92 protein-coding genes, 1 tRNA gene and 1 pseudogene (1 of these 94 running past the window's edge) are annotated in these 115,343 nt (G+C 34.6%); 32 read left to right on the top strand and 62 right to left on the bottom strand.

Annotated elements, in window-relative coordinates:
- The 14 genes from BMW63_RS08925 to ppsA form a co-directional block, all read right to left on the bottom strand.
- Positions 1 to 4,234, bottom strand: partial view of an endonuclease gene (locus tag BMW63_RS08925; RefSeq protein WP_083380404.1) — the 5' portion only. Its footprint begins 1,019 nt before the window's first position; 4,234 of the gene's 5,253 nt are visible here — the first part of the coding sequence; its start codon is at positions 4,232 to 4,234; the stop codon falls past the left edge of the window.
- 276 nt (positions 4,235 to 4,510) lie between these two features.
- Positions 4,511 to 5,671, bottom strand: a complete 1,161-nt coding sequence (locus BMW63_RS08920) for a phospholipase D-like domain-containing protein (RefSeq protein ID WP_074723117.1) — start codon at positions 5,669 to 5,671, stop codon at positions 4,511 to 4,513.
- Complete coding sequence (locus tag BMW63_RS08915; protein WP_074723116.1) at positions 5,664 to 6,761, bottom strand: site-2 protease family protein; 1,098 nt, start codon at positions 6,759 to 6,761, stop codon at positions 5,664 to 5,666. The genes BMW63_RS08920 and BMW63_RS08915 overlap by 8 nt, the downstream gene beginning before the upstream one ends.
- A 219-nt stretch (positions 6,762 to 6,980) precedes the next feature.
- Positions 6,981 to 9,554 carry a cation-translocating P-type ATPase gene (locus tag BMW63_RS08910; RefSeq protein WP_074723219.1) on the bottom strand — a complete coding sequence of 858 codons (2,574 nt, stop codon included), beginning with the start codon at positions 9,552 to 9,554 and terminating at the stop codon, positions 6,981 to 6,983.
- Between the two features lie 249 nt (positions 9,555 to 9,803).
- On the bottom strand, positions 9,804 to 10,793 hold the full coding sequence (locus BMW63_RS08905; RefSeq protein WP_074723115.1) for an NAD(P)-dependent oxidoreductase: 990 nt from the start codon (positions 10,791 to 10,793) through the stop codon (positions 9,804 to 9,806).
- A gap of 64 nt (positions 10,794 to 10,857) precedes the next feature.
- A complete protein-coding gene (locus tag BMW63_RS08900) occupies positions 10,858 to 11,115 on the bottom strand; it encodes an acyl carrier protein (protein WP_074723114.1) in 258 nt (85 codons plus the stop codon).
- Complete coding sequence (locus tag BMW63_RS08895) at positions 11,112 to 12,269, bottom strand: dihydrolipoamide acetyltransferase family protein (protein ID WP_074723113.1); 1,158 nt, start codon at positions 12,267 to 12,269, stop codon at positions 11,112 to 11,114. The genes BMW63_RS08900 and BMW63_RS08895 overlap by 4 nt, the downstream gene beginning before the upstream one ends.
- On the bottom strand, positions 12,262 to 13,260 hold the full coding sequence (locus BMW63_RS08890) for an alpha-ketoacid dehydrogenase subunit beta (RefSeq protein ID WP_074723112.1): 999 nt from the start codon (positions 13,258 to 13,260) through the stop codon (positions 12,262 to 12,264). Before BMW63_RS08890 ends, BMW63_RS08895 begins: the two co-directional genes overlap by 8 nt.
- 31 nt (positions 13,261 to 13,291) lie before the next feature.
- Positions 13,292 to 13,552 carry a zinc ribbon domain-containing protein gene (locus tag BMW63_RS08885; RefSeq protein ID WP_074723111.1) on the bottom strand — a complete coding sequence of 87 codons (261 nt, stop codon included), beginning with the start codon at positions 13,550 to 13,552 and terminating at the stop codon, positions 13,292 to 13,294.
- A gap of 81 nt (positions 13,553 to 13,633) precedes the next feature.
- Positions 13,634 to 14,632, bottom strand: a complete 999-nt coding sequence (gene pdhA / locus BMW63_RS08880; protein ID WP_074723218.1) for a pyruvate dehydrogenase (acetyl-transferring) E1 component subunit alpha — start codon at positions 14,630 to 14,632, stop codon at positions 13,634 to 13,636.
- A gap of 43 nt (positions 14,633 to 14,675) precedes the next feature.
- Positions 14,676 to 16,193, bottom strand: a complete 1,518-nt coding sequence (locus BMW63_RS08875) for a S1C family serine protease (protein ID WP_083380402.1) — start codon at positions 16,191 to 16,193, stop codon at positions 14,676 to 14,678.
- 61 nt (positions 16,194 to 16,254) lie between these two features.
- Entirely contained in the window at positions 16,255 to 17,997 is a 1,743-nt protein-coding gene (gene acsA / locus BMW63_RS08870) for an acetate--CoA ligase (protein ID WP_074723109.1), read from the bottom strand.
- 27 nt (positions 17,998 to 18,024) lie between these two features.
- On the bottom strand, positions 18,025 to 18,780 hold the full coding sequence (locus BMW63_RS08865; RefSeq protein ID WP_074723108.1) for an SDR family oxidoreductase: 756 nt from the start codon (positions 18,778 to 18,780) through the stop codon (positions 18,025 to 18,027).
- A gap of 17 nt (positions 18,781 to 18,797) precedes the next feature.
- On the bottom strand, positions 18,798 to 21,212 hold the full coding sequence (gene ppsA, locus BMW63_RS08860) for a phosphoenolpyruvate synthase (RefSeq protein ID WP_074723107.1): 2,415 nt from the start codon (positions 21,210 to 21,212) through the stop codon (positions 18,798 to 18,800).
- A 583-nt stretch (positions 21,213 to 21,795) separates the two neighbouring features.
- Here ppsA and BMW63_RS18420 point away from each other — a divergent pair.
- The 8 genes and pseudogenes from BMW63_RS18420 to BMW63_RS08825 all read left to right on the top strand — a co-directional run bounded on the left by BMW63_RS18420 (position 21,796) and on the right by BMW63_RS08825 (position 31,525).
- A complete protein-coding gene (locus tag BMW63_RS18420; protein ID WP_074723106.1) occupies positions 21,796 to 23,985 on the top strand; it encodes a PAS domain S-box protein in 2,190 nt (729 codons plus the stop codon).
- A gap of 30 nt (positions 23,986 to 24,015) precedes the next feature.
- Positions 24,016 to 24,849, top strand: a pseudogene (locus tag BMW63_RS18550) (PAS domain-containing protein); the annotation flags it as partial.
- 51 nt (positions 24,850 to 24,900) lie between these two features.
- Positions 24,901 to 25,314 (top strand): sensor histidine kinase, encoded by a 414-nt coding sequence (locus BMW63_RS18545; protein WP_262488758.1) that lies wholly within the window; start codon positions 24,901 to 24,903, stop codon positions 25,312 to 25,314.
- A gap of 6 nt (positions 25,315 to 25,320) precedes the next feature.
- Positions 25,321 to 26,049 carry a sensor histidine kinase gene (locus BMW63_RS08845; RefSeq protein WP_074723104.1) on the top strand — a complete coding sequence of 243 codons (729 nt, stop codon included), beginning with the start codon at positions 25,321 to 25,323 and terminating at the stop codon, positions 26,047 to 26,049.
- Positions 26,050 to 26,053: 4 nt separating this feature from the next.
- Positions 26,054 to 26,464: a response regulator gene (locus tag BMW63_RS08840; protein WP_074723103.1), complete on the top strand. Its 411-nt coding sequence runs from the start codon at positions 26,054 to 26,056 to the stop codon at positions 26,462 to 26,464.
- A 28-nt stretch (positions 26,465 to 26,492) separates the two neighbouring features.
- A complete protein-coding gene (locus BMW63_RS08835; RefSeq protein WP_074723102.1) occupies positions 26,493 to 26,918 on the top strand; it encodes a response regulator in 426 nt (141 codons plus the stop codon).
- Positions 26,919 to 26,924: 6 nt separating this feature from the next.
- A complete protein-coding gene (locus BMW63_RS08830) occupies positions 26,925 to 29,282 on the top strand; it encodes a response regulator (protein WP_074723101.1) in 2,358 nt (785 codons plus the stop codon).
- A gap of 710 nt (positions 29,283 to 29,992) precedes the next feature.
- Positions 29,993 to 31,525, top strand: a complete 1,533-nt coding sequence (locus tag BMW63_RS08825; protein WP_074723100.1) for a SulP family inorganic anion transporter — start codon at positions 29,993 to 29,995, stop codon at positions 31,523 to 31,525.
- 326 nt (positions 31,526 to 31,851) lie between these two features.
- Here BMW63_RS08825 and BMW63_RS08820 read toward each other — a convergent pair whose 3' ends face one another.
- From BMW63_RS08820 to BMW63_RS08770, 11 genes are all read right to left on the bottom strand, one after another.
- Positions 31,852 to 32,604, bottom strand: a complete 753-nt coding sequence (locus tag BMW63_RS08820) for a cytochrome c3 family protein (protein ID WP_074723099.1) — start codon at positions 32,602 to 32,604, stop codon at positions 31,852 to 31,854.
- Positions 32,601 to 33,173, bottom strand: a complete 573-nt coding sequence (locus tag BMW63_RS08815; RefSeq protein WP_074723098.1) for a hypothetical protein — start codon at positions 33,171 to 33,173, stop codon at positions 32,601 to 32,603. Before BMW63_RS08815 ends, BMW63_RS08820 begins: the two co-directional genes overlap by 4 nt.
- Positions 33,174 to 33,257: 84 nt before the next feature.
- Positions 33,258 to 33,749: a DUF2231 domain-containing protein gene (locus tag BMW63_RS08810; RefSeq protein ID WP_074723097.1), complete on the bottom strand. Its 492-nt coding sequence runs from the start codon at positions 33,747 to 33,749 to the stop codon at positions 33,258 to 33,260.
- 12 nt (positions 33,750 to 33,761) lie between these two features.
- Positions 33,762 to 34,526 (bottom strand): rubrerythrin family protein, encoded by a 765-nt coding sequence (locus BMW63_RS08805; protein WP_217643726.1) that lies wholly within the window; start codon positions 34,524 to 34,526, stop codon positions 33,762 to 33,764.
- A 25-nt stretch (positions 34,527 to 34,551) separates the two neighbouring features.
- A complete protein-coding gene (locus BMW63_RS08800) occupies positions 34,552 to 34,770 on the bottom strand; it encodes a hypothetical protein (protein WP_074723096.1) in 219 nt (72 codons plus the stop codon).
- Between the two features lie 89 nt (positions 34,771 to 34,859).
- Positions 34,860 to 36,236 (bottom strand): sensor histidine kinase, encoded by a 1,377-nt coding sequence (locus tag BMW63_RS08795; RefSeq protein ID WP_074723095.1) that lies wholly within the window; start codon positions 36,234 to 36,236, stop codon positions 34,860 to 34,862.
- Entirely contained in the window at positions 36,236 to 36,910 is a 675-nt protein-coding gene (locus tag BMW63_RS08790; protein ID WP_074723094.1) for a response regulator transcription factor, read from the bottom strand. The genes BMW63_RS08795 and BMW63_RS08790 overlap by 1 nt, the downstream gene beginning before the upstream one ends.
- A gap of 22 nt (positions 36,911 to 36,932) precedes the next feature.
- The gene (locus tag BMW63_RS08785) at positions 36,933 to 37,412 is read right to left on the bottom strand and encodes a DUF2231 domain-containing protein (protein WP_074723093.1); all 480 of its coding nucleotides are present in this window, start codon (positions 37,410 to 37,412) and stop codon (positions 36,933 to 36,935) included.
- A 610-nt stretch (positions 37,413 to 38,022) separates the two neighbouring features.
- On the bottom strand, positions 38,023 to 38,337 hold the full coding sequence (locus BMW63_RS08780; RefSeq protein WP_074723092.1) for an HPF/RaiA family ribosome-associated protein: 315 nt from the start codon (positions 38,335 to 38,337) through the stop codon (positions 38,023 to 38,025).
- Positions 38,338 to 38,654: 317 nt separating this feature from the next.
- Complete coding sequence (locus tag BMW63_RS08775) at positions 38,655 to 39,278, bottom strand: murein L,D-transpeptidase catalytic domain-containing protein (protein ID WP_074723091.1); 624 nt, start codon at positions 39,276 to 39,278, stop codon at positions 38,655 to 38,657.
- A 184-nt stretch (positions 39,279 to 39,462) separates the two neighbouring features.
- Positions 39,463 to 40,014 carry a GNAT family N-acetyltransferase gene (locus BMW63_RS08770; protein WP_074723090.1) on the bottom strand — a complete coding sequence of 184 codons (552 nt, stop codon included), beginning with the start codon at positions 40,012 to 40,014 and terminating at the stop codon, positions 39,463 to 39,465.
- Between the two features lie 342 nt (positions 40,015 to 40,356).
- Here BMW63_RS08770 and BMW63_RS18120 point away from each other — a divergent pair, with 342 nt between their 5' ends.
- Together BMW63_RS18120 and katG are read left to right on the top strand one after the other, a co-directional pair.
- Complete coding sequence (locus BMW63_RS18120; protein ID WP_175460273.1) at positions 40,357 to 40,530, top strand: hypothetical protein; 174 nt, start codon at positions 40,357 to 40,359, stop codon at positions 40,528 to 40,530.
- 527 nt (positions 40,531 to 41,057) lie between these two features.
- Positions 41,058 to 43,277, top strand: a complete 2,220-nt coding sequence (gene katG / locus BMW63_RS08765) for a catalase/peroxidase HPI (protein ID WP_074723089.1) — start codon at positions 41,058 to 41,060, stop codon at positions 43,275 to 43,277.
- 182 nt (positions 43,278 to 43,459) lie between these two features.
- On the opposite strand, the gene BMW63_RS17980 is transcribed toward katG, so the two are convergent.
- From BMW63_RS17980 to BMW63_RS08735, 6 genes are all read right to left on the bottom strand, one after another.
- Positions 43,460 to 43,678: a hypothetical protein gene (locus BMW63_RS17980; protein WP_139174223.1), complete on the bottom strand. Its 219-nt coding sequence runs from the start codon at positions 43,676 to 43,678 to the stop codon at positions 43,460 to 43,462.
- A gap of 228 nt (positions 43,679 to 43,906) precedes the next feature.
- The gene (locus tag BMW63_RS18540; RefSeq protein ID WP_262488755.1) at positions 43,907 to 44,038 is read right to left on the bottom strand and encodes a hypothetical protein; all 132 of its coding nucleotides are present in this window, start codon (positions 44,036 to 44,038) and stop codon (positions 43,907 to 43,909) included.
- A 397-nt stretch (positions 44,039 to 44,435) separates the two neighbouring features.
- Complete coding sequence (locus BMW63_RS08750; RefSeq protein WP_175460272.1) at positions 44,436 to 45,020, bottom strand: fasciclin domain-containing protein; 585 nt, start codon at positions 45,018 to 45,020, stop codon at positions 44,436 to 44,438.
- 239 nt (positions 45,021 to 45,259) lie between these two features.
- Positions 45,260 to 46,888, bottom strand: a complete 1,629-nt coding sequence (locus BMW63_RS08745; protein ID WP_074723087.1) for a long-chain fatty acid--CoA ligase — start codon at positions 46,886 to 46,888, stop codon at positions 45,260 to 45,262.
- Between the two features lie 149 nt (positions 46,889 to 47,037).
- Positions 47,038 to 47,652, bottom strand: coding sequence for an SOUL family heme-binding protein (locus tag BMW63_RS08740; RefSeq protein ID WP_074723086.1), 615 nt, complete (start codon positions 47,650 to 47,652; stop codon positions 47,038 to 47,040).
- Positions 47,653 to 47,818: 166 nt separating this feature from the next.
- Positions 47,819 to 48,274, bottom strand: a complete 456-nt coding sequence (locus tag BMW63_RS08735; RefSeq protein ID WP_074723085.1) for a GNAT family N-acetyltransferase — start codon at positions 48,272 to 48,274, stop codon at positions 47,819 to 47,821.
- Positions 48,275 to 48,609: 335 nt separating this feature from the next.
- On the opposite strand from BMW63_RS08735, the gene BMW63_RS08730 reads away from it, so the two are divergent.
- Positions 48,610 to 49,452 carry an alpha/beta hydrolase family protein gene (locus BMW63_RS08730; protein WP_074723084.1) on the top strand — a complete coding sequence of 281 codons (843 nt, stop codon included), beginning with the start codon at positions 48,610 to 48,612 and terminating at the stop codon, positions 49,450 to 49,452.
- Between the two features lie 847 nt (positions 49,453 to 50,299).
- Here BMW63_RS08730 and BMW63_RS08720 read toward each other — a convergent pair.
- From BMW63_RS08720 to BMW63_RS08710, 3 genes are all read right to left on the bottom strand, one after another.
- A complete protein-coding gene (locus BMW63_RS08720) occupies positions 50,300 to 50,782 on the bottom strand; it encodes a mechanosensitive ion channel domain-containing protein (RefSeq protein WP_074723082.1) in 483 nt (160 codons plus the stop codon).
- A 154-nt stretch (positions 50,783 to 50,936) separates the two neighbouring features.
- On the bottom strand, positions 50,937 to 52,598 hold the full coding sequence (locus BMW63_RS08715; protein ID WP_074723081.1) for a SulP family inorganic anion transporter: 1,662 nt from the start codon (positions 52,596 to 52,598) through the stop codon (positions 50,937 to 50,939).
- A gap of 505 nt (positions 52,599 to 53,103) precedes the next feature.
- A complete protein-coding gene (locus tag BMW63_RS08710) occupies positions 53,104 to 53,991 on the bottom strand; it encodes a YitT family protein (RefSeq protein WP_074723080.1) in 888 nt (295 codons plus the stop codon).
- A gap of 190 nt (positions 53,992 to 54,181) precedes the next feature.
- Here BMW63_RS08710 and BMW63_RS08705 point away from each other — a divergent pair, with 190 nt between their 5' ends.
- Positions 54,182 to 54,619 (top strand): hypothetical protein, encoded by a 438-nt coding sequence (locus tag BMW63_RS08705; RefSeq protein WP_074723079.1) that lies wholly within the window; start codon positions 54,182 to 54,184, stop codon positions 54,617 to 54,619.
- 5 nt (positions 54,620 to 54,624) lie between these two features.
- Complete coding sequence (locus BMW63_RS08700; protein ID WP_074723078.1) at positions 54,625 to 56,472, top strand: adenylate/guanylate cyclase domain-containing protein; 1,848 nt, start codon at positions 54,625 to 54,627, stop codon at positions 56,470 to 56,472.
- A 306-nt stretch (positions 56,473 to 56,778) separates the two neighbouring features.
- Here BMW63_RS08700 and lpdA read toward each other — a convergent pair whose 3' ends face one another.
- The 3 genes from lpdA to truA form a co-directional block, all read right to left on the bottom strand.
- Positions 56,779 to 58,167: a dihydrolipoyl dehydrogenase gene (lpdA, locus tag BMW63_RS08695; RefSeq protein ID WP_074723077.1), complete on the bottom strand. Its 1,389-nt coding sequence runs from the start codon at positions 58,165 to 58,167 to the stop codon at positions 56,779 to 56,781.
- 563 nt (positions 58,168 to 58,730) lie between these two features.
- A complete protein-coding gene (locus BMW63_RS08690) occupies positions 58,731 to 60,485 on the bottom strand; it encodes an ABC transporter ATP-binding protein (RefSeq protein WP_074723076.1) in 1,755 nt (584 codons plus the stop codon).
- Between the two features lie 164 nt (positions 60,486 to 60,649).
- Positions 60,650 to 61,384 carry a tRNA pseudouridine(38-40) synthase TruA gene (gene truA / locus BMW63_RS08685; protein WP_074723075.1) on the bottom strand — a complete coding sequence of 245 codons (735 nt, stop codon included), beginning with the start codon at positions 61,382 to 61,384 and terminating at the stop codon, positions 60,650 to 60,652.
- A 317-nt stretch (positions 61,385 to 61,701) separates the two neighbouring features.
- Here truA and BMW63_RS08680 point away from each other — a divergent pair, with 317 nt between their 5' ends.
- Positions 61,702 to 62,202 (top strand): metallophosphoesterase family protein, encoded by a 501-nt coding sequence (locus BMW63_RS08680; protein ID WP_139174222.1) that lies wholly within the window; start codon positions 61,702 to 61,704, stop codon positions 62,200 to 62,202.
- Here BMW63_RS08680 and BMW63_RS08675 read toward each other — a convergent pair whose 3' ends face one another.
- The 3 genes from BMW63_RS08675 to BMW63_RS08665 form a co-directional block, all read right to left on the bottom strand.
- On the bottom strand, positions 62,203 to 63,795 hold the full coding sequence (locus BMW63_RS08675) for a tetratricopeptide repeat-containing sensor histidine kinase (protein WP_245744923.1): 1,593 nt from the start codon (positions 63,793 to 63,795) through the stop codon (positions 62,203 to 62,205). It lies immediately after the preceding gene.
- A 193-nt stretch (positions 63,796 to 63,988) separates the two neighbouring features.
- Entirely contained in the window at positions 63,989 to 64,651 is a 663-nt protein-coding gene (locus BMW63_RS08670; protein WP_074723215.1) for a response regulator, read from the bottom strand.
- 148 nt (positions 64,652 to 64,799) lie between these two features.
- Positions 64,800 to 65,213: a DUF4293 domain-containing protein gene (locus BMW63_RS08665; RefSeq protein WP_074723072.1), complete on the bottom strand. Its 414-nt coding sequence runs from the start codon at positions 65,211 to 65,213 to the stop codon at positions 64,800 to 64,802.
- A gap of 183 nt (positions 65,214 to 65,396) precedes the next feature.
- Between BMW63_RS08665 and rho the strand changes: the two genes are divergently transcribed.
- Positions 65,397 to 67,136 (top strand): transcription termination factor Rho, encoded by a 1,740-nt coding sequence (rho, locus tag BMW63_RS08660; protein ID WP_074723071.1) that lies wholly within the window; start codon positions 65,397 to 65,399, stop codon positions 67,134 to 67,136.
- 146 nt (positions 67,137 to 67,282) lie between these two features.
- Here the strand turns inward: rho and BMW63_RS08655 are convergent, their stop codons facing one another.
- From BMW63_RS08655 to BMW63_RS08645, 3 genes are all read right to left on the bottom strand, one after another.
- The gene (locus BMW63_RS08655; RefSeq protein WP_074723070.1) at positions 67,283 to 68,554 is read right to left on the bottom strand and encodes an RsmB/NOP family class I SAM-dependent RNA methyltransferase; all 1,272 of its coding nucleotides are present in this window, start codon (positions 68,552 to 68,554) and stop codon (positions 67,283 to 67,285) included.
- 138 nt (positions 68,555 to 68,692) lie between these two features.
- A complete protein-coding gene (locus BMW63_RS08650) occupies positions 68,693 to 70,654 on the bottom strand; it encodes a KUP/HAK/KT family potassium transporter (protein WP_074723069.1) in 1,962 nt (653 codons plus the stop codon).
- Positions 70,655 to 70,780: 126 nt separating this feature from the next.
- On the bottom strand, positions 70,781 to 72,076 hold the full coding sequence (locus BMW63_RS08645) for a hypothetical protein (RefSeq protein WP_074723068.1): 1,296 nt from the start codon (positions 72,074 to 72,076) through the stop codon (positions 70,781 to 70,783).
- A gap of 116 nt (positions 72,077 to 72,192) precedes the next feature.
- On the opposite strand from BMW63_RS08645, the gene BMW63_RS08640 reads away from it, so the two are divergent.
- Positions 72,193 to 73,257 carry a WD40/YVTN/BNR-like repeat-containing protein gene (locus tag BMW63_RS08640; protein WP_074723214.1) on the top strand — a complete coding sequence of 355 codons (1,065 nt, stop codon included), beginning with the start codon at positions 72,193 to 72,195 and terminating at the stop codon, positions 73,255 to 73,257.
- Between the two features lie 62 nt (positions 73,258 to 73,319).
- Here the strand turns inward: BMW63_RS08640 and BMW63_RS08635 are convergent, their stop codons facing one another.
- The 4 genes from BMW63_RS08635 to BMW63_RS08620 all read right to left on the bottom strand — a co-directional run bounded on the left by BMW63_RS08635 (position 73,320) and on the right by BMW63_RS08620 (position 76,108).
- A complete protein-coding gene (locus BMW63_RS08635; RefSeq protein ID WP_074723067.1) occupies positions 73,320 to 73,772 on the bottom strand; it encodes a sensor of ECF-type sigma factor in 453 nt (150 codons plus the stop codon).
- A 35-nt stretch (positions 73,773 to 73,807) separates the two neighbouring features.
- Positions 73,808 to 74,227 carry a hypothetical protein gene (locus BMW63_RS08630; RefSeq protein ID WP_074723066.1) on the bottom strand — a complete coding sequence of 140 codons (420 nt, stop codon included), beginning with the start codon at positions 74,225 to 74,227 and terminating at the stop codon, positions 73,808 to 73,810.
- Between the two features lie 33 nt (positions 74,228 to 74,260).
- Entirely contained in the window at positions 74,261 to 74,803 is a 543-nt protein-coding gene (locus BMW63_RS08625; RefSeq protein ID WP_074723065.1) for an RNA polymerase sigma factor, read from the bottom strand.
- 63 nt (positions 74,804 to 74,866) lie between these two features.
- Complete coding sequence (locus BMW63_RS08620; protein WP_074723064.1) at positions 74,867 to 76,108, bottom strand: GyrI-like domain-containing protein; 1,242 nt, start codon at positions 76,106 to 76,108, stop codon at positions 74,867 to 74,869.
- Positions 76,109 to 76,355: 247 nt separating this feature from the next.
- On the opposite strand from BMW63_RS08620, the gene BMW63_RS08615 reads away from it, so the two are divergent.
- Entirely contained in the window at positions 76,356 to 78,392 is a 2,037-nt protein-coding gene (locus BMW63_RS08615) for a dipeptidyl-peptidase 3 family protein (RefSeq protein ID WP_074723063.1), read from the top strand.
- Between the two features lie 62 nt (positions 78,393 to 78,454).
- On the opposite strand, the gene BMW63_RS18410 is transcribed toward BMW63_RS08615, so the two are convergent.
- Positions 78,455 to 78,643: a hypothetical protein gene (locus tag BMW63_RS18410; RefSeq protein WP_074723062.1), complete on the bottom strand. Its 189-nt coding sequence runs from the start codon at positions 78,641 to 78,643 to the stop codon at positions 78,455 to 78,457.
- 81 nt (positions 78,644 to 78,724) lie between these two features.
- Between BMW63_RS18410 and BMW63_RS08605 the strand changes: the two genes are divergently transcribed.
- Positions 78,725 to 79,111, top strand: coding sequence for a pyrophosphohydrolase domain-containing protein (locus BMW63_RS08605; protein WP_074723061.1), 387 nt, complete (start codon positions 78,725 to 78,727; stop codon positions 79,109 to 79,111).
- A gap of 150 nt (positions 79,112 to 79,261) precedes the next feature.
- Here the strand turns inward: BMW63_RS08605 and BMW63_RS08600 are convergent, their stop codons facing one another.
- Entirely contained in the window at positions 79,262 to 80,329 is a 1,068-nt protein-coding gene (locus BMW63_RS08600; protein ID WP_074723060.1) for a branched-chain amino acid aminotransferase, read from the bottom strand.
- A gap of 305 nt (positions 80,330 to 80,634) precedes the next feature.
- On the opposite strand from BMW63_RS08600, the gene mnmD reads away from it, so the two are divergent.
- From mnmD to BMW63_RS08585, 3 genes are all read left to right on the top strand, one after another.
- Positions 80,635 to 81,300 carry a tRNA (5-methylaminomethyl-2-thiouridine)(34)-methyltransferase MnmC2 gene (gene mnmD, locus BMW63_RS08595; protein WP_074723213.1) on the top strand — a complete coding sequence of 222 codons (666 nt, stop codon included), beginning with the start codon at positions 80,635 to 80,637 and terminating at the stop codon, positions 81,298 to 81,300.
- 154 nt (positions 81,301 to 81,454) lie between these two features.
- A complete protein-coding gene (locus BMW63_RS08590) occupies positions 81,455 to 81,652 on the top strand; it encodes a hypothetical protein (protein ID WP_074723059.1) in 198 nt (65 codons plus the stop codon).
- 235 nt (positions 81,653 to 81,887) lie between these two features.
- A complete protein-coding gene (locus tag BMW63_RS08585; protein WP_074723058.1) occupies positions 81,888 to 82,082 on the top strand; it encodes a hypothetical protein in 195 nt (64 codons plus the stop codon).
- A gap of 41 nt (positions 82,083 to 82,123) precedes the next feature.
- Here the strand turns inward: BMW63_RS08585 and BMW63_RS08580 are convergent, their stop codons facing one another.
- Entirely contained in the window at positions 82,124 to 83,065 is a 942-nt protein-coding gene (locus tag BMW63_RS08580; protein ID WP_074723057.1) for a LysR substrate-binding domain-containing protein, read from the bottom strand.
- Between the two features lie 95 nt (positions 83,066 to 83,160).
- On the opposite strand from BMW63_RS08580, the gene BMW63_RS08575 reads away from it, so the two are divergent.
- The 4 genes from BMW63_RS08575 (at position 83,161) to can (ending at position 86,558) form a co-directional block, all read left to right on the top strand.
- A complete protein-coding gene (locus BMW63_RS08575; protein WP_074723212.1) occupies positions 83,161 to 83,634 on the top strand; it encodes a Dps family protein in 474 nt (157 codons plus the stop codon).
- A gap of 231 nt (positions 83,635 to 83,865) precedes the next feature.
- A complete protein-coding gene (locus tag BMW63_RS08570; RefSeq protein ID WP_245744922.1) occupies positions 83,866 to 84,081 on the top strand; it encodes a hypothetical protein in 216 nt (71 codons plus the stop codon).
- 81 nt (positions 84,082 to 84,162) lie between these two features.
- Entirely contained in the window at positions 84,163 to 85,803 is a 1,641-nt protein-coding gene (locus BMW63_RS08565; protein ID WP_074723211.1) for a SulP family inorganic anion transporter, read from the top strand.
- A 119-nt stretch (positions 85,804 to 85,922) separates the two neighbouring features.
- Positions 85,923 to 86,558, top strand: coding sequence for a carbonate dehydratase (gene can, locus BMW63_RS08560; RefSeq protein WP_074723055.1), 636 nt, complete (start codon positions 85,923 to 85,925; stop codon positions 86,556 to 86,558).
- A 29-nt stretch (positions 86,559 to 86,587) separates the two neighbouring features.
- On the opposite strand, the gene BMW63_RS08555 is transcribed toward can, so the two are convergent.
- On the bottom strand, positions 86,588 to 87,787 hold the full coding sequence (locus BMW63_RS08555; protein WP_074723054.1) for an LETM1-related biofilm-associated protein: 1,200 nt from the start codon (positions 87,785 to 87,787) through the stop codon (positions 86,588 to 86,590).
- Between the two features lie 107 nt (positions 87,788 to 87,894).
- Positions 87,895 to 88,422, bottom strand: a complete 528-nt coding sequence (locus BMW63_RS08550; protein WP_074723053.1) for a superoxide dismutase family protein — start codon at positions 88,420 to 88,422, stop codon at positions 87,895 to 87,897.
- Positions 88,423 to 89,177: 755 nt separating this feature from the next.
- Here BMW63_RS08550 and BMW63_RS08545 point away from each other — a divergent pair.
- On the top strand, positions 89,178 to 91,199 hold the full coding sequence (locus BMW63_RS08545) for a BCCT family transporter (protein WP_074723052.1): 2,022 nt from the start codon (positions 89,178 to 89,180) through the stop codon (positions 91,197 to 91,199).
- A 97-nt stretch (positions 91,200 to 91,296) separates the two neighbouring features.
- On the opposite strand, the gene BMW63_RS08540 is transcribed toward BMW63_RS08545, so the two are convergent.
- The 7 genes from BMW63_RS08540 to BMW63_RS08510 form a co-directional block, all read right to left on the bottom strand.
- Positions 91,297 to 93,087, bottom strand: coding sequence for an acyl-CoA dehydrogenase family protein (locus BMW63_RS08540; RefSeq protein WP_074723051.1), 1,791 nt, complete (start codon positions 93,085 to 93,087; stop codon positions 91,297 to 91,299).
- A gap of 87 nt (positions 93,088 to 93,174) precedes the next feature.
- Positions 93,175 to 94,356, bottom strand: a complete 1,182-nt coding sequence (locus tag BMW63_RS08535) for an acetyl-CoA C-acyltransferase (RefSeq protein ID WP_074723050.1) — start codon at positions 94,354 to 94,356, stop codon at positions 93,175 to 93,177.
- A gap of 4 nt (positions 94,357 to 94,360) precedes the next feature.
- On the bottom strand, positions 94,361 to 96,751 hold the full coding sequence (locus BMW63_RS08530) for a 3-hydroxyacyl-CoA dehydrogenase/enoyl-CoA hydratase family protein (RefSeq protein ID WP_074723049.1): 2,391 nt from the start codon (positions 96,749 to 96,751) through the stop codon (positions 94,361 to 94,363).
- The gene (locus BMW63_RS08525; protein WP_074723048.1) at positions 96,735 to 97,202 is read right to left on the bottom strand and encodes a MarR family winged helix-turn-helix transcriptional regulator; all 468 of its coding nucleotides are present in this window, start codon (positions 97,200 to 97,202) and stop codon (positions 96,735 to 96,737) included. Before BMW63_RS08525 ends, BMW63_RS08530 begins: the two co-directional genes overlap by 17 nt.
- A 728-nt stretch (positions 97,203 to 97,930) precedes the next feature.
- Positions 97,931 to 98,842, bottom strand: coding sequence for a proline iminopeptidase-family hydrolase (locus BMW63_RS08520; RefSeq protein WP_217643725.1), 912 nt, complete (start codon positions 98,840 to 98,842; stop codon positions 97,931 to 97,933).
- A gap of 167 nt (positions 98,843 to 99,009) precedes the next feature.
- A complete protein-coding gene (locus tag BMW63_RS08515) occupies positions 99,010 to 100,785 on the bottom strand; it encodes an AMP-dependent synthetase/ligase (RefSeq protein ID WP_074723047.1) in 1,776 nt (591 codons plus the stop codon).
- 319 nt (positions 100,786 to 101,104) lie between these two features.
- Positions 101,105 to 102,883, bottom strand: a complete 1,779-nt coding sequence (locus tag BMW63_RS08510; protein ID WP_074723046.1) for an AMP-dependent synthetase/ligase — start codon at positions 102,881 to 102,883, stop codon at positions 101,105 to 101,107.
- Between the two features lie 466 nt (positions 102,884 to 103,349).
- On the opposite strand from BMW63_RS08510, the gene BMW63_RS08505 reads away from it, so the two are divergent.
- Both BMW63_RS08505 and BMW63_RS08500 read left to right on the top strand, forming a co-directional pair.
- Positions 103,350 to 103,565, top strand: coding sequence for a hypothetical protein (locus BMW63_RS08505; protein ID WP_074723045.1), 216 nt, complete (start codon positions 103,350 to 103,352; stop codon positions 103,563 to 103,565).
- A 316-nt stretch (positions 103,566 to 103,881) separates the two neighbouring features.
- Positions 103,882 to 104,832: an NAD(P)H-dependent flavin oxidoreductase gene (locus BMW63_RS08500; RefSeq protein WP_074723044.1), complete on the top strand. Its 951-nt coding sequence runs from the start codon at positions 103,882 to 103,884 to the stop codon at positions 104,830 to 104,832.
- A 321-nt stretch (positions 104,833 to 105,153) separates the two neighbouring features.
- On the opposite strand, the gene purL is transcribed toward BMW63_RS08500, so the two are convergent.
- From purL to BMW63_RS08485, 3 genes are all read right to left on the bottom strand, one after another.
- Positions 105,154 to 108,828: a phosphoribosylformylglycinamidine synthase gene (purL, locus tag BMW63_RS08495; protein ID WP_074723043.1), complete on the bottom strand. Its 3,675-nt coding sequence runs from the start codon at positions 108,826 to 108,828 to the stop codon at positions 105,154 to 105,156.
- Positions 108,829 to 108,940: 112 nt separating this feature from the next.
- Positions 108,941 to 110,773, bottom strand: coding sequence for an endonuclease (locus BMW63_RS08490; protein ID WP_074723042.1), 1,833 nt, complete (start codon positions 110,771 to 110,773; stop codon positions 108,941 to 108,943).
- 245 nt (positions 110,774 to 111,018) lie between these two features.
- A complete protein-coding gene (locus tag BMW63_RS08485; RefSeq protein WP_074723041.1) occupies positions 111,019 to 112,533 on the bottom strand; it encodes a hypothetical protein in 1,515 nt (504 codons plus the stop codon).
- 140 nt (positions 112,534 to 112,673) lie between these two features.
- On the opposite strand from BMW63_RS08485, the gene BMW63_RS08480 reads away from it, so the two are divergent.
- The 4 genes from BMW63_RS08480 to BMW63_RS08465 all read left to right on the top strand — a co-directional run bounded on the left by BMW63_RS08480 (position 112,674) and on the right by BMW63_RS08465 (position 115,153).
- Complete coding sequence (locus BMW63_RS08480) at positions 112,674 to 113,111, top strand: PaaI family thioesterase (protein WP_074723040.1); 438 nt, start codon at positions 112,674 to 112,676, stop codon at positions 113,109 to 113,111.
- Between the two features lie 46 nt (positions 113,112 to 113,157).
- Positions 113,158 to 114,219, top strand: coding sequence for an isochorismate synthase (locus tag BMW63_RS08475; RefSeq protein WP_074723039.1), 1,062 nt, complete (start codon positions 113,158 to 113,160; stop codon positions 114,217 to 114,219).
- Between the two features lie 66 nt (positions 114,220 to 114,285).
- Positions 114,286 to 115,002 carry a bacillithiol biosynthesis deacetylase BshB1 gene (gene bshB1 / locus BMW63_RS08470; RefSeq protein ID WP_074723038.1) on the top strand — a complete coding sequence of 239 codons (717 nt, stop codon included), beginning with the start codon at positions 114,286 to 114,288 and terminating at the stop codon, positions 115,000 to 115,002.
- A 75-nt stretch (positions 115,003 to 115,077) separates the two neighbouring features.
- A tRNA-His gene (locus BMW63_RS08465) sits at positions 115,078 to 115,153 on the top strand.
- The last annotated feature ends 190 nt before the right edge of the window (positions 115,154 to 115,343 follow it).

Here is a 115,343-nt window from a genome sequence, read left to right as displayed (position 1 = left end):
TATTTTCGTAAGTAGCATACGATCTAAATCCTTGCTCACTTAATGTTTTTGTTACCACATTATAACTTGCAGCATCATTAACATAAGCTTCATAAGTAGAAACAGTCGTAGTTACATCTGAAACTGTGTAGTCAACATCGTCGTTATAATCTCCAAGTAAGATTAAGTTCGCATTTTGATATTGTGCATCTAAAGTATCTTTTAATACCTCAACATCAAATTTACGCATGTCGTATTTGCCTTGAGCATCACCACTTGTATTGGCTCTTGCATGAAGGTCAATAATGTTAATTTGTTTTTTGTTACCATCAATAGTAACATTAGCAGTTAACATAAAAGGTAATCTTCCACTAGCAAAAAAACGAGATTTATCAGTATTTGGATAATTAGCTAATGCGGATTCATCACCACCATTGTAATAGGGGTGAATTGTTTTTAGTAACACTTTCGTACTAACTGCTTCTACCGTTTTGTTTTTGTAAATGAATCCAACTTTTTGTTTTGGTCCTGATACATCAAAAGGATATGAAGTAGCTTCAGATAAAACAAAACTGTAATCATTCATTTCGCTTACCATTTGAGCCAATAATGCATCATCAGAAACTTCTTCTACAGCGTAGATATCGGCATCTAATTGTTGTAATATAGTTTTAACGGCTTCTTTTTGTATCATATCTGAGTTTGGTTTTCCAGCTGCTGGAGAATTTGTTTCATCACCAAACCAAGCTACATTCCAAGTAGCTATATCTAAAGTTTTATCTTTAGAAATAGCTAAATCACTTCCTGTTTGTTGGTATTTATCAGCACATTGGAAGTCTGTCCTCATTCTAGGCAAAAGCTGTTGAGTTGCAAAATAATTACCTACAACACCTATAATTTCAGAACAAGTTTCTGGTTGGGCAAAACCTACAAGATCATTTACATCAGCGTCGATGCGCAATTGAGCCGTTCCGTTTGCATCAGTAATATTTGTATTTGAATTGCCAAACATAATCGTGCCCGGTTTAGGGAAAGTCGTATTTTGAATACGCACCAATTCCGCAGGATGGTTTACCATTTCGCTTAGAGTAATCGTCTTAGGTTGGATAGCCTGATTTGGCAATCCATTATTTGTAACTGCGCTTACAGGACTAATTTGAAGTTGGTCGCTGTAAGAACTTCTTGTTCCAGTAACGGTAATTGAATCTCCTATTTTGAAAATACCAGCGCCATGAACTGTTTTATCAAAAACGGCAATTGCACCGGTTGCATCTTGAATATAGGCAGATCCTGCAAATTGATCAGAAACAGTCAAAACGCCAGTGACTGTTACAATTTCACCATCTGCTTTTGCTCTCGCTTCAGCAATTGGAAGTACTACAATTATGTCACTTGCATTTCCAAAAAACTGTCCTGCATTTATGGCCCCGAAAGTATTGTTAGCTGCTTGCCATGTAAAATCAGCATAAGTGAATCCAGCTCCAGTTAATTGAAGTGAAGTTCCTACTGCAGCTGTACTAGCTTCAGCAATACTAATGTCAGTACTGGTCATTCCGCTCGCCGGACCATTAGTCGCTGTAAAACTACCTTCATAACTTAAAAATTGAATTAGCTTACCAGAAGGGTCTACTAATGCTATTCCATCAGGAGAACCATTTTGTAATCCTGCAATAGATACAGATACAGTTCCATATCCATTCAATTGATCTGGAATAATTCCTGATAAAGTTCCTATAGGAGTATATGTTGCACCACCCGTTCCGTTATAAGGAATAATGCTCCATCCTGTTAAATCAGTTCCTGCATAACCAGCTACTTCAACCGCTTCGCCAAGATCTGTTCCAGCATTGTCATAGTGAATCTCATTGATGAATACTAAATCACCAAATTTTTGTCCCACATTCACTTTACCAAAAGTACTAACAGCTGCTTCCCATGTAAAATCAACATATTTTGTTCCTTTTCCAACTAACTGTAATGACGTACCTAAAGTCGCAGTACCTGCTTCAGCAATACCAATATCAGTACTTGTCATTCCGCTTGCTGGACCATTAGTCGCTGTAAAACTACCTTCGTAGCTTAAAAACTGAATTACATTATTGGCAGCATCTACTAATGCGATTCCATCAGGAGCACCATTTTGTAATCCCGAAAGAGGCACTGATACGGTTCCATATCCATTTAATTGATTAGGAATGGTTCCTGATAAAGTACCTATTGGTGTGTAGCTTGCTCCTCCATTTCCATTATAAGGAATAAGTTTCCAACCTGTTAAGTCAGTTCCCGCTAGTCCTGTAATTTCAACTCCTTCATCAATATCTGAACCTGCGTTATCGTAATGAATTTCATTTATAAATACAGATCCAGCGAGTGCAGGTGTCGTTGCGTTTTCTAGAGTCGTTACGATTATTTCATTACTTGCATCTGATGTATTATCATCGGCATCTAAAGCTAATACAGTAACTCTATAAGTAGTATTTGCTGTTAGATTAGTAAGTGTAAAATTGGTATTCGTTGTGGCAGCAATTTTTGTTGTTCCATTAAAAATTTCGTAGGATACGGCACCTGCTCCTGCTTCCCAAGACAAGGTAGTTGTTGTTTGAGTCGTGTTGCTTGCCGCTAAATTTGTTGGATTAGTAAGCGGCACAGTAGTAGTAGAAAATGACTGTCCGTTATTAATATTTCCATAGGTGCTTGCGCTTGCAGCTTGCCATGTAAAATCACTATATTGAGTTCCTGATCCTTTTAATTGCAAAGACAAACCAATTGCTTCAGTTCCATTTTGTGAAACACCAATATCAGTGCTTGTCATTCCATTTGCTGGACCGTTAGTCGCTGCAAATGTTCCTTCGTAGCTTAAAAATTGAATAACATTTCCTAAATTGTTAACTAATGCAAGTCCGTCAGGAGCTCCATTTTGTAGTCCGTTTACAGCAACGAAAACGGTACCAAATCCGTTGGATTGATTTGGGATAATTCCTGATAAACTTCCAGCTGGAGTATAAGAGGCACCACCATTTCCATTATACGGAATAATACTCCATCCTGTTAAATCCGTTCCTGCAGTTCCTGCAATTTCTATACCTTCACCTACATCTGTACTAGCATTGTCATAATGTATTTCATTCATGAAAACAACAGAAGTTGTAGGAGTTGGTGGAGGAGTACCCGCTAGGGTTGTCACGGCAATACTATTGCTACCATTTGATATGTTTCCTGCCGCATCAAAAGCTTTTATTGAAAAAGTATAATTTGTATTAGCTGTTAATCCTGATAAAACATAATTAGCTGTTGAAGACGAAGCAATTTGTACCGTTCCGTTATAAATTCGATATCCTAGAACACCCACATTATCTGTAGACTGAACCCATGTTAACGTCGTTCCCGTTTGAGTAGTATTTGTGGCATATAAATTAGCAGGTACTGAAGGAACTTCTGTATCGAATACAACGCTGCCGTCAAATCGGTTTTCTGCTTGTGGGCCTCCCCAAATTGTTGTTGCAAAAGCGGGGTTGTCAATAAAAGGATTTCTATTTCCTTGAACTCCTTCTAATATTGTGTTTCTGTTTATTTCTATTTGGGAAACAGGATCTTCAACATTCCATTGCAATAAAATATCTGGAATATCTCCACTAAAAGTTTGTGAACCTACGGTAACTGCATTAGGAAGACATTGATTTCCGTAACGCACATACATGTACATTACCATACGCGCTACATCCCCTTTCCATTCATCTCCAGGATACCAATAGGCACCGTTTATTAATTTTGAATTACCAGTACCAGAACCATAAGGATAGTTATTTCTTGTTGAATTCAAGGTGATATCTGAAGCTCTAAGATGATGTGCGTCACTTCCAGGTCCATCAGTACCTAAATTTGGATTTCCCAAAGACTTTGCATAAACATGCTCTCTGTTCCAGTTTCCTTGGTTTCCACCATTTAAATCTTTAGAACGAGTACGGTCATTAGTAATATCACTATCGGTATCATTGTAACCGTAAATCAATAAAACTTTGCTAGGATCAGTAGGATCTAAGTCGGTTTGTTTTAATGCATCCCATACTCCAGGAGTATAACTTAAGATTGTCGTATTGCTACTTATTAAAGTTGCAAGGCTCGATTTTAAGGCATTTCCCGTTTGGTTGATATTGGTTCCATTATAATAGGAGGGAACCTGACCAAATGATAAGAGACTTAAAAAAGAAAATACAGTCGCAAGAAGCAGCTGCTTTTTCATGTAAATTTGTTTCATAGTACTTGTAAGTTTATTAGGAGGTAAAAATATAAATTTTCACACATGTATAATTAGATTAGTATTAACAAATTGTTAAAATTATCAACAATATATACTAAAAAACAAATGATTATTTAAAAAAAAAAGCATGCCTTTATGCGATAGAAACGTAATATATTGCAGTTTTTTTTAATTTTCGAAAACTAATAATAATGCTATAAATTTCTACTTAAATGTTGTTAATAGCAGTCGTTTTTTGAATGATTGTAGGATTAAAAGGAATAATCAAATGGGTCAGTAAAATTTTTTGAAACGGTTTTCAGGAAAATAAGTAACTATATTAAGTATGAGCCTAGCAGTCCAATAGGATAGCCAATTTATAAAACTGGAAGAGATATTATTTCTTTTTTTAAGTGATGTTGGGGTTATTCTTTGACATTGTGCTATTATTTCGTTTAGGTGTTCTAAATAATTGCTGGAAAATGCGGTAGATTTAATTTCAACATTCATTTCAAGACTTCCATAAGAGCTCAAATTATTTAAGTTGAAAGAGCCTATAGTGGTCCAATTTCCGTCGACAACCGCTGCTTTTCCATGCAAAACGGTTTTATTCCATTCATATAATTCAATGTTGTTTTTCAAAAGAGCAGCGTATATATGATAGGTAGCTCGTCTAGAAAGCGCAACATCTGATATGCCAGCCAGGATTAATTTAACTTTGACCTGATTTTTCGCCGCTTTTTTCAATGCGTTATTCATTCTTCTGCCAGGAAGGAAATAGCTTCCCACTATGACGATTTCTTTTTTAGCGGTGGTGAAGGATGTAATATAAGCGTCATAGATTTCGTTTTTCCTTTTCAGCCAGTCATTTTGAATAATACTGACCACCGTTTCTTGCTGTGTCTGTAAAACAGTTTCTATCTTTTTTTTGAAAAAATATCTTTTCTTTAAAAAAAGGTCTCTACATAACAATTGAAGTTTTTTTGCAATTATTATATCATCAATTTGAACAGCATAGTCTAACCAGGGTTCTTTTCCCGGTTTGCCATTATATTTATCGGCAATATTGATTCCACCAATTAATAGCATCTGAGCATCCGCAACAACAATTTTATGATGCAGTCTTCGGCCAATGTAAAAAGAGTTTGCTGAAAAAAACGGAGAAAAAAAGCGAAATTGAACTCCGCGGGAAGTTAATTCCTCCACTACTTCTTTAGGAAATGAAAACGAGCCAAAGCCATCCAATAGTAAATACACCTTTACACGACGAGCTGCCGCTTCTTTAAGTTTTTCTATAATCTTAGTTCCAGTGGCATCGTTTTCAAAAATATAAAATTGAAGATGAATCTCATATTTCGCATTTTGAATAATTTGTTCCAGTCGGGAAAAATAGTCCTCGCCGCTATACACTAATTCCAGGCAATCAGGATGTGTTGTGTTTTGGATTTTAGACATAGACGTTTTTGGATTTAACTCCTTTTATTAAAAGAAACTCCAAAAGATTTTCAGTGTCAAGAGTCCCTACAAGAATCCCATTTTCCATTACTAACATTAAGTTGGATTTATTAGCAGAAACTAATTCAAAAATGTCTTCCAGTAGGGTTTCCACATCTAAATAGATTAAGTTTTTATTCATTGCAGAGCTTATAACTGTATTCTCGCCTTTTTCGGAAAGTGCTACTATCATTTGATCTCGATTTAGCGTCCCAACGGGTTCATTATCTTTGGTAATCATAAATATCTTTGATTGACTGTCCAGTAGCAGCGCTATTGCCGTTTTTATAGGCGCGCTGGCATCGATAGTTTGATATTGTTTCATAAGTACATCCCGCACTTTAAAACCTTTGAGAATGAATTTAGAGGCGGCATGCTCTGTTTCCATTTGGGCCGATACAATAACAAATAAGCCTATGAAAATTAGAAACGGATTGGAAATAAAACCCAAAAGAATAAACCCTATTGCTATAAATTGGCCAATTCTTGCTGCTATTCTGGTTGCAACATGTCTTCTAAATTTAAAGGCTAAGAGTGCTCTAAGGACGCGTCCTCCATCCATGGGGAAGGCCGGAATCAAATTAAAAACGGCCAATACGATATTTACAATAAAGAAATTTAGGAAAAAATTACTGGCATTTACACCAGTTGATAATTGCGCAGCGAGTGCCTCTGCATTTTCTGGAAATGTTATAAAAAAACTAGTTATTAATGCCAAAACAATGTTTACTAGTGGCCCAGCAAAAGCAACTACTAATTCTTCTAAAGGTTTTTCAGGCAGTTTGTCCAATCTTGCTAGACCTCCAATGGGAAGCAATGTAATGTCTCTTGTTTGTATTCCATAGTTTTTTGCGGCTAGTGCGTGCCCAAATTCATGCATAACAACCGTGACAAAAATGCATAAAACGAAAATGACCGACCAAAGTATTTGTACAGCATTATAACCTGTCCGATAATTGATAAAAATAATAAAGGCAATAAGTAACGAAAATGTCCAATGTATAAATAGGCCAATACCCGCTACTTTTCCGAGTTTGAATGTTCCTTTCATTTTTCATTTTTTTTTAATATTATAAATTTCAGTATAATGGTAAAAAATACTTAAATTATTTAAAATCAATAAAGTGTAGGACTTTATATAAAAAGGAAAAGGGGCTTATCCTTACACTAAAGTACAATTTTTTTTTGAAGAAGTGATGTAAAGTGAGAATAGGATTAATTTGTTTTTCAGGTATCCATACTAAATCTATGGAGTATCAACACATTAAATCTATTTGATACCTCTAATGATCCATTTCCCAATTTCTACTGCCCAAAAAACGATGCTTGATACCAGTAGGGTTATTACTAATTCATACAACGACAACGGTTGTGTTTTGAATACCATATTAAAGAAAGGAACGTAGACAATCATCAGTTGGAGTAAAACTGTCAACATCAAAGCTCCCAAAAGAGGTTTGTTCGAAAAAAATCCAATTTTAAAAAGAGATTGCCGTTCAGAACGAATTGCCATGACATGGCCCATCTGGCTAAAACAGAGGACTGTAAAAGCAATGGTTTGCCAGTGTGGAATGTTGGCTTGAATTGCCCAATACTGAATGCCTAGAGTGATCAAACCCATCAGCAAACCAACACTTAGTATATGTAATGCCATCTTTCCTGCAAAAATATTTTGCGTTGGATCCCTTGGTGGCCGATTCATTACACTACCTTCTGCCGGTTCAGAAGCTAAAGCCAATCCGGGTAATCCGTCTGTTACGAGATTAATCCACAAAATGTGAATAGCCAGTAGCGGAAAGGGTAAACCAAAAAAAGGAGCAAGGAAAATGGCGCAGATTTCCCCGAAATTCCCCGTTAGTATGTACTTTATAAATTTTAAAATATTATCAAATATTACTCGACCATCCTTTACGGCAATCAAAATGGTAGCAAAATTATCATCAAGCAAAACCATGTCGGCTGCCTCTTTGGAAATGGCTGTCCCATTGATTCCCATAGCAATCCCAATGTTGGCGCTTTTAAGGGCGGGAGCGTCATTTACACCATCACCGGTCATCGCCACAAATTGATCTTTTGCTTGCAGTGCTTTTATAATTTTCAATTTTTGCTCTGGGCTCACACGGGCATAAACACGAACATGTTCAACTATATCTGAAAACTCTGTTTCTGATAACGCAGTCAGTTTGGTTCCGCTCAATATAAGGTCTTCCTCCGAGGTGATTATGCCCAACTGCTTTGCAATGGCTTTTGCTGTGAGTTTGTGGTCACCGGTAATCATTACAGGGATTATTCCTGCTTGTATGCATTCTGAAACTGCCTTTTTTGCTTCGCTCCGCGGTGGATCAATCATTCCTGCAAACCCGATAAAGGTTAATGAAGATTCTATTTCATCTACATTTAAGGTTTCCGGTAAAGTTTGCATTTCTTTTATGGCATAGCCAATAACCCGATACCCTTCGTTGGCTACTTCGTTTGCTTTTCGCTCAAACTCAGAAATCAGCGGTTTTTGATCTTTAACTATTTTACCTAACAGTACATCGACAGCCCCTTTGGTAATGACGAGTATCCCATTTTCTGTTTGATGTATTGTTGTCATGCATTTTCTTGACGAATCGAATGCAAATTCGGCCACTCTTGGAAATTCTTTTTCCAATTCCTTTTTTTTACTGTTTTTAGTTAAGGCATATTTTACCAATGCGATCTCCGTTGAATCCCCATGCCAGCCTCCGTCTTCTTTTTCTGAGGCATCACTGTTTAGCACCATTGCAGTGAACAGGGCATTATTTTGACTAAAATGAGTTTTGGTTTTTAGATCAGGAGTCAGATACACTTCCTTTACGGTCATTTTATTCTCGGTCAGCGTTCCTGTTTTATCAGTGCATATATAAGTAACCGAGCCAAGTGTTTCCACCGCTGGAAGTTTTCTTACAAGTGCATTACTTTTTGCTAATCGTTTAGCACCAAAGGCAAGAGCAATTGTAACGAGTGCAGGCAAGGCTTCCGGAATGGCGGCCACAGCAAGCGAGATAGACGTTAACAGCATGCTTAAAATAGCTTCGCCATTGAGCCATCCTATCATAAAAATTAAGGTGCAAATTATCAAGATGACAATGGACAACCGTTTACCGAATGCAGCCAATCGTATTTGTAATGGAGTTGATGAATCTTGTGATTGAATCATCTGTGCAATGTGACCAAGTTCCGTGTCCATAGCGATTGCCGTCACATAAGCGCTTCCGTGTCCTTTTGTGATAAAAGTGCCTTTGAAGCCTAAATTGCTTCGGTCCCCAAGGGGATAGTCGCCATCGGGTAGTTTTTCAGATGTTTTATCAGTAGTATTTGATTCGCCTGTAAGCGTTGATTCATCTACTTTTAATTGATGGGTTTCAATAAAACGAACATCAGCGGGGATTCTGTTCCCGGCTTCGAGCAAAACTACATCACCGGGAACCAGCTTAGCAGTTGCTAAGGCGATCGTCTTTCCTGCCCGAATTACTCTTGTTTCTTCAGGAATTATGTTTTTAAGGGCTTCCATTGCTTTTTCAGCTCGGTATTCTTGCACAAAACCGATTGCCGCGTTGACTACAATTATGGTAAGAATAATAATGGTATCTGTTAAGTCACCCATTATACCTGAGACAATTGCCGCCAGGATAAGGATTAGAATCATAAAGTTGGATAATTGGTGGAGGACCATCCGTAAAACAGTGTTCTTTTTTTTGTAATCAATCTTGTTTTTGCCGTGCTTGGCTTGGCGTTGATTAGCAGTTTTTTCATCAATGCCTGCTGGGGATGTGTCCAACTTCTCGGATACTTCAGAAAGAGAAAGTAAATGCCAATTCATGTTCATCTGAATTTATTTTAATTAATCGGTCTTTCTGTTTTTTAAATTTCAATTAAGATAGTCATTAATTGAATCCGGAGGAGAAATTATTTAAAAGTATTTTCGTTCATAAAGCGATGACGGATTTATGATTTTGAAAGTTAAAAGTAACGGAATAACGAATTTTTAAGCAGGTATAAATAGTAAGTATTGTTCGTAAATGTTTAATAATTAATGAAATGAAATAAATTTTCAATTATTCGAAACAACTTATTTAAGTTCATTTTCAGAGAGACCATTATAAGCCCAAGCATTAAAATTAACAATGGTGGTCTGTGCAATTCCCTCTAAAGCTTCGTTAGTCAAAAAGCCTTGATGTCCCGTAATTAAAACGTTAGGGAAGGAGCGAAGGATAGTGTATAAATGATCCTCCAGTTTTTTATTAATGTGATTGCCAAAGAAGATTCCTTTTTCCTTTTCATAAACATCTAAGCCAGCTGCTCCGATATTGCCCATTTTGAGTGCATCTATTAGATCTTCTGTATTCACGATAGTTCCTCTTGCAGTGTTAATAAACACGACTCCTTTTTTCATCAGGCTAAAATTGCTTTTGTTGAACATGTATTTTGTTTCATGATTAAGCGGACAATGAACTGAAATCACATCTGAAGTTGTACAAACCTCTTCCAATGTGGTATAGTTTATATCTATTTGCTGGATTAATTCCTCATTTTCTTGCGGATCACAAGCTGAAATTTGGCAGCCAAAACCATACATTATTTTTGCGAAAGCGGTACCTATTTTTCCAGTTCCAATGATTCCTATCTTTTTCCCATGCAAGTCAAAACCGACCAAATGATCCAGACGGTAGTCACCCATTTGCATGAGTTTTTGGCCTAGAATAATCTTTCGATTTAAGGCTAATAACAAGGTTACGGCATGTTCCGCTACAGAATAGTGGGAGTAAGCGGGTACATTTGCCACTTTGATTCCTAAAGCTCTCGCTTTTTTCAAATCGACATAGTCATATCCCACAGATCTTAAAGCAATATATCTAACGCCGTAGAAATATAATTTTTCCAGTACGATAGCAGAGGCATTATCAGGGGTAAAAAGAGAAATACCTTCAAAACCCTCTGCTAGTTTGACCGTGTCTTCATTTAAAGGCTGGTTCGTATATTCTATTTCTAATTTCCCATGTTTGGCATTTTCGATAAATGGTTTGTCAAACGCGTATATGCTGTACATTAAAATTTTCATGATGTTTTTTTTAGTTCCAATTAAGGAATGATGGCTGTTATTTTTGGCTATTCTATTTTCTAAATCAGGATTTCTGCTTTTCTATTGCATTCTTGATATAGGAAAGAAGTAACTTCAAGGTGGTGGTTTTCCCATAATCTCGTTCTGGTATTTCAATTCCTAGTTTATCATCTAATACCACTATAAATTGTAAAGCATCAAACGAATCAATATTAAGGGTCTCTCGAATATTATCATCATCTTGCAATTCTGACGGTTCTGTTTCGGGGGCAATTTTTTTCAACAATTGAAAAAGGGTCTTTTTAATTTCATCTTCTTTCATAATGAATCCGGATTTTGTAAATAGTTGTTTATGGCAGCTAAAAAACGACTACCGATAAGTCCATCCGTTGCCCGATGATCCCCAGCTAATGTGGCCTTCACAACAGACCGAATGCCTAACATGCCCTTTTCGGCAAAAGGCTGTTCTGAAATTGTCCCGAAACCCACGATTGCCACCTGAGGCGGATAAATTATGCCATAAACTACATCGGCGCCATTTTCTCCAACAGAGGTTAGCGTAATAGTAGAATCTGTCAGTTCTGAACTTCGTAATTTAAAGGCTCTTGCTCTTGGAATAATGTCATTTAATGTCTCCATGATTTCGTCAACACTTTTTAAATTAGTATGATGAATCGCCGGAACAATAATGCCGCCAGTCGTCAACGAAACAACAAACCCAATATTAATATCTTTTTTTTGTTGTAAACCGTTTTCCCAAATTGCGTTCAAATCGGGAAAATCAGATAAAGATCTCGCTGTTGCCTTGATAAGAAGGACAACGGGTAGCAGTCTTTTTTTGATGGAACGTTGACTATTGGCTTCTTGTAACCAGGCCAATGCTTTTGTAAAATCTATCTTTTTTTCTAAATAATAGTGCGGAATCTCGCTATTCGACTTACTCATCGCAGCGGCTATTGCTGATCGAATTGCTACTGCTGGAGCATTGATTTTTTCGGGTTCAATCTTTTCTATTTTTGCAATTTCGTGATCGACATTTTCTTTGGTAATGGCTCCGTCAGGACCGGTTCCTGCCACTGATTCGAGATTGATGTGGTTCTCTTCGGCAATTCTTCGGGCGAGCGGTGATACTTTTATTTTTCGTGTTTCAGCCGTGCTTATAGGCGTACTTTTGATTGTTTTTTCCTCAGTTGGTTGCAATGGGGCAGGTTCTTTTTCTTTTTTTGTTTCTAAAGACACTCCGCTCGGCTGTAGTAGTGCCATAACGGCTCCTACAGGAACTTTTGTTCCTTCCTGAATGAGGAATTTATCAATGATGCCTTCATCGAATATTTCAATTTCAATAAGCCCTTTTTGTGTTTCCACCTCAGCGATAATATCGCCGCGCTTCACCGTGTCGCCTGGTTTTTTTTTCCATTCGATCAATGTACCGTCTTCCATGTCTGCACCCAAACTGGGCATTTTAAATTCAATCATGATGAATCATTTTTTTAACTGTATTTACAATGTCATTTACCTGAGGAATAGCCGCTTCCTCCAGATGATTGGCGTAGGGTATAGGGACTTCCGCACCACATAATCGTTGTACGGGAGCATCCAAATCATAAAACACTTTTTCCATTATTCGGGCCGATACTTCTGCAGAAATACTGACGGAGCGCCACGCTTCTTCCACAATAAGTGCCCGATGTGTTTTGGAAACAGAAGCCAAGAAAGTGGTTTCGTCTATAGGTCGTAAAACGCGGAGATCGACTACTTCGGCTTCAATGCCTATTTTGGCTAATTCAGTTGCCGCTTCTAAGCATTTATACACCGCTGCTCCATAAGTAATAATCGAAATATCTTTTCCTTCTCTTCTTACTTTGGCTTTTGTTATCGTTACCGGAGTGGCTTCCGCAGGAATTTCTTTTTCCATATTCAACAAGAAAGTATATTCGAACAGAATCACGGGGTCTGGACTTTGAAGAGCGGCATGCAACATGTTGCGGGCATCTTCATGTGTACCTGCAGAAAGAACAATTAATCCGGGAACATGGGCGTAAAAAGGTTCCCAACTGTGCGAATGTTGTGCCGCCAATTGCCGACCTATTCCGCATCCAATGCGTATAACCACTGGTACATGAACCTGACCGCCGGACATGTGCAATAAGGTGGCGGCATTGTTTACGATTTGGTCGAAGGCAAGTAAACTGAAATTGACGGTCATCACTTCAACAATGGGCCTCATACCCGCTATTGCAGCGCCAATTCCTGCCCCTACGAAGCCTGCTTCAGAAAGCGGAGTGTCCATGATGCGTTCCTCACCAAACTCTTGCAAAAGTCCTTTGCTTACCGCAAAAGCGCCACCGTATCGTCCCACGTCTTCCCCCATAAGAAAAACACGCTCGTCATTTTGCAACGCTTCGCGCAACCCTTGTTTCAGCGCTTCGCGATAGGTAGTTTTTATTTTTGTAGTGGCGTTTTCCATTTTTAGAATATGTGAGTTGGAGAGATTTAGGTTAAATGATTTTCCAGCGGTTTAAAGTGGGCAGAATGTTTACGGCGTCTTGAATCAGCTTTTCTGAAAGTTTCAATTTCTTCATCTGGGTCTCTACCGTTTCCTTCATATCGCCAAATGTCATACTGGGTTTGACAAATGACCCAGCATCGTAACAAAATTTGCAATACTCATCCGTTTTTAAACCATTTGCTTCTGTTCCTTTCAATTGCTCATTGTCAAGTGGAATTCCACAACTTTGACATAATGTTGCTACTATCATAATTTTTGTTTTTAAAGGGTTCGATTAAAATCTTTTCAGGGTTTTACTTTGTTTTGTAGCCCCTGATGGGTTGTTTGTTTTTTATTGCATTTTATTTTCACTGTAAGTGAATTTTGTCAATTCTGCTATAGGCTCCCAGGTTCCCGCTTCTGCAAAATCGACGGCCAATTGGACTTTAGTTTCAATTTTCTGTTCGAATGCAGTGATTTCAGCTGGGGTAATCCATTTTTGCTTCAATAGGTAATTTTTGAATGTCGGAATGGGATCTCTTTTTTTCCATTCGTCAACCTCTTTTTTAGCCCGATATAATTCGGCATCAAACATCGAGTGTGCCTTAAAACGATAAGTATTGCAAACTAATAAATATGGTTTTCCACTACTTCTCACTTTTTGTGTGGCAGTATTGGCGGCATCGATTACCGCCATTAGATCCATTCCGTCCACCGCTTCAGCTTCGATACCGTAAGCAGCTCCTTTTTTTTCAATGTGGGTCTCGGAATGGGAGTGCCTAATCGCCGTTCCCATGGCGTATAGGTTGTTTTCACAGACAAATAACAGAGGAACTTTCCAAAGTGCCGCGAGATTCATTGCTTCGTGAAATTCGCCTTCGGCAGCTGCTCCTTCGCCAAAAAAGCAAACAGTAATATTTTCTTTCTTTTGCTTTTTGGACGCTAAAGCCATTCCGACAGCCAGTGGTAAATGACCGCTGACGATAGCATTTCCTCCATAGAATTTTTTTGAAACATCAAATAAATGCATGGAGCCCCCCCGGCCCAGTGAGCAACCTTCCATTTTACCATACATCTCAGCCATAATTACATCAGCATCGATTCCTCTTGCTAAGGCATGCCCGTGTTCTCGATAGGTACACAATACATTATCTTCCTCTGTTATGGCCTGTATAACTCCTACCGCTACCGCTTCTTCACCAGTATATAAATGTAAAAACCCTCGGATTTTAGATTTTGTATATTGCTCTGCCGCTTTTTCTTCAAACCTTCGTATGAGCAACATTTGGTACAAAAGAAGCAATGCTTTTTTTATTTCCATGGGTTTCGCTATTGTGGCTGATTGTGACATAGTGTCGATTATTATTATTATTATTATTATTTCGGATTTTATTTTACATACCAAATGCATAGTAATAGAAAGTAGGATCACCAGCATATTTTCCTTCAATCATTATCCCTCGCTGCTGTCCTTGTACGGCTTCGATAAAAGACTGAACTATAGTAACAGGTGTTATGTTGACAGAAGTAATTACAAATCCTTCCCGAATGTCTGTGCTACTTTTCAGTTTTCCATCGTATAGTTTCGTGACCTTTAGTCCATTTCTAACATTGTATTTTTTCTGATCGTCTTTGTCGATTTCTGCAAGTTCCACTCCTAATTCTTTTAATAAATCTGTTTTTAGAACAACAGTGGTAGCTGCTGTATATTTTTTGAGTATTGCCGTAAGTTCTTTTTTATCTTTACCATTTCTGATTACCGTAATTTTTACCTTGTCTCCCGGACGTTTGCGAGAGATAATCTCCTGTAATTTTGATGCCGTTATTGTTTCAATATTATCAATACTGATAATCACGTCTTTTGCCCTGATTCCAGCCTCTTTTGCGGCTCCGTTATCGATTAAAGCATCTACATAAACGCCGTTAGCACGGTCGATGTTGATCTCTTTGACCAGTACACTGTTTAAATCTCGGATACTGATTCCCAGAACAGCTCTTTGAACAGCCCCGTAATTCATCAGATCATTGGCGACTTTTTTTACGATGTCTACCGGAATCGCAAAAGCATAACCCGCATAAACTCCTGTGGGAGTTGCTATGGCGGTATTGATACCGATCAGTTTTCCTTCTAATGTCACTAAGGCTCCGCCGCTATTACCGGGGTTGACTGCTGCATCGGTCTGTATGAAGGATTCAATGGCTCCCTGATCCCGGAGTATGTTTATATTTCTTGCTTTGGCACTTACAATTCCAGCTGTGACCGTAGATGCCAGATTAAACGGGTTTCCAACTGCAACGACCCATTCTCCAATTTCAATGGTGTCACTGTCGCCAAATAGTATAAAAGAAAGATTTTTTTCATCAATCTTAAGGAGTGCCAAATCGGTGAGGGGGTCACTACCCACCAGTTTGGCAGTGTAAGAACGTCCATCAAACAAGGTGATGTTAATTTCGAGGGCATCCTTTACCACATGATTGTTGGTTACTATATATCCGTCAGGGGTCAATATTACTCCTGAAGCACTTCCAACTAATGGCATCGAATTATTTTCGGATGAATTGGGGGGCTGAAATTTATATTGTCTGAATAAAGGATCGTTTTTAAAAAACTCTTTTAAAGGATTGGGCAAATTATAAAACTGATTTTGGTCGCCATTTTCATATTGTTGGATCTGTGATGTAAAACTACTCTTAATGTTGACTACGCCTGGCGTTGCTATTTTAGCAGCATTTCTGAAATCTACAATCCCAGTATAAGATATGTTAGCTTGTGTAGCGGCAGTCTTCTTTTGAATTACTTCCATGTCATTTTCATTCTTCTTATCCTGGGCTTGACATCCTTGAAATAAGAGAAGAATAATAAACAGGTACATCCTTTGCGTTTTTAAATTCATTTCTATAAATACTATCATGGCTGAGATTGATTTTAATAAATTGATTTTTGATAGGACTGATCCCTGTTTTTTTATAATTTCAGGATTCCTCCAATGTTGAAATATCACCTTCTGGTAAGCCGAGTTCACGTGCTTTCAGCAGTCTTCTCAAGATCTTTCCACTGCGGGTTTTGGGAACGCTTTCGACAAACTCAATTTCTTTCGGAGCGACGGCAGGACCCATTTCTTTTCTGGCAAAGCCTATAATGTCCATCTTCATTTGTTCATTGGCTTCGTTTCCGTCTTTCAAAACCACAAAGGCTTTTACCAACTCCCCAATATTGGGCTCAGGCTTTCCAATTACCGCTACTTCCGCCACCGCAGGATGTCGCATTAACGTACTTTCTACTTCAAACGGCCCCACCATGTGCCCTGAGGTTTTGATAATATCATCGGCGCGGCCGATAAACCAAAAATAGCCTTCGGCATCTTTTTTTGCCAGATCACCGCTGAGGTACCATTCGCCAATAAAACATTTTTTATAGCGTTCCTCCTCATGCAGATAGGCGCGAAATAGGGAAGGGAAGCCTTTTTTCAAAACCAATTGACCTTGAACGTTAGGGTCTGTTATTATTTTCAGCTGCTTACCGTTGACCTGTGCAATGGCAATTTCTACCCCAGGCAAAGGTTTTCCCATAGAACCAGGTTTTACTTTCATCGAAGGATAGTTGGCTATCATAATACCTCCCGTTTCCGTTTGCCACCAATTGTCAAGAATGGGGAACCCGAAATTTTCCTCACCCCAGATTACAGCTTCTGCATTAAGCGGTTCTCCCACACTCAAAATCGATTTGAGATTTTCGAGATTGTATGCTTCTTTGGGCTTTATGTCTTCCATACGCATTAAGCGCCTGATTGCCGTGGGCGCAGTATACCAAGTAGTTACTTTTTGCTCTTCGAGTATAGAATACCATCTGATGGCATTAAACTCTGCTTCATCGATGATACTAGTAACGCCGCAGACTAGCGGTGCAATGATTCCATAGGAAGTCCCAGTTACCCAACCCGGATCGGCAGTACACCAAAACCGATCTCCTTCATGAAAATCAAGTACGTATTTACCCGTTATGTAATGGGTAAAAACCGCATGATGCACATGTAAAACCCCTTTTGGCATGCCGGTAGTTCCACTGGTAAAATGAAGTAAAGCAGCATCTTCAGGATTTGTTTCTGGAATTTTAAAATCGGTTCCGGCTTGATCCATGAGTGTGGAAAAGGACAGTATTTTGTCTGACAGGTGTTCGGTCGCATCCGTAAGAATTATATATTGAAGAGAGGGAAGTCGCTCCACCAATTGTTTTACTTTCTTCTCATATAACTTTGAAGTGGTAACCAGTAGCGTCACATCGCCTTTGCTTACTCTTTGATAAATAGGCTCAGGGCCAAACACAGAAAATAAAGGACAAAAAACAGCGGTATATTTTAATGTTCCCAAAGCAGTAATATACAATTCAGGAATTCTTCCCGTTAGCGAGAAAACACGTTCCCCTTTTTTAACCTTCAGTTTTTTAAGGACATTGGCAAATTTTGAACTTTGGATTTTCAAATCGGAATAGGTGAAATCCTCTGTGCTTCGGTCTTTTTTAATAAAACGAAGGGCAACCGTATCTTTAAGATGGTTTTGAGCATGTCTGTCTACAGCTTCATGGGCAATGTTTAACCCTTTACCATCGGGGAGTCCACTTAATTCCCGAGCGCAATATTTCCATGAGAAAGTCGCTTTTACTTTGTCATAATCCCTAAGATTATATTGGATAGTTTCGCTGTTATTGATTGAATACATAATTGTTGAATTAGATGGATAAATTATTTATTGCGCCACAAAACCACCATCTACGGCCATGGCATGTCCGGTTACAAAAGAGGCCTCGTCTGAGCACATCCATACGACGGCATTGGCGATTTCCTCTGGCTGGCCCATGCGTCCAACTGGTTCTAAAGCTGTAAATTGTTCTATTGCTTCTTTCTTTTTTCCCGTAAGGCGATCCATCATGGGAGTTTGTATGACTCCTGGACAAACAGCATTCACTCGGATTCCCTGTTCGGCATATTCCAATGCAGCCGTTTTGGTCAATCCGATTACGCCATGTTTGGAAGCGACATAAGCAGGTAGTCCTGAAAATCCAACAAGTCCGGCTACCGAAGAGCAGTTGACAATGGTACCTCTGCCTTGTTTTAGTATTTCGGGAATTTCATGTTTCATACAGAGCCAAATCCCTTTTAGGTTGATACCAACGGTTTTATCCCAATTTCCCTCTGTACAATCGGCCGTGGGAGCGGAATCTCCTTCAATACCGGCATTGTTAAATGCATAATCCAATCGTCCAAAAGTAGTTATGGTTTTTTCGACCATATTTTTTACATCTACACTTTTAGAAACATCGCATTTAATAAAAATAGCTTCCGCGCCCAAGTCTTTAAGAGTTTTCATTGTTTCCGGACTTTCATGCCAATCTACAACAACAACGTTGGCTCCTTTTTTGGCGAAAGCCAAGGCAGTGGCTCTTCCTATTCCTGAAGATCCTCCTGTAATAATCGCTACTTTATTTTTGAATGCTGTTTCCATAACTTTATTTTTTTTGTTTATAGACGTACCGTATTTTTCTTTTCGGTTGCCAAAATATTTTCAATTCCTTTGATAAGGGCATCGGGATTAAATGAAATACTGTCTATTCCTTCCTCTACTAAAAATTGGGCAAATTCTGGAATGTCACTGGGCGCCTGACCGCACAATCCCACTTTTATTTTATTTCTCTTGGCAGCATAAATCGTTTCCCTGATTAAATTTTTCACCGCTGGATTCTGTTCGCTAAACAAATAACTGATTAATGCAGAATCACGGTCCAGACCCAGTGTAAGCTGTGTTAAATCATTCGAACCGATAGAAAACCCGTCAAAAAGGGAAGCAAATTCATCAGCTAATATGACGTTACTAGGGATTTCTATCATCACGTAAACTTCAAGTCCGTTTTCTCCTTGTACTAGTTTATTGGTGGCCATCTCTGCAAGTACCTTTTGTCCTTCTTCTACGGTTCTGCAAAAAGGAATCATCAGTTTTACGTTGAGAAAACCCATTTCGTTTCGCACTTTTTTCATGGCTTCGCATTCCAGAGCAAACCCTTTTCTATAAAAATCGCTGTAGTAACGAGAAGCACCTCGGAAACCAATCATTGGGTTTTCCTCCTCGGGTTCAAAATATTTTCCGCCAATAAGATTAGCATATTCATTACTCTTAAAATCGCTCATTCTCACAATTACATCTTTGGGATAGAAAGCCGCCGCTACTATTGAAACTGCTTCAGCCAGTTTGTCAATAAAATATTTTTTGCTATCGGTATATCCTTTCGTTAATTCTGATATTTGGTCGATCACCGCTTGATCAATCACTTTTTCGGGTTCACAAAGTGCCAGCGGATGAATCTTAATACTATTTGAAATTGCAAACTCCATTCGCATCAAACCAACCCCTTTATTGGGGTAGTTGCTCAGTTCAAAAGCTCTATCAGGGTCTGCGAGAATGAACATTGGATTGGTGTCTGGCATGGATAATTGGCTAAAATCCTGTTCTGTGACTTCCCATTTTAACTCGCCTTCATATATGTTACCGTTCTTTCCTTCAGCACAAGAAACCGTGATTTGCTGTCCATTTTTTATTTTTGAAGTGGCATCACCGCAACCTACCACGGCAACGACGCCAAGTTCCCGTGCGACAATCGCGGCGTGACTGGTGCGTCCTCCTTTATTAGTAATAATGGCAGCTGCCTTTTTCATGATTGGATCCCAATCTGGATTTGTCAAATCGGTAACTAGAATTTCCCCTTCCAACAATTGATTTCCTTCCTGCGGGCTATTGAGTATGCGCGCTTTTCCGGTAGCTATTTTATCTCCCAATGCGATTCCCTGAGTGATAAGCGTGCCTTTTTCTTTGAGTTTGTAAATCTCCCGCACTTGTTTTTTATCTTTCCCATGAACCGTTTCAGGACGCGCCTGAACAATATAGAGCTGATTGTTTACCCCATCTTTTGCCCATTCGATGTCCATAGGTTTTTTATAATGTTTTTCAATTTTGTAACACCATTGTGAAAGTTGGATGACTTCTTTGTCATTTAATGAAAATTGATTTTGTTTGTCTACAGTTGTGGGTGTATTTATGATGGTATGTTCAGATGAGGTTTTTTCGCTCTTTTCGGCATAAATCATCGTAAATTCTTTTCGGCCACAATGCCTTTTCAGAATTGGATTTAGTTTTGGGTTTTCTAAAGTGGGCTTAAAGACCATCCACTCATCTGGTGTTATGGTACCCTTGACAATATTCTCGCCAAGACCCCAACTGCCGTTGATGATGATTGTATTTTGAAAACCAGTATCAGGATCAATAGTAAAGGCAACACCTGAAGAAGCCTTATCACTTCGCACCATCTGTTGCACACCAACAGAGATAGCAACATCTAATTTTGTAAAACCCATATCGTGACGGTACTTTATGGCGCGATCTGTAAATAAGGAAACGTAACAACGAAGTATAGCATCAATTAATTGGTTTTCACCACTTATATTAAGGAAGGACTCCATTTGTCCAGCAAAACTTGCTGTAGGTAAATCTTCTGCAGTGGCACTGCTTCGTACCGCTACTCCAAGGTTCTTTGTATCACTTTGCGTGCTTAGCGATTGATAGGCAGTATTTATTTCGGCACGTATTTCGTCAGGAATAAGTGCTGATAGAATTAACGCTCTTGCTTTCTCACCAATTTCAGACAGATTGGCGTATTGGTTTGTGTCTAGTTTACTCAATAAATCATCTAATGATTTTTCTAAATTGTTTTTTTTTCGAAATAGACGGTAGCCAGCTGCGGTAACTGCAAATCCATTAGGAATATTGACGCCAATGGGCTTCAACTGATTGTATATTTCACCAAGGGAGGCATTTTTACCCCCAACTTGATTTATTGCAGTAATACCAATTTGGTTAAAAAACAAGATGTATTTATAATTTTCCATTTTTAATATATTTAATTTAAGTGATGACTGCTTTATTTCAATAAGGCAATAGAAAAATATTTAGAGCCTGCTTTTGTTGTTCGAAATCAAAAAATGTTTTTTAAACCCATTGTTAGAATTATAAGTGCGATTTGGGAACTAAAGGAAAAGCGTAGTAGGTTTGCTCTTCATAACTGATTTAGTCTATTACTAATTTAATCAAAAAAAAATATTTTTGATACAAAAATCACGTTTATTTTAAAAGTATTTAAATTTAATATGCTAATTAGCAGTGTTTTGTATTTTAATTTTTGAAGGTTATAGTATTTGAGTTTTATTAAATTTGAGTTTTATCTCTTTAATCAAATTCAAATAATTTAGTGTTTCTTGATTTTGGAACTAGTTAAATAAGATAGCACTGAGGTTAGTATCGTGGGTTCTTATAATAAATTGGCAATTTTGATTTTGAATCAATTATTATTATATTTTTGTATGTAATCTAAAATAAGATATGAGTTTGAAATGTGTAAATAAGTAGTATATATTTCAAATAAACAGTTGCTTTTTAGAACGATTGATCCCAAATCAATACCAGCACCAAATAATGAAAAAACCAATATTACCATTAAATGAATCAGAGCGGCTTAATGCTCTTGAAAGTTATTCTATTATGGATTCCAGACCTGAGAAGGAGTATGATTCCATTACACAATTAGCCTCTTACATTTGTGGTACTCCTATTGCCTTGATAAGTTTATTAGATGAAAATAGACAATGGTTTAAATCAAGAATTGGTTTAGGGGCAAGTGAAACTCCGCGCGAAATCTCTTTTTGCCAATATACAATTATGGGAGAAGAGGTATATGAGGTAACTAACGCATTAGAGAATGAAATTTTCGCAAATAATCCCTTAGTGACCAGTAATCCTGACATCAGATTTTATGCGGGTGCACCCCTTCAGGATGCTAACGGATTTAATTTAGGCTCACTTTGTGTAATTGATACCAAGCCAAGAATGTTGTCTGATGAGCAGAAAAATGCGCTACAATTGTTAGCTAATCAAGTGGTTTTATTATTGGATCTGCGAAAAAAAAATGCTGATTTTAAAACTACACAACTGGAATTCCAGAATTTTATTGAACTCTCAAAAGAGTTAGTTTGTATTGCTAATGTCGATGCTACATTTCGTAAAGTAAACCCAGGTTTTACGACTGTTTTAGGGTATTCTAAAGAAGAATTAGAAGGTAGATTGTTTGTGGATTTTATTCATCCCGAAGATTTAGACAAAACCTACAAGGAAGTAGAAAAGCTAGCAAATGGGCACAAAACAATTAGTTTTGAAAACCGCTACCGCTGCAATAATGGAGCATATGTACTCTTAAGTTGGAATGCATCACCAGATCCTGAAACAGGAAATCTATATTGCATTGCAAGAGATATTACCTTTGAAAGAGAGCAGCAAGAAATTGTAGTACAAACTACTAACGAATTAAAAGCGATACTTAATGCTTCTGCATTATCAATAATTTCAACAGATCTCGACGGAACGATCAAACAATTTAATAAAGGAGCTGAAAACTTACTAGGTTACCAAGCAGACGAAGTAATAGGAAAAACCTCAGCGGGTATTTTCCATGTTGTAAGCGAGGTTGTACAACGTTCCCAAGATTTAAGTGAAGAACTCGGCGAACTTGTGGAGCCAGGATTTGATGTGTTTGTAATTAAACCTCGAAAATTTGGGATTGCAGATACTCATGAGTGGACATATTTAAGCAAAAACGGCACTACTTTTCCGGTATCATTATCAGTTACTGATATTAAAAATAGCGCAGGGGAGATAACTGGTTACTTAGGAATAGCTAAGGACATTTCAAAGGAAAAGGAAGCAGAACAGAATTTGATTAACAGCAATAACTTGTTAGATGAATCCCAACGGATAGCTAAAATAGGAAGTTGGAAATATGATCTACTTACAGATAATCTGATTTGGTCAAAAGGTCATTATAATATTTTTGAATTAGAGGAATTGCCTGAAAACGAGCTTAACGATGCCTATAGAAATCGGATCTATCCCGAGGATCTGATCTCTTTAGATGAATTAAGTGAAAATGTTGTAAAGACGGGTGAAAATTTTAAAATTAATTATCGAATAGTATTAGCTGATGGTAGAATAAAGGAAATTGTTGAAATAGGCCAACCTTATAAAAATCGAAGAGGAGAAGTAATTGGAATGCAAGGGACAATCCAGGATGTAACAGATGAAATAATTGCCGAACAGAATTTAATAAACGCCAATAAACTATTAGACGAGTCGCAAAGCATTGCCAAAATAGGAAGTTGGAAATACGATATACTAACAAATGATTTATTTTGGTCCAAAGGGCATTATCAAATTTTCGAATTAGAAGAATTACCTTCAAATCAGCTCAATACTGTTGCAAGGTCAAGAATTCATCCTGCTGATCTATCAATTCTTGATGAGTCTGACAAAATTATGATGGAAACGGGAAATGACTTTAAAATAAATTACAGAGTAGTACTTCCTGACAATAGAATAAAACAAATCAGAGAAATTGGGCAACCTTATAAGAATGAAAAAGGGAAAATAATTGGAATGCAAGGGACAATTCAGGACGTAACAAAGGAAAAAGAAACCGAACTTAATTTAATTAACAGTAAAAAATTATTAGACGAATCTCAAAGTATAGCTAAGATAGGAAGCTGGAAATTTGATTTAATCACTAATGATTTAACATGGTCTATGGGACATTATGAAATGTTTAATTTGGAATAATTACCTTCTGATCAACTTTTTAATGCGTACAGAAGTCGAATTCATACCGATGATATAGTTGGACTTGATAATGCTTTAGCACATACATTAAAAACAGGAGAAGATTTGCATTACGACCATAGATTAGTATTGCCTGACGGTAGCTTGAAATACATTGTGGCAATAGGAAAAGGATATAAAAATGACAAGGGAGAGGTTGTCGGTATTCAAGGTACTGTGCAAGATATCACAGAGAAAACACTTGCTGAACAAATTATAATCGAAAAAGCAAAAGAAATAAATGATGTCAGATCTGCTTTAGATGAATCTTCGATAGTGACAATTACAGATCACAAAGGGATGGTTACCTTTGTGAACGATAAATTTTGTTCTATTTCTAAATATTCGAAAGAAGAGCTCATTGGTCAATTTCATTATCTTGATAATCCATATTATAAAATAAATAGATTCATCAAAAATATATGGACAACCATCGGTAACGGGCGTGTGTGGAGCGGAGAAATAAAGAATATTGCTAAAGATGGATCATTCTACTGGGTCTATTCTACAATTGTTCCTTTTTTAAACAATGATGGAAAACCCTATCAATATATTGCAATTAGTTCTGATATAACAGAGCAAAAACAAGCACAGGAAAGCTTAAACAATGCATTAACTGATCTTGAAAAAAAGAATAAGGAACTAGATCAGTTTGCTTACGTTGTTTCTCATGATCTAAAGGCTCCCCTGAGGGCGATTAATAACCTTTCGGAGTGGATTATGGAAGATATGCCTGAGATGCCTGCTGAGGTAAGTAGTAATTTTGGTTTACTACGAGGTCGTGTCATGCGTATGGAAAATTTAATTAATGGCGTTTTAGATTATTCCCGTATTGGTAAAACATTAATTGAAAAGCAGGAAACTGATTTAAAAATAATGTTACATCTAATTATTGAAACAATTGTACCCACTGAAGGGTTTGAGGTCAATATTGCAGACACTATTCCTGAAATTAAGATTGCAAGAATATTATTTCAACAGATATTCACTAACCTTATCAGTAATGCAGTAAAATATAATGACAAACCAATAGGGAAAATCGAATGTCTTTATGAATCATTACCTAATTTTCACCAATTTACCATAAAAGACAATGGCCCCGGAATAGCAGAAGAATACCATCAAAAAATATTTAAAGTTTTTCAAACCATTGAAGCTCGCGATAAAAAAGAAAGTACAGGTGTCGGGTTGTCAATTGTAGAAAAGATAATCGAAGAAATGGGAGGTACTATTCGCATTTATTCTGAAGAAAATAAAGGCGCAAGTTTTATCTTTACAATTCCTAAATAATAGACAATGATAGAGCCAGAAAAAAGATGTCAAGAGGAGTTAACAGCGCTTAAGAAAGAATTTGAAGAATTTGTTTATATTGTTTCCCACGATATAAAGACACCAATGCGAGCTATTGTAAATATCGCTACTTGGATTGAAGATGATTTAGGACCTGATGTTAATAAGGATATTTTAGATAATTTTAATTTATTAAAAAATAGAGTAGGACGTCTGGAAAACATGATGAATGCTTTATTAGAACTCTCACGGGTTAATAGAACGAAAATGGAACTATTTGAAGTGAGCATCCCTAAATTAGTAAATGACTGTATTGAAATGCTAGGTGATACAATAAACGTAGAATTTCATCTGACTTACAATTTATTAGATAAAAAATGCATTACTTTGGGAAAAAAATTAGAAAAAGTAATATATAGTTTACTTCATAATGCGATTCAATTTCATGATAAAGTACAGAAGAATGTATTTGTTGAAGTAATTGAAAATGAAACCGATTATGAATTTGTAATCTCCGATGATGGTCCCGGTATTCCGGAAGAGGTAAAAGACAAAATATTTTCCATCTTCTACACCGCTAATTCTAAGGATGTCGTTGATTCGACTGGTGCAGGCTTAGCAATATGTGATAAAATAATAAAAATGGTAGGAGGAAAAATACAATATGCTCCTGGATTAAATTGTGGTTCCATTTTTAAATTTAATTGGCCAAAAACAATAACAGTAAATAATTAATATTATGATACAAAAATTAGTGAATATTTTATTGGTTGAAGATGATGAGGTGGATGTAATGAATGTAAAAAGAGCATTCTCAAAAAACAATATAAAGAATGATCTTTTTGTAGCCGGAAACGGTGTGGAGGCATTAGAAATGCTACGTGGAGGAATTGTTCCATTACCAAGAATTATCATATTAGATATTAATATGCCTAAGATGAATGGAATAGAATTTCTTAAAGAAATGAGAGAAGATGAAAATCTTAAAAACATCTCTGTATTTGTGATGACTACTTCAAACGAGGATAGTGATAAAATCAATGCCTATAATCTAAATGTCGCTGGCTACATTTTAAAACCATTATCTTTTGAGAAATTTATCGCTTCTGTTGCCACACTAAAGGATTTTTGGTCCTTGTGCGAAATGTAAACTATAATAGTAGTAATAATTACAAATTATGATAAATTCAAACATTTTAGTAGTAGATAATTGTAAAGTTGATGTTGAAAACGCGAAAAAGGCATTTTCAATACTCGGGCTAAAGGATACATTATATTTTGCTGAAAATGATTTGGAAGCCTGGGATAAGCTTCAGGGGAATCAGAAAATTTCTCCCATACCTAAAATTCTTTTGATTGATATTAATCAGGAGGGAATTAAGGGTATAGATTTATTACTTAAAATAAGAAAACACGAAGATTTAAAATCAATATTAATATTTGTGATCACCGGAACAGATAATGAAAAAAATAAAAGTGATGCTTTAAATTTAAATATTGCCGGATACCTTCATAAACCAATTCAGAGTGACAAAAGTTTTGATTTTTTTTCAATCCTATATAATTATTGGAATATTATTGAATATTCAAGTGAAAAAAAATAAAATAAAATGGCTGTAGCTTTAAAAATATTAGTGATCGATGATGACAAGGTCGATTTAATTACTATAATCAGGTCTATTTCACATTCTGGAATAGTAGCAGATGTGGAAAGTGCCTTTTCGGCCAAGGATGGAATTGAAAAAATAAAGGCATTTAATTATGATCTTATCTTTTTAGATTATTTAATGCCCGATAGTGATGGGATTTCTTTTCTAAAAATTCTAAAGGATTTGGGGATAGATACACCAGTAATTTTTGTCACTTCCCAAGGAGATGAAAAAATTGCCAGTCAAGCTATTTTAGGTGGAGCATCTGACTATATTCCAAAATCATTACTGACTCCTGACGGAGTTTCACAAAGTATAAGAAATGCACTTAAACTTCATGAAAGCCTTGAACAAAGAAAGAAAACAGAATTAGCTTTAAAAATTAATGCTAACAGACTTTCAGAAGCTCAAAAACTTGCGAAAATTGGATTTTGGGAATTAAACCTAATTGATGAGGCCGTTTTTTTCTCAGAACAAGTTTATACTATTTTTGAAATTGAGAAAGATAGTACTCCCTCACTGGCCCTTTTAAAATCTCGATTAATTAATGCAGATGATGTCAGACTGTTTGAAAACAACTTGAATTTGGTCGAAAAGAGCAATTCAGAAGTTAAGTTTAGTCATAGTTTACCGGCTAAAAATGGGACTATTAAATACATTAATGAGTATATAAAATGCTTGAATGATGAGTATAATGTGCCTTTCAAGATATTGGGAACTATTCAAGACGTCAGTGATCAAAAACATATTGAAAGGGAACTTATAAAAGCAAAAGAGCTGGCAGAACAATCGGCACGTATAAAGGAACAGTTTCTTACTAATATGAGTCATGAAATCCGTACCCCAATGAATGGAATTATTGGGTTTGCAAGAATTCTAGAAGGAACAAGCTTAAACAGCGATCAGGAGCAAAGTGTAAAAGCCATTAAAAGAGCTGGAAAAAATCTAATGGTTATTATTAATGATATTCTTGATTTTTCAAAAATTGAAGCAGATAAAATGATCATTGAAGAAGTAAATTTCTCTCTGTCAAAAAACAGTAACGCTGTTATCGAGTTACTTTCTACAATTGCCGAAGAAAAGAACTTAAAACTACTTTATACAATTGATCCTAATATCAATGATTTCTTGATTGGAGATCCCACAAGGTTATCGCAAATATTAATTAATTTAATAGGTAATGCCTTGAAATTTACTGAAAAAGGATCTGTTGAGTTAATTATTTCACAAGAAAGAGAATCTGCAACTGAGGCTTTTATAAGGTTTACAGTTAAAGATACTGGTATCGGAATTCCACAAGATAAAATAGATTCGATATTTGAAAGTTTCAACCAAGCATCCAATGAAACGACCAGAAAATTTGGAGGAACAGGTTTGGGTTTGACGATAACGCGAAAATTAATCGAACTGCACGGTAGTTCAATAACCGTTAAAAGTGAAGTTGGAACAGGAAGTGAATTTTCATTTCTTATTCAATATAGAAAGGACTTAAGTGGAGCAACTGCTATTTCTACAGTAAAAAAGGAGCAGTTAACTCCTGATTTCCTTAAAGGCGTAAAAATATTATTGGTTGAGGATAATGCATTAAACCAACTATTAGCCGTTAAAGTCTTTAAGAAATGGGATAAGGAAATTGATATTGCCGACAACGGAAAAATAGCTATTGATAAAATAGAAGCAAATAATTACGATATTATTTTAATGGACATTCAAATGCCTGAAATGGATGGGAATGAACTGACAAGATACATTCGAAATCACATGGGTTCTAAATCGAATGTCCCAATAATTGCATTAACAGCACATGCCACATTAGAAGAAGAAAAGCGTTGTATAGATAATGGTATGGATGATTATTTATCAAAACCATATCAGTTTAACGTATTACTTGAAAAACTATATAACAATTTAATAAAGACACCTACCATTATTTCTTCTGACTCAGCTGATCAGTTGATGGTCGAAACTGAAAGTTTAATTGATTTTACTTATTTAAATGATTTTGCTGACGGAGATGCCGATTTTGTTAAAAAAATGGTACACTTATTTATGCGAAATTCTCTAACAGCATTAAAAACAATATTAAAATCAAGTGAAGCAGATGATCTAGAAACTCTGAAATATGAAGTACATAAAATTAAGTCGTCTATTAGTTTATTAGGAATTCTATCAGCATCAAATTGTATTGAAATTATTGAAGAAGAAATTAATATAAATCCTTTTGGACAAAAAAGGAAAGAAGAAGTGATGCACCTTAATGAAATTTGCCAGTCGGTTTTCATTGAATTAGAATCATTGGACGGTTTTTCAAAAAAATAATATTTTTATAAAGACTTGTATAGAAAAATATTATTCTGATAATTAGATGTATTAACCTTTACAATTTAGTTTCGAAAAGTGAATGTACGAATGGCCAAGAAGTGATTAATAACAATAGGAGTATAGGATCCAAATGCCATTTTTACAGACATTTATGACACCAAATATTTATAGAATTTATATTGTGAAAAAAGTACGAACCGAATTAAATCTAGCAATCCCGATAATAGTATTATCCGGTCTTAGTTTAGAAAAGATAGTTTTTAGATGCTTTTGAAGTAGTTCTGGATAATTTTACAACCAAGTCATTTAGTCCAAACGAGTTAATTGTCAGAATAAAACGACCGATGTTAAAAGTATAAAGGACAGTTCGGTACGACTCCATTCTTAATATATGCAAATCGCTTACTGAGTAGCGATTTTTTTGTACAGTAATTTGAAAGGATAAAACAAATTAACCATAAATAATATAATCTACTGTTTTTAAATAATTTACGATTTTTAAATCCTTAATATTACTGATTTGTTATTTCTACTATTTTTAGAGGACTACTTTACTTTTTGAGCGTCCATTAAAAACGAGTACATTTGCAGACCAAAAGAATATTTTTTTCTTAGATGTTAAACATGATTAAGCCCTATTTTAGGGTTTCATTTTGAATCACCATCTGTTTTCAAATCATAAACTCACACATATTTTATAAAATAGAATGAAACAGTATTTCAACTTATTCGACTTCAAACAAAAAGTAAATTACAGAACAGAAATTTTAGCCGGTTTAACCGTTGCTATGACCATGATTCCAGAGTCATTATCATTTGCTATATTAGCTGGTTTTCCACCCTTAGTAGGATTGTACGCTGCATTTATAATGGGCTTAGTTACCGCTGTATTCGGAGGTAGACCCGGAATGGTGTCTGGTGGAGCAGGGGCAACAGTAATTGTTTTAATTGCCTTAATGAAGTCAAATGGTTTAGAATATGTATTTGCAGCCGTAGCTTTGGCAGGGGTAATACAAATTTTGATTGGCCTTTTTAAGTTAGGCAAGTTTATACGATTGGTGCCACAGCCCGTAATGTTTGGTTTTGTAAACGGGTTAGCCATAATTATTTTTATGTCTCAACTGGAGCAATTCAAAACAATTGTAAATGGAGAAAGTGTTTGGTTATCAGGTAGTCCTATGTTTATTATGACCGGTTTAGTGGCTTTAACTATTGCAATTGTAATATTCCTTCCTAAAGTAACTAAAGCGGTACCGGCTTCATTAGTAGCTATTATTGTGGTTTTTGGATTGGTTTTAGGTTTTGGAATTGAAACAAAAACAGTTGCTGATATTGCTTCCATAAGCGGTGGTTTTCCACCATTTCACATTCCTAATATTACTTTAAGTTTAGAAACTTTAAAAATAATTTTCCCGTATGCTCTAATTATGGCTTCAGTAGGATTAACTGAGGGATTGCTGACTTTAAACTTAGTGGATGAAATGACGGGAACAAAAGGCAGCGGTAACAGGGAATGTATTGCTCAAGGATGCGCTAATATTTTAAATGGTTTTTTCTTTGGAATGGGAGGTTGTCCCATGATAGCCCAAACTTTAGTTAACCTTTCTGCAGGTTCTAGAGCTCGTTTGTCAGGGATAGTCGCGTCATTAGCGATTCTTGTTATCATTTTATTTGGAGCGCCCGTAATTGAACAATTGCCAATAGCAGCTTTGGTTGGAGTGATGATAATGGTAGCGATAGGTACCTTTGAATGGGTTAGCTTTCGTATCATAAATAAAATGCCTAAACATGACATTTTCGTTTTACTGCTGGTGGCTGCCATCACGGTTGTGCTTCACAATTTAGCCTTAGCGGTTTTGATTGGTGTTATTATTTCTGCCTTAGTTTTTGCTTGGGAAAGTGCAAAGCGCATTCGGGCCAGAAAGTATATTGATGATAAAGGGGTAAAGCACTATGAAATATATGGCCCACTTTTTTTTGGTTCCACTACCATATTTGCTGAAAAATTTGACGTTTTTAATGATCCTGATGAAGTAGTTGTTGATTTTAAAGAAAGCAAAATTACCGATATGAGCGCAATTGATGCTGTAAATAAATTAACTGAACGATATGCAAAAGTGGGAAAAAAAATCCATCTGAGACATTTAAGCGCTGACTGTCGCCAGTTGCTGCATGACGCAAATGATGTGATTGACATTAATATCATGGAAGATCCTACTTATAAAGTAGCGGCTAATTAAAAAAAAATAGACTTGAAAAGACTTCAAGTCTATTTTTTTTATAAGAGGAAAGGAGCTCTAATTCCATTGATAAAAGCTTTTATAAATTATATTTCTAATAATTTATACTTGCATAATAGAAAGTCTCTAGCTACTTATTCTATAAAGTTTACTGGATATGGAAACAAAAAACGGTACTATTAGTGAACCTACATTTTATAGTTCAAAGCACGCCGTAGCGTTAGCAAGCTGGCGAGGCAATGTATTATTTTTGATTGTTCCAAGTTTCAATAAAATAGTACGAGATTTTGTTTTTTTTAATAAGTGTGTTTGGATTGAGAACTGATCTAATCATCATCTTTATTTTTTGATAGTTCTTTGTTCATATACTTTTTAACATCTTTAACACTCATTCGAATATCATCGTCATCACCACTTTTATGACAAAGTACACAATTTGTAAAATTTGTTATTCCTTCTTTCAAATGTTCCTTGCGAATGGAGTTTATAGAATGTTCATGGCATCTAAAACAGCTATAGGATTTAAAATCGTTTTTAGCCGTAGTATTATGGCATGTTTTACAATCTGTAGGATGATTTCTATCTAAAACAAAATAGTTGTCATGTTTGAATGTAGATGGTTTCCATTTTGAAGTTAAATGACAACTTACACACGAATTGTCGATTTGATTATGAAGTTCATTTTTGGGCTGAGAATGACAATTTACACAATTTTTTTGGTCGTTTTTATTTAGAAATAGATGATTGAATTTACTTAATCCTAACTTAGAATTTAAGCCTTTATGTTCTGAATGACATGAAATGCAATCTTGATTTTGAAGATTTTTATGAAATAAAATTTCGTTTGTTCTAATTGTATCTTTTTTTGCACTTGATTTTAAGCCGATTTCAGCAACCTTATGACATGAAATACAATTTTCATTTGGAGTTCCTGAAAACACTTTATGACAAGCAAAGCAATCATTATTTATCTCTGAATGTTTTTGATATAGATTTCCAGGTGAAATCATAAGATGTGGAAAAGAATATACAAGTCCCAGAATAACTAATGTGATGGCTATAAAAAGGTAGTTTTTCATTCGTTAAAAATTAGGACGGCAATTATATGAATTAATGATAACAGTGCTAAAAAGTAAGTAATAGGTAAGTGAATTGTTCTCCATTGTCTCATTTTTTCAATAGTAATGGTATCCCAAAAGAGTTCTTTCTCCATTTCGTCCGATGACAATCCAGCTTGTTTAAGTTCTTTTTTTCTATCCTTCATCGTCTGATGTGCTTGTTGGACAATATGTTTTCCAATCAATCCACTAGCAACATTAATTAAGAGTATAGCAATGGCAAGCCAAGGCAAAATCGCATTCATGTGAACCCCTGCATGAACAAGAATCATAATTGAACCTGCCAAAGCAAGATATTCATGATAATCAAGTAGTACTTTTGGAACACCAAAATTTATGATATTTCTTTTTTTTAAGGAATAAGTAAAGGAAATTAAAATTGTAAAAGTTCCTACATATCCTAAATACGTACCTACGTATCCTAAATTCAAAAAATGAAGTAAGACATCAATTAATATAGCAATGAAGAGCATTGTTGAAAACCAAAGTAAGAATGGAATAATATCTTTTAAAATAATTCCTTTTTTCATTACAGATGAGTATTAAAAAACCCAAAACAAACATTTATGAAATTCATTTTATGCTTGTTTTGGGTTAGTTTTCATTAATTAGATTTAATCATCATCGTGGTCGTCACCGCCTTGTTCTCCAATGTTTTGTGTTGCTCCAGCCGCAATTTCAGTGTGTCTAATCTGACCGCCTAAATATCCTGTGCGGGCAACCAAAATAAAACTGATAAGTGCCATAAATAGGGTAGCTGTAACCAAAGGTTTTGCAAAGGTACTTTTGGTAAGTTGGAAAAAGACTCCTATCAAAGATAAAGCACCTACTATAATCAGTCCTACTAAGGCATAAGTTGCAAAATCAGCATGCTGTTCGATGACGTTTTCAGAAACTCCTGAGATGTTTTCTACAGTTTCTTCTGCGCCTTCACCAGTGAGATAAGCTATTACAGTTCCTATTGCCGAAATGATAAGCAGATAATATGCAGCAAGGGTGGTGGTGGTACTTTTTTTCCATATCGCATATCCCAATACTAATGAGCCAAGTAGTGAGCCAAAAATGGGGAGATGTGTAATTAGTAAATGTAAATGAGTTTGATCCATGATTTCTATACTTTAAAGTGAATTAATCTTGATAAATTTTTCTGCGCTTGTCATTGAAATACCGCAACGTTTTGGTGCTGTAGCTTCATAAGTGTTCCCACAAGTTGGGCAGACAAAGTAAGTAGATGACAAGGTGTTTGACTTATTACTAATCAACGCTGCTAAAGCTTGTTCGTAGAATGCTTGATGTTTTTTCTCTGTTTTATAGGCATAGTTTAAACTAATTAAAGCCAACTGGTTTCCTGCTATATCTGCATCTTTAAGAAAGTTGGGATACATGATTGTGGCTTCATACGTTTCCCCTTTAATTGCAGCCTCTAAGTTCTCTTTCGTAGAAAGTACTTTTATATTAATCGTAGCTGGTTTTACAGCAATACCCATTGTTTCGAGTACTCCTTTATGATTGCCTGCGTGAATCTTTTCAGCCAATGAAGCTGCTTTGAATAATAAGGCAATTTCCTTATACCCTTCTTCCGCAGCTTTTTTAGAAAAGGCTGCATAACGAGCTGTGGCATTGGATTCACCATTAAAAGCCTCTTGTAGATTGGCAATGGTTTTTTTCTCAGCTTCTGCCACTGAAAGTGATCCTAAAGTACTGGACGTTTTATTACTAGACAAAGATTCAGTTGGCTGTTTCATTTCAGCCTTGTTTTCCTCGGCATTTTTGCAAGAAGATAAAGAAAGTGCAGCAGTTATAAGGAGAGCAACTAATATTGTATTTTTTTTACTCACGCTAAACAGTTTGTTTTTACGGAGTTCGTTAGTTTGTAGTTTCATGAGTTCTTTTTTAATTTAATTTAAATTATTTATTTTCGTTCTTTTCGTTCGCTTCATTCTCTTCTTTTTCTGAAGATTTTGTGTAATCTTTCACTGCTGTTGCAGGTAGCTGATTAATAGAGTCAACTTGCGTAGTTGCTGCTTTGGCAATAGGTGTTTCCGGCGTTGTGGTTTCGTTATTTTTACAAGAAGTAAAACTAAGAACAGCAAGAAGTAATGCGAATGTGATGATTTGTGGTTTCATAAGATGTGTTTTAAAATTTATAACAATGTAAAGGTCGGACTAGGTGTCTTTTCCTTATCTTAGTGTAATCTTAAAATCAGCTAAAATCTTTAGGTAGGAAATTGCAATTGAAAAGTGGTGCCTTGACCTTTCACACTGGTTACAGTAAGGGTAATATTTTGCGCATCACATAAACGTTTGGCTATAGAAAGACCTAATCCGTTTCCAGGTATTTGAGCGCTTCGGGAGTCATCAGCTCTATAAAAACGATTGAACAGCAATGGTAATTGATGTGTGTCAATTCCTATGCCTTCATCAGTTATACGAAGCGTTTTGGTTAATTCAATCCAATTAAAGAAAATCGCTCCGTCTATTTTATTATACTTAATTGCATTAGAAATTAAGTTGTCTATTATTATTTCCAATAGTAGGATATCAGCCCAAACTACAGCTTCTGGTGGAATGTTATCGTGTATTTTGATGTTATTATTTCTGATAATTTCATCATGTGTTTTGAGCATTTTTCTGACTGTAGTTTTCAAAAATATTTTCTCTTTATTAGCTACAAGAACGGATGATTCTAATCGAGCCAACTGTAATAATTGGGCATATAATTGTGATAAACGATTGGTTTGAAGTAATACCTCTTGCATTTTTTCCTCATAGCGTTCCGCCGTTCGGGGTTTTCTTAAAAGAACTTCAATAATACCTTTTATAGCAGCTAAAGGGGTCTGCATTTCATGAGAAGCATCAGAGGTAAATTGTTTTTGTTGATAAAAACTGCTTTCCAATCTGCTTAATAATTCATTAATGGTGGTAGCTAATTGATGAATTTCATCCTCATTTTCGGGCAATGGTAGTCTAGAATTGATATTGGCATAATTAATTTGAGAAGCCGATTGAATCAGTTGATGTATCGGTGCTATGGCTTTTGAAGCCACAAAAATCATAATGAAGTATAAAATTGAAATAATAAAAAGATACGTTACAATAAGTACAATCATTAAGTTGTGCAATACATTATAAGATTCTTGCTGAGAAATACCAATAGTAAGTTGCCCTATTATTTTATTATTATCATTAAAAACAGGAAACTGTCCTTGTCTTATTTTTTGATATTTAATTGTTGCGTTGTAAAAAACAGTTGTCTTATTTTTTGGATTAAAAAGAAAATGGTTTTCTTGTAGATTAGCCGACTTGAAAATGGTTTCTCCATTCAAATCAACAATTTGTATGAAGGTGGGGTTAACCTCAATTTGTTTGTGCTCAGATTCTTCCCATTCTGGCATTTTGTTCATAATGATCGTCTCATCATCCCAATCTAAATTTGAAAACACTTCCGCTTTTTCGGTAATAATGTCATCGTCTAAGTGCTTGTAGGAAGTATAATAAACTACACCATAAATAGCGATAAATGCGATAGCCGTTAAAGTAGCAATCGCAATTAAATTATAGGTAGCTATTCTCTTTTTAAAGCTTAGTTTCATCAGTCTTCGTTTATTTTATAGCCTACACCTCTTACAGTTTGTATAAAAGATTCTTGGTCTTCATCATCCAATTTTTTTCGTATGCCGTTTATGAAAACATCAATGACAGCAGTGTCTTTGTCAAAATGAACATCCCATATTTTTTCCATAATGCGGGAGCGACGGCAAACTTTTCCTTTGTTTCTAAGCAAAAACTCTAATAACGCAAATTCTTTCTGAGTTAAGATAATTTGTTTACCTGCTTTAGTTACCTCATATACCTCTATATTCATCTTAATATCCCGAGTTGAAAAGATAGCCTGTTCGCCAGTAGATTTTCGCATTAGTACTCGTATGCGAGCTAACAACTCTTCAAAAGCAAACGGCTTTTTTAAATAGTCATTGGCGCCTGTTTCTAAACCAAAAACAGTATCATCTACAGTGTCTTTGGCGGTCAAGAAAATTATGGGTACTTGTTGATTTACTTTTCGAATAGTACGACAGATCTCAATGCCACTAAGACCGGGAAGCATCCAATCTAGCAAAATAATATTATATTCATTTATAAAATCTAAAGCTAGTTCGATGCCTTTTTTACCATTATCTGCAACGTCAACTGCAAAGCCTTCTTCTTCGAGTCCTTCTTTTAAGAAACCTGAAATAGATGGTTCGTCTTCTACGATTAAAATTCTCATTGCTTTAATATTAAAAATTGTTTTACTGTTGATTTGATGTGCTATCTAGGGCATTAAAATCGGGTAACCCTAATTCTACACCAGCTCCATATTTGTATACCAATTGTCCTCCCAAATACCCTGTTCGAGTAACAGATGCTATCAAAGCAGTAAACAGTAAAACAATAATTAGTTTAGTCCATTTATGATGGTACTTAAATAGTACTACTGCGCCATATACCAAAGTCGTAGCAATAGAAAGCCACAATGTTATACTAGCCGCTTGTTCGTGCAATGCAATTGCCTTCCCCAGTGCTCCCTCTTCAATACCTTCACCGGCGGCATCGCCAGACAGGTAAGATACAATAGTCCCAAATGTACCTAATATAAGGAAGTAAAGAGCGGCCTTGTTGAAAAATGTTTTCTTAAAAATAAGGCCTACTATTTCGCTAAAAAATCCGATTATGAGTAATGCAATGGGAAAGTGTATAGCCATCGCATGTAAATGTGTTGGAGATATCATACTGCTTTGTTTTTAGCAAAGATGAACAAGAAAGTATGTGGAATTGGTTAGTGAATTCTTAAGATTCGCTAAAGTGGTTTTTTTAGGTTCAAAAGCATTTTTTTTAAGAGCTCTTATTCTGGTTGCTGCAAACCACGAAGTATTGTTGGTCTTTCATCAATAACGAGGATAGTAATTTTTTAGAACATAAGGGACAATTGCTTATTTAGTATGTTCATTCTTTTTTTGAATAAAAAAAGTTAATATAAGCGGATTAAAAATATATTTTTCGATTTTAAAATATACCTATTTGTTGTGCTTCACTATCAATAATAGGTATCATAATTTTAGTTAACAGCAAGGATTTGTAATTATTCAATATAAGGAGCAACTTAATTATTACCTCTATAATCATCTTGTAAGCTTACAATATCGTTCTCATATGATGGGTTAGTACGTTCACTTTTTTGTTTGTTGCTGTTTTAAGAGGTAACATATCAGCATAAAAAAACGCCCTCATTAATTTTTGTTAAATGAGGGCGTTTCCCGTATTAATTGTAAGTAGAGTAACTGTACTAAAGTACCATCTGGGAATTAGGATTAGTTAGACTATTTATGATTCCATAGATAATTAATGATTATTCAAACGACCAAGTGCACTATCAAGCGATGTTTTTAGCTTATTTATTGCACCTTTTACTGCTAATTCATGAGTGTTTCCATTATTGGAAACAACAATTGGTTTCATCCCTTCAAGACGTGCTTCCAGTTTACATAGTTTATCATTTTGTCCTTCTTTTTGACCATTTTCATCTGAAAAATGAGCTTCTATCCTTGTAATATGTGCACCAAATCTGCTTAATTCTTCAGATAGTAAGGTATTTAATTGTGCTCTGAATGCTTCGTGTAATGTTAAGTTATTGTCTGAATTTAATTGAATAGTCATAAATGTATTTTTTTGTTATTATTTTTTTTTCGAAAGAAGATATTCAAAATAACATAATGCTTGCTGTTGTTTATTAAGTTCAAAATTACTCTTGTCCTTAAACGAAGCATAAAATGCAAATTATTTTTTTATGAAATACCTTCTCTACATTGAGTTTGTTATAATGTAAACTTAAGTAATCTTGGACAGAAAGTCTTACATCTAACCAAAAATAAATTACATGATTCACACATCTAGGTAATCCTAGTGCATAGCAGAGTATAAGAAGAATATCGAGAAAACTGTATTGTAAGTCTAGAAATTGAGACCGCTTTTATTTAATAATAAATATCTAGAATAATATCGCTCTTAGAATCATCAATTCGTTTTTCAATTCGTTGATAATATTGTTCATTAAGCATAGGGCAGCCAAAACTGTATCCTATTTGGCCATTCTGTTCTTCATAAGGGACATCGCTGCTTTTATGGAGAACAATATTTCTGGAGAACGACTTGTTGTTTGTTGCATCTAAGCCATGCAACTTATATGCTTTACCAAATTGCCCATTATAACTATGTCCGATGCTATAACTGCCTAAGGAAGTGCAAAGAGAACCACTTTCATTACTGAATTTTTGAACTCCATCACTTTTAATTCGTGAACCGAAACCATGTGCCACTAATCCTTGATCTAGTAGTATATCATTCTTCAGATCATAAACAAAAAACCTATTTTTTCCAGACATCACATGCATGTCTATAAAAAAGGCGATGTCTTGATTGTATTTTGGATTATGGCTCACTAATTCCTTAATTCTTATTACGTGTTGTATGAGTTTTTCTTCTGTTGCGCTATTCAATTCTGAATGCACAAAAGGATTTATAACAATATTTTTAGAAAAAACATTATTGCTCAAAAAGAGGAATCCTACTGATAGCGTAACAAAGAATAATTTTCTCATTTTATAAGGATATTAAATTTACTTTTATTCGTACCAATACTTTCTAACTCGATAAAGCTAAAAGAACTTAGAATAGGTACGACTGCTTTGCAAAGTTATGAAAAACAAATACGTGGTGGTCTGAAAATCAGTATTTTAACAAATATAAGGTGAAGGCTACCTTCTGGATTTGTTTTTCCAAGCTCTAAATAGGTTTATACATTCGGTACATTCCTCTTAAATTGGGATGGATTAGTTCATATTTTAATTTGAATGTACCGCAAATTTTGTAATCCATTTTTTCATAAAATACTAATGCTTTTTCCTGTGTATCTATTGCTTCCAACCATAAAATGGAATGACTATTAGATGCCAATCTATTTTCTACCCAATGGATAAGGGTTTTTCCGATGCCTTTGCCATGGAAATTGGGATCAAGATATATTCGATCCAGTTTAGCTGAATTTCTATCTTTAAATTCAAATAAAGGGACATTTTCGATTAGTTTTAAGATCCCAATTGTTTCAGATTGGTAGTGAACAAAATAATAGGAAGAGTTAGGAGTAGCGAGGTCTTTTTCCAGATTAGCATAGGAATATATTTTATCCATATACCACGCACCAGCATCAAACCAAAGATGGTGGTATTCGGGAAGATATATTCTGGACATAAGGGAGAACAATTTTTCTTGATCTGTAATTGAAATTGCCGTTAGTGTAATGGTTTCGGATATTACTATCCTATTTTTATTGCTCATTCTTATTGTATTCAATTGACTTAAACAAAATTTTGGTTAAATCTATCATTAGGTGCTTCAAAATTAAATCTTTTTATCGGACGATTATTTAATTTCCTGGAATTTCTCTAAGGCTATCGTTTCTTAGAACTTTAAAAGTATTTGATTATAAACTACATCTGTGATTTATGTAATTAAAAGCAAAAATTATATAATAATTAGTTAGTGAGAAAAGTATATTTTTGAGTTCACTTTGATAATTTAATACAGATAATAGGAATCGGGCTTCTTGATAAACTAAGTTGTAACCTTTTTTCTAAGTCATTGCGTTTTTATCAAATAATAACCAAAAACATATTTTTTATGACAAAACCTTCTTCACCTAAGAAAATTACCTGGATCATTGGCTTGGCTTGCGGTATCCTTGGAATTATTGGCCACTTCACCCATGTTCAGATTTTAAGTCAATATAATTATGGCCAATTACTAGTTGGATTTTTGGTTCTGGCAGCTGGAACTACTTTCAGAGAGATTTAAAAAACTATTTGATTCAAGTAGTTTTTTTACAATTGTTTTAGCTCATAAATAACGGAACTGTTGATTTTTTTTCTGGAACTTGTAACAATAATATCTTCTATTAAAATTCTTATTTGTAATGGAAGATATTTTACAATCAAAGTTTAGTTTTTAAACCGTATCCTTAGTAATAGATCTATTTTAACCTATTGTTGTTACTACTGAAGGTTTATTATTTACTCTTCAATAATAGATTTATCTAACAATGTGGCAATGTTTAGTAGTTGATCTGTAATAGATTCATCACTTCCACATAGCTGTTAGTAACTGCTTTCGTAACAACTTCATTTTTATAAGTTTATTTGGATTGAATGATAGCTGGAGCTAAGAATACCTGTTCTAGGTTACCAATAATTTCGTATCTTATAACGTCGCTATTTAAGTTAAAACTATAATGTTTATCTATGATTATATAAAATCTATAGATAAAAATTATCGAAAAAGATACAGTACCTTTGAACAACTAATAAATCTAAATTTTACAAATTATGGAAGGAAATAACACAAACGGTGAAAGTAAATGCCCCTTTGGCGGAGGTGCAGTTGCAGCAAAACAAAGCGCCGGAACTGCTAAAAATAATAAGGAATGGTGGCCTAATCAGTTGCAATTAAACATTCTACGTCAACATGCGGATTTATCAAATCCAATGGGTGATAAATTTAATTATGCCGAAGAATTCAAAACATTAGATCTCGATGCTGTAAAGAAGGATATTGTAGCTGTTATGACGACCTCTCAAGATTGGTGGCCAGCAGATTACGGTCATTATGGACCGTTTTTCATTAGAATGGCTTGGCACAGTGCAGGTACATATCGCACTGCAGATGGTCGTGGAGGTTCTGGTTCTGGTTCTCAAAGATTTGCACCACTAAATAGTTGGCCTGACAATGCAAATTTAGATAAAGCGCGTTTATTATTATGGCCAATAAAACAAAAATATGGTAGAAAACTTTCTTGGGGAGATCTTATTGTTCTAACTGGGAATTGTGCTCTTGATTCTATGGGATTGAAGACTTTTGGTTTTGGCGGAGGACGTGAAGATATCTGGCAATCTGAGGAAGACATCTATTGGGGTTCTGAAGGTAAAATGTTAGATGACAAACGTTATACTGCAGAGCGTGACTTAGAAAATCCTTTGGCAGCAGTTCAAATGGGACTGATTTACGTAAATCCTGAAGGACCTAACGGGAATCCTGATCCGCTTTTATCTGCACGTGACATTCGCGAGACTTTTAAGCGTATGGCGATGAATGATGAAGAAACCGTTGCACTTATAGCTGGTGGTCATACTTTTGGTAAAGTACACGGTGCCGCTGATCCTGATAAATATGTAGGTCCAGAACCTGCAGCAGCAGGTATTGAGCAACAAGGAATTGGCTGGAAAAACAGCTTTCGTACTGGGAAGGGAGAAGACACTATTTCAAGTGGATTAGAAGGAGCTTGGAGTACTACACCAACAAAGTGGAGTAACAATTACTTTGAAAACCTTTTTGGTTTCGAATGGGAATTAACTAAAAGTCCAGGAGGTGCACAGCAATGGCAACCAAAGAATGGAGCAGGAGCAGGTACTGTACCAGATGCTCACAATGCATCAAAAACTCATGCACCATTTATGCTAACTAGTGATATAGCACTAAGAGTAGATCCTATATATGAGCCAATTTCAAGAAACTTTTTAGCGAATCCTGATCATTTAGCAGATGTTTTTGCTCGTGCTTGGTTTAAACTAATGCACCGTGATATGGGACCAGTAACCCGTTATATTGGTAAAGATATTCCAAAAGAAGAATTAATCTGGCAAGATCCTATTCCAGCTGTAACACACAAATTAATAGATAATGCTGATGTTACGGCATTAAAAGCAACGATACTTGCTTCAGGGTTAACTATATCTCAATTAGTATCTACAGCTTGGGCTTCTGCATCAACTTTCCGTGGGTCTGACAAACGTGGAGGTGCGAATGGAGCACGCTTAAGATTAGCGCCTCAAAAGAATTGGGAAGTTAACAATCCAACTCAATTAGCGAAAGTTTTAGAGACTCTAGAGCATATTCAAGCAGAATTTAATACGGCACAATCAGGAGATAAGAAGGTATCAATTGCCGACTTGATCGTTCTAGGTGGTTGCGCAGCTATCGAAAAGGCAGCAAAAAGCGCTGGTCAAACTGTAACAGTTCCTTTTACAGCAGGACGAGCAGATGCATCAGAAGAACAAACCGATGCAGAATCATTTGATGTATTAGAGCCGGAAGCGGATGGTTTCCGTAACTACTTAAAAACTAAATATACAATATCGTCAGAGGAAATGTTAGTTGATAAAGCACAATTACTAACTTTATCAGTACCTCAAATGACCGTTCTACTTGGTGGAATGCGTGTTCTTGATACAAACTTTGATCATTCTAATCATGGTGTATTTACAGAACGTAAAGAGGCCTTAACTAATGATTTCTTCGTTAACCTTCTTGATATGACTACAACCTGGAAAGCAGTTTCTGAGGCTGATGATCTATTCGAAGGGCATAATCGCACAACTGGAGAATTAAAAGGAATTGGTACAAGAGCTGACCTTATATTTGGTTCTAATTCAGAACTTCGCGCTATTGCTGAAGTTTATGGATCTATGGACGCCTTAGAAAAGTTTGTTAAAGATTTTGTAACTGTATGGGACAAAGTGATGAACCTAGATCGTTTTGACGTAATTTAAAAGGTCGAAAGATAGAGAATGAGAAAATGAGATTATAAATAAAAAAAGTGACCCGGTAACGAGTCACTTTTTTGTTATGTAATACTTTTTCAAATTCTGTACATTTAGCTACTTATTCGTTTACTTATCAAATTCTCCAATTTGCCATAGAATACAGCAGGATCTTGGGTAAAACATTTTTTTCAATCATATTCCTCAATGGGAACATGATGAACTGTTGCATATTCAGTCGGAAGATCTAGCGCTAAAAATGCTACCCAAAAATAATCGACAACATCTACTTCCAAAAAAAGTATAGAATTATCTATGCAATACTTAACGGAGGCATCTCGCAAATAAAAGGATAATTCTTCCATTTTGAATACGGAAACACATAGTATTCCTCCTAATAGTATCCTCAAGGCCTAATTTACAATAAAAAAGAGGGGATAATTCAAAATCATTAGCACTAATAAAATGACGAACTAATTTGGCTTAGAGAGATTGATTTTTTAATGTCCCATGTATTTAAGTAGATTTCCATTTTTTGCAATCGCGGTGAAAGGAAGTAAAAACTTAGAATTTTGCAATAAGCTTAAAAAGAGTTATTTCACCCATCGCCAAAACAAGTTTTCGCATTAGAGAGTTAGTTATAATTTACTTTCCTTAATCTTTTTTTCTAACTCTGCGTCTTTTTTACTAGTATTTGTTAAAGCATAGGCGAATGCAACACCAAATAATAAGGTGATTACTCCGGCGAAATAGGGTATAAAATCAATCATTTTTATTTTTTTTTATTAGATGTAAGTATATTCCAAAACAAAGTATTGAGGGTACCCAGAGTCCTATAAAAATCGCTTGATTTTCGTATCCATTAAAAAATAAAATCTCAGAGTACACTAATGACGCAAATGCCGCAATAAATAGCAATTTATCAGTCAAGTTAAATTTATAAAACATATTTTATTAATTATTTTTTCCTACATGTCTGGCTTGCGGGATGACGCCCCGTTTTTTTAGTGGGTTCTGGACTCCACTTTTTAAATCTATTTCTGTCAGATAGGGTGGTAAGACCATTGGCTATAGCGTACTGATTTTTACTTTAAACCTAACTTTAGTTGAGTTGATATAAAAAACCGTTGCATTGCTACAACGGTTTATAAAAGAATAAGTTAAAACTTACTTTGGCATAACCACGGTATCGATGGCATGAATAACTCCATTGGAAGCAGCTACATCAGCAAGAACAACTGTTGCAGTTCCGCCATTAGCATCAGTTAACATCACTTTTCCGTCTTTCAAGCTTAAAACTATTGTACCTCCCTGAACAGTTGTAACAGTGTATTTTCCGTTATTTTTGTTTATTGCATCAATTACTGTTGCAGCGTCAAACTTCCCTGCTACTACGTGGTACTTTAAAACAGCTTGCAATTTGTCTAAACTTTCTGGTTTCAATAAGCTGTCTAGAGTTCCTGCTGGAAGTTTTGCAAATGCTGCATTATTTGGTGCGAAAACCGTAAACGGACCGTCACTACTTAATGTTTCAACTAATCCAGCTGCTTTCACTGCCGTAACAAGCGTTGAGAAATCTGCATTTCCTGCTGCTACCCCTACAATGTTCGGTGTTTCGACAACTACTGTTGTGTCCATTACTACTGCTGTTGAATCAGCCATCTCTGTTGATTCGGCTTCTTTTTTCTGACCACAAGAAGCAGTTATTACTCCTACTAATACAAATGCACTAATTGTTTTTACTAATTTCATAATTACTATTTTAAGTTTAAATTAAATTAAGATACTCAAATATAAGCATTTATATGTTTTGTTTATTTTTTTTAACAAATAATTAAACAAATAATAAAATAGGGACCTAATAGCCGGTACTGTTTGTAATTAATTCTCTTAATTTAGAGTTGAGATTGGGTTACTTGAAGTAGGCCAAAAACAAGCAATTAATTATAACCATTGTTGGCGTTTCTTATTCTAAGTAGTAATTATGCTGTTTAACTAAGCTTTCCTTCGGCAAAAAGTCTTCTAATCTCTTTTTTGTCAAGTTTACCAACGCTTGTTTTGGGTACTTCATTTATGTAAACATAGTCTCTGGGAATCTGATATTTTACAAAATCTCTCGATAAAAATTCAATTAATTCGCTATCTGATATGGTATCTTTCTCATTCACTAAGACTATGGAAGCCAAAGGTTTTTCTATCCATTTTTCGTCTGCTATGGCAATTACTGCAGCTTCTTTAATTTTCGGATGCGCCATTAATGCCGATTCTAAGGCAACACTTGAAATCCATTCACCACCACTTTTTATAAGGTCTTTGGTACGGTCTTTAATTTCCATATAACCATCTTTATCGATCGTACTGACATCACCCGTTTTAAACCAACCATCTTGAGTAAAACCATCCTGATTATTCGTCTTAAAATAAGAATTGATAACCCAAGCCCCCTTTATTTGTAATTCTCCCATGGTCTTACCATCGGCGGGTGCCAAAGTCCCCTCATCTGTCATTATCCTTAATTCAACACCTGGAAAAGCAGTACCTTGTTTGGCACGAATGTTAAGCTTTTCGTTATCTGATAAATGGGTATGCAGTGATTGTAATCGTGAAACGGTACCCAAAGGAGATGTTTCTGTCATTCCCCAAGCTTGAACTCCCTTTATTCCAAAATCTTTTTCGAAACCTTCAATAAGACTTTTAGGTAATGCAGAACCTCCTACAATATATTCTTCAAGCGCCAGTTTTTCTTTTGGTGGATTCTTCTTCATGGCATCATAAACGCCTAACCAAATAGTAGGAACTCCGTTTGCTTTAGTAACCTGCTCTTCTTGAAGAATTTTAATAAGAACGTCTGGCTGTAAATTAGAGGAAGGTAGCACCATGTTTGATCCAGACAACAGACATAAATATGGAAATCCCCAAGCCATTACATGAAATTGTGGCACAATCAATAGAATGGTATCTAGATTGCTGTAGTTCCCTGCATTAGGTGATATAATGTTAGAAGCATGCAAATAAGTAGACCTATGAGAATATAAAACTCCTTTTGGTAAACCAGTTGTTCCGCTGGTGTAACACATTCCGCTGGCATCATTTTCGTTTAATGTTGGCCATTCAAAATGTTCCGATTGCTCTTCCAATAAATCTTCGTAATGTATTGTAATTAGTAACGAGGTTTTAAAATCTTTAGGTGCATTTATTAACACATAACATTCTACAGTTTCAAGTAGTGGGGCAATTTTTTCTAGTAGAGGGACTAAAGTAGCGTCTACAAAAATGACTCTATCTTCAGAATTGTTGATTATATATTCCGTTTGGTCGCTTGTCAATCTAATATTTATAGGATGACAAATGGCTCCAACACCTGAAATACCATAGTATAGCTCTACATGAGGCGCGTGATTCCATGCAAAAGTACCTACCATATCCCCTTTAGTGATACCTAATTTTAAGGTTAACGCATTGGCTAACTTTTTACATCGTTTATACAGATCACCAAAGCGATATTCCTGTCGTGTTCCATCTGGTAAATAGGTTATTATTTTTTTATGGTGATAGACGCTGTTTCCGTATTCAAGAATAGTAGTAGTTGTGAGTGGGTAATTCATTATTAAGCCTTCCATACTAAAAATTTTAAATGATTATTTAATGCTGTGGTGCTACTGGTTAGGGAATATTCGATTCCTATTTTAGACACTCCGTTTTTTAACAATAGCTTTAGTACATAATCATTTATTTTAAGTATGATATGTTGTAAAAACGGATTACTAGTTTACTGTTTTTTAATTGGGTCGATAGCGTCATTTTGCAACTCGACAATAACTTCATTTTTACGGTTGAAAACTTCAAAAGGAGGATTGTATCCTAAAAAGTAAAATCGGTTGGTGTACTTTATTCCCTCGACATCTAAAGCAGTCTTTAATTTCTCTTTATACTTTTCTATTTTTTTATCATTAGCCCAACCGCCAAAGGTGATGGCAGCTACAGTTTTTGCCGGTTCTTCTCTAAATTCTATCTGGGATTGACTAGGCTGAGGAAGCATTTCTTTTTTGAATTTCTTTGGAACCAAAAACATAACGGTCATAGAATCTCCCAGAGACACGGTTACAGGTGAGGTCATGGATATTTTTTCGTTCTTTTCATTTCCGCCAAAAATGTATCCAGCTAAAATAGAGAACCCTTTACTGGACGCCTCTTTAAATTCTTTTGTGGACAGTTTGACGGAAGTAAATAAACTTGCTTCGTAGCTGCGGATTTCAAATGTGTCGTATTTTTTATTGACTACATAAGCATAGGTTTCAATATTTTTTTGTTCTCTCATGGCATAAAGTTGAACAACAACAAAGGCTAAGAGTATTACTCCGAGTGAGATGAATAGTATTTTCATTTTTTGGATTTAAGGATAAAGCTATTTTCATTTTAAATGTGCGCCAGCATTCAGTAGCTTTGCCCTCTTGCTGTAAATGCAGACTGATTTGTTTCTGTTAAAGATAAGGGTTTTTTTGCGAAGAAAAAATCGAAGCTATCATATAACTTGTTACAGCACCAAAACGCTATTCTTTGCCGTTTTTATTCTTTAATTCCATCTGATATAAGTCAAAGTTCTTTGCCCAAAAATTTTCTTCGACTTTCATCAGTTTAAACCCCCTCTTTTCGTAGAATTTGTAAACGAGTTGAGTCGTTCTCACGATAATTATATCAACTTCAATATTTTTATTCAAATGGTTTATTCTGTATTCAGTTAATTTTCTTCCAATTCCTTTTCCTTGTGAATCAGGTTTGATAATATCCCAAGAAATTCGAGCCGTTTTTTCTTCTGGAAAATAGTTGATTCCACCGGCTCCTATAATTTCATGATTTTCTTCCACTATGAAGTAATCTTCTACCTCTTTATTCAGGTATTCTATCAAATATTTTTCTTCTGTGGGGTCAAAAAATCGCGGTGTGTTTGACCTTAGAAGTTCAATCACTGCGACTTTGTCATTTTGGATATAAGGTCTTATTTTCATTTTTTTTTAATTAATACCAATGTTCTCCCACCTCTAGCCGTTTTCAAACTTATAGGAATAAGTGTTTTGTGCTGAAAGAAAATAGTTCAATTTCATTAGTTCTTAAATGGTCTCTCATAACTTTTATATAGCTCTGACAAAGCCAGATTTATTTATTAAGCTAATATATAAATAAAATAGTACAAATCATCTGCGGGATATTTTCTTTGCTTGATGGCTAGATATCGATGATTTCGATGCTGTCATTTTAAAATACTAGAATTTTTTAGAAACAATAATTCCATCAACTTCTTATCTTTGTTCTAATTTTTTATTGAAGCCTAAAAATAAAAATCATGATATTAGATAGAAATTTTATTCTCGAAGGAGCGTTACAAGAGCAATTTACAATAGATTTAAGTTATTCTGAATCTCAGGAACAAAAAGGGGTCATCATTTTTTGTCATGGATTTAAAGGCTTTAAAGACTGGGGTTGTTGGCAGATGATAGCCAATTATTTCGTAGAAAATGGTTTTGCTTTCTTAAAGCTTAATTTTTCGCATAACGGAATGGGACTAGAAGATTCAGTCGAGTTTACGGATCTCGATAAATTTGCTACCAATACTTTAGGAAAGGAAATGGAAGATATTGGGAGCGTGGAACAATTTATAGTCAACGAATTACCAGAAATATTGCCAGTAATAAACACTGATAAAATTTTTATTATCGGTCATAGCAAAGGAGGTGTTTCGGCATTATTGTATTGCACTCAATATGAAACTAAAATTGAAAAAATATGTACATGGGCGAGTCCGTTTGATTTTCATCGCAGTTGGAATTCAAAATTTATTGACAAGTGGAGAACTGAAGGTGTTCAGTATATTAAAAACGCGAGAACGAATCAAATGATGCCTTTGAACATAGAAGTTTTGGAGGATCTGGAAACCAATAGAGAAAAGTACAGTTTGATTAATGCGAGTCAAAAGCTCCGATTTCCGTATTTGATGATTCAAGGAACAAATGATGAAGCCGTTAAAATGGAGGAGTTCAATTTGTTAAAGAAACATTTTACCAAAGCAAAAAGTCATATTATTTTGGGAGCCAATCATGTTTTTGGAGGGTCGCATCCTTATTTAGGAACAGCATTACCAGAACATACTAAAGAATTGGTGGTTGTGACTAAGGATTTTTTCTTGTAGCTGGTACTATGGAGCAATAAAGAAATAAAGAAAAAAGATTGTCTTCCATAAACTGACCGCACTTTAAGAGAGTGGTATTTGGGATATGCTTTACGGTCTTAGCGGCTTTACTTTTTTATTCAAACAGTTTTATTGTAAAATAAAATAATTTAGTTCGGCCATATTTTTCGCTTAGAGTAGTGGAATCGCCATCAGTTTCGCTCAATCAAGGCTTCATGACTTCGTCCGTTCGCTATAGCTCGGGGGTTTGCTTTTAAAGTCCAAAGAATCATTAGCTGTTATGAACAACTTTTTATAAATTTTTCCATTCAATTATTTGATCTGGTTCAAAACTACTTATTCTTATAATTTGAGTAAGTTCAGATAATAGTATTTGAAAATTTTGAATTGATTTTTTTTCTTTTTTAGTATCTATTTACTTGGTCAATGTGTGAAAATCGAGGTCAATATTTTTGGGCTTTAATCCACTAAACTGAGCAGAAAACTATTTACTATTTAAATTAAAAGTATTGCAGTTGAACCTTTTTATTTTTTGGTAAAGACAATTAAGATTACGTTTTATTTTGTGATGGCTCATAGGAGTGATGTCTCTTTTTTTTACAAAATCTACATCTTGTTAAATTCCCAATATCTTGAATTCAACAGTAAATTTCTTCTCATTGTGTCTGAATTTGGCTTTGATGAAAACACCGCTAAACTCATTTCTTTGGACTATTTTACCATTGGATCTGCAAGGATGGAATCATTTTAGGTTTGTCACTGTATTCTCCCTCAATTTTTGTGGCCGCACTTTAGGAACAAATGGGGAAAAATAAAAAGCCTAGTAATAGAATCATACCTATTACTATCATGAATTTATTTTTGTTGCTTTTTGTAAAAACACATTATTGGGAATCATAATTTTTTCATCGGTCTCTGTCTTCAAGATCACATAGAATAGCCCTATATCAGACACTTTACCAGTAATATCAAATTCCTTATCAATAATTGTAATTGATTCTCCCAATTTAACAGGATGGCTTATGAAAATGATTAGTGCAGAAGATATGTTTGAAAGAATGGACCATTGGGCAAATAATGCTATACCGATAACTGCGAGAACAGAAGTAATAAAAGTCAGAAGCTTTGTCTGCTCAACTCCCCAGATTGCTATTATTATTGTTATTAGGATTACAAAATTGAATAAATTGATAAACTTCAAAATAGGTCTTATTCTGTATTTTGAATACTCGTATTTATGCTGAATCTTTGAAAGAAATTTTATAGTAACAAATCTTAAAATAAAGAAGGAGGTAACAGCAAGCATTGTCTCTATTATTCTAATGTCCATATCGTTTTTTGTTTTAATTGTGTAACATAGTTTGTGTAAATACTTCGGACGTCACTAGAGGCTATTGTCATTTTGCACATTGATAGCGGTAGTAATAATAACCGTTCAAAAAGCATATTTGACTCTAAAGTCAAAATTTATAAACCTGAGATGCTTAATCTATTCTATTTGTCTTCTTTATATAAGCAAAAGCTTCTTCTATATTCACAAAAAGATGCTCTTCTGCCACGAGATCAGGGATGATATCAATCGACCTTAATTTATCCATAGGTTGTTCTTGTAGATTGACTAGTAACACTTGTATTCCTAGTTGCTGCAAATCAAACACGATATCTTCTAAAGTATAAAGTCCCGATTGATCAATCAGCGGAACTTCATCCATTCGAATAATTAGAGACTTAATCTTTTTATCCATAGTGGCAACCTGATTTTTAAGATGCGTTGTAAATCCAAAAAAAAGGGGTCCTTTCAAGTGCTTGATTACTACTTTATCTTTATATTCATCATAGAAAGACAATTCATCTTGCCATGGTTTTTCATCTTTCAAGTTTTCTATAGATTCTATGGTAATACCCTTTTCACCAAGGTCACTTGCCTTTTTCATAAATAAGATAGATGCTAGTGCTACACCAAGGCCAACTGCTTGGATTAAGCTGCCGAAGGTAGTTATTAAGAGGACTAAAATTAGAACGATGGCATCTGCTCTAGGTACTCGCAGCAAATGTTTTAAGCCTTTGATATCAATAATTTTGAAGCCAATAGGAATTAATAACCCTGCCAAAACTGATAGTGGGATATATGCCGCTAATGAGCCTAAACCTAAAAGAACGGCTAATAAAAATAAGCCATGAATGGCTCCTGAGATCCGGGTTTTACCTCCAGCATTAATATTGACTACGGTGCCTTTTGTTGCTCCTGCACCAGGGATTCCCCCAAAAGCAGCTGCCAACATATTGCCTATTCCTTGTCCAATCAATTCCCGATTACTGTTGTGGCGTGTTTTAGTCATATTGTCTGCAATTACCGAAGTCAATAAGGAGTCAATGCTACCAAGGACAGCTAGAACGGCAGCATATTCTATTATTAATGGGTACGCTTCGGATGGTATATTGCTAAACATGGTTCCAATTTGCAAAGACGGAATCCCTGATGGAATTTCTCCAATTATGGGCACATCCCAACTTAGAAAATAACCAGCTAGCGCTGCGATGACCAAGGCCGCCAGTGCACTTGGAATGGCTTTAGTGATTAACGGAAATAAATAATAAATCAATACAGTTAAAATGCCTAATGCAAGCGCATGAATATTAAATTCTGAAAAAAGTCTAGGTAAATCTCCCAATATTATAAAGGTTGATTTAGCCGAAGTAAGTCCCACAAAAGGGAATAATTGAAGAAGTATAATAATCAGTCCCACTCCACTCATAAACCCAGAGATTACTGGATATGGAAAATATTTGACATACCCAGCAATGTTTATGAGTCCAAAAACAATCTGTAGGGCTCCGCCTAACAGAAAACTTAGTAATATAATCCCCATTGCCGCTTCTAGGCTTCCTGTCAATTGGATTCCAGCTACAACTAAAGCTGCAGAAACCACCGTCATAGGTCCTGTTGGTCCACTAGCTTGAGTTGGAGTACCTCCAAATAGTGCTGCAAATATCCCTACCATAATAGCTCCATAGAGACCTGCTGTAGCGCCCATTCCTGATTGTACACCAAAGGCAAGGGCTAGGGGTAAGGCCACCACTCCAGCGACTAGACCACCAATTAAATCTCCTTTTAAATTGCTGAAATCTACTATTTTTGATATCATAAGTTTAGTTTTGTTGATTCAGTAAATGTTGAAAAACGATAGTTCATTCCATAATTTTTTCAACGGGTTTTATTATACACATATTTAAATCATACAGATTCAGAATTGTAGTTATCAAATTTAGAATCTTAAGTAACGTAACAAGAAAATATTAGTTTTTTAAACCCTCTTTTATTTGAATTGATTTGTCGATTTTGTTGTATTTAATTCTTATTCTTGACGTTTCTTCAAATTTGTGCAACTTTTATGTAGTTCAAGTGTCTACTAAGCTAATATATAAATAAAACAGTATAAATCCTATAGATCATTTTTATGCTAAGTAATGGATAGTTGTGAAAGTTATTTTGTATTTTATTGATTTATAGCGAAATATAGAAAAAAGATTGTGACATACAGCTCGACCGTGCTGTAACGGAGTGGAAGCGGGATACGCCCAAAAAGAGGAAAGATTATTTTTTAATTAAAGAAAAACATTAGTATAAAGTTAGTATCAGCGCATCCTCTTTTAATGTTTCTTCCTATTCCGCAGTATGCCTCCGTTAGCCTCTTTAATGTATTGAATATACATAAAGGCATACGGGTCGATTTTTAAAATATCTTCCTTAATACGCAATAACTCTAAACGAGTTACAATTGTTACGATAATATCGCAATCGTGTTTCACATCAAAACTTTTCGGCAAATAACCGCGTTCGCCTTTGACAATAGTAATACCCTTTTTAAACTTATTTACAATTAGGGATTTAATCAACTCACTATTTCCCGAAATAATATTCAAAGCGGTATATTGTTCGAGGCCATTTGCGACATAGTCTAGCGACTTTATCGCTGCGAAGTAAGTAACAATAGAGTATAAAGCTGTGGTTATCCCAAAATACCAAGCAGCAGCCAAAAACAATAAGGTATTCATAGCAAAGATAACTTCGGAAACATTTAACCCGATCTTCTTAGTAGTCAGTACGGCCAATATCTCAAATCCATCAGCAGCAGAACCGCCACGGATACAAAAACCCATGCCAATGCCAATCAAGCAACCACCAAACAAAGCAATTAACAACGGATCTGAAGTCACCGCTTCAAAATGAACAAACGTTACCCCAAGCGCAAGCAATAGGACCGTTACTAAGCTGTGTAAAGCAAAAGTATTTCCTAATAATTTTTTGCCTAAAAACAAGAAAGGTAAATTGATAATGATAACTAGCCATGCGAAGGAGATATGTGTAACTTCATGAAGTAAAATAGAGATGCCAGTAACACCACCATCTAAAAATTTATTTGGGATCATAAATCCTTTTAAAGCCAGAGTCATAAATGAAACACCAATTAGGTTTAGTATAATGTTTTTTGGATTGAGTATGTCTTTCCAATCTATAGGAGGGTGTTCGTGTTGCATGTTTTTATTATTGTTAAAAACGTTAATAAGATACTAATTTAAGAAAAACTATCTTAATTTCTTAATAAACATACCGTATCTTTGTATTCGCTTTAGGTCATACTACTCCAAATCTTATTTGTGTTGCCCCACCAAATTAATTAATGGTCTTTAATAAATTCGTATTTATTAACCTTTAAATATATTAATTATGGCAAAATCAGTAGTAATAACATTAACTGTTCAAGCAAGCACACTTTTTAATTTGCTAAACCCCACACCAATTCAAATTGGTGCTTGTTGTTCTCTCTCTGATGACAATGGTGGTTCAGGATCACCTATTGAAAATTTTACATCAACAGTTTTTATAGATAAAAATGTAAAATGGAAAGGAGAAACTCCAGATAAAGGATTTAGTATTGCAATCGATAGTATTGCCTATGATTCTAAAGGTAAAGATGTAGATTTTTTTGATGTATCTATAATACCTGGCTCAGGAGGAAGATCTGGAAACGCAAATGCAAACGTTAAAAAAGACGATAGTCTCAAAGGAAAATTGGATGTGTATACTTTAAATTTTAAAGTATATGATTCAGGAAATAACTTTAAATCTTTTCCAATTGATCCAAAACTAGTAATAAATCCGTAGTAGTAATGAGATTTTATATCCTTTACATTAAAATCTCACTATTATGCAGCTTTGTATTATTGCTGTCTACAATGATCATGGCCCAAGAGCAAAAGATAGCCGATAGTCTTACAGTAATTTATAAGAAAGGAAATCTCAATAAAATGGATAAATTCGAGTTATTGAGAAACCTTTCTTTTAATGAAATAAATGATTTGGATTTATCTCTACGCTATGCCGATGAACTTATTGCACTTTCTTCGGCCGAAAACAATTATTTGTACCTTCATAGGGGATATTATCAAAAAGGAAACAAACATCGTCTGGCAGGAGACTTAAACAAATCATTAGCTGCTTTCTTTAAAAGTGCAACAGCTGCCACTAAAGCAAAATATACGGTAGGCGAAGGAGTTAGTTATTCTGCAATCGCAGATGTATATTCTGTTATGGGGAATGCCAAAAATGCCGAACTCTATTATACCAAAGCGATTGCCTTATTGCGAACTACCGATAATGCTATAGCTTTAGCCTCTGCATTACTAAATGCAGGTGATGACTCTTTTAGAAATAAAAAGTACGATAAAGCCTTAGTATATTTTAACGAATCTGGTGCGCTATTCAAAAAAGCAGACTACTTGATTGGTACCGCCTATAATTTAGGAAACATAGGTAAGGTTTATGCTGAGCAAGGTAGAGATAAATTAGCAATGATAAATATAACCGAAGCCATCAATATGCTTGAAGTGTACCAAGATTATTACGGCATTTCGGATTATCTGATTAATATTGCTGAAATCTATTCAAAACGGAACGATTGGCCAACGGCAGTCCATTATGCAAAACGAAGTTTAGAATTAGCTCAAAAATACGGATTGAAAGAACAAGTTAGTGTTTCGAATCTAAAACTATCGGAACTCTATGAAAAAGTGGGTAACACCTCACAATCATTAAAATATTATAAAGATCATATTACCTACCGCGATAGTGTTACGAATCTAAAAGCAGTACAGCAGATGGCTGATTTAAGGACAAACTTTGAAGTATCCAAAAAACAAGTACAGGTCGACCTCCTCAAAAAAGACCAAGAGATACAACATTTAAAAACCAAGAGACAAAGAAATTTAATCTATGCTATTGGCTTTTCTAGTTTTTTAATTATGCTGTTAGCCATAGGGTTATACCGTAGATATAAATTTATAAAAGAAACAAAAGTCATCATTGAAGAAGAGAAAAAACGTTCAGATACTCTATTATTAAACATCCTACCAGAAGAAACGGCACACGAACTAAAACAAAACGGTAGAGTTGAAGCCAAGAAGTTTGAATCAGTTACCGTTCTTTTTACTGATTTTAAAAGCTTTACGCAATATGCCAACATTTTATCTCCAGAAAAATTAGTAGAAAGTATCGATTATTATTTCTCGAAATTTGATGTGATAATGGAGAAATATGGTTTAGAAAAAATAAAAACGGTAGGTGATTCTTATATGTGTGCAGGAGGTTTACCGTTTCCGACGAAAGACCATGCACAGAAAATGATTTTGGCAGCCCTAGAAATAAATGATTTTGTAAAAACTTCTTTAACTGATAATTCAAATTGTCAAACCCGTTTTGAAATACGTATAGGTATTAATTCGGGACCAGTAGTAGCAGGAGTTGTAGGTAGCAAGAAATTTTCCTACGACATTTGGGGCGATACCGTAAACATTGCTTCGAGGATGGAGTCTAACTCTGAAGAAGGAAGAATAAACATTTCTGAGAATACGTATGCCTTGATAAAAGATAGTTTTGCCTGTGAGTATCGAGGTGAAATTGAAGTAAAAAATATTGGCAGAATGAAAATGTATTTCGTAAATGAAATTAGAAATATTTGAATTTTGTGAAATTTGGAACAATCGAAAAAGAAGCTATTCTGCTTCAAATTACAAAAAAAACACAAGAATTTAATATTCAAATTAATTACAAAAATGGTATTATAACTAATAGTGCAGTTTTTGTTTTGATAGCAGGTACAATCTATTAGATTTTGATGGTGCATAGGAACTGCAACGGAGTGGAAGCGGGGATACGCCGAAAAAATAGTCATAAAAAAATCCGATTGATGTACACCAATCGGATTTCTATATTTATTGAGATGAGATTACTTCGTTCCAATATTTACCGGAACTAGCAACGAAGATCTACAAGTGAATCACTTCGCCATAAGCGTCAGCAACTGCTTCCATTACCGCTTCACTCATTGTAGGGTGAGGGTGAATTGCTTTTAGGATTTCATGTCCTGTAGTTTCCAGTTTACGAGCTACAACTGCCTCGGCAATCATATCAGTAACTCCAGCGCCTATCATGTGACATCCTAACCATTCACCATATTTGGCATCAAAAATTACTTTTACAAATCCGTCTGGTGTTCCAGAAGCTTTTGCTTTTCCTGATGCTGAGAATGGGAATTTACCAACTTTTAATTCGTATCCTTTTTCTATAGCTTGTTTTTCAGTTAAACCTACCGAAGCAATTTCAGGAGTAGCATAAGTACAACCCGGTACGTTTCCGTAATCGATAGGTTCTACATGCATTCCTGCAATTTTTTCCACACAGTTGATTCCTTCAGCAGAAGCTACGTGAGCTAATGCTTGTCCTGGCGTAACATCACCAATGGCATAGTATCCAGGAATGTTTGTTGCGTTGTATGCGTTTACAAGAATTTTATCTCTGTCAGTAGCGATTCCTACTTCTTCCAGTCCGATGTTTTCAATGTTAGTTTTAATTCCAACAGCTGAAAGTAAAATGTCTGCTTCTAGGATTACTTCTCCTTTGGCCGTTTTTACAAATGCTTTTACACCTGCTCCAGTAGTATCAATTTTTTCAACAGAAGAGTTGGTCATGATTTTCACTCCAGATTTTTTCATAGAACGTTCCATTTGTTTCGAAATGTCTTCGTCTTCAACAGGAACAATATTTGGCATGAATTCAACAATAGTTACCTCAGTACCCATTGAATTGTAAAAATGTGCAAATTCTACTCCTATCGCTCCAGAACCTACGATGATCATTGATTTTGGTTGGGTTGGTAAAGTCATTGCTTGACGGTAACCAATCACTTTTACGCCATCTTGTGGCAAGCTTGGCAACTCACGAGAGCGAGCTCCAGTAGCAATGATAATATGGTCTGCACTATATTCTGTAACTTTATTGTCTTTGTCAGTAACATCAACTTTTTTTCCTGGTTTTAGTTTTCCAAAACCATTAATTACGTCAATTTTATTTTTTTTCATCAAGAATTGAACTCCTTTGCTCATGTCTGAAGCAACAGTTCTACTGCGTTGTACTACAGCAGGGAAATCTTTATCAAATGATGAAACAGTCAATCCATAATCAGAAGCATGTTTTAGATAATCAAAAACCTGAGCTGATTTTAATAATGCTTTGGTTGGGATACAACCCCAGTTCAAACAAACGCCACCTAAGCTTTCTTTTTCAATTACGGCTACTTTAAAACCTAATTGGGATGCTCTAATGGCAGTAACGTATCCGCCTGGTCCACTTCCTAAAACAATGATATCGTATTTCATTTTATAAGTTTTTCTAAATTAATTTGAATTGCGAATTTAAGAATTTATTCTGTTTTGGGAAAGATTCCGACTAACAAAGTTTTAAAGATTGAAAAAGTGGGGTTTAGGAGAGTGTTTGGGGAAAGAGTAGTGGGGTAAAAGTAGGGGGTAAGTGATAAATTTACCTTTAAGCTCATAAAATTTTTAAATCATATAAGTCATATAAGTTTTAGAAAAGTCCTTTGCAGAGTAGTATATAAGTATGATTCTGCACTGCTTATTAGTTTTAAAAAGATCCGTGAGAATCCGTTTTATCCGAGTTCTCCGCGTTCTATTTTGAAGTTATAACTTAATTAGGCCTAAGTTGTATGTGGGTAGACTTTTTTAAACACACAGAAACATAGATTTTAGGTATTGTTACGAAGATATTTAATTCCTCATAGTATTACATAGGAGCCTAGTTTTAATACAATGATTGATTAATCAAAAAGGTTTAAAACACACCTCACGGTTTATTCTCGATCGTTATAGAAGAAAAAAAATAGAACCTTTGCGATAACTTTGTGTTTTTTACGGTTAAAAAATTAATTAGCTACCGAAAACTGAGAATCATATAGGTTCTTATAGTACCCATTTTCTTTGTTGATTAATTCCTGATGCGTTCCTTGTTCTACAATTAATCCCTTATCCATCACTACAATTTTATCAGCATTGATAATGGTTGCCAGTCTGTGGGCAATTACAATTGAGGTTCTTCCTGTTGTGATTGTTTCGGTGGCACGTTGAATTAATTCTTCAGAATACGTATCAATCGACGAAGTCGCTTCATCTAGAATAAGAATGCTCGGATTACTCACATAAGCTCTTAAAAAAGCAATCAATTGACGTTGTCCAGAAGACAACATTACACCGCGTTCTTTTACATCAAAATCATAATTATCCGGTAAACTCATTATAAAGTTATGCACCCCAATTTCCTGGGCTGCAGCCAAAACATCTTCTCTTGTAATTTCAGGATTGTTCAACGTAATATTGTTGAAAATAGTATCGGCAAATAAGAATACATCTTGCAATACTACCGCAATTTGCTTGCGGAGCGAACCTAAAGTGTAGTTTTCAATGTTCTCATTATCGATGCAAATGGTACCGCTGTTAATTTCATAAAAACGGTTTAGTAAATTGATAATAGTAGATTTCCCAGCGCCTGTAGAACCTACAATAGCGACAGTTTCTCCCGCTTTGACATTCAAATCAATTCCTTTTATTACTTCTTCATCAGGAATGTAGCTAAAATGGACATCTTTGAACTGAATATTTCCTAGAAATAAAGGAGCTTCAACAGTTCCTGTATCTTGAATCTGATCTTCGGTATCGATAATGGCAAAAACACGATTTGCGGCAATCATTCCTAGTTGCATCTCATTGAATTTATCAGCAATCTGGCGTAATGGATTAAACAACATCCCTATGAACATCGTGTACGAAAACAAATCTCCAAAAGTGGTAAAATTATCCCCATTCAGAATCTTGATTCCACCATAAAAGATAATAAAACCAAGAGTTAACGAGGAAATAATATCGGCAATGGGAAAGAAAATTGAGTTATAAAGGATTGTTTTTATCCAAGCTTTTTTATGTTTATCATTTATTTCTTTGAATTTGTCGGCTTCAATTTCTTCCCTGTTGAACAGTTGTACAATCTTCATTCCCGTTACGCGTTCTTGTACGAAGGAATTCATGTTTGAAATTTGGTTTCGCACATCCTCAAAAGCCACTTGCATCTTACGTTGAAATATTCTCGTGATAAATACTAAAACAGGCATCGCAACAATCACAATCCAAGTCAGTTTCCAGTTCATGTAAAACATGAAAAACAGCACAACCACCATTTTCATTAAGTCACTGATAATCATAAACAAACCCTGACTGAAAATACGCGCGATTGATTCGATATCCGATACAGATCGTGTTACCAGTTGACCAACCGGTACCAAATCAAAATATTTCATTCTGAAACTTAATATGTGTTTGAATAATTTGATTCTAATGTCTTTTACGATGTCCTGACCCAACCAGTTCGCCCAAAAAACAAAGTAAAACTGGGAGAAAACTTCGAGCAAAAGCACAATACCCATTAAGGTGATGTAGTATAATAAGCCTTTGGCATCCTCAGTTTGTATGTATCCGTCTACGGTTTGCTTCAGTAAATACGGGCGCAACGCAGCAAATACTGATAAGGAGATGGCAAACACAATTACGCCGTTAAAACGCCATTGATATGGTTTGGTGTATTGTAATATTCGTTTGAATAATCGGGTGTCGAATGCTTTTGCTTTCATGTTTTTTAAGCTGAATTTCTTTCAGTTTTTATTTAGAGCTATTTCCTGCTATTCATTTCAATCTTTATATTTTTAAAGAAAAAACATAAAGGATTTTCATTGCTATCAGGGGTAGCGTATTTAGTGTTCCTAATTAATAAATGTTTTTTTTAACTCCATTTATTTTATAAATAATCGTATTCTATTTCAGTCAGATATAAACCATGTGCTGGTACTGAAAATCCAGCTTTATCTCTATTTTTATTTAGTATGATAGTATTAAAATCATCAAGTGTAATCTTGTGTAAGCCAACGTTTACCAATGTTCCCACAATCGAACGCACCATATTTCTCAAAAAACGATTGGCCGAAATCGTAAATACAAGTTGGCTCCCTTTCTGTTTCCAATTAGCTTCAAAAATCGTGCAATCAAAGGTGTTTACGTCCGTGTTTACTTTAGAGAAACATTGAAAATCAATATGATTAAACAATAATTTTGCTGCTTTATTCATCAAGGCAACATCTAATTTTTGATAAAAGTACCAACTTTGTTCTTGCAAAAATGGATCCTTAAAAGTGTTGATGTGGTATTCATAAGTTCTCTTTAAAGCATCAAAACGAGCATGGGCTTCGTCTAGAACGGCAATAATATCGTAAACCGCAATATCTTTTGGTAAAAAAGAATTGAGTTTATGAACTAAACTCGGAATATCAAAAGGGGTTTCAAAATCAAAATGAGCATACATTTCCTTGGCATGAACACCAGTATCTGTTCGTCCGGCTCCCATAATACTGATTTCTGAGTTGAGCAATGTAGAAATAGCCTTGTTCATCGTTTCTTGAACTGACGCCGCGTTCGGTTGGTATTGCCAGCCGTGATATAGGGTTCCGTTATATGCTAATTTTATAAAATACCTCATTTGAACTTTCAGATTTCCCCACTATACTTCAGAATCATATGGCGCTGAAGGAAACCGTGTTTACACATTTAAAGATGCAAAGATACTTATTTAATTTTTTTCAAGTAGAGGCAAAGTCATATTGTTTTTTGAAGAAAAACTTATTTTTTATTTGGAATTGGAATGTCTAATTTTACCAAGATTTATAGCCCAGATAGAAGCGATATCCTTTTTATTTTTTTTCTTTCAAAAAATAAAAAGATACAAGCGGATAGCTGGATTAGCTCCTGAAAATTAAAAATCAAAGTGCACAAAAGCCTAAAAAAACATATACAATTTTGAGTAAAAAAATCCTTTTGCTTTCTGATACACACAGTCACATTGATGATACCATATTGAAATATGTCACTCAGGCTGACGAAGTTTGGCATGCGGGTGATATTGGCGATTTAACTGTGACTGATACTTTAAAGAAACTAAAGCCGTTGCGAGCGGTTTATGGGAACATTGATGATGCCAAAGCACGTTTGGAGTTTCCTTTGCACAACCGTTTTATGTGCGAAGGGGTCGATGTATGGATTACGCATATCGGGGGTTGTCCTGGGAAATACAATCCCGCCATAAAAGCGGAGATGGCTGCAAATCCACCCAAATTATTTATTTGTGGGCATTCGCATATTTTGAAGGTGATGTTCGACAAAAAATATAATTTGTTGCATATGAATCCGGGAGCCTGCGGGAAAAGTGGGTTTCATCAGGTACGTACCATGCTGCGCTTTGTAATTGAGGGCGACAAAATAAAAGACTTGGAAATTATTGAAATTGAAAAGCGAGTATAACTAGGCCTTATATAAAATAGGTACTTTAATATGTATAGATGTTCCAGAATTTAGCTTGGACTGTATCACTATTTCGCCTTTCATATTGTTTATTCTGGCACGTATTTGATTTAGTCCAAAACCTTCTATAGCATGGTATTCATTGGTGTCAAAGCCTGTTCCATTATCCCAAACTTGGATCAGTAATTTATCTTTTACTTCCTGTAAACTAAGTGTTGTGTTTTTGGCGCCACTGTGTTTAATAACGTTATTGAGTAGCTCCGTTACTATAAAGTACATTTTCATTTCAAATTCATTATTATAGCGTGTTTTTTCATCGATTGTGCTTGAGTATTCGAATTTTAGATGGGAATTTGAGTTTTTCTCGCACAAATCATTAAGCGCATAAAATAAGCCGAAACGCGCCAAAAGTGCAGGTAGCAGTTCATGTGATAAATCACGTACCTTATCATGTGCTCGTTTTAAGATGGCTTTTGTCTTTGCTATTTCTTCTGATTCGATATTATTCTTCGAACTAAACACGCTTAAATGTAAACCAGCCGATGAAAGTAAAGCGCTTATGTTGTCATGCAAGAAATTAGCTATTTTTTTTCGTTCTAGCTCTTGACCATCGATAGTCGCATTGATAATATTTTCCTGAATTTTACTTTGGATGTCGTTGAGTTTGTTTTTTTGCTTCAGTTTTGTGTTCTGAAAGAAAAAGTAGAAAAGAATTATAATTATTAGAAGCAAGGAGATAATAATGATACTAATTTGTTTGTTTTTGGACTGTTTTTCCAAAAGTACCTGTTGTTTTGTTTTGTATTTTGTTTCGATATTATCAATCTCTCTTTTATACTCATCTAATTCCAAATTAATTCCGATAACATTGATTTTCTTAAGCTTTTCTTCATAATTGAGTTCTGTAGTGAGAGTATTATAAATGGCTAAATTTTGGTACGCTTTTTTAAAGTCGCCATTTTTTAATAAAAACTTAGAGTATTCTTGATGTGTAAATGATAGATCTGATTTTTCATTTCCTTTATTTCCCAGTAAGATCGCGTTTTCAAAGTATGAAGTTGCTTTTTCAGGTTGATTTTTAAAGTCATAATACATTCCATTAAGCATGTTTAAGGCAACAATTGTTGATTCATCACCAAATTTCGGATGGTATTTATTGACAAAATTCAGATAAGGTATGCCTTTGTTAAAATCACCAATGTCAAAATAAGCCCAAGTTATATTAAGTTTTGTAAAAACAATCTGGACTGAATCCTTGTTTTTTTTGCTATAATCAAGTGACTTTTTATAATATTGAATTCCTTTTTCATATTGTTTTTTATCAAAACAGTAGATGTTTCCTAAATTGTTGTAGAGCCAGTTTTTTAATTCACTGTTATTTGTTCTGTCAGCATATACAAGTCCTTTTTGGTAGTAGAAAAAAGCTTTGTCAAATTCACTCAATTCGTCGAAATTAGCGGCAATCGTATTATAACATGTTGCTATGCTATTGTCATCTTTTATAGCTATTGCTAATTTTAAAGCAGTTCTTGATTTTATTAAAGATTTTTCAAATTTACCAGCTTTCATTAGGACGGTAGCTTCATTTGTCATTTCTTTTATTTCTTCTTTGGACGGAATTTTATTTTGAGAAAATAGGGAATTGCAAAAAAGAGTTAGAGATAAAAAAATTAACAAAAATCTGATTTTAAACATAGAAGGGATAGTGTTTGTTAAAGTTCTTTTGTGATATAAAGTGAATGTTTAGGAACGATTTGTTGCTGAAATGCAATTGTGTTTTATATCCTTATGATTTAATTAATTTGTTTTTAATAGCAAATTTAACCAAGCTGATGGTGTTCTTTGCTTTTAGCTTTTTCATTATATTTTTGCGGTGCGTTTCTACGGTATTAGTGCTGATAAACAATTTTTCACTTATCTCTTTTCCGCTATGTTCTAATGCAATCAAAGTAATGATTTCAACCTCTCTCCCAGTCAAGATGGAATCTATTGTTGCGTTTTCCTTGTTTAATTTTGAGTTGTCTTTTGTAGCAGAATTAAATATTTTCTCTCTCACAGACTTACAAAAATATTCTTCTCCATTTGCGACCGCTTGAATAGCTTCCACAATATTCTCTCCCGCACATTGTTTTGTCAAATAACCACTCGCTCCTAATTTCATGACTTCCTTGATAATCTTTAAGTCATCATAACTGGAAAGGATGATCACTTTGCAGGGATAGCCTTTTTTAGCAAACTCTTTTATTACTTCTATTCCGTCTTTTTTTGGCATGCTAATGTCCAGAATAAGAATATTTGCTTGATTATTTGTTACTTCATCATAAAGGGTGCTTCCGTCTAAAGAGAACCCGATTACTTCAAAATTAGAGACTGTATTTAATAACGTGCGCATACCATCTATTAGTACTTGATGATCATCTGCCAGGTGTATTCGTATTTTATCTATCATGCTGTAAAAGATTACACCAAAAATAGGAAAAAAAAGCATAATAGTTTATTTAAACCGTTTTATTTATTGAATTATTCTTAGCTATAGGCACAAAAAAACCCGAATTTACATCCGGGTTTTCTTCGCATAATAAACTAATATTATGGGTTTACCTCAATCTGTCCACAGATTTTACAAGATCTTCATCCTTTTTGATGGCTTTATTAGCTAAAACTAATAATACGATAGCAACAATAGGTAGAAACATCCCAATACCTTTCTCAGAAACAAGAACTGTTTCTCCAGATATATTTAGTGAACGATATACAAATAATCCCAATAAAATTAAATTTAAAATTATATTCAATCTGCCAATAACAAATTGATTCTGTCTTTTTTTATAGGAAACAATACTCACTACGGCAAGTGTCGTGCTTAAACCCAAAAGTATAACATAAAACTGATTTTGCACAAAAAAATATTCTTTTCCATCGTTCATAGTCCATAATGGAAATAAAAAAGGCAATATTCCGGTCACTACAAAAGCAAGAAATAAATATATCGTTTGAATTCTTTGTATCATTTGGTTAAATTTGTTTGACAAAAATATATTTTCTTTTTTGAAAATACTATTGTATCATTAAATTTTATTCGTATTATTGCAGAAGAGTACCGTAAGCACTTCATACTGCGGTCAATTCATAATAATATAGTTACTACCTATCTTTTTAGTATTATCCAATTTAATTAAACCAATAGAACATTCATGTTTGATATTTCTGCATTAAAAGAAATGAAGCTTTCTGAGCTTCAAGCTATAGCTAAAGCAGCTAAAACTATAAAGTTTAACGGTGTTAAAAAAGAAACCTTAATTGGTCAGATTTTAGAACAGCAAACGACTAGAGTTGAGCCAATTTTAGATTTAAAAATAGAATCTGTTGTCGAAGACGATAAGCCTAAAAGAGCCCGTATCGTTCCTCTGAAAAAGGCAGCCATTCAAAAAGCAAAAGTAATTCCTACTAATAGTGAAGATACTCTAGTAGATACAGATCTTCAAGCTAAGATAGATGTTCCTTCAGAAGTGCGCTCTCAAGTTGAAGCTATGAATGAAACGAAATCACTTGACGAGTCTTCAGTGCCAGAAAAAAAAGTAGGTAAGATTATTAAGTTTAATAAATCAGCCTACGAAAAGAAAATTGCTTTAAAAAAGGATAAAGAAGAAGCAAAGGAATTAAATAAGGAAACTGAAGAGGTTGCTGCGAATGATGCTTCTGAAATGCAAGAAATAGTAGCGCCGGTAAAGAAAGCAAATCCAAATCAATTAAATAAGCAAAATCAAAACCCGAATTTTAAAAGTAAGAAAAGTAACTTTAGGGATTCTGATTTTGAATTTGATGGAATAATAGAAAGTGAAGGTGTTCTTGAAATGATGGCCGATGGCTATGGTTTCTTACGTTCTTCAGATTATAATTATTTAGCATCACCAGATGATATTTATTTATCAACATCTCAAATTAGATTATTCGGACTTAAAACCGGAGATACAGTTAAAGGCGTGGTGCGTCCTCCGAAAGAAGGAGAAAAGTTTTTTCCGTTAGTAAAAGTGTTAAAAATAAACGGACACGACCCTCAGGTTGTTCGTGATAGAGTTTCATTCGAACATTTAACACCTGTTTTTCCATCAGAAAAATTTAATTTGGCAGAAAGACAAAGTACTATTTCAACTCGAATTATTGATTTGTTTTCTCCAATAGGAAAAGGACAGCGTGGTATGATTGTCGCACAGCCAAAAACAGGTAAAACCATGTTGTTGAAAGAAATTGCTAACGCAATTGCTGCTAATCATCCAGAGGTTTATCTTATTGTTTTACTAATAGATGAACGTCCAGAAGAAGTTACAGACATGCAACGTAGTGTGCGTGGAGAAGTTATTGCTTCTACTTTTGATAGAGAACCTCAAGAACACGTTAAGATTGCTAATATAGTGCTTGAAAAAGCAAAACGATTAGTAGAATGTGGTCATGATGTAGTGATTCTTTTAGATTCTATTACGAGATTGGCTAGAGCATACAACACAGTACAACCTGCATCAGGTAAAGTATTGAGTGGGGGTGTAGATGCTAATGCACTACAAAAACCAAAACGATTCTTTGGAGCTGCCCGTAATGTTGAAAATGGGGGGTCTTTGAGTATTATTGCCACTGCATTAACTGAGACTGGTTCGAAAATGGATGAAGTTATTTTTGAAGAATTCAAAGGTACCGGTAATATGGAATTACAATTGGATAGAAAAATTGCTAATAAACGTATCTTCCCTGCAATTGACTTGACATCTTCTAGTACAAGACGTGATGATTTATTATTAGATCAAAAAACCTTACAGAGAATGTGGATCATGAGAAAATACCTTGCAGATATGAATCCTGTTGAAGCCATGAGTTTTATAAATGATCGTTTCAGACAAACTAAAAACAATGAAGAGTTTTTAATCTCGATGAACGATTAAACTAGAGAAAACAGATTAGTTTATTTTTAAACATAAAAAATCCTCGAACGTAGACAGCTACTGTTTCGAGGATTTTTGTTTTAGATTATTTTCTAATAAAAAACGCCTTCAATTTGAAGACGTTTTGTGTATATAAGTGATAGCTATTATTGTTTTGCTTCTGCTATTTCTTTTGCCGCTTTTACTTCTTTAGGTTTCAAAACTTCTTCTTTTCTTTCTAAAAGAGCCATGTAAAAACCATCAAAACCAGATTCTGAAGCCAGAATTTTTTGATCTTTAATAAAGTTGAATTCTTTACCGATATCAGTAGTTAAAAACTTAGCTATTTGCTCTTGATTTTCAGAAGGTAATATAGAACAGGTTGCATATACCAGTTTTCCTCCTGGTTTTACAATTTTAGAATAACTCTCTAAAACTTCTGACTGTATCTTACGGATATTGTCAATAAATTCAGGTTGCAATTTCCATTTAGCATCAGGGTTTCTCTTAAGAACTCCAAGTCCACTGCAAGGAGCGTCAATCAATACACGATCTGCTCTTTGATGTAACTTCTTGATTACTTTCGTGCTGTCAATGATACGATATTCAATATTAAAAGCGCCATCACGTTTTGCTCTTATTTTTAATTGCTTTAATTTACTTTCGTATAAATCCATTGCTATCAGTTGCCCTTTGTTTTCCATTAGAGCAGCAATATGTAATGTTTTTCCACCTGCACCAGCACATGTGTCTACGATGCGCATTCCCGGTTTTACATCAAGGAAAGCCGCCACAAGTTGCGAGTTAGCATCTTGAACTTCAAAGAATCCTTTCTTGAAAGCGTCTGTCATAAAAACATTTGCTCTTTCTTTAAGGACTAACGCATCAGGCTGGTCTTTTAGCAAATCAGTATCAATATCTAAGTCCATTAAGATGGCTCTTAATTCCGATTTAGTAGTTTTTAGCGTATTAACTCTCAGAATAACTTTAGCAGGTTGGTTTTGAGCTGTAATTTCTTTAGACCAAACTTTTTCACCTAATTCTTTTACTCCTAATTCGTCCATCCAATCTGGAATAGATTCTTTAAGGGCTCTCACTTTTGATAATTCATCAAAGCGACCTTTTATTTTTCTTTCTGGTGTTCCTTCTAGTTGACGCCAATCAGGAATTGGATATCCTCTTAATACAGCCCATACTGAAAACATTCTCCAAATATTATCTCTGTCAAAAGGTGCCTTTACTTCTGCAATTTCAGCATATAATCTTTTCCATCGTACTACTTCATAGATGGTTTCGGCAACAAATTTTCTATCAGAGCTTCCCCAACGTTTGTCTTTTTTTAAGGCTCTTGCAACCACTTTATCTGCATACTCCCCTTCGTTAAATATTGCATTTAGGGAATCAATGGTGGTATAAACTAAATTTCTGTGTAATCTCATTTTAAATAATTGAGGTGCAAAGGTACTATTAATTGGTCGAAAGTTAAATTTTAAATAATGAATGTTGGTTTTATATTTTTTTTAAACAAAAAACACTGCTATTAGAGCAGTGTTTTTGAAAAATTTAAAAGGTAATAGTTACTTAACTCTTGTTAAACCAATATTTTCAGGAGCGTGGAGAACCATAGGGAATTGTTCTATTTTTACAGAACTACTGTCAAGTCCAAAGGCTCTTTCTTCTGACAAACTTAATTTCTTAATAAAGAAATAAGAGTTCATTATTATTTTTTCATGCCATCTTAAATCACTGTCGTTTGAAAGGAATTTTTCAGACAATACAAATTTAAAGTCACCTATTATATTGTTTTTGCTTAAAGATTCATATCGGCTGGTAATATCTACCTCTCCTTTTTTTACCATATCCCTGATTACTTCCCTGAACATCAAGTTTATTTTAGTAGGTTCTCTAAATCCTAAATTAAAGTCGACGCGATATAAATCATCCTTAATGATTTCAGTTACTTTATATTCGGTTTTATAAGGTTCTGCTAATATGTTTACATGAACAAACCAATAAATATCAGCTCTTTTTGGTCGTTTTTGCAAAATAGAATACATCACTTTTTCTTCAATCTCATCGGCTCTCCCTGCATTAGTCATGTAAACCAAGTGGGTTGCGTATTTAGGAATTGAAAGGTCAGCGCCTAACTCTGTCAATACTTTTTTATAATCTTCAATTTTTACAATTTTGGTGTAACTCTTGTTAATTTTCTTCGCTAAATACCAGATGGTCATAATTGAGATTAAAGCGAGGGCAATAATTAAGGTTACATAACCGCCTTCGGCAAATTTTGTAATATTCGCCACTAGAAAACTGAATTCGATCAATAGGTAAGTTGTGATTATGGGTATTATAATGTATAATTTCACCCTTTTCATGATTAAGTAGAAATTCAGTAAAATAGTGGTCATTATCATGCACAAGATTATGGCCAGACCGTAAGCATGTTCCATGTTTCCTGATTCTTCAAAATGCAAAACTATGCCAACACACCCAAAAAATAACAACCAGTTTATGGATGGTATGTACAATTGTCCTTTAAGTTCCGTAGGGTATTTTATTTTGACTTTTGGCCAAAAATTTAATCGCATGGCTTCATTTATCAATGTAAATGAGCCACTAATAAGTGCTTGAGAGGCGATAACTGCAGCGAGTGTAGCAATTACAATTCCTATCGGTTGAAACCAGTCAGCCATTATTAGATAGAATGGATTACCATTTGGCCCTCCTAAGCTGGTCAAGGTTTCCCCTTCGTGATGTATCAAATAGGCGGCTTGTCCAAAATAATTTAATACCAATGTAATTTTTACAAAAATCCAACTGATTCGAATATTTTTTCTTCCGCAGTGTCCCATATCAGAATATAATGCTTCAGCACCTGTTGTACACAGAAATACAAACCCCAGGACAAAGAAACCGTCTGGATGTATCGATAATAAATGATAGGCGTAGTAAGGGTTAAATGCTTTGAAAACTTCAGGATGTTTTGTAATTTGTATCAAACCAAGAATTCCAAGCATACTAAACCAGATAAGCATCATAGGAGCAAAAAACTTCCCTACTAATTTAGTACCAAATTGTTGAATGGTAAACAGAACGAATAGGATTCCTATAACGATAGGAATTGTGTTTATCTGGGGGTAATAAGTTCTAATTCCTTCTACTGCAGAGGAAACTGAAATAGGTGGAGTTATGATACCATCTGCAAGTAGTGCACTACCACCAATTATGGCGGGAACGATTAACCACTTTATCTTTGTTTTTTTGACTAAAGCATATAAAGCAAAGATGCCGCCTTCTCCATGATTATCTGCACTTAAAGTAATAATTACGTACTTTATGGTAGTTTGTAAGGTAAGGGTCCAGAAAACTGCTGAGATCCCTCCTAAAACAATATCTGCATTAATAATACTTTCACCAAGTATAGCTTTCATTACATATAGAGGGGATGTTCCAATGTCGCCATATATTATTCCCAATGTAATTAATAATCCGCCTAACGATAATTTTGAATGTAAGTTTTTATGCGATGTGCTCATGTATTATTTTTAAAAAACTCGTCAAATTTACTCTTTTTAAATAAATTAGGCCTGTTTAATATAAAAAAAGACATAAAAAAAACACGACCATTGGGTCGTGTTTAAAATCACTATACTTAACTGTTTTTAGGATCTTCTATTGTTTCCTCTGGAAGAATTATCTCTACCTGATTCAGTTCGCTGTGTAGCACTCTTTTGAGAATCTCCTCTTTGATTTTGAGTTCTTTGAGGAGCACTTTCTCGAGGAGTGTTTGCTCTGTTTTGAGAATCGTCTCTTTGCGTTTGAGTTCTTTGTGGTGCACTTTCTCTAGGTTGATTAACTCTGTTTTGAGCGTTGCTTCTTTCCGAATCATTTCTTTGTGGAGCAGATTCTCTAGAAGAATTATTTCTGTTTTGAGAATCGTTTCTTTGCGTTTCAGTTCTTTGTTGGGCATTTTCTCTTGAAGGATTTGATCTGTTTTGAGAATAGTCTCTTTGTGTTTCAGTTCTTTGTGAAGCATTTTCTCTTGAAGGCGTACTTTTGTTTTGAGAATAGTCTCTTTGATTTCCCGCTCTTTGTGGGGCACTTTCTCTCGTAGAACTAGTTCTATTTTGATTAGTGTTTCTTCGAGATTCAAGCGCTCTCGATGATTGGTTTCTATTTTGAGAATAACCCGCTTCGTTTCTTGATCCCGTAGTGCGATTACCTCTTCTTTGCTCTAATTCATAACGATTTGAAACATTTGCGTTTCTTCTTGAAAAATTATTATTAGGATATTGTCTTTCATAGCCATTAGAGCGTCTTGAATTGTAAATTACTACAGCTTGATTACTTCTTCTGTAATTCACATAATTATAGTTGTTATTAATGTTTAAGCTAACTTGGATATTATTTCGATACCTATATACTGGGAATGGATTCCAGGCATAATAGTATGACGGATAATAATTCCAATACCAATTTGAAATATAAGGTCTGTAACTATAAGACCAAAATGAAGCATAAATAACGGGAGTTCTATAATATACGGGCTCGTAGATATAGTTTGGACCATACATATATTCATTACCTACAACTTGTAGATGCACCTTATTGTATCTGTCTTTTTCGATTTCGATTGTTGCCACATCTTGGTAAACATCTCGGTCAAGTACAGATTGTATTATAACAACATGAGTTCGGTTGTCAACAGTTTCTATAACTCGTAAGTAATCTACTTCATTATCGTTATTTAAATCTAAATTTGATATTTGGAGCTCAGGGTCATTTAATTGTCTTTCAAATTCTTGTAGATTTCTTGAATCTCCAAAAATATCAGCAACGGCTCTCAAATCTAAATTATCGCTAATTTCATTGTTCATCGCACTAACTCTGTTTCTATCTTGCGCTTGCACTATAAAAACTGAGGTCATCAGGCTTAATAATAATAGTTTAGTTTTCATAGTATGTGTATTTATTTCTAACAAAATTGGATATCCAATTACTGTGCCAATTAATTTTTAGTCCATTTGGTATTACTATATTAAATTGTAAATTAGCTTTAAATAAAAAGATTAAAATGAGAAATATTTTTTTAATAGCAGTATGTGTTATTTTTTTAAATTCATGTAAAACAGTAGTTTACACGAAATCAAGTGTCGATACAATTGTTTTTAAAACGGTAAAGATAGACACGCTGTTTCAAGACAATATCAGTATTAGAGCCATTACAGCTGATGGAAATATAATTTGGTATGCAGCGAATAATTCAAAATTTGGTTTTTTTGATTTAGATAAAAACGACAAATTTGAAAGTAAAATCAATTTGGATTCGCTAAAATTAGAATTTAGAAGTATTGCTCAAACCACAAAAAATATCTTTTTGTTGAGTGTTGCTAATCCGGGTTTGCTTTATAAAGTTGCCAAGGAGGATTTAAAAACTACTTTAGTGTATCAAGAAAACAATGAAAAGGTTTTTTACGATAGCATGAAATTTTGGAATAAAAACGAAGGAATAGCAATGGGCGATCCCATAGAAGATTGTCTTTCGATTATAATAACGAGAGATGGTGGAAATTCATGGAATAAAATTTCATCAGCTAAACTGCCTAAAATTGTTGATGGAGAGGCTGCTTTTGCCGCAAGCAATACTAACATAGTGATAAAAGGAAACGATACGTGGATCGTTTCCGGAGGTAAAAAAGCCAGAGTATTCTATTCTTCTGATAAAGGGAATAGCTGGGAAGTATATAATACCCCAATCGTACAAGGAAAAGCTATGGCGGGGATTTTTACGGCCGACTTCTATGATGCTAAAAGAGGATTTATCGCAGGAGGGGATTATGAGGTACTGAATCAAAATTTCGGAAACAAAGCCATGACTGAGGATGGAGGAAAAACCTGGGAACTCATAGCTGAAAATCAAGGATTTGGATATGCTTCTTGTATACAATACATTCCGGATAGTCATGGAAAATCATTAGTAAGCGTAGGTGCATCTGGTCTTTATTACTCGTATGACAGCGGGAATACATGGAAACAACTGGCTTCTGATCCGAATTTGTTTACCATTCGATTTTTAGACAACCATACTGCAATTGCTGCTGGTAAAAATAAAATGATTCAGATTCATTTTCTAAAATAAAACCCTATTCTATGCTATGATTCATGGAGTAGGGTTTTTAGATGTTTTAACGCGATATTGTATTATTTTTTTGAACTTCTGTATTGATGCAATAATTTTCTAGTGAAACCTTCTTCAGATTTTCTAAGTTTTATAATTTTTACTGCAGGTAGTACTGCTTTTAGATCCTTGGTGAATTTTTTTCGTAATAAGAATAATTCCTCATCTGCGCTTTCAATTTGGTTAAGCAATGTACTTGCTTCTTTTTCACTCATGTCATCTAAAGCACTATCATTCATTCGGCTTTTAAAATCTCTCATTTTTTGATACCTAATATCAAATTGTTTATCATCAAACGTATTGTAGATAGGCCAAAACTTTTGGGCTTCACGAGTTGTTAAGTCTAATTCGGTAGTCAAAAAAGCCACTTTTAGTGCTTTAATTTGCTCTTTTTTGTCCTTCATTCCAGAGTGTTGTGCGTAAAAACTAAAGGAAGTCAATAAAAGAAGTATTGGGATAATTTTTTTGATGTTCATTGTTTATGATTTTTTATTATACTTTTTTACAAGAATTATTCCATTATAAGATGCTCTAAATTTGCATTGCTCACTAATATATCTTCAATAGTAGCATCTTCTAAAGCAATGGTAGTGTTGATATTATTAATTTCATCAGTCTCCAAACCATTAATTAGATCGTATTGATTTATATTGGATTGGTAACTTAAATAACTTTCCAAGGTGGCTGTGTCTATTTCTTTACTATTTACATTAACAGTACTAGTGTACAATACAGGAACAAGTAGTGCTATAATTAAAACAGCGGCAACCATCATGAATATCTTTTTATTTTTTTGAAAAAGAGAAATTACCTTTGGTTCATTTTCAGGTAATTTATGCATTAGCTTTTCTGAAAAATTTTCAAAGTAATGCTCTGGAATTTTAAATCCAGACTCAATTTTCGGCTCGTTTTCTAATTTAAATGCTTTCATAACGTGTATTGGACTTAATTTTAGACAAAAGGTTTAATTTGAGGTTACAAATGCTTCTATTTTTTTTACGGCATGATGATAGGAAGCTTTCAATGCACCCACTGAAGTACCTAATATTTCTGATATTTCTTCGTACTTTAATTCTTCAAAATATTTCATTTTAAAAACCAACTGCTGTTTTTCTGGAAGGGCGACAATCGCTTTTTGAAGCTTTATTTGGATTTCATTTCCATCAAAATAGCTGTCAGATTTAAGATTGTCAATTGTTTTATTTTGTAATGTTTCAGATGTGATTCCTCCCTTTTTTGCCTTTTGGTTTAAAAACGTAAGTGCTTCGTTTGTAGCGATGCGGTACATCCAAGAAAAGAGCTTGCTCTCTCTTTTAAAATTTTTTAAATTTTGAAAGATTTTAATAAATGTATTTTGCAAGACATCGTCAGTATCATCATGATTCAAAACAAGATTCCGAATATGATTGTACAAAGGTCTTTGATAGGTTAACAAGAGTTTTTGGAACGCTTCGTTTTGCGTTTTGGGGTTTAATAACTGTTGTATAAATTCCTCTTCTTCCTGCAAAGTTTTATTTTATTGAGTTAGATAGGATTTTATGAAATAGGTTTAATCACAAACTAAAAAAAATTAAAATTCTGATGGTTCTTCTTCATTAGTTTTATTTGCAGGTATTTTTTTTGTTTCCGCTGGTTTTACTAAAGGTTTCACAGTAGGACTTGCCGCAGGTTTCGTAACAGGTTTCACAGTAGGTGTACTAATTTTTGCTGGCGCACTGGATCTGTCTGGTGTTGGTTCTGGAGTGAGAATATTCGTTTGGACTGGAGTTTGGATATACGTCTTTACGGGTATAATTTTCGGTAATAGCGGAATGTAAACTTCAGTTACCCATTTAGAAGGATCTTTTATATCAGTTTTTCCAATCGAATACGTTTCGATATGTGAAATTTTAGGATCTTTAGTTAATTGGTTTTTATTAATAAACTCCAGCGACTTTTCATATCCATTATTGATATGTGAATAGTCGCCAGTTAGAGTTGTTTCAGCCCCTTCAGATGCTTCCAGTTTTCCAGAAACGATATCACTTCCGTAACTAATGAATATTTCGTTTTTTATAGGTAGACAAATCGAAATTTTTGCCATTCCTTTTGATGTATTATAAGTATGATAAATTACAAATGGTTTACCATCTGTTGCAATATTATTCTCCTCGCAAAAAGCAACTAAAGTAGGAATTACTATTTTGGTGTTTTTATTAATTTTTGATAGTTCGCTTGTAAAAGTTTGGGCTAAATAAAAGGTTTGCGGTTTTTTCACGAGTCCTTTCACTTTTACTGAAAAGGTATTTATTTCATAATCGAGAGATTTATCTAAATTAGCTAAACTTTTTTCATAAATCGTTCCCATTACCTTATCGACTCCACCATTTAAAGCAGTGTAGACTTTAGAAAGAAAATTCATCTCTCCAGTAGTTTTCCATGTAACCTTCGTACCGCCAACGGTATCTTTAAAACTCCAAAAAACAGAGGAAGTTGTTCCATTAAAAATCATTTTTTGAGAGATACTATCGTTTTCTTTTACAAAAAGAGTTTGCATTTCACCAGCTCCGTCTTTTCCTTCCCAAGAATAGGAAGCGCCTTTACCAATAGTTAGTTCTGGATATAGCACTTTCATTTCTGGATCTTCAATAGTCCAAGAACCAAAGTTAGCCCAATTTCTATAATCATTCACGTAGTTAAAAACGGCTGATTTTGGTGAATTGATGATTTTGCTTCTTTCGATTGTGAAATCGCCTTTTTGTGTTGCAACAAAGATGGACAAAGCAACCAAACTAAGTAAAAGTAATAGAAAAATATATTTTAAAATCCGCATGATAGATTAATTGTTTTCAGCTGTAAAGTTAGAATTTTTATTAATATGTAAGACGAATCATAAAAATATTATCGAGAAGGAACTTTATATATTAAAAGAGTAGTTTTTTGAAATTTTCACTTAATTGTACTACTTGTTTGTTTCGTTTTGTTCTCGAAGCATAATAAGCACTGATTTTTATATTTTCCTCAAAGAATATGTATATTTGACAAGTTATAATTTTTTAAACTTCTAAAAATCATTAATAATGAAATTATTTAAAACCGCAGGTATTTTTCTGACTCTAGCAGTTTCGGTTGTTTGTAATGCACAAAAAGTGGAAACAACAACAGTAAAAGAGTCACAAAATGAGCCTTTCGATTATCTTGTGGAGCAATTTGCAGATATTAAAGTGTTGCGTTATCAAATTCCGGGTTGGGAAGACCTTACACTAAAAGAACAGAAATTGGTTTATTACCTTACACAAGCTGGAACTTCAGGGCGTGATATTATGTGGGATCAACATTATAAATACAACCTAAAGATCAGAACCGCATTAGAGCATATCTATCAAAATTACAAGGGTGATAAAACGACCGCAGATTGGAAAAATTTTGAAACCTATCTAAAGAGAGTTTGGTTTTCAAATGGAATTCACCACCATTATTCAAGCGATAAAATCAAACCGGATTTTTCAAAGGATTATCTTGATGTTGTCATGAAAGCCACTAATACTGAATTAGCACCTGCTATAGTTGCCGTTATTTTTAATGATGCAGATGCTAAAAGAGTTAATCTAGATGAATCAAAAGGGTTATTAGAAGGTTCGGCTATTAATTTTTATGATAAAGGAATCTCACTAAAAGAAGCAGAAGATTTTTATGCTAAAAAAGTGAGTCCAGATCCAACTAAACCTTATTCTTATGGATTAAATTCTAAATTAGTTCGTAACGCGAAAGGACAATTGGAAGAAAAAATATGGAAATCTGACGGAATGTACAGTGATGCAATCAAAAAGATCATCTTTTGGTTGGAAAAAGCAAAAAGTGTAGCTGAAAACAAAAAACAAGGAGATGCTTTAGGTCTATTAATCAAGTACTACAAAACGGGTAGTTTAAAAATTTGGGACGATTATAATATTGCCTGGTTATCAGCTACCGAAGGGAATATTGATTATATCAATGGATTCATTGAGGTGTATAATGATCCTTTAGGATACAGAGGTTCTTATGAAGGGATTGTACAAATTAAGGATTTTGATATGTCCAAAAAAATGGAAAAAGTTGCTAAAAATGCACAGTGGTTTGAAGACAACTCTCCCTTAATGGAACAACATAAAAAGAAAAATGTGGTTGGTGTTTCTTATAAAACAGTGATCGTAGCAGGAGAATCTGGAGACGCTTCACCAAGTACGCCGATTGGAGTAAACCTTCCAAATGCGGACTGGATTCGTGCAGAGCATGGTTCTAAATCAGTTTCTTTAGGAAACATTATTGATGCTTATTCTAAAGCTGCCGGAAAAGGAAAATTAGAAGAATTTGCAAATGATGAAGACGAAATCGCTTTGGCCAAAAAATATGGAGAAATTGGGGATAAATTGCATACTGCATTACACGAAGTGGTAGGGCATGCTTCAGGACAAATTAATCCTGGTGTAGGAACTCCTCGTGAAACTTTAAAAAGTTATGCTTCAACTCTAGAAGAGGGAAGAGCTGACTTAGTGGGGTTGTTTTATTTGTACGATTCTAAAATTCAAGAATTAGGTTTAGTTGACGATTGGAAAAAAACCGGAATGGAGTCTTATGACAGTTACATAAGAAATGGTTTAATGACTCAATTAGTTCGTTTAGATTTAGGTGCAGATATTGAAGAGTCCCACATGAGAAATCGCCAATGGGTTAGTGCTTGGGCATTCGAAAAAGGAAAGAATGACAATGTAATTGAAAAAATTACCCGTGATGGAAAAACGTATTTCAATATTACAGATTATGAGAAGTTGCATGATTTGTTCGGACAATTATTACGCGAGGTGCAACGTATAAAATCAGAAGGAGATTATACTGCGGGTAAGGATTTAGTTGAAAATTACGGTGTAAAAGTAGACCAAAAGATACATGCGGAAGTATTGGAACGTAACAAAAAGTTTCCTTCAGCTCCTTATAGTGGTTTTGTAAATCCAGTATTGGTTCCTAATTTAGATTCAAAAGGAAATATTATTTCTATTGAAGTAAAACAACCAAAAACTTTTGCAGAACAAATGTTGAACTATTCTAAAGATTTTGGCTTTTTACCGCATGAAAATTAGAATTAATTGAATATAAAAAATGCCCACTGAGAAGCGGGCATTTTTTGTTTTAATAAGTGAGTTTAGCGTTTAAAATAAACTTTTATTACAAATAGAATCCCAATAAAAACGAGGAAACCTATTAATATCTTGTAATTTCCTTTGTAAAATTCTTTATGAATTTTTATATCTTTCCGGTAAGCAAAAATCATTGCAATAACAAAAGCAACAAAAAAGCAGACTGCGAATATCAATTGTTCTTTACTAAACATAGTATAAATTATTTTTGGCAAATTTAGTCAATTGTTTAAGATTAGTTGCTAATTTGCAATCTCATTTAATCATTTATTATTATGCAAAAGCAAATCGACTCAGTCAAAGAATTTCATACCGCATTTAAAATAGGGCATAGTGAAACTCCAATTGCCAATTTAGGAGAGAGTAAGAACACGCTACGGTATCATTTAATGAAGGAAGAAAATGAAGAATACCTAGAGGCGGTTCAAAATAACGATTTAGTTGAGATAGCCGATGCTTTGGGCGATATGATGTATATCCTTTGTGGGACCATAATTGAACATGGATTACAGCATAAAATAGAAGCTGTTTTCGATGAAATTCAACGCAGTAATATGAGTAAATTAGATGAGTCAGGCAATCCCATCTATCGTGAGGACGGAAAAGTAATGAAAGGGCCTAATTATTTTAAACCCGATTTTTCCAAAATATTGTGTGAGTAACGACGTTCAGATTACCATTTTATAGCGGCTAATTCTACAGTTTACACAAAGTGTTTTTCAATACACTAAAAAAAATAAAAAAGCGATTCCCAAATTTGGAAATCGCTTTTTTATTTAAGACAGTACCCGCTAAAGTATCGGGACTGAAATCTATACTTTTACAGTCCAACCAAATGTATCTTCAGCTAGTTTGTGTTGTATGTTCGTTAATCTATCTTTCAATTGTGTTGCATATGAATTTTCAATTTTTGGTAATTCATAATATACATCTTGATAAGAGAATCCGATAATAGGATTAACTACGGCAGCAGTACCAGCACCAAATATTTCTTTTAGCGTACCATTTTTCGATGCTTCAACAAGTTCTGAAACTAAAACAGGGCGAACTTCAACAGCAATACCTTCTTTTTTAGCCATATCAATCAGACTTTTTCTAGTAATACCATCTAGGATTCTTTCACTTGTAGGGGCAGTAAATAAAGTGTCATTTATTCTGAAAAACACATTCATTGTACCTGCTTCTTCTAGTTTTGTGTGTGTTGCATCATCAGTCCAAATTACCTGTTGAAAACCTGCAGCATTTGCTAGGCTAGTTGGGTAAAATTGTGCAGCATAATTACCTGCAGCTTTCGCAGCTCCAATTCCACCATTTGCTGCTCTACTGAAATGCTCTGCAATCAATACTTTTACTTCTCCTGAATAATAAGATTTTGCTGGAGATAGGATAATCATAAATTTGTAATCATCAGAAGGGTTTGCAATAACTCCTTTACCAGTAGCTATCATAAAGGGCCTGATGTATAATGTATTTCCTTTTCCTTTTTTTATCCAAGCTTCATCTAGCTTTAGTAATTCATTTAGACCATCCATGAAGACATCCTCAGGAACTTCTGGCATTGCCATTCGTACCGCTGAATTATTGAATCGTTTGTAGTTTTCATCAGGTCTAAAAAGCCAAACGTCATCACTTTCATCTTTATAAGCTTTCATCCCTTCGAAAATGGCTTGACCATAATGAAAAACTCTAGCTGAAGGATCTAACAAAAATGGCGCATAAGGTTTAATGACCGGTTTTTGCCATTCTCCATTTTTAAAGTCACATTCGAGCATATGATCAGTAAATACCGATCCAAAGCTTAAATTTTCAAAATCTACTTCATTAATTTTTGAAGTTGCTGCTTTGATGATATCAATTTTGTTAGTGTGAGTTGTGCTCATAATATTATGTTTTTTTTATTTTAGTGTTGTAAATAATGTAATCAGTTAGTTAGAACATATTTTTTATGCGAATTAAACTTTAATTCATGCAAAATTAAATAAAAATCAACGAAATCCTTATGAAAACGTCATTAATTATAGCTTTTAATTGTGATTTATTTACAGTTATTAAAATCAAATAAAAAGCTTGGCTTTTCTGTCGAATTTACAATAAATGGGGTTTTTTGAGCGTACTATAACGGATTTTCTTAAATTTGACGAAATACAAGAAGTATAAAATTAGTAATGCCTCCAAAAACAGTATTTTGAAAAGAGAAATTATACAGACGCTTGATGGTTCAACCACCATACAAATTAAGGAATGGGATGAATGCTATCATTCTAAGCACGGTGCGATACAGGAAGCCCAACATGTTTTTATAAAAAACGGACTTTCGTTATTTCAAAATAAACAAATTTCAATTTTAGAAATTGGTTTCGGTACTGGGTTGAATGCCTTTATTACTTTTTTGGAAGGGAAGAAAATGAATCAATCAATCAATTATGTAGGAGTAGAAGCCTATCCTATAGCTGCAGACGAACTGGCTGCTATGAATTATGTTGAAGAATTAAATGCCACGGATGACAAAGATGTTTTTGAAAAAATGCATCAATGCAATTGGGGACACAAGGAAATTTTTGGAAGTGATTTTTCATTAACCAAAAGGAAACAGTTATTTGAAGAAATTGATGATGTGGAGCGATTCGATCTGATTTATTTTGATGCTTTTGGCTATCGTGTACAGCCAGATTTGTGGAGCACTGCCATATTCAAAAAAATGTTCGATGCGCTTAAAGACAATGGGGTCTTAGTTACTTATGCGGCACGCGGTGTGGTAAAAAGGAGTATGATTGAAGTGGGTTTTACAGTAGAAAAACTGGCAGGGCCTCCAGGTAAAAGAGAAATGTTTCGTGCAAGAAAGTCGGCATGATTTTGAATCGAATTGAAGTTTTATTTTGATTATTATTTCAGCATGTTGAAATAATAATCAAAATTACACGTTAAATTTACAAGCAATAAATATAAAAAATGTATTTTTACATTAAGTTAAAAACTTTAATTTAACCATAAATTCTTAATTTATTATGTCTAAAATCATGTTTGATTACACAAAATCAATATTAGAAAGAGTGAGTTTCGACCCGATACTTTTTTGCAAAGAGTTGGAAAAAGCTATTAAAACATTGTTACCCTACGAGATGGAACAATTACGAGAATGGTTATTTAATTTTATAATCGAAAAACCAGAATTACAGCAATGTGTATTAAGAGTAAACCCATAAATTTAAAAAAAAAGAATCTGTAGAAGGTTCTTTTTTTTTGCTTTATAACGTAAATAGTATACTACAATCACTATTTAAGTAAAAAATAGATAGTAGGAAATTTAGTAATTGATATTGAAAAAAGTGTATTTAATCGACTTTTAGCGCACTTTATCTGTTTTTTATCTATAATCAACGCCATTAATCGATATATTTACAATTCCTTTTAATGAGATAAATTTTAAACCCTATTGTTATGTCTAGAATAATTTATGATTACACAAAAGAGGTACTAGAACGAGTGAGCTTTAACCCCGAGCTTTTTATTAAAGAGCTTAAAAAAGCAATTAAAAATTTATTGCCATACGAAATTGACCATTTAAGGAAATGGCTTTTATTCTTTACGAATGAAAAGCCAGAATTAAAAGAGTATCTTTCTGTTATTGAATAGAGAATATAAAAAAGGAACATTTTGAATTGTTCCTTTTTTATTTATTTACTTTTTAGAGGGCTCACAATTTGCACATTTTGGAAAACAATAGCCCCTTTTATTACTCCGGCGATAGTAGTTCGCAGTGCGTCAATTATATGCATTTTCAATTCGCTTTTGGGGAAAATTAAGCTTACTTCGCGAGCTGGTTTAGGTTCTGCAAAATGGCGTAGTTTGACTTTGTCTGATTCTTTTAAATCTAAAGTATGCAAATAGGGAAGGAGCGTTGTTCCTAAACCTTCATCGGCTAGCTTTATTAAAGTTTCAAAACTTCCGCTTTCTATTTGAAAATGGCTAAATTCATTTTTTGGATTGTTTTTACATAAATTTAATATACCATCTCTGAAACAGTGACCATCTTGGAGCAAAAGGATTTCATCTAGATTTAAATCTGAAATAGTGATTTCTTCTTTTTTAAATTGTTGATGGCTTTCAGGAATGTAGGCGACAAAAGGTTCAAAATATAAAACTATTTCCTTGATTTTGTCCTCCAGCAGAGGAGTGGCTGCAATAGCAGCATCGAGATGACCATTATTTAGTTTAGTGATAATCTCCTCTGTATTTAACTCTTCTATTATCAGTTTAACTTTTGGATATTTCTTTATAAAATTATTTAAAAACATGGGAAGTAGTGTAGGCATAATTGTAGGGATTATTCCTAACCTGAATTCACCTCCCACAAATCCTTTTTGTTGCTCTACAATATCTTGGATTCGATCCGCTTCATTGACAATGTTTTTGGCTTGATTTACAATTTTTTGGCCAATATCAGTAAGCTGAATCGGTTTTTTAGAGCGATCAAATATTAAGATGCTTAATTCCTCTTCAATTTTTTGAATTTGCATACTTAATGTAGGTTGCGTGACAAAACATTTTTCTGCAGCTAAAGTGAAATTTTTATGTTCAGCAACAGCTAAAACATATTTTAATTGAGTGATTGTCATTTTTGATAGTATTTTACGATACAAATATAAAAACAATCAATTTAATTTATAGTGTGTTTTGTGCTTTTATTGGTTACTTTGTTAAAAATAACAACATGAAAACAAATATTTTAGGTCTACCAGTAAAAGAAACGGAAGAGATAGTAAGTGAACTAAATTCATTATTATCCAATTATCAAGTTTATTATCAGAACTTAAGAGGGATTCATTGGAACATCCGAGGAAAACGTTTTTTTGATTTGCATGTAAAATTTGAAGAATTGTACAATGATTCACAACTTAAGATTGATATGATAGCCGAACGTGTTTTAACATTGGAAGGTACTCCTTTGCATACATTTGAGGATTATATTAAGCACAATAAAATAGTGGTTGGGAAAAATATTTCAAATGATGAAAAAGCAGTAAGTTTGATTGTTAGCTCATTGTCTCATCTGCTAGTGATAGAAAGACAGATTTTGAATAAATCAGCGGCGGTTAATGATGAAGGGTCGAACGCCATGATGAGTGACTTCATTGCGGAGCAAGAGAAAACAATATGGATGATGCAGGCTTGGTTAGAAGAATAAAGGAAGTCTTATTTCAGCTAGAATAATAAAAAGCCAGAATAGTACATAAGTACTATTCTGGTTTTTTATTAATGTTAAATTTTTACAAATTTTTTTTTCAATAGTCGCTAATTGGTAAGTTAAATTATACTTTTACATTAATTAAATTTATAGGTTATATTAATGAAATTTATAGCTCGCATATTTTTATTTTTATTTATAGCTTTTCTATCAACGCCTGCCATAGTGACGATGATAGAGAAATCATGCGATACCTCTTTTTTTTTTAATGTGTCCGAAGAAGAACATGCTCAAAAAGAGATTAAGGTTTTTGCTTATTATACTGATATAGAACTTGGATTCTTATTAGGAAAGCACAACAAATCAAGTCTCATCCACTCTGAAAATCTCTCTAAACACGATAGGATTTCGGCTACTATATTTTCCCCTCCGCCTAACTTAGCTTAATACTTTCGATTATATTTAAAAAAATTAACTGTCGCATTTATAAAAGTTATGGACAGTTTACTTATAAATTATTCTAGTATTATGACAAAAAAAATTAATCTTTTTGCCAACCTTAAATCTGATTTTGCATCTGGTTTAGTAGTTTTTTTGGTGGCGCTCCCCTTGTGTTTAGGGATAGCAATGGCTTCTGGTGCACCTTTATTTTCAGGAATCATCTCAGGAGTTATTGGAGGGATTGTAGTTGGTTTTTTGAGTAAGTCACACATTAGTGTTTCGGGGCCAGCAGCGGGTTTAACAGCAATTATTTTAACAGCAATTACGGATTTAGGTGCTTTTGATATCTTTTTAACAGCCGTTTTTATCTCGGGACTTATTCAGCTTGCTTTAGGGTTTATCAAAGCAGGGAGTATTTCAAATTATTTCCCAACCAATGTAATTGAAGGAATGCTTGCGGGTATTGGTATTATTATTATTCTAAAACAATTGCCGCATGCTTTTGGATATGATGCTGATTTTGAAGGAGATCAGTCTTTTGTTCAGAGAAATGGAGACAACTCATTCTCTTCTTTGTTCGAAGTTTTTAATCATGTTCAATTGGGTGCTATTATGATAACGGTAGTGTCATTAATTATATTGATTTCTTGGGATAAGGTTCCATTTTTAAAGAAATTAAAATTAGTCCCTGGTGCATTAATAGCAGTAATTTCGGGGATTGTATTGAATGAAATATTTATTAGTTCAGGTAGTTCTTTGGCTATTTCAAGTGAACATTTGGTTTCATTGCCAGTACCCACTTCTTTTGATGAATTAAAAGCGATTGTTGTGATACCTAATTTTTCGGGGTTTTTGAATCCAAAAGTTTGGGTCGTAGGACTAACAATTGCAATTGTCGCCTCGATTGAAACACTGTTATGCATCGAAGCTGCTGATAGAATGGATGTTCAAAAAAGATATACAGACACAAATGTTGAATTAAAAGCACAGGGTATAGGTAATATTTTAAGTTCGCTTATTGGCGGTTTACCCATGACATCTGTAGTGGTGCGCTCGTCGGCAAATAATAATGCAGGTGCTAAATCAAAGATGTCAGCGATTATTCATGGTATACTTTTATTAATAAGTGTGTTAGTTATACCTGTTGTTTTAAATAAAATCCCATTAGCAACATTAGCGACAATATTAATTTTAGTCGGATATAAACTAGCTAAACCAGCAACTTTTAAGCACTTTTGGGAAAAAGGAAAATATCAATTTATTCCTTTTGTCGCCACCCTAGTTGCGGTAGTAACAACTGATTTGCTTAAAGGAGTATTTTTAGGTATTATAATTAGTATTATTTTTATACTTAAAGGGAACTTAAAAAGAGCTTATAGTTTTAAGAAGGAAGAGTATGTTGACGGTGATATCATTCATATCGATCTAGCGCAAGAAGTATCTTTTTTAAATAAAGCTGCAATAAAAGCTACTTTAAACGATATCCCAGAGAATTCTAAAGTGATAATAAATGCCCACGATACGGTTTATATAGCTCATGACATCTTAGATTTGATTAGAGAGTTTAAAGAAACTAGAGCTGTCGATGAAAAGATTTCCGTAAAGTTAAAAGGATTTAAAAAAGCTTATGATCTAGTTAATAGTCCTGAGGTTGCTAATCATGTTTCCTTTGAACATTATTATGATGTTGCCAAAAGAGTTATGGTTAAAAAAGAAATCGTAAAGTAAATTTTTTACGAATAGTTAGAAAAAAGAAATAGTCAATGTAATTCAAACCGGAAAAATTAGTTTCTTTACTACGTTATAAAGGTTTGAAACGAACTTAAGAATTTATAAAAGAAAATAAAATGAGTGATTTTTATAAAAAAATATTAGAGAACAATAAAGAGTGGGTTGAAAAAGCATTAGCTATTGACCCAAATTATTTTGAAGATTTAGCCAAAGGCCAAACACCACCATTATTGTGGATTGGTTGTTCAGACAGTCGTGTTCCTGCAAATGAAATTATTGGTGCTAAGCCAGGTGAGGTCTTTGTTCACAGAAATATCGCTAATATGGTAGTCCATTCAGATATGAACATGTTAAGTGTTTTAGATTATGCAGTTAATGTCTTAAAGGTAAAACATGTAATCGTATGTGGTCATTACGGATGTGGAGGAGTTAAAGCAGCTATGAGCAATCAGTCCATTGGTATTATCGATAACTGGATTCGTCATATTAAAGATGTTTACCGTCTGCATAACATCTATCTAGATTCTATTGAGGATGATACGGAACGGTTTAATACTTTTGTCGAGATCAATGCTAAAGAGCAGGTTTTTGATTTGTCTAAAACCTCAATCGTGCAGGCGGCATGGAAAAACGGACAAGATTTAAGTATTCACGGTTGGGTTTACGGTTTAAATTCAGGTTTTGTGACTGACTTAAAGGTTAATATTAGTTCCAACAAAGATTTGGACGAAGTTTTTCAATTACAGTTTTAAAAAAAAAATCGCCATATGGCGATTTTTTTTTAGTCTATATCTAAATTTTCATTGAAGGCCGACGGCAGTAATTTTGGAATAAATTTAATCAGGATAGGCAATAGCAAGCTACCACCAGGGAGTAAAAATATAGTTAGTGACGGAATGGTTTTACAAATTTCCAACAGCTGCTTTTTTACTTTTTTCTTTTCTTTTTCATCCAAATCTCTCCTTGTGGAAATTCCTAAAAGTATCATCAAATCTCTACTTTGAACAATTTCTTTGACCAGCCTGTTTTTGTTTCTTGTAATCAATGTGACGACGCTTTGAGTCGTTTGATCATAAAAATGCTTAACAGGATTCGAATAGTTGAAATAAGGAATTTCACTTTTATGTTTTGTGATAAAAGCATCAGTGTTGTTGATACTCTCCGTTACAAACGCGTCAGGAACTGCAATTAGTTCTGCTAATTTATGTAAAAAATAAGCTTCTTCATTTTCAAGATTTCCATCGCTCCAAAGTGCCATTCCTGCCATATCAATTAGATAATATTTTTCTAATTCAGACTCAAAATAGGTCAGATTAAGTTCTTCCAAATTTTGGACACTTACTTTTGAGAATTTACTATAGCGCACTGAGGCTTCAAACAACTTAATTAATAAATCGTCGTATTTAGATTTATTGGATTTAGTTTTCAAAGAAAGTGAAACAATGCTAATAACCGCTTCCTCTATCTTTTTTAGATATTTTTCTGGAATTGCACCATGAATTAAATATTGGCGAAAAGCCAAAACATCGATAAAAAGTAAAGCGTTAGTTACAATATGAGAAAAGTTTTTACTGATGATGTCAAAGTTAGTTTGAACTCGATCATCAATTATTTTTTCTAAATTTAAGGAAGGTGGACTGTCAGGTAATATTTTTTTCAACAAATTATACCCTTGAGGAGTCATTTCATTATAAAACTCTAAAGCTTTAGACAGGAAATTATCAGGATTATTATCACGGGTAGTTAATCCATAAATAGCATAAAGTGTATTTAACAGGGCGACTTTTGGGATTTCATTTTGAACCCAACCTTTCGTTATTATAGGGACGGTCGTTTCAAATGAGACAATGTGACCGTATATGAATCCTGTTTTTCTAATATTGGTGTAAAACAAATCAGGACTGAGGTAAACAATTTGTTCCTTGTTTTTTTGTTTTGTAAAATACTTATCTATCCAACCGGATGCTGAAGGGTTAATCATTGTGTGATTTTAATAGTACAAAGCTATGTTATTTTATGGTTCTGTAACTATATTAAAATAGGCATGCAGCTATTTTAATATAGCTGCATGCGCATCTTTGTTATTAATTACTTGATAATTGCTGAACAGGCTACTCTTGCTCCGGCATCACCGGAAGGTTGAGAAATAAAATCGTCAGTTCCTTCATGTACAATCAATCCTTTTCCTAGAATATCTTTTGTAGGATCTCCTGAACCGATATTCCATTCATCAGTAGTCAATGTTATGGTTCCATTACCTTTAGCATCAGCGGTAAAGTTTCCTATGTCTCCTTTATGGTATTCACCAACACCCCATTTCCCGTGTTTCTTAAAAGTAGGATTCCAATGTCCTCCAGCGGAACTTCCATCTGCAGCAGAACAATCTGATTTTTCATGGATATGAATGGCATGAATTCCCGGTTTTAATCCTGCTAATTTTGCTACGAAAGTTACTTTGCCATTTTTCTCAATAAAAGTGGCTGTACCCGAAACATTACTGTTACTTTTTGCTTCAAAAGCAATTACCAATTTTTTAGAATCACTTGAGCCACTATTTGTTTTACAACCAATAAGAACGGCAATTATTAAGCCGATTGAAAATATTATTTTTTTCATGATAGTATATGTTTTAAAAATATCATATAAAATTACGTATAAAATTATGATCCGTAAATTAAATTAATATTAAATTTTTTATTTGGATTATCTTACAAATTAAATAAATGCATAAATGATTGCTTTTATTCAAGAATAAGAATAGAATATTTGAATAGTTTTCACTCACAATAATAGACTTGTTAAAATATAAATGTCTCTTTTTAGCAATGTACACGTTTTTTTAATAGTCACGAGACTCTTTTTTGGTCAAGTAGTCTTCCAAATAAGTTTTTGGAATACATTGTTAACGGTTTATAATGAACTTTTTAATATAAAAATTGAAAATTGCTCACTATTCTCTTTTTATAGTTGTGTTATTCTCTGTTATTATTTCCATTGTGTATTTTTAAGTGGTAACGGCTCTTTTTTCACTAGATTTGCACTCCAATATTTTGCTTTTAAAAGACTGTTTTTATTAAACAGGTTGACACTGATTAGAGATCCTTAATCATTTACTCATTTAAAGTTTTTTATATACCCTCTTAGGCATTATGTCCTCAGTTTTTACTGTGCTTTTGTAATATAATTCTATTACAAAAGTATCAAGGTTAGTATTTAACCTTGTTTTAATGGCCATCGTACATTAAGTTATGCTTAATGAATTTTACAGAAGCTTATACGTTTTATGCTGTTATTCTAATATGGAATACATAAGGCGATTATTTTTAATACTATAGACAATAATTGTTTATAGTTAACCCTATTTATGAATTATGAATAAATTATTACATTTTTTAGAACAGAAATATAATTTTAAAACAGACTTTACGAGGTCTGTAGCTTTACCAAGTTTAACTATAATTATAGCCATATCTATATTTTGTGGTTTTTTTCCAACTGAAGCCGAAGAATTCTTTAATCAAGTTAAGGCTGTTATTTTTAAAAATTTAGGTTGGTTGTATGTTTTGATAGTTACCGTTTTTGTACTGTTTCTTATAGGTGTAGCCGTTAGTAAATTTGGCAAAATTAAATTAGGCGCAGATGATACTAAACCCGAGTATTCCTTCTTCTCTTGGGTTGCGATGCTTTTTGCAGCAGGAATGGGGATTGGTTTGATGTATTTTGGTGTAGCCGAAACGATGGCTCACTATGCTAATCCAGCGATTAGTAATCTTGATGAAAGTTTAAGAGCTAAAGAAGCACAACTGTATACCTTTTTCCATTGGGGATTTCATGCTTGGTCCATATATGGAGTGGTAGGTCTTTCCATGGCTTATTTTGCATACCGTCATAACTTGCCCTTGGCGATTAGAAGTGGTTTTTATCCTATGTTGAAAGATAAGATTCACGGTAGATTTGGAAATATTGTTGATGTTTTTGCTTTATGCAGTACTTTTTTTGGTATTGCTACGACCTTAGGTTTTGGAGTACTTCAATTAAGCGCAGGACTTCAAAGTTTGGGAGTTATTCCAAATACTAATTTTAAGTACCAAGTTGGTATTGTTGTTATAGTGATGGTTATTGCTATTATATCGGCTACTAGTGGTTTAGGGAAAGGGGTGAAGAAGTTAAGTGAAATAAACATTATAATGGCTACTTTATTAATGCTTTTTGTTTTAATAGCTGGACCAACGATTTATATATTAAGTACGCTAACAGAAGGAATAGGTCACTACGTTAGTAATTTTATGTCGCTTACATTCAATACATATGCCTTTGAGAAAGACAGTCAGGAATGGTTCTCTAATTGGACAATTCTATACTGGGCGTGGTGGATATCATGGGCTCCTTATGTAGGTTTATTTATTGCAAAAATCTCAAAAGGACGTACGATACGTGAATTTATATTAGCTGTTTTATTTATTCCAGCACTTTTTAATTTTGTTTGGATGACTATTTTTGGAAGTAGTGCGATATGGATTGATGAATTTGTTGCGCATGGTGCTTTGAGTGAGTTTGCAAATAATTCAGATACCTTGTTGTTTAATTTTTTCAGTTACTTTCCACTGACAAGTTTGCTTAATGTTTTATCGATTGCAATTATTTGTGTTTTCTTTATTACATCTGCTGATTCAGGGATTTTCATAATGAATGGAATTTCTTCTAAAGGAGCGGCTAATTCACCAAAATGGCAAAATGCTTTTTGGGGTGGGTTACTTACTATCGTTTCGTTGAGTTTATTGAGTTCAGGAGGTTTAGCCTCTTTGCAAACCATGACATTGGTAACTGCTTTACCGTTTGGTATTATCATGTTATTGTTGTGTGTTAATTTGTGGAAGGCTTTAATGGCAGATAATGAGTATAGTACTAGTAAGTATTCTCATGGAAGTTTAAATTGGAATGATTACCATTGGAAAGTTCGATTGGAAAAAATACTTACTTATTCACAAAAGAAAGATATAAAGAAATTTTTGAATGAAACCGTTCGGGTTTCATTTGAGGAATTGGTAAAAGAATTGGAGAAAAATAAAATTGAAGCTGGTATTCTCTACAATACAACTCCAAATAATTCTATTGAATTGGTAATCAAACACGATCAGTTGCGTAATTTTATTTATGGTGTTATGGCACAGCCCCAAACAATTTCGGAAACCTTAATTAATGAACAAAACACACCTAACATTGACTCAGATACTGTCTTTTTACCTATTTCTTATTTTGGAGATCACCGTATGGGCTATGATATTCAATATTTGAGTAAGGATGAAATTATATCAGATGTACTAAGAGAATATGAGCGTTTCTTAACCTTAGGGTCTGATGGCATGCATGATTTATTGATGAAACCCAATTGATTAAAATACAAAGTGTATAAGTAGCAAAAACCGCAATCATCAATGATGATTGCGGTTTTTTTAAACAAACAAATTTAACTAAAAACTATCTTAATGCTTAGAAGCAATATTCATTTTCTGCTACTAATTTAGATGTAATAGTTTCTCTTAATGCAACAATATTTGGCATATTAGCGTATTTAGTGAAACGTCTTAAACCCATAAGCATCATGCGTTGTTCATCCCCTTCTACGAATGAAATAACACTTTCTTTCCCTTTTTGTGTAACGATATCTACTGCTTGGTACAAGTATAATTTTGCCATTGCAATTTGCTCTTGTACTTTGTCTTCACCTTCTTTTTTAGCTAATTTCTCAGTTCTAAGGATAGTACTTTCTGCCATGTAAATTTCGATTAACATATCTGAAGCAGCCATTAAAATTTGTTGGTGAGAGTCTAATTCAGTTCCGAATTTTTGAACTGCACTACCAGCAACCATTAAGAAAGCTTTTTTCAATTTAACGATCATTTCTTTTTCTTCAGCAAATAACTGTGAGTAATCTGGAGTTTCAAAAGAAGGAATGCCCATTAATTCCTCACCTACTTTTGTAGCAGGACCTAATAAATCAACATGACCTTTCATTGCTTTTTTAATCAACATTCCTACAGATAACATTCTGTTGATTTCGTTAGTACCTTCATAGATACGAGCGATACGAGCATCTCTCCAAGCACTTTCCATTGGAGTATCTTCAGAGAATCCCATTCCTCCATAAATTTGGATACCTTCATCAGCACAGCTTTGTACATCTTCAGAAACAGCCACTTTTAAGATGGAACATTCAATAGCGTATTCTTCAACACCTTTCAATTCAGCTTCTTGATGAGAACATCCTTCTGCTTCGCGAGCCGTGATTCTGTCTTCAATATTTTTTGCAGCTCTGTAAGAAGCACTTTCATCTGCATAACAGTTCGTAGCCATTTCTGCTAATTTAGAACGGATAGCACCAAATTCTGCAATAGGAGTTTTAAATTGTACTCTTTCGTTTGCATATTTCACTGAATTGGAAATTACTCTTCTTTGTGCATCTAGACATGCTGCTGCCAGTTTAATACGGCCCACATTCAAAGCGTTCATCGCTATTTTGAAGCCATTTCCTCTATCAGAAAGCATGTTTTCAACAGGAACTTTTGTTTCATTAAAGAATACCTGACGAGTAGAAGAAGCACGAATACCTAATTTGTGTTCCTCTTCACCCATTGAAATTCCGTTGTCATCAGAGTTTTCTAAGATAAAACCAGTGATGTTTTTATCATCTCCAATACGTGCAAAAACGATAAACAAAGAACAGAAACCTGCATTAGAGATCCACATTTTTTGTCCAGTGATCGAATAATATTTTCCGTCTTCTGATAAAACTGCTTTAGTTTTTCCTGAATTAGCATCAGATCCTGCGCCTGGTTCAGTCAAACAATATGCACCAAACCACTCACCTGAAGCTAATTTAGGAACATATTTTTGTTTTTGTTCTTCAGTACCATATAAAGTAATTGGCATAGTACCAATTCCTGTATGTGCTCCAAAAGCAGTTGAAAAAGATCCCGTAGCACCAGAAATGTAATCACAAACTAACATTGTTGATACAAATCCCATTCCTAATCCACCGTAAGCTTCAGGAACAGCAACTCCTAAAAGACCTAAATCTCCGGCTTTTTTCATGCACTCTTCTGTGTAAGCATAATCCTTTTTCTCAAAACGATCTTTGTGTGCCCATAATTCTTTGTCTACGAACTCTTTTACAGAGTCACGCATCATTAATTGTTCTTCCGAAAAATCCTCAGGAGTGAAGATGTCTTCGCACTTAGTTTCTTTTACGATGAATTGTCCACCTCTAGTTACGTCGCTCATTTTTTGTTATTTTAAAAGATAATTTTTATTTTTTTTATAATCTAAATTCCTCCTTCGTTGGAAAGACAAAAGGAGTGGAATTACTGTCTACATCAATTCGTAAACCCCAGCACTTCCTTGACCTGTTCCTACACACATGCTAACAATACCGTATTTGTCACCACGACGTTTCATTTCGTCAAATAATTGAACTGACAATTTAGCTCCAGTACATCCCAGTGGGTGTCCCATTGCTATTGCACCACCATTAACGTTCACGATATCTGGATTTAATCCTAATTCACGGATAACCGCAAGTGACTGTGAGGCAAAAGCTTCGTTTAATTCAATTAAACCGATATCATTTAGAGATAATCCAGCTTGTTTCAACACTTTTGGTATCGCTTTTACAGGTCCTATTCCCATTATTCTAGGTTCAACTCCTGCAGAAGCAAAGTTTACTAATCTTGCGATAGGTTCAAGATTAAGTTCTTTTACCATTTCTTCACTCATAACAAGTACAAAAGCAGCACCATCACTCATTTGTGAGGAGTTACCAGCTGTTACACTTCCACCAGCTTCAAAAACAGGTCTTAAACTAGCCAAACCTTCAATTGTCGTGCCAGCTCTAGGTCCTTCATCTTTGTTTACTATGTAAGATTTAGTTTCTTTTTTGCCATTTTCATTGATAAACGTTTGCTCTACTGTAATAGGAACAATTTGTTTATCAAATTTACCTTCTGCTTGTGCTTTCAAAGCTTTCATTTGCGAGTTATAAGCAAACTCATCTTGGTCTTCTCTGGAAACCTTAAATTGCTGTGCAACTGCTTCGGCTGTTAGACCCATTCCCCAGTAGTAGTCTTCGTTTCCTGCTTTTGCAACAGCATAATCCGGAGTTGGCTTGTAACCTCCCATCGGAATAAAACTCATGCTTTCAGCACCACCAGCAATAATACAATGTGCCATTCCTGACTGTATTTTAGCTGTAGCCATTCCTATTGTTTCTAATCCAGATGCACAGTATCTGTTTACAGTTACTCCAGGAACATCTTCGATTTTTAATCCCATCAAAGAGATTAAACGTCCCACATTAAGTCCTTGTTCTGCCTCAGGCATGGCATTTCCTACCATAACATCATCAATACGAGTTTTGTCAAAATGGGGCAATTCATTCATCATGAATTGAATAGTTTCTGCTGCTAACTCATCAGGTCTTTTAAATCTGAACACCCCTTTAGGAGCTTTTCCTACGGCTGTTCTGTATGCTTTTACTATATAGGCTGTTTTCATTTTTTTAGTTTCTTAGCGGTTTCCCTTTGGTTAACATAAATTGGATTCTTTCCAATGTTTTTCTTTCCGTACAAAGTGATAAGAATGCTTCACGTTCCAGATCCAATAGGTATTGTTCTGATACTAATGTGGCCTCAGATAAATCACCACCAGCCATTACATAAGCTAGTTTGTTAGCAATCTTCTTGTCGTGTTCAGAAATGTATTTTCCAGCTTCCATTTGGTCTGTTCCTACTAAGAACATTCCTAATGCTTGTTTTCCTAGTACTTTTACGTCTTTTCTGTGGATTGGTTGTGTATATCCTGCTTCTGCCATTAATAAAGCATGTTTCTTAGCTTCGGCGATTTGACGGTCTTTGTTTACAACAATAATATCTTTTCCTTGTTGTAATAAACCAGAATCAAAAGCTTCATAACCAGAAGTTGATACTTTTGCCATAGCGATTGTCAAGAAATATTCTTGCAATACATTTAGCTCAACATCGTTTTTATGGAATAAATCAGAAGCTCTTAAAGCCATTTCTTTAGAACCACCACCACCTGGTATAACTCCTACTCCAAATTCTACTAATCCCATGTACGTTTCCGCTGCCGCAACAACTTTGTCCGCATGTAAACTCATTTCGCAACCACCACCAAAAGTCATTCCATGAGGCGCAACTACTACTGGAATTCCAGAATAACGCACACGCATCATAGTATCTTGGAAAGTTTTGATTGCCATGTTAAGCTCATCATACTCTTGCTCAACCGCCATCATAAATATCATTCCGATATTAGCACCTACAGAGAAATTTGCTGCTTGGTTTCCAATAACAAGACCTTGATATTCTTTTTCAGATAAATCGATTGCTTTGTTGATGGCTTGTAAAACGTCACCACCAATTGTATTCATTTTAGACTGGAATTCTAAATTTAGTATTCCATCTCCTAAATCTTGTATAATTGCACCACTATTACTCCAAACTTTTTTGCTTTCGCGAATGTTGTTCAAGATTATAAATGAATCTTGTCCTGGAATTTTAGTTTGTGCTTTAGTTGGAATGTTGTAGAAAAAAGTAGCACCTTCTTTTACGGTGTAAAAACTTTTACTTCCTGCAGCTAACATGTCATTTACCCATGCAGCAGGAGCAAGGCCTTCCGCTTTCATGATCTCAATCCCTTTTTCAACACCAATGGCATCCCAAATTTCGAATGGACCATTTTCCCAACCGAAACCAGCTTTCATAGCATCGTCGATTTTATATAATTCATCTGATATTTCTGGAATTCTATTGGATACATAAGCAAACATACCAGCAAAACTCTTACGGTAAAATTCACCTGCTTTGTCTTTTCCTTTTACCAAAACTTTAAAACGATCAATAGGTTTGTCAATTGATTTAGTCATTTCTAAAGTGGCAAAAGAAGCTTTTTTAGCCGGACGGTATTCTAAAGTATTTAAATCTAAAGTTAGAATATCTCTTCCTTCTTTTTTATAAAAACCTTGGCCTGTTTTACTACCTAACCATTTATTCTCCATCATTTTGTTAACAAACTCTGGAAGTTTAAATAAGTCATGTTGCTCATCAGCAGGGCAGTTTTCATAGATACCGTTTGCAACGTGTACCAATGTATCAAGACCTACTACATCAACAGTTCTAAAAGTAGCTGATTTTGGTCGGCCAATAACTGGACCTGTTAATTTATCTACTTCTTCAATAGTTAATCCCATTTCTTTAACCAAATGGAACAAACTTTGAATACCATAAATTCCAACACGGTTTCCAATAAAAGCAGGAGTATCTTTAGCTACAACCGAAGTTTTTCCTAAAAATTTCTCTCCATATACAGTAAGGAAATCCAATACTTCTGATGAAGTTTGTGGGCCAGGAATAATTTCGAATAATTTTAAGTAACGTGCAGGGTTAAAAAAGTGAGTCCCGCAGAAGTTTTTCTGAAAATCTTCAGATCTTCCTTCACTCATAAAGTGAATAGGAATTCCTGATGTATTTGAAGTAATCAAAGTACCCGGTTTGCGGTATTTTTCTACTTGTTCAAATACTAATTTTTTGATGTCTAATCTTTCTACAACAACTTCGATAATCCAATCAACGTTAGCAATTTTTGCCATATCGTCGGTGGTGTTTCCAGTTGTAATTCGGTCAGCGAATTTTTGAGTGTAGATAGGAGCCGGTTTTGACTTTAAAGCATTATTTAAATGCTCATTTACCAAACGGTTGCGAACGATTTTACTCTCTAATGTCAGTCCTTTTTTTGTTTCGGCCTCAGTAAGTTCTCTAGGAACGATATCGAGAAGTAAAACTTCGACACCAATATTGGCAAAATGGCAAGCAATTCCCGAACCCATAATTCCGGATCCGATTACTGCAACTTTTTTAATTGTGCGTTTCATTGTCTATTTTTTCAGTTTGATTAAATATATTCTTATTTTGAATTAATTCGTTGATGGTCTCTGAGACTTCAATAAAATGTTGTAGTTTTTCATCCGTAATGTGACTTTTGACAGTGTCATTGAATTTTAAAACAGTATTTTTTGATAAATCTCTTTTTTCTTTACCTAACTCAGTCAAGTAAATTAAGACACCACGACCATCATCTGGATTTTTCTTTCGAATGATTAAACCTTTTTCTTCCATAGATTTTAAGGTTCTGGTAAGACTTGTAGCCTCCATTCCCATTTTAGGTCCTAAGGAGGTAGAAGGGGTTCCTACATTTTTATCCATACTCAACAAAGCAAAACCTGTTGCCATTGTGGCACCGTACTTAGAAGCTTCTTCATTGTACATTCTTGAAACGGCTTGCCAAGTCGCTCTTAATATATAATCTATTGTTTTGTCTTTCATATGGTACGTTATCGATTTCAAATATAATAAAAAAAATACTATGCACGCATAATAAATTAATTTATTTTTGTTAAAAATTTATGATTACAAAAAAAATCCATAAAATTGGAGCGTTTTATTTTGGAAAACAGCTAATTATCAATAGTATTGTTAAAGCTTGTCCAGTGACAAGGGCAATTGAAGCTCCTGTTCAAGCATGTGTATTAGTAAAATAAGAAGATCAAAAGTTAGGTTTTCGTAATTCATGTGCGGGCTAGAACACACAGAAGTTTGCCGATAAACTAAAGAAAAATCCAATTGTAGCTCCTAATTTGTAAAACTATGATAGGGTTCTTAGTTATAGAAATCCAATTCAAAATATAAGAAACCAAGAAATCAAAATTTAAGCTTCCTAACAGTTTAAAAGAAATGTTTCTATTTTCAGCTTGCGGAAAAATGTATTTAAAAATGATTCCTTAAGATAGCCAATCTAAGAGAAACTAGGCAATACCTCCCACAAAATAAGAAACTATAAGTTTTTCTACTTTTAATAGTTCTTAAGCAACTAATTATTAGGATATTAAAAGTATGAAAAAATAACCAATATAGCGTTTAAATTCTAAAACTAATTAATTGTCAGTCAATTAAGTAGTTTTAGAATTTAAAAAGTAAAGGGGTATGATTCTATGTAATACTACAAAATAGTCTTTTGTTAGGTGAGTGTAAAATGGTATTTATCTATAGCTACACTACTCTTTTTTAAAAGTGCCGTTATCCACGTCTTTTATAAATTTTATTAGACCCTTAAAATATGTTTTTTGATCATCATATTGAGAAAGATGACTACCATTAGCACAAAATAGAAATCGGCCGTTTTGAACTTCGTTGGCGATCCATTTCATATGCTCTGGATCCATAGTGTCGTATTTAGAACCGATTGATAATGTAGGAATCGTTATCGTTTTAAGCCTGTCTTTTACGTCCCAATTTTTTAAGGAAGCATTTCCGGTGATGCCAAATTCACTGTGACCCTGCATAAACACATATACATTAGGGTTGATGTGTTTGAAACATCGATTGATAGATTCTGGCCATTCTTCTAGTGGTTTTCTTAGAATGTGTTCCGTATAATAATATTTGAAAAGAAGTTCGCTGTATTTTGGATTGTCAAAATCATTGTTTTTCTCCATTTCCTGTAGTTCTTTTAGGATTTTAGGATTCATTTGTGGAGCAAGAACCTCTTGTGCATAGGCATTGTATTCAGGAATGCTGGCCATCATATTAGATATAATCAAGCCTTTCATGTTTTTTCGGTATTTTAGGGCATATTCCATGGCAAGTATTCCGCCCCAGGATTGACCTAAAACATAAAAATTAGAACTATCTGCTCCTAGTGCGATTCGGACTTGTTCCACCTCCTCAACGAAACGTTCGTTCGTCCACAAACTGTCGTAATTAGGTTGGTCGCTGTAGTAGGATCCTAATTGATCGTAATAAATGTATTCGATGCTTTCGTTAGGAAAATAACCATCAAAACATTCGTACAATTCGTGCGTTAATCCAGGTCCTCCGTGAAGTAATAATACTTTAATTCTAGGGTTATTCCCTACGGTTTTTGTCCATACCTTAAAGGTTCCTTTTGGTGTGGTAATCGGAATCATTTTTATGCCTCCTGTGTACTGATCTTTCGTTTTGGAATAATCCAAATAATTCGCTCTTCGTTCTTTTGCTTACAATTAGAAAATAATAAAACACTTACTAGAGAATAAAACAGGATTTTTACTTTCATTGTCATCGTATTTATCAGTTATAATTATAAGTCAATCGACTAACCGTAGATTTTATGGAATAAATTAATGTATTTTTCCATAACTATTTTTCTTTTTAGCTTAAGTGTTGGCGTCAGTTGCCCACCTTCTACAGACCAAACATCTGGTGTTAATTCAAAACGTTTAATTTTCTCCCAATTACCAAATTTTTCGTTTAAACCATCAATTTCTTCCTGAATTCTTGCTATTACTTTTTCGTTGGATACAATTTCTTCATTAGTACTTCCTATAACTATTTTATGAATAACCGCCCATTCTTTTACGAATTCAAAATCAGGTTGAATGAAGGCTGCCGGCATTTTTTGTCCGTCGCCTATCACCATAATTTCTGCAATGAAACGGGATTGTTTCATGGTGTTTTCAATAAGTTGCGGTGCAATATATTTTCCACCTGAAGTTTTAAACATTTCTTTCTTTCGATCCGTAATTTTTAAAAATCCGTCTTTATCAATGTTTCCTATGTCACCAGTGTGAAAATAACCGTCAATAATGACTTCATTGGTTAATTTCTCATCTTTATAATAGCCCATCATGACATTAGGTCCTTTACAAAGAATTTCTCCGTCTTCGGCAATTTTAACTTCTACATTATCAATAACTCTCCCTACAGTTCCTATTCTGAAACCTCCATTTCTTATATCATTTACGGATATAACAGGCGAAGTCTCGGTTAAACCATATCCTTCCATAACAGGTATTTCGGCTGCAGCAAAAATTCGAGCTAATCTAGGTTGCAACGCAGCACTACCTGAAACCATTAAATCTAACTTACCACCTAATCCTTCTTTCCATTTACTAAAAATTAATTTTCGAGCAATTTTAAGTTGCATTTCATACCAAAGACCATTCGCACCATAAGGTTCATAGACTAATCCCAAATCAATTGCCCAAAAGAACAATTTCTTTTTAATCCCAGTCAGTTCAGTTCCTTTGGCATAGATTTTATCATACACTTTTTCTAATAGTCGAGGTACAGCCGTAATTACAGTAGGTTTTACTTCTTTTAGGTTATCACTGACTTTATCAATAGATTCTCCAAAGTAGATCGATACACCATAATATTGGTATAAATAGAGTAGCATGCGCTCAAAAATGTGACAAACAGGTAAGAAACTTAATGCAGTTGCATTTCCCGCTTCAAATGGAATTCTTGTAGAGCTGTTTAGTACGTCTGATACGATGTTATTATGAGAAAGCATAACTCCTTTTGGTCGCCCAGTTGTCCCAGATGTATAAATAATAGTCGCTAAATCGTCAGGTTTAACTAAACTTTTGCTTTCTTCAACATCATTCTGATTGCTTTGGTCTTCGCCAAGAGCGAGTAGTTCCTTCCAGTTTTTACAACCTTCAATAGGGTTAAAAGAATATACTTCTTTCAAATTAGGAACCTTATCTTTTATTGAATTTAATTTTTTAAGGATTTCCGCATCAGATACAAAACAATATATTGCACCAGAATGGTTCAATATGTATTCATAATCATCTTCTGTAATTGTTGGATAAATAGGTATATTTTGTGCTCCGGTTTGCAGAATACCAATATCCATAATATTCCATTCAGTTCTGTTGCTGGAAGAGATTATTGCGATTTTATCGTCTTTTTTTATTCCCATTCGCAAGAGTGCTCTAGAAACAGCATTTGCTTGAGCAATATATTCTTGTGTAGACGTTTTTATCCAAACACCGTCCTGCTTAGTATTTAAAGCATCTGGAATTGAGGTATATTTATCTTGTTGATAATAAGGAAAATCAAATAGTCTGGTTATAGAAGTCATTATGCGAAGGTTGAATTTTGCTGCAAATTAAAAAAAAAATGACAATATTTTTCCATTTTCAAAATTAAAATGGAAAAAATTAATTTTATAATTCCCATTTTACGAAAACGATTTCTTTAAACGGAGTTTAAAAGGTTGATTATAAGTAAAAAGAAAAATTGCAGTAGTTTTTAGTTTAAAATAAACTGTCGTTGCTTTAATATTGAAAAGTTGAAATAATTAGCTATATTTCAACTTTTTATTCTAATTTTAAACATTACAAAGCTATAATGTGCGCTTTTTTTTCATGTTTAGTAGCAATCTCGTTAATTTTATCGATTTATAGGTTGTATATTTTCTGGTATTGGTCTTTGTAAAGCTCTTTAATAATTTTTCTCTTCAGTTTAAGTGTCGGAGTTAAGTGTCCACCATCTATCGACCAAACTTCAGCTGTCAATTCAAAGCGTTTGATTTTTTCCCAACTTCCAAATTTTTCATTCAAATTGTCTATATCTTGTTGTATGCGTTCTAGTACTTTTTCATGCACAACATAATCACTATTCGTTTTTCCAATGTCTAATTTATGGATGGCAGCCCATTCTTTTAAGAATTCAAAATTAGGTTGGATAAGCGCGGCCGCCATTTTTTGTCCTTCTCCTATGACCATAATTTGTTCAATAAAACGGGATTGTTTCATTGTGTTTTCTATTAATTGTGGTGCTATGTACTTTCCTCCAGAGGTTTTGAACATTTCTTTCTTTCGATCCGTTATTTTTAAAAAGCCGTCCGCGTCAATAATTCCTATATCTCCAGTATGGAAATAACCGTCAACAATGACTTCGTTAGTTAATTTCTCATCTTTATAATACCCCATCATTACGTTAGGTCCCTTACAAAGGATTTCGCCGTCTTCGGCAATTTTTACTTCTACATACTCAATTGGTTTTCCTACAGTACCTATTCTTAAGCCTTTGTTTTTTAAATCATTGAATGAAATTGCAGGGGAGGTTTCTGTTAAACCATAGCCTTCTAAAACTGGAATGTCTGCTGCCGTAAAAACACGTGCTAATCTGGGTTGTAAGGCAGCGCTACCGCTAACAATCAATTCGAGATTCCCACCTAATCCTTCTTTCCATTTGCTGAAAATTAATTTTCTTGCAATTTTAAGTTGCATTTCATACCATATTCCATTGGCGCCGTAAGGTTCAAATCGCAAACCTAAATTAATGGCCCAAAAGAACAGCTTCTTTTTAATTCCTGTCAGTTCCGTTCCTTTTGCATAGATTTTATCGTATACCTTTTCTAGAAGTCTCGGGACTGCAGTAATCATAGTTGGTTTTACTTCCTTTATATTATCACTAATTTTCTCTATGGATTCCCCAAAATAAACCGAAACACCATGATATTGATATAAATATAAAGCGGTGCGTTCAAAAATGTGACAGACAGGCAAGAAGCTCAGTGCTTTTGCATTGCCAGCTGGGAACGGAACTAAGTTAACAATAGCAAGGACATTGGAAACAAGATTTTGGTGCGAAAGCATAACACCTTTGGGTGTTCCAGTGGTTCCAGAGGTATAGATAATGGTAGCCATATCTAGAGGCAGTACTTTTTCTTTTCGTGCTTCAAGTTCAGTTTGATTGCTTTGGTCTTCGCCAAGAAGAAGCAATTCTGACCAGTTTTTGCAGCCTTGAATTTCATCGAAGCAGTATACTTCTTTTAGAGCAGGAACTTTATCTCGTATTGAATTGATTTTTTCAAATATTTCCAAGTCGGATATAAAACAATACGTTGCACCAGAGTGGTTGAGTATGTAAGCATAGTCATCTGCCGTGATTGTAGGATAGATGGGTACATTTTGTGCGCCTATCTGTAGAATACCAATATCCACAATACTCCATTCCGTTCTGTTGTTAGTAGAAATCATTGCGATTTTATCGTCTTTCTGAATGCCCATTCGCAAGAGAGCGCCAGAAATAGCATTGGCTTTGGAAATAAATTCTTCAGTTGAAGTTTTTTCCCAAACGCCATTTTTCTTTGTTACAAAAGCATCTGCTATTGAAGTATATTTTTCTAGCTGATAATATGGGAAATCAAAAATTCTAGTTACGGATGTCATCATTTAATGTTTAATGTAGTTGCAAAATAGTTAAAAAATAGTGATAATTCTCTTTTTGTGTAAATTTTATAATTGAATTGATATTATTTTATGCTATTCAGGAGGGTTTTATTATCTATGAAATAGCCTATTGTAGCGATATATTGTTAAAAAATAGATAGTGAAAATACAATCATTATTTAAATAATTTTATAAGAATACGGCAGTTGTAGCGAAAAATAAGCATACTAATATCCACGGTTTACTCTAAACAGTTTTTATTCGCTAATTTCAAGAAGTATTTTATTTGAAATATCACTAAAAGTGGGTATTGTCATAAAAAGTTATTTCATTTACTTTTATTGCGAAAATAAACGAGATTTGAATATGCTTTAATGTGAAGTCATTTAAGATATTAAGTTCCAATATTTAGAAATTTTTAGACATTTAATAATACTGTGTAGACAGCAATTAATTAATAAACACGATGACGAATTCAGAAAAAATTAGAAAAGTAAACGAATTGCTTATTGAAGTAATTAAAGACGAAGAACATCAAGTTGAGAGCTCGTTGAGCGGTTTAAAAGATGTCGTTTTGAGTATTATCGCCGATTATTGGCTAACTGTGAGGGAACCTGAAATTTTTATGGCTAATGTCGAAATTGACATTGAGGAAAATGTAACGGAAGCCGTATTGTTATAGTAGTTTTGGTGTAAACATAATAATTTGAGTATTGTCTCAAAATGGTTGGCCCTTTGAGATCAGTAATGTTTCAAGGGAGTATCCTATAATACAGTAAAGCTATCAGTTTTTTTGATGCTAAATACTGTTGTCAGATCTAAAAAGGAGTATAAAGTATTTAAACACTTTATACTCCTTTTTTTAATAATATTCGAAAATATGCGCGGTTTTATAGTGGTATGTTAGATGCAATTCTTGTGTTCTTTGTCTTTACTTTATAAATAGTAGGCGTGCATAGTATATTTAGTTATATTTGTTCGAATTAAAACTTTAAGTAATGACTAAGCCTACGTTAACTTCTCTATTGAATATTGATCGACCACTGATAATGGCGCCTATGTTTCTTGTTTCAAATACTAAAATGGTAATTGAAGGAATGAAATCGGGTGTGGCAGGTTGTATCCCAGCCCTAAATTACCGCACATTAGAGGAACTTCGCGCTTCCGTTATAGAACTTAAGGCAGCTAAAGTAGTAGGAGGTAGTTTTGGTTATAATTTGATTGTGAATAAATCAAATATCAAATACAAGGATCAATTAGCCGTTCTATGTGAAGAAAAAGTAGATTTTATAATTACTTCTTTAGGTTCACCAGAAGAAACCATTAAGGCAGCTCATAAAGTAGGAATTAAAGTTTTTTGTGATGTTACCGATTTGGCTTTCGCCAAAAAAGTAGAAAGTCTAGGTGCTGATGCTATTATTGCTGTTAACAATTTGGCTGGAGGTCATAGAGGACCACAATCTCCGGAGCAACTGATTAAAGAATTGAATGAAAACACTGGATTGCCAGTGATCTCTGCTGGTGGAGTGAGTACTAAATTAGATTTAGATAAAATGTTAAGCTATGGTGCGATAGGCGTATCTGTGGGGAGTCCTTTTATAGCCTCGATTGAGTCTGGAGTTTCTGAGGAATACAAACAAGCCTGTGTTGATTATGGTGCCAAAGATATTGTCTTGACTGAGAAAATATCGGGGACGCCTTGTACGGTCATTAATACGCCTTACATTCAAAAAGTAGGAACTAAACAAACGTGGTTAGAAAGCACTTTAAATAAAAATAAAAGCTTGAAAAAGTGGGTTAAAATGATCCGATACATAATGGGATCTAACGCTGTAACTAAAGCAGCTACTGAATTTACCTACAAAACGGTTTGGGTTGCCGGGCCGACTATTGAAAACACGACTGCAATACGACCAGTTAATGCAATCGTTGATACATTAACGGTGTAGTTTTACAAACCCTATTTATTGGATTTACATTCCTAATAAGTCATTTCTGTATCATTACGCAATGGATTATTAGGAATGTTTTTTTTTGTTCAAAAAGCAATTATATCGGTTAAGAGTTGGATTATTCTACTTGAATCATTTTTCTTTTGGAGTGCGTGAAGGATAGCAGCGGAAATCCTCTCTCGTCTCGTTCTTAAAACGAGACGAGAGAGATTGTAGCGAATAGCCTGACCCTTGGGGCACGCCCAAAAAATAGTTAACTATATCCCACAAAAAAAGCGCTCTCTTTCGAGAACGCTTTCTATATATAAAGTGTGAATTTTATTTTTTGTCAATCCATTTTTTGGCATTCACAAAGGCTTCATGCCAAGGGGAAACTTCATCGTTTCTATCCTTTGGGTAATGCGCCCAGTTCCATTGAAACGTAGAACGTTCAATGTGTGGCATCATCACTAAGTGACGACCTGTTGTATCACATAACATAGCTGTGTTGAAATCAGAACCATTCGGGTTTGCTGGATAACCTTCATAACCATATTTAGCTACGATATTGTAATTTCCTTCACCCATTGGTAAGTTGAATTTACCTTCACCATGTGAAACCCAAACTCCTAAAGTGCTTCCTGCTAATGATGACAACATCACTGATTTGTTATCCTGTACCGTTACCGAAGTAAAGATACTTTCGTGTTTGTGGCTTTCGTTATGCAACATTTTTCCGTGTACTTCGTGCTCTGGATTAATTACTTCCAATTCCATAAACAACTGACAACCATTACAAATTCCAACAGACAAAGTATCTTCTCGTTTGAAGAAGTTTTTCAAGGCAGTATTTGCTTTTTCGTTGTATTTAAATGCTCCTGCCCAACCTTTGGCTGAACCCAATACATCTGAGTTAGAGAAACCTCCAACAGCTCCGATGAATTGAATGTCTTCTAATGTCTCCCGACCTGAAATCAAATCGGTCATGTGAACGTCTTTTACATCAAAACCCGCAAGGTACATCGCATTTGCCATTTCGCGTTCAGAATTACTTCCTTTTTCACGGATAATTGCCGCTTTTGGTCTCTCGACTCCGCTCGAGATGACAGGTTTTTTTCCTGTGAAATGTGTTGGGAAAGTATAGTTTAATGCTTGGTTTTTGTAATTGTCAAAACGCGCTTGTGCCGTTCCATTTTTAGATTGTTTTTGGTCTAATAAAAACGAAGTTTTAAACCAAACGTCTCTGTATTTCGCAATGTCTAATTTGCAAGGGCCAAAGTCTAAAGTTGCTTCGGAAGTTGCTGTTCCTAATTTGTAGAAAGAAACTCCATTTGTGTTTAGTTTATTCTCTAAAGCCACATCGTCTTTGGCTTGGAACACGATTCCGATATTCTCTGAAAACAAGTATTTGATGATGTCTTTCTCTTCAAAAACAGAGAAATCTATTTTGGCACCTAAATTATTATCAGCAAAACACATTTCTAAAAGGGTAGTAATCAAACCACCACTTCCTATGTCGTGTCCTGCAAGAATATTGTCTTCCAATATTAATTCTTGAATGGTATTGAAGGCTCTTTTGAAAAAGGCTGCATCTTTAATTGTTGGTGCGTCTTTCCCGATAGTATTCAACGTTTGTGCAAGTGAAGAACCACCTAGTTTGTACTCATCTTGCGATAAATTAATATAATATATTGAACCTCCGTCTCTTTGAAGGACAGGTTCTACCACTTTTCTGATATCGGTACAGTTACCACCGGCAGTAATAATTACCGTTCCCGGAGCAATTACTTCTTCGTTTGGATATTTTTGTTTCATCGAAAGGGAGTCTTTTCCTGTTGGAATATTGATTCCCAATTCGATTGCAAAATTCGAACAACTTTCTACGGCGGCGTACAAACGAGCATCTTCTCCTTCGTTTTTACAAGCCCACATCCAATTAGCCGAAAGTGATATTCCGTCTAAACCGTTTTTAATTGGAGCCCACACAATATTCGATAAAGCCTCGGCAATAGCAGTTCTGCTTCCTGCAACAGGATCAAGCAAAGCGGCTACAGGCGAATGCCCTATAGAAGTAGCAATTCCTTCTTTTCCGTTATAATCCAAAGCCATTACACCGCAGTTATTCAACGGCAATTGCAATGGTCCTGCAGTTTGTTGTTTGGCTACTTTACCACCCACACAACGGTCTACTTTATTTGTCAACCAGTCTTTACAAGCTACTGCTTCTAATTGAAGCACTTGTTCTAAATAGGTTGAGATTTTATCTTTCGAATAATCTAAATCAGCATATTTTCTTTCGATAGTAGAATCGGTCATCACCACTTTTGGCGAACTTCCAAAAAAGTCTTCCAAAGCAAAATCCATTGGCTTAGCACCCGTAGTTTTTGATTCGAAAGTAAAACGATGGTCTCCGGTTACGTCACCTACTTGGTACATAGGAGCACGCTCTCTATCGGCAATTTTTTGTAAGGTGTCAATGTCTTTCTGACCGATAACCAAGCCCATTCTTTCTTGAGACTCGTTACCGATGATTTCTTTTGCCGAAAGAGTAGGGTCACCTACAGGCAATTTGTCCAAATCAATTAAACCTCCGGTATCTTCCACTAGTTCTGACAGACAGTTTAAGTGTCCTCCAGCACCGTGATCGTGAATGGATACGATTGGGTTTTCATTGCTTTCTACCAATCCACGAATAGCATTAGCCACTCTTTTTTGCATTTCTGGATTCGAACGTTGGATAGCGTTTAACTCAATACCAGAACTAAATGCTCCTGTATCAGCAGAAGAAACCGCAGCTCCACCCATTCCGATTCTATAATTTTCTCCTCCCAGGATAACAATTTTGTCTCCTGTTTGTGGTATTTTTTTGATCGCTTGTTCTAATTTTCCGTAACCAATTCCACCCGCTTGCATAATCACTTTGTCGAAACCTAATTTACGAGCATCTTCTTCGTGTTCGAAAGTCAGAACAGAACCAGTAATAAGTGGTTGTCCAAATTTGTTTCCAAAATCAGAAGCTCCGTTTGAGGCTTTGATTAAAATATCCATTGGAGTTTGGTACAACCATTTTCTCTCGGCCATTCCGTTTTCCCATGGGCGACTACTCTGAGCGGAGTCGAATGAGTCTTCTAATCTAGAATAAGAAGTCATATAAACTGCTGTTCCTGCCATAGGTAATGAACCTTGTCCACCTGCTAGACGGTCACGAATTTCTCCACCTGAACCCGTTGCAGCTCCGTTGAAAGGCTCTACCGTAGTTGGGAAATTATGTGTTTCTGCTTTTAAGGAAATAACCGAATCAAATTCTGTTACTTGGTAAAAATCAGGTTTGTCTGCGCTTTTTGGAGCAAATTGTTCTACCCGTGGCCCTTTTACAAAAGCTACATTGTCTTTATATGCTGAAACGATGTCGTTAGGATTTTCTAACGATGTTTTCTTAATCATTTTGAATAAAGAAGATTCTTTTTCTACACCATCAATAACAAATTTCCCGTTGAAAATCTTGTGACGACAATGCTCTGAATTGGCTTGTGAAAAACCAAATATTTCAGAATCAGTTAGTTTTCTACCTATTTTAACAGCTAAGTTATCAAGGTATTCTACTTCTTCTGGACTTAAAGACAATCCTTCTTGTTTGTTGTAAGCTGCAATATCATCAATATCCAAAATGGCTTCTGGTGCGATATCGATAGTGAAAATTGTTTGATTTAACTCGGAATATTTTTGCGAAAGCATCGGATCAAAATCCTCAGAATCAGCTTTAGCATAATGAAACTCCTCAATTCTGATGATTCCTGAAATGGCCATATTTTGGGTAATTTCAACGGCATTAGTACTCCAAGGAGTGACCATAGCGGCGCGGGGACCAACAAAAAAATCCGTTAGTACGGATTTTTCAATTTTATTTGAGTCGGCAAAAAGCCAGTTTAATTTTGAAATGTCTTGAGCTGAAATTTCGTTTTGCGTTTGTACTGCAAAAACAGTTTTGCTTTGGTTTTCAAAGAAATGGATCATTGTTGTGTAGTTTGTTGTATTTTGGTGCAAATTTAGTCAATTAAGATTAAAATTTCTAATAAAAAAAGCGGCATAATTGCCGCTTTTAAAATGGATGTTATTTTTGTGTCAACTAATTGATAATGATTTTTTTAACAGAAGTTTTTGCGTCATCCGTTATTTTTATTAAATACAGTCCTTTGTCTAGGTGTAAAACTGATAAAGCTGTTCCATTAGTATTATTACTTTCAAAAACTTTTTGTCCTAAAAGATTATAAATTTCAACAGAAAAGGCTTTGTTTGAATTGTCTATCGTGAAGCTACCGTTTGAAGGATTTGGATATATCGTGACATCGTTTCCATCTATAACTATTTCTTCTTTAGCCTCTTTAGAAATTATTTTACTTCCAAGATTATTACAAGTATCTGCTGCATAAGAATCCCATTCAGCTGTTTTATTAAAAGTTGTTTTTGGGCCAGTTATGGTTGTTTTTCTTCTTAAGGTTACATTAGCGGCAAAGTTTGCTGTTCCACCATTGAAGGTACCAATGATATCGATAAGCACTCCGTTTTTAAATAAACCGACAGCATCATTACCATTGAAAGTCATTTCGGCAGCAGCAGTAGAAATAGTTGCTGAACTTGTAGGATAACAACTTGATGACATGGAGCTGTTTACCAAAGTAAATTTACTTCCGTTATTTAATGTTCCGCTTAAGGCGATTCCTGAGCTCCAAGATCCAGCACCGTTAGTTTGTTTTTTCACACTATAAACAGATAGATTAATGGCGATACCTGTAGCATTTGAAATTTCAAGCGCTTTGTTGTTTGATGAACCTTCAATATATTCTGAAAATAATAATTCAGTTGTTGAGCCCGTGGCAGCTGTAGTAGTACTATTTACCGAGTTGCTTGAAGCCGAAATGTTTCCTGCAGCATCTTTTGCTTTTATTGAAAAAGTGTAAGCAGTAGCGGCTGTTAATCCTGTAACGGCGTATGAAGTTCCAGTAACGGTAGCTTTTAAGCTTGTTCCTTGGTAAACATTGTATCCTGTTACGGCTACGTTATCAGTTGAGCCAGTCCAAGATAAGTTAGTTGTTGTTTGTGTTGTTCCTGAAGATACTAAATTAGTAGGATTTGAAGGTGCTGTAGTATCAGCAGTTGGATTCCATACTTGCTGAACATATTCAGGATGGTCAATGTATGGATTTCTATTATTTTGAGTAACATAAATTGCTTTGTTACGGGCAATTTCTCTTGGGCTAACTGGGTCTAAGGCATTCCAAGCTAGGAGCATGTTTAAAAATGAAGTTGTAAAGACTTGAGTGCTGGTTCCATTAAACATGGGGTAAGCATAACCAGAAACAGTAGTTTCATAACGAGTGGCAAAATAGAAATACATTCGGGCAATGTCTCCTTTAAATTCGTCAATTGGTTCAAAAACAGTTCCTACATAACCAGAAACGGAACTAGAACCTAATTTACTTCCGTTAAGCGAAGTCCAGGTTGCTGTTGCTACAGTTCCATGCGGATAATTGGATCTTTGTCCGTTTACTTTTCCATCCGTTGGGGTGATAAAGTGCGCATCAGAAACCATGGGAGCCGCTGAACCAAAAGTAGATTGTGGAATGATATGTTCTCTGTTGTAGCAATCCCCTTCCGTGGAATAGTTACCACATCGTTGTGTAGATCCTGTTGAATAATTATAAGGATCAGTGCCGTTTGGTTTTTCAGAATACATGTCTAAAACAGTACCATCATTTTCATAAAAATTATCGACATCCGATGTTTGATAAGTAGTATAAAGTCCACCGTAACCATTATCCGTATGGCCTTTAATAATAGTGTACAATTGAGTTTTCAGTGTGTAAGATGTTCCTGTGGCTGTTGCATAATAACCCGATGGTATTTGGGCAATAGCTGCTGTGAAGAATAATAAAAAGAGAAAAGAGTAGGTTTTTTTCATAAAATTTAATTTAAATTGATTTGTTAATTAGGGCATCCAAAAAGAAGGTTCAAAAAGACGGAATTTTTTGAATTTGACTTTTTAGATGTTGGCAAATCTAAATGTTTTAGGAGTACAGTATGTTATGAAATGTTTACTATTTTTGTTAATTATCTTACAGTAGTTACTATATGTTGTGTATTTAAAGGAATATTTATTAAAAGAGGTTGGAGTAGAGATTAGCGTTTCTACAGTTGGAATGAGAGTTATTTAGGAAAAGGTTTGTTTTGATACGCACCTAAGTCAGGAGGAGTAGTTCTTGTGTTTCCTAAAATATCTAACGGAATCAAATAGGCCGAATTCCCTTTTGCGAGAGCGCCGGAAGTTTCGTCGATAGTAAGTTTGTTTTGAGAAGCTTTATAAAACTTAGGGCTTTGGTTTAAAAGTATACCAGTATAGTGAGTGGCGTCAGTCGTGAATTGGTAATCCTGATTTGTGGTTGTAGCATCATACTTTATCAGGCAATTGTTGAATTGATAGTTAAATGTAGCCGTTGTTTTTTTAGTTAAGCTTAATTCGTTCGAATATGAGCCATAAATAATGCAGTTGTTAAAAGTGGCTTGTGTTAGGTCTTTAACTTCAGGAATGGCACCTTCAATAAAATTATCTATTGCAACGGCCACTTGGGACGAACTATTCCAGTTATTATTGAACGTGGAATGAGTGAATTTATAATTCCCACCATAAGAACAAGCCAAACTCGCTAGTCCTGCAGAATTAATTACAATATTTTCTCCATTGATTTTTGCTGTTTGAGCTAAGATCCCATAATTGGACGAATCGTAAATTTGGGTATTTTTTATGGATACTGTTGTTCCATCATTGTTTTGAATCAGTAAACCAATGGTAGCATTTTTAATAGTCAAATGGTCTATGACGTTATTTGTGCTACCGTCTGTAAGCCATATCGTTCCCCATTGGCCGGGAACATCTGAATACTCAGGTTCCAGACGATCGCCTTCAAAAATGACTTCATTTTCAAATAGCGCTGAATTTGATTTGGAGCCATTTATGTTTATTGAGGCGTTATTACTCACGATAAGTCCAGAGTTAGCATGGAAATGAACACGAGAACCGGCATTAAAAACAACTTTTTTCCCTGAGGGAGCCGCAGCGTAGCCGTAAATAACATACGGCTTTTGATTATTAAATACGAGCTCGTTTCCGTTTACGGGGTCATTTTCATCTAGATAAAAACCATATATTTTTTCGTCACCCAGCGGCAGTGTTTCGGTAGTACCATCTGCAAAGCGCTTTGGATATAAGAAAATGGCATCTTGGATAAGCGTCACTAACTCTACCTTTTGTAAATTTGTTCCGGCATCAAATTCAATTTGGTCAGTATATAGGAAATCAGTTGGGTTGGTATCGGTGCTATTGGCAGTGGTTTCTATAAAAATATATAAGCTATCTTTTGCAAGTAGGTCGATGTTTTTAAATGATTTCCCTTCGCTTCCTTGCATTCCGTCCACGGTCATGCGGTATTTAGAATTTAGCCCTTTTGCCAGTTTTATCGTGGGAATGCTAATATCATTTTTACTTTTATTGTAAACTTTGAGTCGGTAGGTACTGGAACCGATGTTACTAAAAACGGTATCCAGATAGATAGTGTCTTTTGAAAAAGTTAAATCTCCAGTGCTGGCAACCGTTTCAAAATCAGAACGACATGAACAAACAGACAACAATATTCCGATAAAAAGCAATAGAGAGAAAGTACGCATTTCGTTTGATTTTGTGTAAAAATAAGAAAAAACTCATTGGGAACTGTCACGGATTTTCAATTTGATCGTAGAATAAATATTGGAATTAATTTTTGTATCTTATCTTTTAATTATTTTTACAATCAATTAAAATAAAATTCATGACATTCGATAAAGAAAAGATACTGGAATATTGTAATCGTATTTCTAAAAACACTTTAATGGACACCCTAAATATTGAGTATATTGATGCTGGTGAAGATTTTTTGACAGCAACAATGCCCGTGAATCCAACTGTTCATCAGCCTATGGGTTTATTGCACGGGGGCGCCTCGGTTGCCTTGGCGGAAAGTGTTGGTAGTGCAGCTTCATTTTTATTTATTAATCCAGAGCTGAGTGAAGTACGTGGAATTGAGATTTCGGCAAATCATTTAAAGGCAAAACGCAACGGGATAGTCACTGCGACGGCGAGGATTATTCATAAAGGGCGAAGTATTCATTTGTGGGAAATACGTATTGTCGATGAAAATGACACTCTTATTTCGCTTTGCAAATTGACCAATATGGTTTTGCCAAAACGTATCAGAAAACAAGAATAACGGGACTTTTTTATTAATTAAAACTTCGGTTTATAATAAAGTAAATATGATTGATTTTTTTATCAAAGTAAAACAACAAGAGTCGCAAAACTTACCTTTCGTACTATACAAAAAGCCAGATAATATTAAAGTGGTGGGTTATTTTCAGAAAAATGATCATTTGTATTTTGCTGAAAACTTTGAGGAGGCTGGTTTTGTTTTTGCTCCTTTTGAAGGAAGCCAAATGGTACTGATTCCTTATGATCAATCCATAAAATGGAGTGAATTGGTAACTTCCATTGAAGAAATTCCTGATATTGATGTTGTAAAATCGGAAAATAAGCAAGATCAAGAACATTTTGAATCTCTAGTTCAAAAAGGAATTGATGCTATAGTGGAGGGCATTTTTAAAAAGGTAGTGGTGTCTAGGAAAGAAATCATTGACTTGGCTAATTTTGATTTAGTTACTGTGTTCGAAAAACTAATTCAAAGCTATCCAAATGCTTTTTGCTACTGTTGGTTTCACCCAAAAGTTGGTTTGTGGATGGGAGCAACCCCAGAACGATTGCTTAAAGCGAATGACAAGAAATTTTCTACTATGGCATTAGCAGGAACACAAACAAGCCAGGGTTTAGCCAAAGCAATCTGGGAGAAAAAAGAAATGGAAGAACAGCAGTTTGTTACCGACTTCATTTTAAATAATTTAAAAGACTTAACTTCAGAAGTCTCGATTTCAAGTCCTTATGCTATAAAAGCCGGTAGTTTATTGCATATTAAAACAGATATTGAAGGCGTATTAAACGACAATTCAAATTTGAAACAGGTAATTTCTGTTTTGCATCCTACGCCAGCAGTCTGTGGGCTACCTAAACAAGAAGCAAAGACTTTTATTTTGGAAAACGAAGGCTATGACAGAGAGTATTATACAGGTTTTCTTGGCGAATTAAACAAAGAAGGATTTAATAAAACCACTTTAAAATCTGATTTGTATGTCAATTTAAGATGTATGAAAATCAAGGATAATCAGGCACATTTGTATATGGGTTGTGGTATTACAAAAGACAGCAATCCAAGAAAAGAGTGGGAGGAAAGCGTTAATAAGTCGCTGACAATGAAAAGGATGTTATAGGAAGAGCATAAAAGAGGTTACAAGGAAGAAAAATGAAGGTAGAAAAAGACACAAAAAAAGATAAAAATGAAATTAGACATATTAGCTTTTGGAGCTCATCCAGATGATGTAGAATTGGGATGTTCGGGAACCATTTTAAAAGAAATATCCTTAGGGAAAACAGTTGGGATTGTCGATTTGACTCGGGGCGAATTAGGAACTCGAGGTTCAGCTGCAATTAGAGATCAGGAAGCAAATGCTGCTGCAAAAATTCTAGGGGTTTCTGCTAGGGAAAATCTGGAGATGCGTGACGGTTTTTTTGTCAATGACGAACAACACCAACGTGAGGTTATTAAAATGATCCGGAAGTACCGTCCCGAGATTGTATTGTGCAATGCAATTGATGATCGTCACATCGATCACGGGAAAGGGAGCAAGTTAGTTTCTGACGCTTGTTTTTTATCTGGATTGAGAAAGATAGAAACAGAATTAGAAGGAGAGCAGCAACAGGCATGGAGACCTAAAGTAGTTTACCACTACATTCAATGGAAAAACATTGAACCAGATTTTGTTGTGGATATTACAGGATTTACAGCTAAAAAAATAGAGTCGATATTGGCTTATGGTTCTCAGTTTTATGATAAGGATTCTAAAGAGCCCGAGTCGCCAATTACCTCTAAAAACTTCTTTGAAAGCCTGAATTATCGCTCGCAGGACCTAGGTAGACTTGCAGGAGTAGATTATGCGGAAGGTTTTACAGTAGAAAGATATTTGGCAGTCAATAGTTTAGGGGATTTGATCTAAATTTCCTGTTTTTTTTTGAAAAAATTATTTGCAAAAGTGAACTTATGTTGTATCTTTGCCACCGCTAAGCATTATGGTGGTTGTAGCTCAGTTGGTTAGAGCATCGGTTTGTGGTACCGAGGGTCGCGGGTTCGAGCCCCGTCTTCCACCCAAAAGGCAAAAGCCTCGAAGAAATTCGAGGCTTTTTTTGTGTAGTAAAGTGAAGATAACAAAAAAAAGCTTTGAATCACTTCAAAGCTTTTTTTGGGATCATAACGAAAACCTGTGGAGTAGCAAAAATTAGGCATATATATTAGTTAGCCTAAAAAGGAAAAACTCAATGTTTCTCACGCCTCTAAATT

The sequence above is a fragment of the Flavobacterium frigoris genome, from assembly GCF_900111075.1.
GTDB classification, from domain to species: domain Bacteria; phylum Bacteroidota; class Bacteroidia; order Flavobacteriales; family Flavobacteriaceae; genus Flavobacterium; species Flavobacterium frigoris.
Note: the sequence above shows the minus strand (reverse complement) of the source record. Positions and strands in the feature narration are given on the sequence as shown.

Bases quoted from the DNA above. Each gene is read 5' to 3' on its own strand.
- acsA (WP_074723109.1), bottom strand. From the start codon at position 17,997: ATGTATTCAATCAATAACAGCGAAACTATCCAATATAATCTTAGGGAT.
- BMW63_RS08520 (WP_217643725.1), bottom strand. From the start codon at position 98,842: ATGATTCCGATTACCACACCAAAAGGAACCTTTAAGGTATGGACAAAA.
- BMW63_RS08890 (WP_074723112.1), bottom strand. From the start codon at position 13,260: ATGGAAAACGCCACTACAAAAATAAAAACTACCTATCGCGAAGCGCTG.
- BMW63_RS08540 (WP_074723051.1), bottom strand. From the start codon at position 93,087: ATGAGCGACGTAACTAGAGGTGGACAATTCATCGTAAAAGAAACTAAG.
- BMW63_RS18420 (WP_074723106.1), top strand. From the start codon at position 21,796: ATGAAAAAACCAATATTACCATTAAATGAATCAGAGCGGCTTAATGCT.
- BMW63_RS08840 (WP_074723103.1), top strand. From the start codon at position 26,054: ATGATACAAAAATTAGTGAATATTTTATTGGTTGAAGATGATGAGGTG.
- BMW63_RS08480 (WP_074723040.1), top strand. From the start codon at position 112,674: ATGACATTCGATAAAGAAAAGATACTGGAATATTGTAATCGTATTTCT.
- BMW63_RS08580 (WP_074723057.1), bottom strand. From the start codon at position 83,065: ATGACAATCACTCAATTAAAATATGTTTTAGCTGTTGCTGAACATAAA.
- BMW63_RS08645 (WP_074723068.1), bottom strand. From the start codon at position 72,076: ATGAAAACTAAACTATTATTATTAAGCCTGATGACCTCAGTTTTTATA.
- BMW63_RS08515 (WP_074723047.1), bottom strand. From the start codon at position 100,785: ATGACTTCTATAACCAGACTATTTGATTTTCCTTATTATCAACAAGAT.
- BMW63_RS08530 (WP_074723049.1), bottom strand. From the start codon at position 96,751: ATGAAACGCACAATTAAAAAAGTTGCAGTAATCGGATCCGGAATTATG.
- BMW63_RS08920 (WP_074723117.1), bottom strand. From the start codon at position 5,671: ATGTCTAAAATCCAAAACACAACACATCCTGATTGCCTGGAATTAGTG.
- rho (WP_074723071.1), top strand. From the start codon at position 65,397: ATGTTTGATATTTCTGCATTAAAAGAAATGAAGCTTTCTGAGCTTCAA.
- BMW63_RS18545 (WP_262488758.1), top strand. From the start codon at position 24,901: ATGTTACATCTAATTATTGAAACAATTGTACCCACTGAAGGGTTTGAG.
- BMW63_RS08650 (WP_074723069.1), bottom strand. From the start codon at position 70,654: ATGAGCACATCGCATAAAAACTTACATTCAAAATTATCGTTAGGCGGA.
- BMW63_RS08620 (WP_074723064.1), bottom strand. From the start codon at position 76,108: ATGCGGATTTTAAAATATATTTTTCTATTACTTTTACTTAGTTTGGTT.
- BMW63_RS08565 (WP_074723211.1), top strand. From the start codon at position 84,163: ATGACAAAAAAAATTAATCTTTTTGCCAACCTTAAATCTGATTTTGCA.
- BMW63_RS08655 (WP_074723070.1), bottom strand. From the start codon at position 68,554: ATGAGATTACACAGAAATTTAGTTTATACCACCATTGATTCCCTAAAT.
- BMW63_RS18410 (WP_074723062.1), bottom strand. From the start codon at position 78,643: ATGTTTAGTAAAGAACAATTGATATTCGCAGTCTGCTTTTTTGTTGCT.
- BMW63_RS08635 (WP_074723067.1), bottom strand. From the start codon at position 73,772: ATGAACATCAAAAAAATTATCCCAATACTTCTTTTATTGACTTCCTTT.
- BMW63_RS08545 (WP_074723052.1), top strand. From the start codon at position 89,178: ATGAATAAATTATTACATTTTTTAGAACAGAAATATAATTTTAAAACA.
- BMW63_RS08825 (WP_074723100.1), top strand. From the start codon at position 29,993: ATGAAACAGTATTTCAACTTATTCGACTTCAAACAAAAAGTAAATTAC.
- BMW63_RS08550 (WP_074723053.1), bottom strand. From the start codon at position 88,422: ATGAAAAAAATAATATTTTCAATCGGCTTAATAATTGCCGTTCTTATT.
- ppsA (WP_074723107.1), bottom strand. From the start codon at position 21,212: ATGGAAAATTATAAATACATCTTGTTTTTTAACCAAATTGGTATTACT.
- BMW63_RS08770 (WP_074723090.1), bottom strand. From the start codon at position 40,014: ATGAGCAATAAAAATAGGATAGTAATATCCGAAACCATTACACTAACG.
- BMW63_RS08795 (WP_074723095.1), bottom strand. From the start codon at position 36,236: ATGAAACTAAGCTTTAAAAAGAGAATAGCTACCTATAATTTAATTGCG.
- BMW63_RS08705 (WP_074723079.1), top strand. From the start codon at position 54,182: ATGGCAAAATCAGTAGTAATAACATTAACTGTTCAAGCAAGCACACTT.
- BMW63_RS08555 (WP_074723054.1), bottom strand. From the start codon at position 87,787: ATGATTAACCCTTCAGCATCCGGTTGGATAGATAAGTATTTTACAAAA.
- BMW63_RS08575 (WP_074723212.1), top strand. From the start codon at position 83,161: ATGAAAACAAATATTTTAGGTCTACCAGTAAAAGAAACGGAAGAGATA.
- BMW63_RS08735 (WP_074723085.1), bottom strand. From the start codon at position 48,274: ATGAAAATAAGACCTTATATCCAAAATGACAAAGTCGCAGTGATTGAA.
- BMW63_RS08805 (WP_217643726.1), bottom strand. From the start codon at position 34,526: ATGAAACTACAAACTAACGAACTCCGTAAAAACAAACTGTTTAGCGTG.
- BMW63_RS08865 (WP_074723108.1), bottom strand. From the start codon at position 18,780: ATGGAAACAGCATTCAAAAATAAAGTAGCGATTATTACAGGAGGATCT.
- BMW63_RS08640 (WP_074723214.1), top strand. From the start codon at position 72,193: ATGAGAAATATTTTTTTAATAGCAGTATGTGTTATTTTTTTAAATTCA.
- pdhA (WP_074723218.1), bottom strand. From the start codon at position 14,632: ATGTCACAATCAGCCACAATAGCGAAACCCATGGAAATAAAAAAAGCA.
- BMW63_RS08605 (WP_074723061.1), top strand. From the start codon at position 78,725: ATGCAAAAGCAAATCGACTCAGTCAAAGAATTTCATACCGCATTTAAA.
- BMW63_RS08845 (WP_074723104.1), top strand. From the start codon at position 25,321: ATGATAGAGCCAGAAAAAAGATGTCAAGAGGAGTTAACAGCGCTTAAG.
- BMW63_RS08505 (WP_074723045.1), top strand. From the start codon at position 103,350: ATGACGAATTCAGAAAAAATTAGAAAAGTAAACGAATTGCTTATTGAA.
- BMW63_RS08720 (WP_074723082.1), bottom strand. From the start codon at position 50,782: ATGGACATTAGAATAATAGAGACAATGCTTGCTGTTACCTCCTTCTTT.
- BMW63_RS08570 (WP_245744922.1), top strand. From the start codon at position 83,866: ATGATAGAGAAATCATGCGATACCTCTTTTTTTTTTAATGTGTCCGAA.
- BMW63_RS08875 (WP_083380402.1), bottom strand. From the start codon at position 16,193: ATGATAGTATTTATAGAAATGAATTTAAAAACGCAAAGGATGTACCTG.
- BMW63_RS08775 (WP_074723091.1), bottom strand. From the start codon at position 39,278: ATGAGAAAATTATTCTTTGTTACGCTATCAGTAGGATTCCTCTTTTTG.
- BMW63_RS08830 (WP_074723101.1), top strand. From the start codon at position 26,925: ATGGCTGTAGCTTTAAAAATATTAGTGATCGATGATGACAAGGTCGAT.
- BMW63_RS08740 (WP_074723086.1), bottom strand. From the start codon at position 47,652: ATGAAAATACTATTCATCTCACTCGGAGTAATACTCTTAGCCTTTGTT.
- BMW63_RS08895 (WP_074723113.1), bottom strand. From the start codon at position 12,269: ATGATTGAATTTAAAATGCCCAGTTTGGGTGCAGACATGGAAGACGGT.
- BMW63_RS08500 (WP_074723044.1), top strand. From the start codon at position 103,882: ATGACTAAGCCTACGTTAACTTCTCTATTGAATATTGATCGACCACTG.
- BMW63_RS08670 (WP_074723215.1), bottom strand. From the start codon at position 64,651: ATGATAGATAAAATACGAATACACCTGGCAGATGATCATCAAGTACTA.
- BMW63_RS08485 (WP_074723041.1), bottom strand. From the start codon at position 112,533: ATGCGTACTTTCTCTCTATTGCTTTTTATCGGAATATTGTTGTCTGTT.
- BMW63_RS08510 (WP_074723046.1), bottom strand. From the start codon at position 102,883: ATGACATCCGTAACTAGAATTTTTGATTTCCCATATTATCAGCTAGAA.
- BMW63_RS08800 (WP_074723096.1), bottom strand. From the start codon at position 34,770: ATGAAACCACAAATCATCACATTCGCATTACTTCTTGCTGTTCTTAGT.
- lpdA (WP_074723077.1), bottom strand. From the start codon at position 58,167: ATGAAATACGATATCATTGTTTTAGGAAGTGGACCAGGCGGATACGTT.
- BMW63_RS08750 (WP_175460272.1), bottom strand. From the start codon at position 45,020: ATGAAATTAGTAAAAACAATTAGTGCATTTGTATTAGTAGGAGTAATA.
- katG (WP_074723089.1), top strand. From the start codon at position 41,058: ATGGAAGGAAATAACACAAACGGTGAAAGTAAATGCCCCTTTGGCGGA.
- BMW63_RS08525 (WP_074723048.1), bottom strand. From the start codon at position 97,202: ATGAAAGACAAAACAATAGATTATATATTAAGAGCGACTTGGCAAGCC.
- BMW63_RS08535 (WP_074723050.1), bottom strand. From the start codon at position 94,356: ATGAAAACAGCCTATATAGTAAAAGCATACAGAACAGCCGTAGGAAAA.
- BMW63_RS08590 (WP_074723059.1), top strand. From the start codon at position 81,455: ATGTCTAAAATCATGTTTGATTACACAAAATCAATATTAGAAAGAGTG.
- BMW63_RS08710 (WP_074723080.1), bottom strand. From the start codon at position 53,991: ATGCAACACGAACACCCTCCTATAGATTGGAAAGACATACTCAATCCA.
- truA (WP_074723075.1), bottom strand. From the start codon at position 61,384: ATGAGGTATTTTATAAAATTAGCATATAACGGAACCCTATATCACGGC.
- BMW63_RS08475 (WP_074723039.1), top strand. From the start codon at position 113,158: ATGATTGATTTTTTTATCAAAGTAAAACAACAAGAGTCGCAAAACTTA.
- BMW63_RS08820 (WP_074723099.1), bottom strand. From the start codon at position 32,604: ATGAAAAACTACCTTTTTATAGCCATCACATTAGTTATTCTGGGACTT.
- BMW63_RS08615 (WP_074723063.1), top strand. From the start codon at position 76,356: ATGAAATTATTTAAAACCGCAGGTATTTTTCTGACTCTAGCAGTTTCG.
- purL (WP_074723043.1), bottom strand. From the start codon at position 108,828: ATGATCCATTTCTTTGAAAACCAAAGCAAAACTGTTTTTGCAGTACAA.
- BMW63_RS08810 (WP_074723097.1), bottom strand. From the start codon at position 33,749: ATGGATCAAACTCATTTACATTTACTAATTACACATCTCCCCATTTTT.
- bshB1 (WP_074723038.1), top strand. From the start codon at position 114,286: ATGAAATTAGACATATTAGCTTTTGGAGCTCATCCAGATGATGTAGAA.
- BMW63_RS08835 (WP_074723102.1), top strand. From the start codon at position 26,493: ATGATAAATTCAAACATTTTAGTAGTAGATAATTGTAAAGTTGATGTT.
- BMW63_RS08900 (WP_074723114.1), bottom strand. From the start codon at position 11,115: ATGAAAGAAGATGAAATTAAAAAGACCCTTTTTCAATTGTTGAAAAAA.
- BMW63_RS08915 (WP_074723116.1), bottom strand. From the start codon at position 6,761: ATGAAAGGAACATTCAAACTCGGAAAAGTAGCGGGTATTGGCCTATTT.
- BMW63_RS08690 (WP_074723076.1), bottom strand. From the start codon at position 60,485: ATGAAAGCAAAAGCATTCGACACCCGATTATTCAAACGAATATTACAA.
- BMW63_RS08885 (WP_074723111.1), bottom strand. From the start codon at position 13,552: ATGATAGTAGCAACATTATGTCAAAGTTGTGGAATTCCACTTGACAAT.
- BMW63_RS18120 (WP_175460273.1), top strand. From the start codon at position 40,357: ATGACAAAACCTTCTTCACCTAAGAAAATTACCTGGATCATTGGCTTG.
- BMW63_RS08715 (WP_074723081.1), bottom strand. From the start codon at position 52,598: ATGATATCAAAAATAGTAGATTTCAGCAATTTAAAAGGAGATTTAATT.
- BMW63_RS08910 (WP_074723219.1), bottom strand. From the start codon at position 9,554: ATGAATTGGCATTTACTTTCTCTTTCTGAAGTATCCGAGAAGTTGGAC.
- BMW63_RS08585 (WP_074723058.1), top strand. From the start codon at position 81,888: ATGTCTAGAATAATTTATGATTACACAAAAGAGGTACTAGAACGAGTG.
- BMW63_RS08700 (WP_074723078.1), top strand. From the start codon at position 54,625: ATGAGATTTTATATCCTTTACATTAAAATCTCACTATTATGCAGCTTT.
- BMW63_RS08665 (WP_074723072.1), bottom strand. From the start codon at position 65,213: ATGATACAAAGAATTCAAACGATATATTTATTTCTTGCTTTTGTAGTG.
- BMW63_RS08815 (WP_074723098.1), bottom strand. From the start codon at position 33,173: ATGAAAAAAGGAATTATTTTAAAAGATATTATTCCATTCTTACTTTGG.
- BMW63_RS08905 (WP_074723115.1), bottom strand. From the start codon at position 10,793: ATGAAAATTTTAATGTACAGCATATACGCGTTTGACAAACCATTTATC.
- BMW63_RS08790 (WP_074723094.1), bottom strand. From the start codon at position 36,910: ATGAGAATTTTAATCGTAGAAGACGAACCATCTATTTCAGGTTTCTTA.
- BMW63_RS08630 (WP_074723066.1), bottom strand. From the start codon at position 74,227: ATGAAAGCATTTAAATTAGAAAACGAGCCGAAAATTGAGTCTGGATTT.
- BMW63_RS08600 (WP_074723060.1), bottom strand. From the start codon at position 80,329: ATGAGCACAACTCACACTAACAAAATTGATATCATCAAAGCAGCAACT.
- BMW63_RS08730 (WP_074723084.1), top strand. From the start codon at position 48,610: ATGATATTAGATAGAAATTTTATTCTCGAAGGAGCGTTACAAGAGCAA.
- BMW63_RS08780 (WP_074723092.1), bottom strand. From the start codon at position 38,337: ATGACTATTCAATTAAATTCAGACAATAACTTAACATTACACGAAGCA.
- BMW63_RS08785 (WP_074723093.1), bottom strand. From the start codon at position 37,412: ATGATATCTCCAACACATTTACATGCGATGGCTATACACTTTCCCATT.
- BMW63_RS18540 (WP_262488755.1), bottom strand. From the start codon at position 44,038: ATGATTGATTTTATACCCTATTTCGCCGGAGTAATCACCTTATTATTT.
- BMW63_RS08675 (WP_245744923.1), bottom strand. From the start codon at position 63,795: ATGACAAATGAAGCTACCGTCCTAATGAAAGCTGGTAAATTTGAAAAA.
- can (WP_074723055.1), top strand. From the start codon at position 85,923: ATGAGTGATTTTTATAAAAAAATATTAGAGAACAATAAAGAGTGGGTT.
- BMW63_RS08745 (WP_074723087.1), bottom strand. From the start codon at position 46,888: ATGGAAGGCTTAATAATGAATTACCCACTCACAACTACTACTATTCTT.
- BMW63_RS08490 (WP_074723042.1), bottom strand. From the start codon at position 110,773: ATGAAAAAAACCTACTCTTTTCTCTTTTTATTATTCTTCACAGCAGCT.